This window comes from Micromonospora sp. CNZ303, assembly GCF_004345505.1.
In genome coordinates this window covers 56,529-137,700 of record NZ_SLVT01000022.1, presented here as the reverse complement: position 1 = coordinate 137,700, position 81,172 = coordinate 56,529, and the positions used below count along the sequence as shown (strand labels likewise).

The 81,172-nt window shown below is 68.9% G+C and carries 70 protein-coding genes and 2 pseudogenes (1 of these 72 running past the window's edge); 41 read left to right on the top strand and 31 right to left on the bottom strand.

What is annotated here, in order from left to right; all coding sequences use genetic code 11:
• Window positions 1-211: 211 nt before the first annotated feature.
• The 3 genes from EV374_RS27765 to EV374_RS27755 are packed head-to-tail and all read right to left on the bottom strand — an operon-like array spanning window position 212 to window position 2,644.
• Complete coding sequence (locus EV374_RS27765) at window positions 212-757, bottom strand: DNA cytosine methyltransferase (protein ID WP_486486003.1); 546 nt, start codon at window positions 755-757, stop codon at window positions 212-214.
• Between the two features lie 32 nt (window positions 758-789).
• Window positions 790-1,779: a TRM11 family SAM-dependent methyltransferase gene (locus EV374_RS27760; protein WP_486486002.1), complete on the bottom strand. Its 990-nt coding sequence runs from the start codon at window positions 1,777-1,779 to the stop codon at window positions 790-792.
• Entirely contained in the window at window positions 1,763-2,644 is an 882-nt protein-coding gene (locus tag EV374_RS27755) for a hypothetical protein (RefSeq protein WP_132240102.1), read from the bottom strand. The genes EV374_RS27760 and EV374_RS27755 overlap by 17 nt, the downstream gene beginning before the upstream one ends.
• Before the next feature lie 793 nt (window positions 2,645-3,437).
• On the opposite strand from EV374_RS27755, the gene EV374_RS27750 reads away from it, so the two are divergent.
• Window positions 3,438-4,307, top strand: a complete 870-nt coding sequence (locus EV374_RS27750) for a hypothetical protein (RefSeq protein ID WP_132240101.1) — start codon at window positions 3,438-3,440, stop codon at window positions 4,305-4,307.
• 80 nt (window positions 4,308-4,387) lie between these two features.
• Here EV374_RS27750 and EV374_RS27745 read toward each other — a convergent pair whose 3' ends face one another.
• Window positions 4,388-7,801: an NACHT domain-containing protein gene (locus EV374_RS27745; protein WP_132240100.1), complete on the bottom strand. Its 3,414-nt coding sequence runs from the start codon at window positions 7,799-7,801 to the stop codon at window positions 4,388-4,390.
• A 781-nt stretch (window positions 7,802-8,582) separates the two neighbouring features.
• Between EV374_RS27745 and EV374_RS27740 the strand changes: the two genes are divergently transcribed.
• From EV374_RS27740 to EV374_RS27715, 6 genes are all read left to right on the top strand, one after another.
• Window positions 8,583-8,966, top strand: a complete 384-nt coding sequence (locus tag EV374_RS27740; RefSeq protein WP_132240112.1) for a pilin — start codon at window positions 8,583-8,585, stop codon at window positions 8,964-8,966.
• A gap of 2 nt (window positions 8,967-8,968) precedes the next feature.
• Window positions 8,969-9,886, top strand: coding sequence for a TrbL/VirB6 family protein (locus EV374_RS27735; protein WP_132240099.1), 918 nt, complete (start codon window positions 8,969-8,971; stop codon window positions 9,884-9,886).
• 29 nt (window positions 9,887-9,915) lie between these two features.
• A complete protein-coding gene (locus EV374_RS27730) occupies window positions 9,916-10,845 on the top strand; it encodes a PrgI family protein (RefSeq protein ID WP_132240111.1) in 930 nt (309 codons plus the stop codon).
• Complete coding sequence (locus EV374_RS27725) at window positions 10,842-12,632, top strand: TraG/VirB4 family ATPase (protein ID WP_132240098.1); 1,791 nt, start codon at window positions 10,842-10,844, stop codon at window positions 12,630-12,632. The genes EV374_RS27730 and EV374_RS27725 overlap by 4 nt, the downstream gene beginning before the upstream one ends.
• Window positions 12,629-15,157, top strand: a complete 2,529-nt coding sequence (locus EV374_RS27720; protein ID WP_486486001.1) for a helicase HerA domain-containing protein — start codon at window positions 12,629-12,631, stop codon at window positions 15,155-15,157. The genes EV374_RS27725 and EV374_RS27720 overlap by 4 nt, the downstream gene beginning before the upstream one ends.
• Before the next feature lie 271 nt (window positions 15,158-15,428).
• Entirely contained in the window at window positions 15,429-16,397 is a 969-nt protein-coding gene (locus EV374_RS27715; RefSeq protein ID WP_132240097.1) for a replication-relaxation family protein, read from the top strand.
• A 266-nt stretch (window positions 16,398-16,663) separates the two neighbouring features.
• Here EV374_RS27715 and EV374_RS27710 read toward each other — a convergent pair whose 3' ends face one another.
• Window positions 16,664-17,245, bottom strand: a complete 582-nt coding sequence (locus tag EV374_RS27710; RefSeq protein ID WP_132240096.1) for a GNAT family N-acetyltransferase — start codon at window positions 17,243-17,245, stop codon at window positions 16,664-16,666.
• A 906-nt stretch (window positions 17,246-18,151) separates the two neighbouring features.
• Here EV374_RS27710 and EV374_RS27705 point away from each other — a divergent pair.
• The 17 genes from EV374_RS27705 (at window position 18,152) to EV374_RS27620 (ending at window position 32,410) form a co-directional block, all read left to right on the top strand.
• Window positions 18,152-18,802 carry a hypothetical protein gene (locus tag EV374_RS27705; protein ID WP_486486000.1) on the top strand — a complete coding sequence of 217 codons (651 nt, stop codon included), beginning with the start codon at window positions 18,152-18,154 and terminating at the stop codon, window positions 18,800-18,802.
• A gap of 157 nt (window positions 18,803-18,959) precedes the next feature.
• A complete protein-coding gene (locus tag EV374_RS27700; protein ID WP_132240095.1) occupies window positions 18,960-19,541 on the top strand; it encodes a hypothetical protein in 582 nt (193 codons plus the stop codon).
• Window positions 19,542-19,958: 417 nt separating this feature from the next.
• Window positions 19,959-20,795 (top strand): MarR family transcriptional regulator, encoded by an 837-nt coding sequence (locus tag EV374_RS27695; protein ID WP_132240094.1) that lies wholly within the window; start codon window positions 19,959-19,961, stop codon window positions 20,793-20,795.
• Window positions 20,796-20,884: 89 nt separating this feature from the next.
• Complete coding sequence (locus EV374_RS27690) at window positions 20,885-21,523, top strand: GGDEF domain-containing protein (RefSeq protein WP_132240093.1); 639 nt, start codon at window positions 20,885-20,887, stop codon at window positions 21,521-21,523.
• A gap of 89 nt (window positions 21,524-21,612) precedes the next feature.
• Entirely contained in the window at window positions 21,613-22,191 is a 579-nt protein-coding gene (locus EV374_RS27685; RefSeq protein ID WP_132240092.1) for a hypothetical protein, read from the top strand.
• Window positions 22,188-22,451, top strand: a complete 264-nt coding sequence (locus EV374_RS27680; protein WP_486485999.1) for a hypothetical protein — start codon at window positions 22,188-22,190, stop codon at window positions 22,449-22,451. The genes EV374_RS27685 and EV374_RS27680 overlap by 4 nt, the downstream gene beginning before the upstream one ends.
• 199 nt (window positions 22,452-22,650) lie before the next feature.
• On the top strand, window positions 22,651-23,154 hold the full coding sequence (locus EV374_RS27675; protein WP_132240091.1) for a hypothetical protein: 504 nt from the start codon (window positions 22,651-22,653) through the stop codon (window positions 23,152-23,154).
• On the top strand, window positions 23,151-24,254 hold the full coding sequence (locus tag EV374_RS27670; RefSeq protein ID WP_132240090.1) for a C40 family peptidase: 1,104 nt from the start codon (window positions 23,151-23,153) through the stop codon (window positions 24,252-24,254). Before EV374_RS27675 ends, EV374_RS27670 begins: the two co-directional genes overlap by 4 nt.
• Before the next feature lie 25 nt (window positions 24,255-24,279).
• Window positions 24,280-24,462 (top strand): hypothetical protein, encoded by a 183-nt coding sequence (locus EV374_RS27665; RefSeq protein ID WP_132240089.1) that lies wholly within the window; start codon window positions 24,280-24,282, stop codon window positions 24,460-24,462.
• The gene (locus tag EV374_RS27660; protein ID WP_486485998.1) at window positions 24,423-25,544 is read left to right on the top strand and encodes a DUF4314 domain-containing protein; all 1,122 of its coding nucleotides are present in this window, start codon (window positions 24,423-24,425) and stop codon (window positions 25,542-25,544) included. Before EV374_RS27665 ends, EV374_RS27660 begins: the two co-directional genes overlap by 40 nt.
• A gap of 40 nt (window positions 25,545-25,584) precedes the next feature.
• Window positions 25,585-25,878 (top strand): hypothetical protein, encoded by a 294-nt coding sequence (locus EV374_RS27655; protein ID WP_132240087.1) that lies wholly within the window; start codon window positions 25,585-25,587, stop codon window positions 25,876-25,878.
• Window positions 25,879-26,141: 263 nt separating this feature from the next.
• On the top strand, window positions 26,142-27,257 hold the full coding sequence (locus tag EV374_RS27650; protein ID WP_132240086.1) for an AAA family ATPase: 1,116 nt from the start codon (window positions 26,142-26,144) through the stop codon (window positions 27,255-27,257).
• Between the two features lie 60 nt (window positions 27,258-27,317).
• Window positions 27,318-28,313: a DUF4192 domain-containing protein gene (locus EV374_RS27645; RefSeq protein ID WP_132240085.1), complete on the top strand. Its 996-nt coding sequence runs from the start codon at window positions 27,318-27,320 to the stop codon at window positions 28,311-28,313.
• Between the two features lie 17 nt (window positions 28,314-28,330).
• Entirely contained in the window at window positions 28,331-29,926 is a 1,596-nt protein-coding gene (locus EV374_RS27640) for a VWA domain-containing protein (RefSeq protein ID WP_132240084.1), read from the top strand.
• Window positions 29,927-30,170: 244 nt separating this feature from the next.
• Window positions 30,171-30,692 (top strand): hypothetical protein, encoded by a 522-nt coding sequence (locus tag EV374_RS27635; protein ID WP_132240083.1) that lies wholly within the window; start codon window positions 30,171-30,173, stop codon window positions 30,690-30,692.
• Window positions 30,693-31,559: 867 nt separating this feature from the next.
• Entirely contained in the window at window positions 31,560-31,952 is a 393-nt protein-coding gene (locus EV374_RS27625; RefSeq protein ID WP_132240081.1) for a hypothetical protein, read from the top strand.
• Window positions 31,949-32,410, top strand: a complete 462-nt coding sequence (locus EV374_RS27620) for a DUF4262 domain-containing protein (protein ID WP_132240080.1) — start codon at window positions 31,949-31,951, stop codon at window positions 32,408-32,410. The genes EV374_RS27625 and EV374_RS27620 overlap by 4 nt, the downstream gene beginning before the upstream one ends.
• Before the next feature lie 718 nt (window positions 32,411-33,128).
• Here the strand turns inward: EV374_RS27620 and EV374_RS32795 are convergent.
• Both EV374_RS32795 and EV374_RS27615 read right to left on the bottom strand, forming a co-directional pair.
• Window positions 33,129-33,287, bottom strand: a complete 159-nt coding sequence (locus EV374_RS32795) for a hypothetical protein (protein WP_165947932.1) — start codon at window positions 33,285-33,287, stop codon at window positions 33,129-33,131.
• 53 nt (window positions 33,288-33,340) lie between these two features.
• Entirely contained in the window at window positions 33,341-33,679 is a 339-nt protein-coding gene (locus EV374_RS27615; protein ID WP_132240079.1) for a hypothetical protein, read from the bottom strand.
• 370 nt (window positions 33,680-34,049) lie between these two features.
• On the opposite strand from EV374_RS27615, the gene EV374_RS27610 reads away from it, so the two are divergent.
• On the top strand, window positions 34,050-34,742 hold the full coding sequence (locus EV374_RS27610; protein ID WP_132240078.1) for a DUF6348 family protein: 693 nt from the start codon (window positions 34,050-34,052) through the stop codon (window positions 34,740-34,742).
• A gap of 11 nt (window positions 34,743-34,753) precedes the next feature.
• Here the strand turns inward: EV374_RS27610 and EV374_RS27605 are convergent, their stop codons facing one another.
• The 4 genes and pseudogenes from EV374_RS27605 to EV374_RS27590 all read right to left on the bottom strand — a co-directional run bounded on the left by EV374_RS27605 (window position 34,754) and on the right by EV374_RS27590 (window position 39,809).
• Window positions 34,754-35,299 (bottom strand): hypothetical protein, encoded by a 546-nt coding sequence (locus EV374_RS27605; RefSeq protein ID WP_132240077.1) that lies wholly within the window; start codon window positions 35,297-35,299, stop codon window positions 34,754-34,756.
• 154 nt (window positions 35,300-35,453) lie between these two features.
• Window positions 35,454-36,236, bottom strand: a complete 783-nt coding sequence (locus EV374_RS27600; protein WP_132240076.1) for a transposase family protein — start codon at window positions 36,234-36,236, stop codon at window positions 35,454-35,456.
• Between the two features lie 155 nt (window positions 36,237-36,391).
• Window positions 36,392-36,832 (bottom strand): annotated as a pseudogene (locus EV374_RS27595) (DUF2637 domain-containing protein); the annotation flags it as partial.
• Window positions 36,789-39,809, bottom strand: a complete 3,021-nt coding sequence (locus EV374_RS27590) for a BTAD domain-containing putative transcriptional regulator (RefSeq protein ID WP_132240074.1) — start codon at window positions 39,807-39,809, stop codon at window positions 36,789-36,791. The gene EV374_RS27590 and the pseudogene EV374_RS27595, both read right to left, overlap by 44 nt.
• A 968-nt stretch (window positions 39,810-40,777) precedes the next feature.
• Between EV374_RS27590 and EV374_RS27585 the strand changes: the two genes are divergently transcribed.
• The 8 genes from EV374_RS27585 (at window position 40,778) to EV374_RS27550 (ending at window position 47,624) form a co-directional block, all read left to right on the top strand.
• Window positions 40,778-41,686 (top strand): TauD/TfdA family dioxygenase, encoded by a 909-nt coding sequence (locus tag EV374_RS27585; protein WP_165947931.1) that lies wholly within the window; start codon window positions 40,778-40,780, stop codon window positions 41,684-41,686.
• Complete coding sequence (locus EV374_RS27580; RefSeq protein ID WP_132240072.1) at window positions 41,683-43,056, top strand: hypothetical protein; 1,374 nt, start codon at window positions 41,683-41,685, stop codon at window positions 43,054-43,056. Before EV374_RS27585 ends, EV374_RS27580 begins: the two co-directional genes overlap by 4 nt.
• On the top strand, window positions 43,053-44,357 hold the full coding sequence (locus EV374_RS27575; RefSeq protein ID WP_132240071.1) for a radical SAM protein: 1,305 nt from the start codon (window positions 43,053-43,055) through the stop codon (window positions 44,355-44,357). The genes EV374_RS27580 and EV374_RS27575 overlap by 4 nt, the downstream gene beginning before the upstream one ends.
• Complete coding sequence (locus EV374_RS27570; protein ID WP_165947930.1) at window positions 44,354-44,998, top strand: HAD family hydrolase; 645 nt, start codon at window positions 44,354-44,356, stop codon at window positions 44,996-44,998. The genes EV374_RS27575 and EV374_RS27570 overlap by 4 nt, the downstream gene beginning before the upstream one ends.
• 3 nt (window positions 44,999-45,001) lie before the next feature.
• Complete coding sequence (locus EV374_RS27565) at window positions 45,002-45,796, top strand: glycosyltransferase (RefSeq protein WP_132240069.1); 795 nt, start codon at window positions 45,002-45,004, stop codon at window positions 45,794-45,796.
• Window positions 45,797-45,818: 22 nt separating this feature from the next.
• A complete protein-coding gene (locus EV374_RS27560) occupies window positions 45,819-46,718 on the top strand; it encodes a DUF3500 domain-containing protein (protein WP_165947929.1) in 900 nt (299 codons plus the stop codon).
• A gap of 4 nt (window positions 46,719-46,722) precedes the next feature.
• Entirely contained in the window at window positions 46,723-47,214 is a 492-nt protein-coding gene (locus EV374_RS27555) for a Scr1 family TA system antitoxin-like transcriptional regulator (protein WP_132240067.1), read from the top strand.
• A gap of 113 nt (window positions 47,215-47,327) precedes the next feature.
• Entirely contained in the window at window positions 47,328-47,624 is a 297-nt protein-coding gene (locus EV374_RS27550; protein ID WP_132240066.1) for a hypothetical protein, read from the top strand.
• A gap of 162 nt (window positions 47,625-47,786) precedes the next feature.
• On the opposite strand, the gene EV374_RS27545 is transcribed toward EV374_RS27550, so the two are convergent.
• From EV374_RS27545 to EV374_RS33650, 3 genes are all read right to left on the bottom strand, one after another.
• Window positions 47,787-49,853, bottom strand: a complete 2,067-nt coding sequence (locus tag EV374_RS27545) for an AfsR/SARP family transcriptional regulator (protein WP_132240065.1) — start codon at window positions 49,851-49,853, stop codon at window positions 47,787-47,789.
• A gap of 48 nt (window positions 49,854-49,901) precedes the next feature.
• Window positions 49,902-51,686 carry an Hsp70 family protein gene (locus EV374_RS27540; protein ID WP_486485997.1) on the bottom strand — a complete coding sequence of 595 codons (1,785 nt, stop codon included), beginning with the start codon at window positions 51,684-51,686 and terminating at the stop codon, window positions 49,902-49,904.
• Between the two features lie 271 nt (window positions 51,687-51,957).
• Window positions 51,958-52,089 carry a hypothetical protein gene (locus EV374_RS33650; RefSeq protein WP_486485996.1) on the bottom strand — a complete coding sequence of 44 codons (132 nt, stop codon included), beginning with the start codon at window positions 52,087-52,089 and terminating at the stop codon, window positions 51,958-51,960.
• Between the two features lie 411 nt (window positions 52,090-52,500).
• Between EV374_RS33650 and EV374_RS27535 the strand changes: the two genes are divergently transcribed.
• Window positions 52,501-52,728 carry a hypothetical protein gene (locus EV374_RS27535; protein WP_132240063.1) on the top strand — a complete coding sequence of 76 codons (228 nt, stop codon included), beginning with the start codon at window positions 52,501-52,503 and terminating at the stop codon, window positions 52,726-52,728.
• Between the two features lie 162 nt (window positions 52,729-52,890).
• Here EV374_RS27535 and EV374_RS27530 read toward each other — a convergent pair whose 3' ends face one another.
• Complete coding sequence (locus EV374_RS27530) at window positions 52,891-53,502, bottom strand: HNH endonuclease family protein (protein WP_486486006.1); 612 nt, start codon at window positions 53,500-53,502, stop codon at window positions 52,891-52,893.
• A gap of 447 nt (window positions 53,503-53,949) precedes the next feature.
• Here EV374_RS27530 and EV374_RS27525 point away from each other — a divergent pair, with 447 nt between their 5' ends.
• The 3 genes from EV374_RS27525 to EV374_RS27510 all read left to right on the top strand — a co-directional run bounded on the left by EV374_RS27525 (window position 53,950) and on the right by EV374_RS27510 (window position 55,874).
• The gene (locus EV374_RS27525) at window positions 53,950-54,222 is read left to right on the top strand and encodes a hypothetical protein (RefSeq protein ID WP_132240062.1); all 273 of its coding nucleotides are present in this window, start codon (window positions 53,950-53,952) and stop codon (window positions 54,220-54,222) included.
• A gap of 225 nt (window positions 54,223-54,447) precedes the next feature.
• Entirely contained in the window at window positions 54,448-55,461 is a 1,014-nt protein-coding gene (locus tag EV374_RS33645; protein ID WP_486485995.1) for a DUF6244 family protein, read from the top strand.
• On the top strand, window positions 55,458-55,874 hold the full coding sequence (locus EV374_RS27510; RefSeq protein WP_132240061.1) for an Imm1 family immunity protein: 417 nt from the start codon (window positions 55,458-55,460) through the stop codon (window positions 55,872-55,874). The genes EV374_RS33645 and EV374_RS27510 overlap by 4 nt, the downstream gene beginning before the upstream one ends.
• A 155-nt stretch (window positions 55,875-56,029) precedes the next feature.
• On the opposite strand, the gene EV374_RS27505 is transcribed toward EV374_RS27510, so the two are convergent.
• The 10 genes from EV374_RS27505 to EV374_RS27460 form a co-directional block, all read right to left on the bottom strand.
• Window positions 56,030-56,686, bottom strand: a complete 657-nt coding sequence (locus EV374_RS27505) for a 3'-5' exonuclease (protein ID WP_165947928.1) — start codon at window positions 56,684-56,686, stop codon at window positions 56,030-56,032.
• Between the two features lie 15 nt (window positions 56,687-56,701).
• Window positions 56,702-57,946 carry a hypothetical protein gene (locus EV374_RS27500; RefSeq protein WP_132240059.1) on the bottom strand — a complete coding sequence of 415 codons (1,245 nt, stop codon included), beginning with the start codon at window positions 57,944-57,946 and terminating at the stop codon, window positions 56,702-56,704.
• A complete protein-coding gene (locus EV374_RS27495) occupies window positions 57,943-58,461 on the bottom strand; it encodes a nucleoside-diphosphate kinase (protein WP_132240058.1) in 519 nt (172 codons plus the stop codon). Before EV374_RS27495 ends, EV374_RS27500 begins: the two co-directional genes overlap by 4 nt.
• Window positions 58,461-59,486 carry a thymidylate synthase gene (locus EV374_RS27490; protein WP_132240057.1) on the bottom strand — a complete coding sequence of 342 codons (1,026 nt, stop codon included), beginning with the start codon at window positions 59,484-59,486 and terminating at the stop codon, window positions 58,461-58,463. The genes EV374_RS27495 and EV374_RS27490 overlap by 1 nt, the downstream gene beginning before the upstream one ends.
• A gap of 11 nt (window positions 59,487-59,497) precedes the next feature.
• Complete coding sequence (locus tag EV374_RS27485; protein ID WP_132240056.1) at window positions 59,498-60,532, bottom strand: glycosyltransferase family 47 protein; 1,035 nt, start codon at window positions 60,530-60,532, stop codon at window positions 59,498-59,500.
• A complete protein-coding gene (locus EV374_RS27480) occupies window positions 60,532-61,482 on the bottom strand; it encodes a hypothetical protein (protein ID WP_207914603.1) in 951 nt (316 codons plus the stop codon). The genes EV374_RS27485 and EV374_RS27480 overlap by 1 nt, the downstream gene beginning before the upstream one ends.
• An 82-nt stretch (window positions 61,483-61,564) precedes the next feature.
• Window positions 61,565-62,194 carry an N-acetyltransferase gene (locus tag EV374_RS27475; RefSeq protein ID WP_132240055.1) on the bottom strand — a complete coding sequence of 210 codons (630 nt, stop codon included), beginning with the start codon at window positions 62,192-62,194 and terminating at the stop codon, window positions 61,565-61,567.
• The gene (locus tag EV374_RS27470; protein WP_486485994.1) at window positions 62,191-62,847 is read right to left on the bottom strand and encodes a GNAT family N-acetyltransferase; all 657 of its coding nucleotides are present in this window, start codon (window positions 62,845-62,847) and stop codon (window positions 62,191-62,193) included. Before EV374_RS27470 ends, EV374_RS27475 begins: the two co-directional genes overlap by 4 nt.
• Window positions 62,848-62,860: 13 nt before the next feature.
• Entirely contained in the window at window positions 62,861-64,354 is a 1,494-nt protein-coding gene (locus EV374_RS27465; RefSeq protein ID WP_132240053.1) for an APC family permease, read from the bottom strand.
• A 39-nt stretch (window positions 64,355-64,393) separates the two neighbouring features.
• Window positions 64,394-65,086 (bottom strand): GOLPH3/VPS74 family protein, encoded by a 693-nt coding sequence (locus tag EV374_RS27460; protein WP_486486005.1) that lies wholly within the window; start codon window positions 65,084-65,086, stop codon window positions 64,394-64,396.
• A gap of 110 nt (window positions 65,087-65,196) precedes the next feature.
• On the opposite strand from EV374_RS27460, the gene EV374_RS32790 reads away from it, so the two are divergent.
• The 3 genes and pseudogenes from EV374_RS32790 to istB all read left to right on the top strand — a co-directional run bounded on the left by EV374_RS32790 (window position 65,197) and on the right by istB (window position 67,967).
• The gene (locus EV374_RS32790; protein ID WP_165947927.1) at window positions 65,197-65,370 is read left to right on the top strand and encodes a hypothetical protein; all 174 of its coding nucleotides are present in this window, start codon (window positions 65,197-65,199) and stop codon (window positions 65,368-65,370) included.
• Between the two features lie 580 nt (window positions 65,371-65,950).
• Window positions 65,951-67,179 (top strand): annotated as a pseudogene (gene istA, locus EV374_RS27450) (IS21 family transposase).
• Window positions 67,179-67,967, top strand: a complete 789-nt coding sequence (istB, locus tag EV374_RS27445; RefSeq protein WP_132240050.1) for an IS21-like element helper ATPase IstB — start codon at window positions 67,179-67,181, stop codon at window positions 67,965-67,967. The pseudogene istA and the gene istB overlap by 1 nt, the downstream one beginning before the upstream one ends.
• 78 nt (window positions 67,968-68,045) lie before the next feature.
• On the opposite strand, the gene EV374_RS27440 is transcribed toward istB, so the two are convergent.
• Entirely contained in the window at window positions 68,046-68,930 is an 885-nt protein-coding gene (locus tag EV374_RS27440) for a phosphotransferase (protein WP_132240049.1), read from the bottom strand.
• 7 nt (window positions 68,931-68,937) lie between these two features.
• Complete coding sequence (locus tag EV374_RS27435; RefSeq protein WP_486486004.1) at window positions 68,938-70,326, bottom strand: NsdA family TPR-like regulatory protein; 1,389 nt, start codon at window positions 70,324-70,326, stop codon at window positions 68,938-68,940.
• Between the two features lie 670 nt (window positions 70,327-70,996).
• Between EV374_RS27435 and EV374_RS27430 the strand changes: the two genes are divergently transcribed.
• Window positions 70,997-71,194, top strand: a complete 198-nt coding sequence (locus tag EV374_RS27430; protein ID WP_132240047.1) for a hypothetical protein — start codon at window positions 70,997-70,999, stop codon at window positions 71,192-71,194.
• A gap of 1,290 nt (window positions 71,195-72,484) precedes the next feature.
• Here the strand turns inward: EV374_RS27430 and EV374_RS27420 are convergent.
• The 4 genes from EV374_RS27420 to EV374_RS27405 all read right to left on the bottom strand — a co-directional run.
• Complete coding sequence (locus tag EV374_RS27420; protein WP_132240045.1) at window positions 72,485-74,398, bottom strand: TOPRIM nucleotidyl transferase/hydrolase domain-containing protein; 1,914 nt, start codon at window positions 74,396-74,398, stop codon at window positions 72,485-72,487.
• A gap of 190 nt (window positions 74,399-74,588) precedes the next feature.
• Window positions 74,589-76,997, bottom strand: a complete 2,409-nt coding sequence (locus EV374_RS27415) for an RNaseH domain-containing protein (RefSeq protein WP_132240044.1) — start codon at window positions 76,995-76,997, stop codon at window positions 74,589-74,591.
• Window positions 76,997-80,317, bottom strand: coding sequence for a hypothetical protein (locus tag EV374_RS27410; protein ID WP_132240043.1), 3,321 nt, complete (start codon window positions 80,315-80,317; stop codon window positions 76,997-76,999). The genes EV374_RS27415 and EV374_RS27410 overlap by 1 nt, the downstream gene beginning before the upstream one ends.
• Window positions 80,314-81,172, bottom strand: the 3' portion of a protein-coding gene (locus tag EV374_RS27405; protein ID WP_132240042.1) for a restriction endonuclease-related protein. It continues 317 nt past the right edge of the window; 859 of the gene's 1,176 nt are visible here — the last part of the coding sequence; its start codon lies off the right edge, out of view; the stop codon is at window positions 80,314-80,316. Before EV374_RS27405 ends, EV374_RS27410 begins: the two co-directional genes overlap by 4 nt.

Here is an 81,172-nt window from a genome sequence, read left to right as displayed (position 1 = left end):
CACCCCCCGGATCATCCAAACGACAGGGGCAGGAAGTCATACCGGGCCGGGCGACCGAGGAGTCCCCGGCTGGGGACGATCAAAAAGGTAACGGGTGGTGTAGGTGCGGGTGCGGCTGTCGGTCATCGTTGGTGTGGGTAGCAGGTTGTGGCGGGTGCCGCCGGGTTCGACGAGGTCGGGCAGTCCGTGCTGGTGGCCGGGGCCTTTGCCGTCACGGGCGCACGGCGTTGGCAACGTTCGCACCTCGCTGCCGATGATTGGTGGGTGTGGCGAGCAGGAACAGGCGGTCGCGGCGGTGGGCGGCGCCGATGTCGGATGCGCGTAGGCATATCCAGCTCGTGTCGTACCCGATCGCGGCCAGGTCGGCGTGGACGACGTCGAGTCCTCGTCTGAGGAGGGCGGCCACGTTCTCCACGAAGACGAGCGGTGGTCGAAGTGCGCGAATGGCGTCGGCGACGCTGGTCCACAGGCTGGAGTGTTGTCCACTGATGCCGGTGCGTTTGCCGGCGTTGGAGATGTCTTGGCAGGGGAAGCCTGCGGTGAGGATGTCGACGGGCTGGATCTGGGTCCAGTTGATGGTGCGAATGTCGCCGAGGTTGGGCACGTGGGGCCAGTGGTGGGCGAGGACGGTGCGGGCGTGGCGGTCGGTTTCGGCGTGCCAGGCGAGTCGGCCGCCGAGCACCAGCTCGACGGCCATGTCGAGGCCGCCGTACCCGCTGCACAGCGATCCGATGCGTGGCCCGGGAGACTCACTCACGTCACCTCCCCCACCCTGGGCGGAACTGGGGGTCACTCATTGGCCGTCGCCATGGGTTGGGACTTTGGGGGACGGCGGAAGATCAGCACGTCCTCGTGCGTGATCAGGTGCAGGGGTGTGCCTCCGGCGCGGGCCTTGCGCACGGCTTGAAGTTGGAAGAAGGACGGTCGGGCGACGAGGTGTCCGTCGCGGACTGCCGCGAGTAGCGCCACGCATCGCTCGGTCGGGATCAGGCCGGCGCGCTCGCCGGCGGCGATGACCGCCGATGGCAGGTCGACGAGTTGGCCGTTCTTGCGCCATGGCCGGGCGGTGACCACCACGGTGCCGCCGGGGCGCAGCAGGGCCGCGCAGCCGGTGAGGATCTGCGCGAAGCCGTCGGCGAGGCCGGTGAGGTCGCGGTAGGCGAGGTTGCCGCGGTCGGTGCCGTCGTTGTAGGCGTTGTCGAACTTCGCCACCCCGTCGGCTCCGGGCCGGACCAGGCCGTGCACGGTCGGCCCGTACGGCGGCGAGGTAACCACAAGGGCCACCTGCCCGATGAGAGCGGCGGGCAGCAGGGACCGCAGGCGGGTGGCGTCGCCGCGAACCACGGAGGCCCGCCCGGTGGCGCCTAGGTGATGGGCGTGGGTGATGTTGGCGTCGGCGATGTTCGACCAGCGGGACTCGTACTCCACGCCGACGGCGTCACGGCCGGCGTGGATGGCCTCGACCAGGGTGGTGCCGATCCCGCACATCGGATCCAGCACGAGGTCGCCGGGGCGGGTGTAGGCGTGCACGGCGTGCACGGCGATCGCGGGGAGCATCCGGGCGGGGTGTCTGACCGACTCGGGCACGTAGCGGCCGCGGCGTTGCACCGGCCCGGTCTGCTGGGCGGTCGCCCATACCGACAGGCCCTGCGGCTCGTCGGGCGTGCGGTGGTGTGTGTCGGTATCGCGGTGACGGGCCCCGTCGCCGCGGATGTCGGCCGCGCTGACCGGCTGGGTCGGCTCGGTGGGCGATGGGGTGTGCTCAACCACGGCGCTCACCGCCGTTGCGCTGCTGCGGCGCCGGCATCGTGGCCGGGCTGAACACGAGAAGGTCCGCGTGAACCTTGAGGTGCGCGGCCGACCGCTGCTGGTCGCTCTGATGGGTGAGGGTGAGTAGCTCCTCGTCGGTGACGTGGTAGACGAACGTGTCGCCGTCGGTGTCGGCGCTAACGGCGACGATGTGCTGCAGGTAGCCCAGGCCGACGGCTGCGGCGGCGGTGGCTAGCGGGGTGAAGTCCTCCGGCCCGACCGTGGCGGCGGGGGCGGTGACGACGAGGACGAGGCAGCCGCCGGGGCGTAGCAGCCGCGCGCAGGCGGTCAGTAGCCATGCCAGCCGGGTCCGGTTGGTCGCGTCGGTGGCGTCGAGGGGCCAGCAGGCCACGACCAAGCTGGTCGCCTCCGCCAAGGACGTTCCCTGCGGTGTGGAGTCGGGGGACGGGCGCAGGTTGGGGTCGGTGAGGTCGTCGCCGAACCAGGCGCTCATCTCCGGCAGGCCGCTGTCGTCGGACAGAGCAGTCGGGGCGGGACGGATCGGCGGGGTGGCCGCTCCGATGATCAGGCTGGAGGCGTCGGTGAACCAAGCGGGGTGGTGGCGGCGCCCGCCTGCGGCGCAGAAGGTGGCCAGGGTGTGGCCGGCGGTGAGGTCGACGACCGCCTCTCCGGGGCGGCTGTAGGCGGCGACGAGGCGGTATGCCAGTCGGGCACCGATGCTGCGGCCGGTATCGGCCTCGGTGCGGGAGGTACGCCACACGGTGACCGGCACCGGCGGATCGCCGGCGACCATGTCGATCAGGGTCGGGTCGACGCCGTGCGGGTCGACGAGGTGGGCAGGGGCGGGGTGGTGCTGCGGCATGTGCTCGCTCATCTGGATGTGGGCTCCACGCCGCGCCGTGATGCGCTGACACCCTCAAACCGGCGTTTGTCAGCTCTGGCGGACACCCCCGTTCCTGACAGGCATCTGACGGCACCGCCCGCTGGTCCCGCCGTCCGGCTCGCGACGCGGCTGGGACGAAGTGTCAGGAGCAACGCCAACCGCCCCCTGCCGTCACGATCAGTGACGAACCAGCTAAGCCATGTCAATGATGGCAATCGATGACATGGGTGGTGTGGCCAGCGCTGTCAGCCCACGGCACACTGTGACACGGTGCGCGTGTCAGAACCGCGGGTGCCACCGGTGACAGTGCTGGCGCCCCGTCGCGCCGGCCGACCGGAGCCGCTGTAGATCCGTTTTCGCCGCCGAGGGCGTCGCCCTGAAGGCGGTGTCGCCGTGGCGTTGTCAGGCCGGCCGTGTGTCTGACAGAGCCCGCGCTGTCAGCCGTCCCCGTGCGGCACGGCGAATGGCACCAGCCTGTTGTCAGAGCCTTGTCGGACGACTTTCGTGGGCTCCGGCACCGCGGTAGGCGGGTAGCAGAGGCGTGTCATCCGCGACGTCCCGGGCGTCAACGCGCAGGCCAAGGCCGGTTTGTCAGACCGCTGTCAGAGTCGACCCGAGGCCGCCATGACGCGGAGGCGATGGACGGGCCCACAGTCATCGCCGGTGCTGGCCTGGGCTGTCGGAGGCATGCAAGGCGGCCGTGGCGCAATCGAGGCTCCCCACGCCGGGATGGCACCGCCTTGGCGTGTCATCGATGATCGCCTCTGACAAGGAGTGTGCGGACATGACCGTGTCCGACCCGGACTGGCCCGACTCACCGCTGGACGCCGTCGACGCCGCCTTCACGGCGCTGACCACCGGTCCCGCCCCGATGACACTCGACCTGGACACCCTCGAACCTGACACCGGCCTGCCGCCAGGTGTCATGACACTGCCCGCGCTACGGAACTGGCTCCTGTCCCACCCCCGCGCCTACACGGCCCGTGACGCGGTGTGGCGTGACCTCATCTGCCGCGCCCGCCTTGACGGCTCCTCCTGGGTCATCGCGGCGGTGGCGATGGCCATGCCGGCGCTGCGCCGCCACGCCGGACAGCTGCACGCCGGTTGGTCCGGCGACGCCATCGACCTCGACGCGGAAATCCTCACCGGCTTCCTCACCGCCTTACGCGACCGCGTCGACCTGGCCAAGCCTGCCCCGTACGCGTCGTTGTGCATGGCCGCCTGGCGTGCCGGACACGAACTGCTGCGCCGCACCGGCACCGCGGTGCCGGTGGAGGACGTCGAGCATGTCACCGGCCCCCGCACACCGCACGTCCCTTACGGCCACCCCGACCTGCTCGTTCGCCGCGCCGCCCGCCTGGGCCTGCTCGAGGAGACCGACCTCGACCCCTACATCGACCTGCGGCTGGGGCACCGGGCGATCGAACCCATCGCCGCGCGAATGGGCATCACCGTCGACGCCCTACGGAAGCGAATGAACGGCATCGATGAACGCCTCGCTGACGCCCTCGCCAAGGGATTACTCACCGGCGTGGTGTCTCCGCAGGCCCGCGAGTACTTGCAGAACCAGTCCGTGCTCCGCACGCGGACCCGCCTCGGCCGCGCCACCACCCTGCCCAGACGGATGACGCACCCGGCAGTTGCCGCTGCCTGACCTGCGTGACATTGCTGTAGCGGGGTTCGACCATGACGGTCGGACCCCGCACGGATGATCGGTCCTCATGGCAACCAGGGTCAGGGCCGATCAGACACCACGCGGTCCAGGGCGGGGCGGCTGAACACCACCGTTCCGGCGATCCTCCAGAGCCTGTGCAGCAGAGATGGGGCGTTCCGGATGACCTCGACGCGACGGGCAATCGTCTTAAATTCGCGCCAGCCGAGACGGTTCACGTCCAGATGCCAGCTGAGGAAGATTTTGAGCAGCAGGAACCATATAAGTGGATTGGGAAGGTCACGGTTGCGCACGACTGCGGAGAGGGAGCGGCGCCCCCTATCCGGGCTTGACCCTACGAGGGCATTGATCGCCTCGAAGCGGACCAGGAAACTCATCGCCGGATTGTCCGCAATACGGGCGAGCCGGTCGGCCGAGTCGCCGAATGGCAGAAGGAGCGTCAGCGCGGCGCGCAGCGAGCGGGGCGTGTCCGGGTCAGCAGCCAAGGCGGCGCAAAGGTCGAACGAACGCTCGGGCACGGTCGGAATGGAGGAGGTGTATTGGATCGGCGTCGCGGGGATCCCGCAGACGGTTTCGTAATGCAGCTCGCCAAGACGTTCGAGCTGCCGTAAGGGCTCATCCGTGGCGGGGCCGAACAGCATCGATAGGGAGGTCGCGGCCGCCACCCGGAAGCGGGCCGGCATCCCGGGATCGGCCACGACGCGTTCAAGCTCCTCTGGGTCGCTGAAGTGTCGGCCGAGCCAGGTCGCCGCGTGTAGCTGTGGCTTCGGCCTCCCCCGTATCGCGAGATCGTGCAGCGCGTCTCGGCCCTTCGCTGCTGCGGCCCGCACGTGCGCCCAGACTCCCGTCTCATAGCCCCAGCGCTTGGCCGAGCGCGGCTCACCGGCGAGACGCCGAGCAGCGGCCCGAGAGAGATTCGCCCCGACCGCGGGCGACTGGAGCCAGGGTAGTTGGGAGACCGGCTCCCGCCAGAAGTCCGTAGCATCCGCTGCCGCCAAACTCGCCAGCTCGGTGATGCTCCCCGCCTCGGCAAGACGGACGGCGCAGCCATATGTCCGAGGCAACGGCTCGTGCCGGTCAAAGATCGCCCGCAGGATCGGCACGCCACGGGCCGGGTCGCGGGCGCACACCTCGGCCGCCGCGAGGTATTGGAGCCAGTCACTCCCAGTGTCCGCGGTTCTTTCCTGCCTCGCGGTCATCGCCACCAGCGGTTCCAGGTCACCTAGGTCGGCCAGAATTTTCCCGCCTGCGAGCTGGACGAGCCGGCTCATACCGGCTTCCTCAACCAAGGCCCGTAACGGGGTGAGGTCACCGTCGTGGGCCAAGCGCTCAGCGGCCCCCAAGCGCTGCATGTCGCTGAAGTCGGGGTTACCGGCCTGCTGGGAGAGTGCCTGCCGACCCAGGCCGCCGAGCGCTCCGCGTTCCCGGCCGGAGGGGGTGCCAAAGAGGTTTTTCGTACGCGGGTCGACCTGCAAGCCCCGGGCTCGCAGAGCGTCCGCGGCCCAGGTGGCAGGGTCGGACGCGAAGTGTTCGGCAGCGTGCCGGAGCTGAGCGACGCCGACCGGGCGGTCGACGTCGATGACCACGTCGGCCAGCACCACCCGCGTCCACTCCGGCATGTCATTGTCCCCTGCCATCGTGGTCAACCGCCGTAGTACGTCCTGGTCGACGCTCAGCTCGCGCAGCACGCGCAGAGCTTCCGGCGCGGTAGGGGTGTCGTCGCCCAAGTGAGCGAAGAGACCGTCCAGCACTGTGGCCCGTGTCGGGTCGTCTACCGGTACGCCGTCGGCAATCATCTCGGCGGCCGTGATGATGCCCATGTCAGCCACGAGAGAGCGGACCATCGCGTCGGCGTCGGGGCGGCGGGCCGCAGCGAAGGCGGCGAGGCTGCGGGCCGCGGGGTTGGCGGCCATGACACGCCAGCGCGCGGCGTCGAAGCTGTCGGCCATAGCCCGCGCGCAGAGGAACTCAGCGAAACTCTGGTGCAGAAACGCGAGCTGCCCGTGCCGCATCCCGAAGAGCCCGGTGCTACGTAGTAGGTCCTCAATCTGCCTGCGGGCGTCGGGAACGGTGTCGGTCAGACGGTGGGGCGCGTTGGAGTCAAGACAGGCAAGGGCGGCGGCGCACAGGTCGGCGTTCGGCCGGGCGATGCGGGCCACGCCGACGGCGTCGAGCATGCGAGCGATCACGTCGTAGAACTCGTCTTTCAACCATGTGGCGATCGCCAGGCCGGCACGGCCCCGTCCCTGCAGCGCGTCCACCAGGGACGCTTTCGCCTCCGAAAGTTCGTGGCGGCCGTCGAGGAGGTGCTCGACGAACCTCGCGTAGAGATGAGCGCGACTGGCCGGCAGGGCACCCCCGTCGGCCTGCTCGTAGACCATCGCCGCAATCGTGGCAAGCAGCGGAACGCGGGCCACCGGGCCGAGCCGGGCGCCCGTCACCCGGGTGAGGAAGAGGGCGGCCTCGCGCGCGGCGGCCTCCGGGTCGTGCGGCAGGCGAGCGGTGAACCAGCGCCGCGCGAAGTAGGCGAGGTCAGCCCGGTCGAAGGGACGCAGCTCGTACTCGGTGACCCACCTACTCCTCAGCGTGGCGAGTTCGGCGTCGGGCAGGGGGCGGGACGTCACCAGGAAACGATGAGTGACGTCGCCCTCGCAGAGGAGGCTGCGCAGTTCCCAGAGCAGTCGTGAACGATCGTGTGCGTTCACCACCTCGTCGACGCCGTCGACGATCACGTGCCAGCGTCCGCCGGGCACCGGCGGCTCCGCGAACAGTTCGGCATCCGCGGTAAATCCGAGGTCGCGGGCGCAACTTAGCGAGAGCGCCTCGGGCAGCGACCGCCCCACCAGGTCGGCGGCGGTGACCGAGATCGCGAGCGCCCCGAAGTCCCCGGCGGTCAGGGCCCGGCTGGCGATCGCGGCCGTAACGGTCGCGGCGAGGGTGGATTTTCCCGATCCGGCTCCGCCGAGCAACAGCCCGTGACCGTCCCTGGTAAGCAAGTCGTCAACGCTCACGAGCGCCCGGTGCTGCCCCCCACTCACACCGCCGAGCGCGGGACGCTGTCGGACGTACACGTCGGACAATGCAGGCGCCGACCAGCCGACGAAGAAGCGGTATCGATGCCGGGCAGCGTCGTCCTTGAGTCGCCGCATCAGCCCCATGATCTGCGGATTGACTACCAGAGTGGGACCCGGACGGCCACGCCGCACGGCAACCATCAGCGCCGCCGCACCCACCGCCGAGGCCGCCCACGCCGACGGCTCGAACAACCAGGCCGGCATGGCCGGAACGAAACGAAGGGCGAACAGGGCGACGCAGAGCGTCAACAACGACCAGGGCATCCGGCGCCGACGACCGGTAGCGCCACGGGCACGGAGCTCAGCGCGTATTGCCACGAGCAGCGCGGTGACTCCTGCGGCAGCGCCCACCATGGATGCGATCTGGTCGCCGGTTTCCAGCCAAGCGGCCGCGCGATCCATGACACGGATGGTAGCCGTGCAACAACGCGTAGGCTTCCGCCGCTTGGCGAGCTCTCTGCCGAGGACAATGACAGGAAGTCAATGACAGCCAACTCCGCTCAAGATCGAGGGCGCGCTTCTCCCCCGAGGCGCATGGGTTGTCGTTGAAGTCGAGGGCTGGATCGGAGACAGGGCATCCCGGTCCTCCGTTCTTACCGATTAAGGTCGTTACGTACCTGTGCACGTTCGGCTCTACCCAGTTGGGCCCGTTGACCTGTACGCCGACACCTCTCGGAGCAGCACCGGGTTGGGCCCGCGCGTCGCGGTCCACTTGTAGGACACGGTGCGCCGGTTTGCCAGAACGCGATAACCGGCGATCCGCGCTGTCAGCACCACGCGCCCGGCCCGTGAGGTTCCTACTGCGCCACCGTCTCATCTGCGCTGTCAGATGCGCGGTTTCGCTGTCAGACCCGTGTCAGGTCGAAGGGTGTCCGTCAGAGCTGACAAACGCCGGTTTGAGGGTGCGGAATTTTCCCCGCAACGCTGATCGAGGCGTTGCGGGGGTTCCGTCCGCCGCCGGGCCCCAAGGTTGGGGTCGCATGCGAGCCGAGCGCCTCGGGTGCCGCGTCGTCTTGGTGCGCTGACACCTCACCGATACCCGCCACACCCGACAGGGAGGACGTGCTCCTCCCGAGGACCTGTCGCGGCTCGAAGACGCCCCTCGCCTCCCGCCCGGCGGCGGACCACATCCGTTGCGACGCTCCACCCCTGGCAAGGGGTGGAGCCGGAGGTGACACCGCCCATGTTCCGTATCCCGGCACGTCTTCGTGCCCTTACCCGATCCCGCACCGCCCGCCGCGCGGGCCGCGTCGCTGCCGTCGCCGGCAAAGTACTGATGTTGCTATTGGTACCCACCGCCGCGCACGCCGACTCCGGCGTTGCGGTGCTGGCGGCGCACTCGCTGCCGGTGGTCATCAACAACCTGCAGCTGTGGCTGATCGGCATCCTCGCCGCGTTGGCCACCCTGTATCTCGTCGTGGCCGGCGTCTACTGGGCCACAGCCGGCGGTGACCCGACGCAGGTCGAAAAGGCCAAGGGCGCGTTGAAGAGCGCCCTGGTCGGCTACGCCCTGGCCATCCTCGCACCTGTCCTGCTGCAGGTCGTCCGAGGCATTGTCGGGGGCTGAGCATGGGGTGGCTGTTCGACCAGATCCTGGACTGGTTGGCGGCGGCGATCCTTGCGACCCTGGACGCGCTGATCGGGGTGATCAGCAGCGCGCTGCTGATCACCCCGAACGTCACCGCCCTGCCGCAGGTGCAGGCCCTGACCGGCCGTTCGGTGCTCGTCGTGGACACCGTCTTCGTCCTCGCCTTCGTCGCCGCCGGCGTGCTCACCGTGACCGCCGGTGGCGACGAACGCTCCCGCTACACAATCAAGAACCTTCTCCCGCGCCTGATCGTGGGGTTTGTCGCCGCGCATTTCTCCCAGCTGTGGTGCGGCATGCTCATCGACCTCGCCAACGCCCTGACCGCCGCCCTGACCACCGGCGACGGTGACAGCGACGGCGCGTTGCGGGCGCTCAAGACGCACACTGCCGCTGGGCAGGACGAAACTGCGGTGCTGCTGTTCGTGGTCTGTGTGGCGATCATCGCCGTGTTGCTGGCTGGTACCGCGTTCAGCGTGATCGTCCGTTTCGCTGTGGTGCTCGTCCTGACCGCCTTCGCCCCGCTGGCCTTGGCGTGTCATGCGCTGCCGCAGACCGATGCGGTGGCCCGACTGTGGTGGCGCTCCTACGCCGGCATTTTGGCGGTGCCGGTGGTGCAGGGCTTCACCCTCTACGCCGGGCAGTGGATGCTCACCGACCCCGACAACCTGCTGCCCGCACTCGGCCTGCCGGCCGATCCGGGCGGGGTGATCAACCTGTTCGTGGTGATGGTCCTGCTGTGGACGACCCTGCGGGTGCCCGCCCTGATGAGCCGCATCGTCTCCGCTTCAGGCGGCGGTGGCTCGAACTTGATCGGCGCCGCGGTGCGGGTGATCCTGGTGCAGCAGGTCACCCGTACGGTTCCCGGCCTCGGCCGGGGCCTGCGGGCGGTGGGCCGATGAACGAGCGCACTGACACCGGCCGGGCGCGGATGCCCGCCGACGTCGACGCCCCCGACAAGATCGCATACGGGCTGACCTTCCGGCAGCTCGCGATCCTCGCCGTGGCTGCCCTCGCCTTCTACGGCGCCTGGCAGGCCCTGCACACCCTCGTGCCGATGCCGGCGCTCATCGCCGCCGCGGTTGTCGTCGGCGGGCTGGTCTTCGGTGTCGCGGTCGGCCGCCGCGACGGACTGTCCCTGGACGTGTGGCTCCTCGCCGCCGTGCGACACGCCCGGGCGCCGCGGGCGCTGTCGACCACCGACACGATGTCGAAGACCCCCGACTGGGTCCAGGCACCGAAGACGCCGGTGATGCTGCCGGCGCCACTGAAGTTGCCCGCCGACGCCATCGACGACGGCGGAGAGATCCGCCTCGGCGGTGCCCGGGCGGCGATGGTCGCCGCCACCAACGTCAACCTCGCCCTGCGCACTCCCGACGAACAGGCCGCCCTGGTCGACACCTTCGGCCGCTGGCTCAACAGCCTGTCCACGCCGACGCAGATCGTCGTGTCGGCCCAGCCGGTCGACTTGCACTCGGCCGCCCGCACCCTCGCCGCCGCCGCCGATGCCCTGGCGCACCCCGCCCTGGCTGACGCCGCCGCCGATCACGCCCGTTTCCTCGACGACCTCGCCACCCGCAGGGACCCGCTGCGCCGGCAGGTCCTCATCGTCACCCGCACCAGCACCGGCGAGCGGGGCGAACACGCCGCGCGCCGCCGCGCCGACGACACCGTCCGCGCCTTGTCTGGCCTCGGGGTGAGCACCCGCGCTCTCGACGGGGCGGCGGTCACGGCCGCCATCGCCGCCGCCGCCGACCCCTACCGCCCGCCCCGACCCGGCGGCCTCGCTGCCCCCGACACCGTCATCACCGGCCCGGACACCCCCGCCAGCAGCAGCAGCAGAAAGAGGCGCCTGCGATGAAAGCCCGCCTTCGTCCCCGCACGTTCACCGGTGGTGGCCGCCAGCCCTCTGCGCTGGCGGCTACCGTCGCTCCCGCCTCGGTCGAGGTCACCCCGCGGATGCTGCGCGTCGGCGACGGATACGCCGCGACGCTCGTCGTCACCGGCTACCCGGCCGAGGTCGGCCCCGCCTGGCTGGAACCGTTGTTGTCCTGGCCGGGGCGCCTCGACCTGGCGTTGCACATCGACCCGCTGCCCGCTGCGGTCGCCGCGTCCCGGTTACGGAGCCAGCGCGCCCGCTTCGAGTCCTCGCGGCGCGCCGACGCCACGTCCGGCAAGCTGTCCGACCCCAATGTGGAAGCCGCCGCGGACGATGCCGCCGACCTCGCCCAACGGCTCGCGCGTGGCGCGGCCAAGCTGTTCCGTGTCGGCCTGTACCTGACCGTGCACGCCCGCACCGAAGACGAACTGCTCGATGCGTGCGCGCAGGTGAAAGCCGCCGCCGCGTCGACGCTGATCGAGGTGCAGCCGGCCACCTGGCGGCACCTCGCCGGCTGGACCACCACTCTGCCCCTAGCCACCGATCTGCTGCAGATGCGCCGCACCATGGACACCCAAGCCCTCGCCGCCGCGTTCCCCCTCGCCAGCGCCGATCTGCCCGCCCCGCTGCCCGGCGACCCGCCCGCCGAAGGCGGCATCCTCTACGGCGTCAACCCCGACTCCGGCGGCATCGTCTGGTGGGACCGCTGGGCGCAGGAGAACCACAACTCCGTGGTCCTGGCCCGCTCCGGCGCAGGCAAGTCGTACTTTGTGAAGTTGGAGATCCTGCGCAACCTCTACCGGCGGGTGCAGGTCGCCGTCATCGACCCCGAAGACGAATACCTGCGCCTCGCCGACGCCGTCGGTGGAACGGTAGTCCAGCTGGGCATGGCCGGGGTGAAGGTCAACCCGTTCGACCTGCCCACCGGCGACACCCGCCCCGACGTGCTCACCCGCCGCGGCCTGTTCCTGCACACCCTCATCGCGGTGCTGCTCGGCCAGCAGCCCCCGCCAGCGGAACGGGCGGCCCTGGACCGGGCGATCCTCGCCGTCTACCGGGACGCGGGCATCACCGCCGACCCTGCCACCCACCACCGGCCCGCCCCGCTGCTGCGCGACCTCGCCGACCGGCTGCGCGCCGACCCCGACCCCGCCGCCGGTCAGCTCGCCGCCCGCCTCGCCCCGTGGGTGCAAGGCTCGTTCTCCGACCTGTTCGACGGGCCGAGCACCACCCGCCCCGACGGGCACCTGGTGGTGTGGTCGCTGCGGCACCTGCCCGACGAGCTGCGCACCGTCGGCACCCTCCTCGCCCTCGACGCGATCTGGCGGCAGGTCGACGCCCCCAACCGGCTGTCCGCACGCCGGCTCGTCGTGGTGGACGAGGCGTGGCTGCTGATGCGCGACGGCGAGGGCGCGAGGTTCCTGTTCCGCATGTCCAAGGCCGCCCGCAAACGCCACGCCGGCCTGACCGTCATCACCCAGGACGTCGCCGACGTCCTCGGTACCGACCTCGGCCACGCCGTCGTCGCGAACGCCGCCACGCAGGTGCTGCTCAAGCAGGCCCCGCAGGCCATCGACGCCATCGGCGACGCGTTCGGCCTCACCGCCGGCGAACGACGTCTCCTGCTCGCCGCCCGCGTCGGCACCGGCCTGCTGATCTGCGGCACCAACAGGAGCAGCTTCGAGGCCATCGCCTCCCACACCGAGCACCAGCTGTGCACCACACGCCCGGCCGAACTCGCCGACCTCGACGAGGAGGCAGACCTGTGACCCTGTCCACCACCGTCATCGCGGCTGTCCTCGCGCCCACGCCCACGCCCACGTCGACGCCTGGCCCCTCAGAACCCGGCGCCGACTTCGTCGTACCCCCGACCGGGCCGACCCGCTGGATCCTCGACGCCGCAGCCTGGACCGCGCAGCGGCCGTGGCTGCTCGCCGTCGCCGCCACGGTACTGGTCTCCGTCGTCGCCGGACGCAACCTGCTCGGCCTGTGGCGGCACCGCCGGCACGCCGACGGCGCCCGCCTCGTCACGATCGCCCCACCACCGCAGGTCGACCCCCACAGTGCGGCAGCGTTGTGGGCAAACCTCACCGGCACCCTCACCCCGTCCCGCCGCAGACGCCTGCTCTACGGCAGCCCCCACGTGGTGTGGCAGTACACGTGGACCGGGCGGCGGCTGCTCATCTGCGTGTGGGTGCCCGGCACCGTCCCACCCGGCGCCGTCGAAGCCGCCGTCCGCGCCGCCTGGCCGGGTGCCGCCTGCACCACCGACGACACACCCCCACCGCCGATTCCCGAAGACGCGGCGGCCGTGGGCGGGCACCTGCTGCTCACCGCCGCCGAATGGCTGCCCTTGCGTACCGACCACGACAACGATCCGCTGCGGGCGCTGATGTCCGCCGGCTCTCAACTACGGGCCGACGAGTACGCCTGCGTGCAGGTCCTCGCCCGTCCCGCCGCACCACGCCGCGCTCTGCGTGCCCGGCGTGCCGCCGCCAGGTTGCGCGATGGCAAGACCGCCCTCCCCACCCTCAACCCAGCCACGCCTGTGCTCTGGCTTGTCGAGCTGTTCCTGCCCCGCCGTACCTCCAGCACTGCCCGACCCGCGGCAGGCCGGCGGGACCCAGGGGTGGAACGTGACGTGCGGGCGATCCTCGACAAGACCGCTTATCCGCTGTGGGAGACCGCCGTGCGCTACGCCATCGGCAAGAACAGCCAGCGCGCCAACAGCGACCAGCGGCCCCGGCTACGGGGCATCGCCGACACGCTCGCCTCGTCCTTCGCCGTCTACTCCGGCCGCAACCGCCTCACTCACCGCACCCGCATGCCCCACCCCACCATCGTGCTCGCCCAGCGGCGCCTCGGCGGCGGGTTCCTCACCTGCACCCCCGAACTGGCCGCCCTCGCCGCTCTGCCCCGCGATTTGGCCGTGCCGGGCCTGGACCGGGCCCGCGCCAAGTCCATGCCCACCCCCGTCGCCGTGCCCACCGGCGGACGCGGCACGAAGATGATCGGCGACGCGCAGGTCGGCGGCCACGGCGTCGCCCTAGCAGTGCCCGACGCCCGCTACCACCTGCATGTCGTCGGCTCCACCGGCAGCGGAAAGACCACACTGTTGGTGAACATGGCCGTCGACGACATCAAAGCCGGCCGCGGCACCGTCGTCATCGACCCCCACGGCGACATGGTCCTGGACATCCTCGACCGGCTTCCCGCCTCCGTCGCGCACCGGGTGGTGCTGTTCGACCCCGACCAACCCAACCCGCCGACGATCAACCCGCTCTCCGGCGACGACCCCGACCTCGTCGTCGACAACCTCGTGTCGATCTTCGGGAACATCTTCGCCAAAGCGTGGGGACCCCGAATGGACGACGTCATGCGCGTCGCCTGCCTCACGCTGCTACGCCACGCCAACGTCACCCTGCAGCACATCCCACCCCTGCTCAACAGCGCCCAGTTCCGCTCGGCGATGACCGTCGACCTCGACGACCCGGCCGGCTTGAGTGGCTTCTGGCAGTGGTACGACGACCTCAATCCCGCCCTACGCTCCCAGGTCATCGGCCCCGTCCTCGCCCGCCTACGAGCCTTCCTGCTGCGCGACTTCGTCAAACGCACCATGCGCTACCCCAAGTCGAGCTTCGACATGGGCAAAGTCCTCGACGGCGGCGCCCTGCTCGTCCGGATCCCCAAGGGACAACTCGGCGAGGACACCAGCAAACTGCTCGGTTCCCTGATCCTCGCCCAGGTGTGGCAGGCCGCCACCGCCCGCGCCAAGATCGCCCCCGACAAGCGCCGTGACGCCACGCTGATCATCGACGAGGCGCAAAACTTCCTCACCCTCGCCAACAGCCTCGACACGATGCTCGCTGAGGCCCGCAAGTACCGCCTGTCGCTGGTCCTGTCACACCAGGACCTCGCCCAGTTCCCCAAGGACCTCCTCGCCGCGGCGTCAGCGAACGCCCGCAACAAGATCTACTTCTCGTGCGCGCCCGAGGACGCCCGCGTCCTCGCCCGCCACACCCTGCCCGAACTCGACGAGCACGACCTGACGCACCTCGACGCCTACACCGCTGCGACCCGCCTCGTCGTCGACGGCCGGCAGACTCCAGCGTTCACGTTGCGCACCCGCCCACCCCAGCCGGTCGTGGGAGAGGCCACCGCAATCCGGGAAACCGTCGCGCGCACCGTCGACGCACAGAACACCAGCGCCATCGACGCACTCGTCGACCGGTGGTCGTCTCACACCCGCGACGGCAGAAGCACAAGGACCCGAAGCGACAACAGCCGCTCCTGACAGCCCAACCCCAACGGCGAACACGGTGGCGATGCCAGCGCCTCAGCGTCTGTCAAGCGTCTGTCAGCGCCAGCAGAGCAAGCCCTGATGGCCCTTCCGCCGGCCCTTCACCACGTCTTCACCAGCGGTCAGCTCCGCCCGCCGACACCACGCCGCGCACGGTCTGTCACCGCCGCACACCGCCCCTGACCACCCACGGCCACGGCCCTCGCGCATCCCAGACACCCCTCCCTCAGAGGGGGATCCTCTTTTCCCCCGAAGGAACCCCACCATGACTGCCGACCACCGCGACCCACAGTCACTCGCCCTCTCCACACCGAACCCATCCGCTCGCCCCTCACCGCTTCGATCCCCGTCGGCTCGCCGCCCATCCCGCCAGGAACGCCTCCACCTACTACGACGGCTGACCCTGCGCGACCGTCAGCTGCTCGACTGGCTCGCCGAGCACTACCTGCTGTCCACCGACCAGATCACCCAAGCGCTGTTCCCATCCCGGCGAGCAGCCCTGCTGCGCCTGGCGACGCTGCACTCCATCGAGGCCGTCACCCGCTTCGTCGACGTCACCACCGGCACCGGCCAGTACCTCTACGCCCTCGGCCCCCTCGGCGCCGTCCTGCACCCCAGCGCCTACACAGACCCCGACCGGCCCTCCGCCCGCCCACCACGCAGCAACATCGAACGCACCGAACGCATCGTCGGCAGCACCAAGCTGCGCCACCTGCTCGGCATCAACCAGCTCTTCGTCGACCTGCACGCCTACACCCGCACCAACCCGAACGCCCAGCTGGCACGGTGGTGGTCCGAGCAGCACGCCACCGCCGCCTACGCCGCCGCCAACATCCGCCCCGACGCCCACGGCATCTGGACCGTCGGCGACCACAGCGTCGGGTTCTTCCTCGAACACGACAACAACACCGAGAACCTCAACCGGGTACTACGCAAGCTGCGCGCCTACGAACGTCTCGCCGAGTTCGGCCCCCGCTACCCCGTCCTGCTGCGCGTACGCAGCCGCCGCCGCCAGGCGAACCTCCTACGCGCCCTCGCCGGACTGCCCACCGTCATGCCCGTGGCCACCGGCGTCCACGACGAACATCCCGCCGGCCGGGCCTGGACCCTCACCACCGACCCCACGCCGCGCCGCTGGCTGCACGAACTACCCAGCGACCACGGCCCCGACAACCCCGCCACCAACCCGCACCGCTTCACCCACCCCGACTCCGACGACCACCCCGACTCCTGACCAACCCGCCCATCCGCCTGACCGGCTCAGGCCACTGTCGGCGTACCGATCCCAATGCAGAGTCAGGTACGCCAGACGTAGACAGGCCGGGTTGCCTGCCGCTTGGGCTACAGCCGTAGTGACCCGCCTCCGGCTGCTAACGCTGGGTTACCAGTCAAGGCGGGCCGGCGCCCGGATCGCGGCCATGAGAGTGCCCGGTGCCGGCCCTCGAGGCGGCGAAGCGAAGCACCTGGATGCCGGGCGACGTCGCGCGAGGAAGCGAGGGCTCAGCGGGCGGGGGCCGGCTCGGACGACGGCCGCCACTCCCGCCTGATCAGCCCGTAGACCCACGAGTCAGAGACCTCGCCGTTCACGACGCAGTCTTCCCGCAACGTCCCCTCACGCACGAACCCGAGCTTCTCCAGCACGCGGGCAGATGCCACGTTGCGGGTGTCGGTCTCAGCCTGGACGCGATTCAGGTTCAGCGTGTCGAATGCCCACTGCAGCAAAGCGCGTGCGGCCTCCGTCGCGTAGCCATGGCCCCACGCTGCATCGTCGAAGCAGTAGCCCAGCGACGCACTGCGGTAGTCCGGGTTCCACGGGTTCAGGCTGCACCAGCCGATGAACGCCCCGTCGGAGACACGATCCACGGCCAGCCCCGCCCCGGTGCCCCCCTCTGCCATCTGCCGGCAAGCCGTGATGAACCGCTCGGCGCGCACGCGGTCGCTCCACGGCGGCGCGTCCCAGTAGCGCAGCACGTAGGCATTGCTGTGCAGCGCGAAGAGGTCGTTCGCATCCGCGTCGTCGAAGGGACGCAGTCGAAGGCGAGGGGTGTGCAGCGTGGGGGTGGGCAACGACACGGGCGTCATGGTCCCTCCTGTGATCGGTGGCCGATCAATCCGACATCCGGTGCCGGCCACTCGCAATGGGTTTTCTCGGCAGGGCGGGAGGAACGACGTGCTCGCTCATCGGCAATTCCGTCCGCCGAGGGAACGGCTGGGCTCAGCAACACCCGTCACGCAACGTCACCGACTCGGGCTCGCCGCCAGGCCAGACGGCGAGCAACCGGAGGTAGACCGAACTCGGCGCCGACCTGCACTCGCCGCCGTACCTACCTCTGCACTCGGACCTGTACGCCGACAGGCCACCGCCCCCCATCACCGGCACCCGCACCGATGCCCGCCTTTGCCCGTTTGTCAGGACAGTGAGTCCCCGGTCAGAGCCACCGGGGATCTGACAGGCGGTGATCCTCAAGCGCCCCGCAGGCCAGCGCGAACGTCTGACAGTGCTGGTCAACGGCAACTTTCGGCCATCGCGCGGACGTAAGGCGCTGACAGACCGCGCCGCTACCGTTTCCGGCAACACCACACCCCACATTCGCTCCACCCGGTTCGGTCCCACCTCAGGGATCCCCGCCGCATCCAGCGGTCTGCGACGCCCACCCGCTTCGGCCGGTCGGCACGCACTCCGCGCATCGGGCCCTCGAGGTCGCACCGACCACCCGCACTACCCGCGCCACCACCGCTTCCCCTTCCGCCCTGACCCGACCCACACCCGGTGGGCCGGGCACCCCCGCGTGCCCGCACACACCCAACGCAAGGAGGACCCACATGTCCGCCCTCAATGGCACCCCACTGACCCGACACGGCAGCCGAGTGCCCGCTGTTACCTCCCGGCCGGCCCCCACCCGGGCTGCCACCGTCACGACCACACCGGCTCCCACACGGGCCACCACCACGCGGCCGGCCGTCACGCCGGCGCCGACCATCGCCACCATGGTCATCTGCCTGCCCGACGACCTGCCCGCCGACGCGCTCACCGCACACCACCTCGACAAGCACTTCGGTGTCACCGGCGCTCTCACGCCCCTGTTCTGGGCGATCCCGCAGCTACGGCTGTGGCAGCGCCACCACCTGATCGGCCTGCGCAAGGGCCGCCCCACCCCATGCGCGGGCGGACCGGTGACGTTGCTCGACCTGGTCGGCATGCGCCACGCCGCCGCCGTCGGAGCCGGCATCCGCCACCAGATCTGGCAGCAGGTCGTGCACGGCACCCGACCGGCCATCCCCTGGCCGGTGTTCGAGACCCGCCACCTCTCCGATCCCGACCGGTACCCCTACGACACCGCGACCGCGGACTTCCACGCCCAGCCCCGCGTCCACGCGATGCGCCTGCACGCCGCCGCCACCCCCGGCACCGGACAACCCGGCGTCGGAGAGGTGGAGATGTACCAGGCAGGTCAGATGGCCTACCAGCACTACCGCGCCGCCAGCGCCGTCGCCGGCGACGCCATGCTCACCGCCGACGGGCGCAAACTCGCCCCGGCCAGCGACGCCCTCGCCCACCGCATCACCTACCTCGAGCGGGCCCTGGCCCACCTCGACACCCTCGATACGAACCAGCGGCTCCTCGCGGTCGCTCTCTAACCACTACCAACTACCAGCCGGACGGCGCGCCCCCTGCACCCGTGGTCCCCGCACCCGGGCAGATCAGGCGCGCCGTCCGGCATGCACGCATGCCCGCAGAGCAGGGCCGGCTCCTCGGCCCTCACCACTTCACCCCTAATGCGAGGAGGCACCACTGATGAGATCCCGCCACCGCGCCGCCGCCATCGCCGCGGCGCTCACCGCCGTCGAATACGACGCCAACGCTCAAGGCTGGGACGCCCTGCCCGTCCTGCTCGGCCTGTTCGACACCACCATCCATCGCCACCAGCCCCGCATCAACGCCGACGAGCTCGGAATCGACCCGGCATTTTGGTGGCTGCACTCCCAGACCGTTCCCGGTATGCGGCTGCCCTACTGGATGGGCCTGAAAACCCTCACCGCCCACCTCACCGCCCCCGACACCCCGCCGTGGCTGACCCGACGGGCGCCCTTCGGGCATCGGCGCCTTGCCGGACTGGCGTTCCTCGCCGAGGGCCTCGACACCAGCGAGACCGGCCGCCGAGACGCCGCCGCCCACGGCCTGCCCGCCCACCCCGACGGGACACCAGTACGGGCTCTGACTGCCTGCGACATCGAGGGCCGGCACTACCAGATCCTCCGCATCCGCGGCAGCGCCACCACCACCACGACCGTCGTCCTCGACGACCCGCCCGCCCCGGTGCGAGCCACCGTCATCCCCACCTGCCTACGCCGCCTGCTCACCGCCGCACGCGACTGATCCCGCGCCGAACACCTCGCCACCCTGAGGCAGGCGAACAGCGGCCAACCGCACCCCCAGCGGCGGCCCCCGACGCTGCCCGCACCACCCCGGCTATCCACCGCCATACGGCATTTGTGCAGCGCACCAGCCTCCGACCGCCGGGGATGCCAAATTCCCGGCGGCAGCTCTGCGTCGGGTGACGCGCCCACCGTCGCCGGGTTCCTCGGGCCGAGGCGCTCCGCCAGGCCCGGCCAGCAACAGGCCGCCCTTTACCTCTTCCTCCACCCAAGCCCCTGGGGGAAATCCGACGCAGCAGGGAGCAGGAACCTGCCGTCCCGAGATGCGGTCCGTGCACTTGATCGCTGCCGCCGTCGAAGCGTGGATCAGTGCGTGGACCTCGCTCCGCACCAACCCCTACGACGAAAGGACACCAGAATGACCGACCCGAACGAACAGAACGCGCCTGTGCACAGCGCGTTCAAAGTCCTCGCGGCACTCGCCGAACTCGGCGAGACCACCGCCGCCGCGATCGCCGAGCACGCCGGCCTCGGCTACTCCACCACCACACCGAAGCTGCGCGCGTGGGAGGGATCCGGGCAGGCCGAACGGTTCCGCACCAGCGACGGCCGCACCCTGTGGCGGCTCACCGACTCCGGCCGCGCCGCCACCGCCACCCCACACGCACCGACGGCACCCGAGAAGCCCCACGCACCCGCCGACCCTGGCATCAACGAGCAGAACCCCGCCGACGACGGACCCCCGCCGACCGCCGCACCCGACGCTGCGCAACAGGCCAACGGCAGCGCTTCGCCGCTGCCGCACCCTGACCAGCAACCGCAGGCCGCACCGGAGCCCACCGAACTCAGTAAGCGAAGTGAGGCCGAGGCCGAGGCGCCAGCGGTTGCCGCCTCGACTTCCATCGCCCCCGCCGGCCAGGACGCGCCGGGCGAGCCGACGTCCGCACCCGGGCAACCCGACGCCGAAACGGCGGACGTACCAGCGCAAGGCAGCCGCCCAGGCACAGGGCGCCGGACCGGAGGTTCGCTGCGTGGAGCGGTCCTGGACATCCTCGAAGCCCACCCCGACCGGGCCTACAAGACCAGTGAGCTGTGCAGGCTCATCGACGCCGCGAACGCCGGCACCGGCGCGGCCAAGGCCAGCCCCGGCGCGGTCGCCAACGCCGCGACCAAACTCGCCGCCGCCGGCACGGCCGTGCAGACCGTGGAGCGCCCCGCCACCTTCCAACTCGCTCCCGCCACCGTCGGCCAGTAGTCCACTGCCAGGCAGCCCGAGGGCGGGCGTCGAAGTTAGCGCCTCACGCCCGCCCCCGGTGCTCCTTCACACTCAAGGAGCGTGTCCGATTGTCTTCCACCCTGCACACGATCGCTATCACCGTCGGCGGGATCCTCGCCGGCCTCGCCCTCGCCGGCACCCTGCTCTGGCGGCAGCAGCAAGCCCTGCGCGTGGCCCGCTACCAGGCCACCCACGACGAGGTCACCGGCCTGCCCAACCGGCGGCTGTTCCTCGCCCGTCTGCGCGCCGCCCTCGCCGACAACGCGCCGGTCGGGGTGGTGCTGCTCGACCTCGACCGGTTCAAAACCGTCAACGACACCCTCGGCCACGACTGCGGCAACGTCCTGCTCGACCAGGTCGGCCGGCTCCTGACCCGCCTACCCACCCCGGTACGGATCGCGGCCCGGCTCTCCGGCGACGAGTTCGCCCTGCTCGTCGTCGGCGACTCAGACGACACCGCCGCCGTAGCCCACGCCGCATGGCATCTGATCGCCGCCGACCCGATGCGCGTAATCAACGGCGACATCCGCGTGACCGCCTCGGTCGGCTACACCCACACCCACAACCCGCACGCCAGCCCCCGGCAACTCCTTGCCGAAGCCGACACCGCCATGTACCAGGCCAAACGCTCCGCCATCGGCGTGTGCGACTACCGCCCCCACAACACGCCGTCCCCGCGCCGCAGCCGCGACCGCCACCACCGCTGACCACAACCCCTCGCATGAGCAGAAGGACCCCGCAGCCGGCGGCTGCGGGGTCCTTCCCTCTTTCCCCGCCGCCTGAAAGGGAGACCTCTGTGTTGTCCTTCCGCACCGTCCACACCCTCGCCCGTTGCCTCCTGGCCGCCGACGCCGACGGCGAGACGTTGGGCCGGGGGCAGCCCGTAACGCTGCTACTCATCCACGACCAGCCCCAAACCCCCGCAGCGCCGCATCGGATGCGCGAGACACGCAGCCTGGAGTTCCCGCCGCACCGCGACGACCTGCTCACCGACGCGGCCGGTCTGCCCGCCCTGCTGCACCGCCTCGCCGCCGCCCTCGACAACCCGAATGCGTCGACGTCCTACCAGGCCACCCTCGACACCATCATCGGCCGGATCAGGCAAACCGAGCCCGACGCGCGGCTGCTGGCCTGGGCCGCCTGCTACGACACCATCCTCACCACAGAAGGGCAGCCGCGGCAAGCCCGCCGCGTCGACGCCGTCGACACCGACGGCCGCTGGTACGAGGTCACCCACCTGCGCGGCGAGGAGCATGCGCTGATGCTCGTCGACGACACCCCAGTCCCGGGCGACATCCCCGCCACTTACCCGGGACTGGCCGCGCTGCTGGCCGCCACCGCCCGCTACCGCCACACGAGCGCGGGCACGGCATGAGCGGCCCTCAGGTACGGCCCCACACCGACCCCCACGAGCCGATCTTCGCCGTGTGCGGGCCCGACGGCGGATCCCTGCGCTGCCGGGTCTGCGACGCGGTCGACGAGATCGTCCAGGACGAGATGCCGTCGATGGCCGGGCACGGCGAGGACACCTACATGCGGTGTACCCGCTGCGGATCGGCGGAGATTACCGACCCGATCTTCGGCTGGCGTGCCAAGCCCGCCACCTGGCCCCGCCCAGAGCACGAGCGGCCGTAACAACGCCAGCGGCTTCCGGTGCCATCAGCTTCGCCCGTCACGCGAACGCGCCATTGCGAACGCTCGCCATCGGCGGCCCACGGCCACGCGCCACTCGCGCGATCAGCCCCACGGGCGTCACGTCCCGCGCGGACCTATGCGCCCGCCCGCCTGGAAGCGGGCGGGCGCACAAACCCTCCACCTGAAGGAGCACTGTCTCGTGAGCACCCACTGCTACGTCGGCGCGACCAACCCACACCAGCCCCACCTGGTGCACGCCCGGTTCGTCCTCTCCGACGGCCACCCGAACACCGCGCTACCCACTCTCGCGGCGATCTGGGCTGGCCACGCCCACTACGACACGCAGACGCTGGTCACCACGCTCCTCGCCAACGACTGGGAGTACCTCAACCCGAACATCACCGCCACCACCTCCGGTTTCGCCGGTCACCACCTGATGCCCGGGGTCGGCATGACCCTGACGGCCACCACCGACGGCACGGCCGGCCCGGAGCCGGTCACCATGTTCCCGCTGTGCCAGGCTCGGCACCTCGACGTCGACTGGATCTACCTCATCGACTCGGCCACCGCCACGATCGCTGTGTACACCGACGACGGCAGCCGCGCGGCCCGCTACCCGCTCACCGCGTTCCTGCCCCCACCCGTCGCCGGCAACCGCCTGCTGCAACCCCGCAGGCCACGTGCGGCGGGAGCGCCGCGATGACGGCCCGTGCTCTCGCCGCCCTCAGCACCGCGGTGATCGCCGTGCTGGTGCTGTGCGCGGGCGCAACCAGCGTCCTGTTCACCGGCGGTGGCACCGCCTCCGCTGCCTGCTACCCGACGGGCGGCTCCAACGGGAAACCGCTGCTGCCCACCACCGTGTCTCCGCCCCCGGGCGGTGCCAGCGGCTGGAACAGCGAGCAGACGGCCAACGCCGCCGCGATCGTCGCCGTCGGCGCCGAGCTCAAGGTCGCGCCGCGAGGGTGGGTCATCGCCCTGGCCACCGCGATGCAGGAGTCCACCCTGCGTAACCTCGCCGGCGGCGACCGCGACTCGGTCGGGTTGTTCCAGCAGCGTCCCTCCCAGGGCTGGGGCACACCCGCACAACTGCGGGATCCGCGCTACGCGGCCGAGAAGTTCTACACGGCGCTGCTGGCCGTCGACGGCTGGCAGGCCATGGCGTTGACCGACGCCGCCCAGACGGTGCAGCGCTCCGCCTACCCCGGCGCCTACGCCAAGTGGGAGGACGACGCGATCGCCCTGGTCCGCGTCCTGGCCGGCGGCACCCCCGCCGGACCCGTCACCGGCGACCTGGAACAGGCCATGAGCAACCCGCTGTGCCTGTTCGACGGCGGCGACGGCCAACCCGGCAGTCAACAGGTCCCCCTACCGGCCGGGTTCACCCTCCCACCGGGAACCCCGCTGCCGGTCGTCACCGCGATCGGCTGGGCCCTGGCGCAACGCGGCTCCCCCTACACCTTCGGCGGAGACTGCACCGCACCCCACTCCGGCATCCCCGCACGCCAGTGCGACTGCTCGTCGCTCATGCAGCAGGCATACCGGGCCGCCGGCATCACCATCGCGCGCACCACCAGCGAACAGATTCACGCCGGCAGCACGGTCGGCGACCATGCCGACCTGCGGCCGGGGGACCTGTTGTTCATCCCCGGCAGCCGCGGCAGCGCCAGCCGCCCCGGCCACGTCGGCATGTACCTCGGCCAAGGACTGATCGTGCAGGCCCCGCACAGCGGCGACGTCGTAAAGACCAGCCGCCTGTCCGCGTGGGCCCACCAGCTCGCCGCCGTACGCCGCATCGTCAACTGACCACCCCAATGAAGGAGAACAAGTCGTGGCCCCACGATCGCGAGACGACATCACCTCCTGCAGACGGGCAGCCCGCGCCAACGGCGGGAACCTGTTCGGCTTCCGCGAGCAGATGCTGCCGCAGGCGCTCGACCTCGAACTTGGCGTCAACATTCCCGACTGGCAACGGTGGCTGCTGCCCGCCCCGAGCGAAGGAGCCGACCAGTGACCTACCAGCCCGGTGATCGCGTCGCTCTGGAACACACCACCGACTCACACACTCGACTGCGCCCAGGCGACGAGGGCACCGTGCGCCGATACGACCCGCAGCTACAGGTCCTCGACGTGAACTGGGACAGCGGGTCGCGGCTGTCGCTGCTGCTCGACGAGGGTGACCGCGTCCGCCGCGTCCCCGCTCCGCTGAGCGACGCGGGCTGGGAGCGGGTGCTCGACGCGCTGCGCGCGGCTGGAGCGGCGGCCGGGCGCGACGCCGCCAGATGGTGGGCGCAGCACGCCGTGGGCGGTCGGGCACGCGGCGACGTCACCTCGGCGGCCCGGCAGGTCCTGGCCGGCGTCGACGACGTCGATCCGCCGGTGCTCGACGGACTTCCCACCGCCGACCGGTACGTCCTGGCCGACGACTGCGACCGGTACGCCGAGCACGCCCCACCCGACGCCCCTCGGTGGGGGGAGTTGACCGCGCGGCAGTGCGACCAGTCTCGGTGGGCGTGGTGCGACGGCTACGACGACGCTGTCGAGGCCGAGGCGGTCCGCCAGTGCCGCATCATCCTGCACCCCGAGGGCGACGACGGGGACCTCAGCCACGTGCACCCCGACCAGGTGCGCCTCGGCGGGCCGGGGGTGTTCGCCGGCGACTGGGCGTGGACACCCAACCCACAGGGTGAGCTGCGCGTCTCGGTCGGGTTCGTCGGCATCCTGGTCGACACCTGGAACGGGTGGGCGGTGTTCACCTGCAGCCGTGATGTGGCGGAGGCGATCGTCGCCGACCAGGCCGACGCCCGCGACCGCTACCGGCAGCGTCTCGCCGCTGACCACATCGCCAGCGAGCGGCTTGAGCAGGTGGTCGACGAGTCCATGGCACGCCTGTGGTTCGACGGTGACGTCCTCGTCGCCGACTCCACCCGGGTGCACGACGACCCGGATGCCATCGACCGGATCGCCCCCGACCCGCAGGGCCGGTACACCGTGATGGGCCAAGCCTGGACCTGGACCGCCGTGCACCCCTACGACTGTGACCGCATCGCCGGCCACATCCCCGACCCCCCAGCTCTCACCGCACCCGAGGCCTAACCCGCCGCACCATCCCGTGCTCTGAAAAGGAGCCACCACCATGCTCGACAACGGCCTCGACGAGTACGCCCACGAGGAAATCCTGCAGGCCCTCGTGACGTACCTGCTGACCACCGCTGATCTGGACCAGCTCTGCGACGACGCCGAGCTTCCGCATCTCGTTCACCACGACGGCACCCCAGTCACCATCAGCTCCGCGCGCGTCTACCGCGACGCCGGCGTGATGACCCTCGACCGCGGCGTGTGGGTGGAACTGTCCGACGGCAGCGTGTTCGGCCTGACCGTGCACATCTCCCGCCGCCCCCGCCACGACATCACCCTGCACCGCCGGTAATCCCGAACCCCGGCATCGACTTGATCAATGCGTCGGTCGGTGCGTTCCTTGTCGTCGCCCACCGGCGGTGACGGCGACCCCGACCGGCAGCCTTCTTGCCGGCCTTTGTATGCCGCACAAACCTCACGGAGGTCGTCGGCCGCCCCTGTCACAGGGCCGCGCCTGCCACCGCCGTCTCCGCCGCGCGGACACGCCCCACGTCTGTCCCGCGCACCCGGAGACGGGCGCGCGGGCCCCATCCCCTTGGTGACAGGAGATCCCGCATGCACGCAACCCCGCCAACCAGCACTGCACCCGCTGATCCGGGCGAAGGGCGACGACCCGGCTACCTGTACCGGCTGGTCGCCGCCCACCTCGCCGCTCACCCTGACCGGGTGTTCAAGGTCGGCGAGATCACCACCGCCATCGGCGCCCCCTCCACCGGAGCGGTGTTCGAGGTGTTGAAGAAGATGACCGCCGCCGGCTACGCCACCCACCACACCGGCCCGCACCGCTTCCAGATCACCCAGGCCGGCATCGACGCCGCCGGCGCCATGCCACCACCGGCTCCCCGCGCGCCCGGCAACCGCGGTCGGTCCACCCGGCGGCAGCCGGTGATGCGACCCAACGGCGAGCTGTACTTCCCGCGCAAGCTTGCCGGCGCCACCGACGTGGACGTGCTGCGCCGGCTACGCGACAAGCGCATCCCGGTGCTGCTCTACGGCCCACCCGGCACCGGCAAAACCGCCCTCGTCGAGGCCGCCTACCCGGACTTGCTCACCGTCGCCGGCACCGGCGACACCGTCGTGGAGGACTTCCTCGGCAACTTCATCCCGCTGCCTGACGGCGGCTTCGAGTTCGTGTACGGCCCTCTCGTCACCGCGATGCGCGAGGGTCGGGCGCTGCTGATCGACGACGCCACCCTCATCGCCCCGAAGGTCCTCGCCGTGCTCTACCCGGCAATGGACGGCCGACGAGTCATCACGATTCCCGGCTACCGCAACGAACGCGTCGAAGCATGTGACGGGTTCTACGTCATCGCCGGGCACAACCCCGGCGTGCACGGCGCCATCCTCACCGAAGCGTTGGCGTCCCGCTTCGATGTGCACATCGAGGTCACCACCGACTGGGACCTCGCCCGCCACCTCGGCGTTCCCGCCCCCGCAGTGCAGGCGGCGATCATCCTGAACGACGACCTGGCGGCCGGACGCGTCAGTTGGGCGCCGCAGCTACGCGAACTGCTCGGCTTCGCCCGCGTCCGCAAAACACTCGGCCTGCCCGCCGCCGTGGCGAACCTCGCCGGCCGCACTCCAGAGCAGGACCGCGAGGCGGTCACCGCCGTCCTGCGACAGCAGTTCGGCGCCGATGTTGTCGCGCTGACCCTCGGCAAGCAGCGCTGAACCCAGGCGCGCCCGATCAGCCGTGCCTGAGGACTCACACCAGCCCTGACGGGAGACACCATGGCTAACCCGAACCACCCTCTATCGATCAGCTCACCTGCCGACCTGCTCACCGCCGTGCCATACCTGCTCGGCTTTCACCCCGCCGACAGCCTCGTGATCGTCGGTCTCACCCATACCCTGGTAGCCGTCGCGGGCCGCGCTGATCTGCCCGCGCCCGCCGACGCCCCCGGCTGGGCCATCGACATTGCCGCCTCGCAGATCCGGATGCTGCGCAACGCCGCGGCCACCCGCGCCATTGCCGTCGGCTACGGACCGGCCGCCACGGTCACCCCGGTCATGGACATCATGATCCCGCAGTTGGCTGCCGCCGGATTTGCAGTGTTCGACGCTCTTCGGGTCACCGACGGCCGCTACTTCTCCTACCTGTGCGACGAACCTGCCTGCTGCCCCGTCGACGGAATGCCCTTCGATCCGCACCACAGTGATCTGACGATGCACGCCATCGTCGCCGGCTGGCATGCCCTACCTGACCGGGCCGCGCTCGTAGCCAGCGTCGCCCCCACCGGCGGGGCTACCCGCGCGGCCGTCGCCCGCGCCACCGCCCGGGCCCGCGCACATCGGCGCGCCCTGATCAGGGAGGCCGGGCAGGCAGGGCTCATCCGCGCCGGCGACGACATGGTGCGCACCACGTTCGCCCGCTACGCCGACGGTCACGTGCTCGCCGACGACGAGTTGGCGTGGCTCACCGTCCTGCTGAGCACCCCTGCGATCAGGGACGCCGCCTGGCGGGCCACCGACAACCTGCCCTGGCACGTCGATCTGTGGGCCGACGTCACCCGCCGCGCCCACCCGCCGCTCGTCGCCCCACCCGCCAGCCTGCTCGCCTTCGCCGCCTGGCGCTGCGGCGACGGCGCACTCGCCTGCGTCGCTGTCGACCGCGCCCTCGCCGCCGACCCGGGCTACACCCTCGCGCAGCTCATCGACGAGGCCCTACGCGCAGGGCTGCCCCCATCCGTGCTCGACGACTGGCCCAATCCCGACAAGCAGCGATAACCCTTCAAGGAGAACCCATGCCCCATCCTCACCACCTCCAACACGGCCCCGCCGCCCCAGCCGCCTACGCTCCCGCCTGGCAGGAATGGAGCGACGCCTGGACCCGGCACATCCCCGTCCTGACCGGCCGCACCGACCTGACCGTCGCCGTCGCCCCCGGCGCCGGCGGCGGTGCACCGGCCTGCTTCTACCCCGCGGCCCGCCGTATCGAGGTCGACGCCACCCACATCGGCGCCCCCAACATCACCGACCCCCGCCGCGCCAGCCACAAGAAACTGGTCCCCACCGCCTACGGGCTGCTCGTGCACGAAGCCGCACACGCCGCCCACAGCCAGTGGACACCCCCGCCCGACACCCCACCGGTCGTCGCCACCGTCGCTGACCTACTCGAGGAGTCTCGCGCCGAGAACCGGCAGCGCGGCAGACGACGCGGCGACCGCCGGTGGCTACGCCACACCGTCACCACCCTGCTCAACCCTGCCGACGCACCCGTCGACGACGCGTGGCACGCCGCGTACCTCGCCGGGCTCCTCCTGGCCCGCGTCGACGCCCGCATCATCACCGCCAAGGACATCAAGGGCGTACGCGCCGCCATCACCGCTGTCCTCGGCCGCAAACGGCTCCTGCAGCTACGCGACGTGTGGCGACAAGCGCACATTACCGACGACACCGACGCCGAACAGATGATCAACCTGGCATGGCGGTGGTGCCGCATCCTCGGCATCGACCCTCACCAGCAACCGCAGGCACCGGCCGCTGACCCTGGTGTGTTCCCCGGCCTGCTTGCCCAAGCCCTCACCGACTACCTCGCTCACACCACCGGCCTGACCCCCGCCCAATACCGCGACCAGCAGATCACCACCCGGCACTCGGCACCCGCGACGTGGACGCGCCGTAACCCGACCGACGCCGAACGCGCCGCCGCCCGCACCCTCGCCGCACGGCTACGCCGCGCCCGCACCCACACACCCGAACCCGACACCCGCCCCAGCACTGTCCCGCCAGGTCGGCTACGCACCCGCCACGCCATTACCGCGAAGGCGCAGGTCGCCGCTGGCGCCCTGCCCACCGCCACACCCTGGCAACGCCGCCAACACCTGCCCCCACACAAGCCGACCCTGTACCTCGGCGTCATCGTTGACGCCTCCTTCTCCATGCACCCCTGGGCGGCACCGATGTCCTCTGCCGGGTGGATCCTCGCCCACGCCGCAGCCACCAACCAGGCCGTCACCGCCACCATCGCCTTCGGCAACAACGCCACCCTGCTCATCGGACCCCGACAGCACCCCACCCACGTGCGGGAACTGCGCACCAGCGGCGGCAGCACCGCGTTCACCGACGCGGTGAAACTCGCCGACGAACTGCTGCAGCTACGCCAACCGGGTCGGCTGCGGATGCTCGCCGTCGTCTCCGACGGCGACCTACCCGACATCGACCCCGCACAGCGGCTCATCACCACCCTGCACCGCGCCGGCTGCCCGGTGCTGTGGTTACGCCCCGCCGACCTCGACGGGCACACCTTCACCGACACCACCACCCTGCTGGTAGCCGACCCGGTGCACGCCATCGGCCACATCGCCGACGCCGCCACCATCGCCCTCGAACAGGCCTAACCAACACCCGGAACCTCGGCGACGACGACTTCGCCGAGCACCGGACCTGCGCGGCCAGCCCGCCCGCCAGCGACCCATCCCACGCGGGCTGCGGCTGCCGGCCAACCGTGGCCCACGCCTGTGTAACGCGGCCCTCCACGCTTCCGCGTCAGCCGCACCTGGCACCACCAGCCCTGACTCCGCCCTCACGGCCCCGCCGCATGCCAAGGCGACGGGGCCGCTCTGACTCGAGGAGCAATCCGTGATGACCACACATGAGGCGACCAGCCCGCACCCGCCAACCCTGGAATCCGTCCTGCGCGAGGCCTGGGACACGTTCCACCCGACCCAGCCCGCACCGCTGGGATGGCTCACCCACACCACCGCCCGGATCCACGCTCACCTGCACGACCAGCACACCCCGCCATCCCCGCCACCCGTCGACGGCACCGACTCGCTGGCCCGCCTGCGCCGCGAGGTGTGGCGAGCGCTGCGCGAAGCCGCCAGCACCCACGATATCGACGCCGACGCCGCCGATGAGATCCTGCGCGCGCTGGACCTGCCGACCCTGCCCCGCCGCTGGCGGGTCCGCCTCACCCTGGCCCTCCTCATCGAAGTCACCGCCACCAGCCGCGAGGACGCCTTCGACACCGCCGAAACAGCCACCGAGACCGCCCTCACCGCCGCAAACGTCCAAGCGGAGGTGGAGTGGGACGGCAGCGAACGCGACGACGCCGACCCCGGCGACCTCGACTCTGCCGCCGGCGAACCGGCAGACCTGAGCTGACCCGCACTGCGGGCACCGCACACCTCGCAACGGGCGCAGACGGCCGCGCAGTCACCCACGGCGCAGCGCCCAGCCGCGCGGCTGCGACTTGATCTATCCGGAAAGTCGAGCGTCACTGCACCCGGTCGCCGCCCCGGGCGAACCCGACAGCGGCATCCCCACACCGCTGGTTCGGGGCGGCGATCACCCCGTGCCGACACCAACCCCGAAAGGACGCCCCCGACATGCCGCACCGCCACGCCGTACCGCGCACCGTCAACGACGTCCCGCTGTGGCTGCTCGCCGCCGACGTCGCCGCCGCCCACCCACCACACCCCACCACACACGCACGCTGCGCGAACCTACGCTGCACCGGCGAGACGTACCCGTGCCCGCCGGCACGTGACGCCCAGCGGGCCCGCCACGCTGCCAACCGGCCCACCCTGCTGGCCCGCGGCCGCGCACGGGTTACCGCACCGGCCGCCACCGTAGCCACCCGATTCGCCGGCTGGTTCCACTCCACGACACACCAATCGGCACGACCACCGCGGCAGCGGTCGACGCCGTCACCGTGTGCCGCGTGACAGGAGCCCGCGCGGCCGACCGCCGGGCCCACACCGGCGACCGGCCACGATGACCCCGGCGCGTCGTCGGGGCTACTCGCGCCACCGGGCGCACCCCCGCGGGCCCTCATTACGCGAGCCGCCGCGACGCCCGCGGCTAGGCGCGTGTTGCCGGCTCGTACCGCGCCATCACCCGATCGAGGTCCGTCCACGCGCAACCGAAACCAGCTCTCCCTCGCGCTGCGGGCAGTGTCCGTGGCGACGTCCGCACCAGGGGTGCCGCTGTCTCGGCGGCACTCCTGGTGACCAGTAGCAGGAGCAACTCATGGAACATGTGCCTAACTACAACCAGGGCAGCGCAGACGGAGGCGGCGAAACTGACCTCAGCGTCGGCGACCAGGCCCTCGGCAAATCCCGGCTGCTGTCGCGACAGTGCAGCACCTGCATCTTCGCTCCCGGCAACAGGATGCACCTCTCAGCCGGCCGGCTGCGTGACCTCGTCACCGAAACCCGCCGCAGGGAGTCCTTCATCGTCTGTCACGACACGCTCCCGCACTACCTGTATCCCGAGGCCAGTCCGGCAATCTGCCGCGGCTTCGCCGACCGCTACCGCACCCAGGCGCTGCAACTCATCGAGCGGCTCTTCGGCTTCGTCGAGGTCGACCCACCGCAGCCACCTCACCGCGACACCACACCTTCGAAAGGGGCTCACCGGTGACCAGCCTGCAGGACTTCATGCGCCGCCAGAGTGAAATGATCGACCGCGTCGGCTGGTCCGTCACCCTCGTCCACCCTGCCGACGACGGCCCCGGCCACGACGTCCCGTTCGCCTACACCGTCGGCTTCACCGCCCACGATCACCCGGAGTTGCTGATCGCCGGGCTCGACCCCGCGACGGCGCAGGCGCTGCTCAACGAACTCGCCGGCCGCGTCTACGACAAGGCCGAACGGTTCAGCCACGGCCAGCGTGTCAACGACCTCATCGCCGACTACGACGCTGTCATCGTCGACGGTCCCGCCTGCGATGCGCTCTACCCGGGTGCCGCCTTCGCCCGCTACGGCGACACGCGAGTACGCCTGCAGCAGATCGTGTGGCCCGACCCTCGCGGACGCTTTCCCTGGGACGCGGACTACGCCTACGACGCGGACGTCCAACCGGTGATCGGCCACCCGTAGCAGAGCATCACCGCCGCTACTGCCCTGCCCTGAATCGTGTCAGGCCGGACGCCGGTGGTGTCGGGCCCTGGTCAGGGCGGCCGGCCCCTTGACGTCGCGTGACCCCCGTTCGGGGGTCAGCCGCCCGTCGAGACTGTCACGGCTAAACACCCGGTGTCGATCACGCCTCGCAACCAGCAACACTCACGCGAGTGACCACCTATCCAGCGAAAAAGCGCGTCGGCAAAGTCGGCGCCGCTGGCATCAGCCTCGCCGTCGTCCTGCTGCTGTGCTGCGGCGTCGGCGCGGTCGGCGCCCTCGTAGACGGCGGCGACACCAAGCCGCGTCCTGTTGTGAGCGCGTCCCAACAGAATCTCGCCGACAGACTCAACGGCACTGCGGATGCGACTCCAACTGCAGCCGATGCCACAGCCGCGCCGTCGACTACGACCACAGGCACGCCGCCAGCTGGGGCAAACTCGCCCGCACCAGCACCTAGTCGGTCGGTGAAGCCGTCACCGACTCGCACCGTCAAACCCTCGCCGCGTCCAGAGGCGAAACCCACCACCGCGAAGCCAAGGCCGGCGCCGACCACCACGAAACCGAAGCCGCCCGCCCTACCGGTGGTGCACCCCGGGTCGTTCTGCTCGAAGCAGGGTGCACGGGGTGTGAGCAAGACGGGCAAGCCGATGGTGTGCACCACCACGGCCACAGACGACAGGAAGCGGTGGCGGGCAGCCTAGCCGAGAAGTTCCGCCCGCCCGCCCGCCTGGCGGGCGGGCCTGTCGACGCCATAAAGGTAGGCCATCACCTCGTCGCCCTCGTCCGGGCCGAACACCACCAACTGCCTCAGTCCGATGGCCTCCGCCAGCAAGGGATACCGCGGCGCAATCTTCATGCTGGGGCAACGAGGAAGTGGTGCGAGGGCCGATCGGCCCTCGCACCGTCCGGTCAGCGGGCTTCCACGAAGATCTTGGTGACGTGGCTCCACGACGGGCAAGACGAGTACTGGGTGTGTGTGCCGCTGGGCCAGCTGTACCAACCCGAATTGGTTGATCCCGTGGCGTAGCACCAGGTCACGACCCGCCACTCGCCCGGTCCGGTGCATGTGCCCCAGGCCGTGTTCGCATTGTTGTAGCCCCGGGGACAACTTGCCGGGTCGACGGCGAAGGCGGGCCCGGCGAGCGCCACGGCACCCATCGTCGTGCCGAGGGCCGCGGTGGCGATCAGCGATCCCATCTGTAGCAGACGCCGGCTGGCGCGGGCGGCGGGTCTGGCAGTTGTGTTCACGGCTGCTCCTCGGTGGTCCCTTGGTGGCCGCCCTCTGGACCGACCGAGGGCGTGCGAAAAGAATCGGCCCTGGCGCCTCATGGCGGCGGGTGTATTGCACTCGGTTACGGGGCGTGCAATTAATAGCCGCGTGGGCTCCGGGATGAGCACCTCCGGTCGGCCGTACCGGGCAGGTGCCGGAACGACAGACCGTTCGCACCTGCCCTCCTAACGGCGTCGGGGCGCAATCCGTACTGGCCATTCGCAGGTACGAAAAGTTGCTGGATCTGCTATCGCATGCCCTCGTAGCGCTCGTCGCTAGTGCCGCGACCACAAACGTGCACGGTCTGCTCGGCCCACGGTATCGAGCGTTGCCGGTACGTTGAACACCATGATCGACCCGAGGCCGACACCACAGCCCCTCCCTGCCGAGCGTGTGCTGGAGCTTGCCGCACCGATGCTTGCCGAGGTGGGTGGCGAGTGGCGGCTGGCCGACGGACCGATGCTGCGGTCGGGATCGTTGGGCGTCCGGGTTCTTCCGGCGGACAGCGACGATTACCGCCACCTGGACCTGGAGATCCTGCTGAATGCGGACCGGCCGGACGTGCCAACAATCGTCGACTGCACACTTGGCCTCGCGGCCGATCCGGTCGAGGCGGCCCGTCAGGCAATCCAGGCGTGGATTGAGACCTGCCTGGTGACGGTCCTGGAGATGATCGAGCAACGAGGGCGGCTGGCGAACCACTTCAGGTCCGGCGACCAGGGCGGGTTCGCCGGCTGGCATGCGATCGTTGGCAGTGTGACCGGGTGGTCCGCCGACGGATCGCAGGGCAAGCAGGAGTGGTTCGCCGAAGCGATGCCGTGGTCGACCCTGGCGCCCGTGATCGCGGCCGGGCTCGACCGCCCACATCTCAATGGCGTTCGCATGCTGGTCGGCCAGGGTGGTGACTTCACCGACTGCGAGGTCCGGATCAACGGCCGGCGGCACGAACCGTCCGCTGCGGCGCTCGCCGCTCTGGAGTGGCCGCGCACCGACCGTTTCGGCCTGGCACGCACCTTCGTCCTCCTGGTCGGCCCCGACTAGTGCCCCGATAATCACTGCTGAGGTTCGCGAGCGGCCCTATGGTGGGCAACGTCGGCCAGGTTGCCGTTGGCGCGACGGGCGTCGTCCTTGGGTGGCGGCCAGTGGCGGCGGACGGTGCGTTCGGATCTGCCGATCCGCGCGGCGATCTGCGCCGGATGCAGGCCAGGGTCACGGCGGTGCCAGTACGCCACTGCGGCGGCGGTGCCTAAGGGCACTGCGTCACCGTCGCTGCTGGCACCACTATGTGGGTGTTTCCTATCCGCGAGGTCGCCGTGGAGTCGGGGCGATGGTGTATGGCCGACAGCACCGGTGGCGGGCGCTGCGGCGAGGCGCGGGTCCTGAGCGTTCGGCTTGGCGTGGATGCGGCGGTGCGCGCTGGCCTGGTCGCCCTCGGGCTGGTCGCCTGCGTCGGCGGTGATGCCCTGGTCAGCGGCCGCCGGTTCCGGCTGATGGTCGCCAGCCACCCGTTCGTTACCGCCGGCCGCTGGCGGGTCTTGCACGAGCGTGGACGCCGACGGCGCGTCGGGAATGCGTGGCGGCGAGGCCGCAGTCGACACTGCGGATTCAACTTGCGCGGCCGGCTCGCCGGTGGGGGCGGCGGATGGGCGCCTGGTAGCAGGAGGCGAGACCGGTGGCGCCGCTGCGGCGGTGGGGACGGCGAGGCTCGGATTATCGGGCCGCGGATGCTCGAATGCCTTTAATGAGCCCTTTTCATCCTGTGTAGCGGTTGGATTCGGTTTGGTGCAGGACGAGGATCGCCTGGACGATCGCGGTGGCTCGGCGTGGGCAGCAGCGCAGCTTGACCAGGATCTTCCAGGTCTTGAGCGTGGCAATCGCTCGCTCACCGCGGGCGCGGATCTTCGCGTGGGCGCGGTTCACGGCTCTCTGCCTGCGTGACAGCCTCGGCCGGAAGCGGCGCCGCTTGAACGGAGTGCGCACGCTGCCGCGGGCGCCCTGATAGCCCTTGTCGGCGAAGGTCATCAAGTTTTCGCTGGTCAACGCGTCGAGGATGCCATGGATGCGGGCAGCGGTCAGGTCGTGAGCCGATCCCGGTAGCGCGGGCGAAGCCCAGACGAGGCGGCCCGCTGCGTCGGCGATGACCTGCACGTTCACGCCGTGGCGTTTGTGTTTTCCCGAGTAGTAGGGCTTCTGGTCGGCGACCCGGTCGATCGGGATCAGCGTGCCGTCCAGGATCGCGTACGCCAGCATGCGGATCCGCTTCATCGCGGTGACCAGGTCGTTGGCGGATGCCGCGAGCAGGGCGATCGCTTCCTGCACGTAGCGCCAGGCGGTGGCGACGCCGATCGCAAACCCGCAGGCCAGCCGTGTGTATGTATCGCCGTTACGCAGATGGGCAAGGGCGAGTAGCGCCTGGCGTCCCGCATCGAGGCGCCGCCACCTGGATCGTTGCTGGTTACGGTGCTGGCGGATGCAATCGGCGAGGTGGTTGAGGGTCCGGCTGGACAACGAGATCGTGGACGGGTAAGACAGCACAGGCGAGGCTCCCGGTCGGGGCATCGGGTTTTGGTCGATTTGCTGTCTTACCTGGAGCCTCGCCCTCATCGATTCCCGGGCTACACACCCCGCCTCTGACCTGCAAGGTCAGGATGAAAAAGGCTCAATGTTGGTTGACTCGTCATGCGAGGTGCGGTGGCGGCGCGAAGGCGGCCGGTGATCTCGACGAGACTGACGCTGGCGACCACCACCAGCCCGTCGACGGACAGGGGCAGCAGGTATGCGGCGGCGGCTTCGGTTTCCCCGTAGCGGGCGGCTACACCGACAAGGTGCCAGTACGAGACCCATGTGGCGATGCCGGCGATGACCGCGGTCGCGGCGATCCGGATGATGCCGAGGATGCGGCGGTGGTGGGGGACGCGGAAGATCAGTTCGACGGTGAGCAGCAGGGCCAGGGGTGGCCACGCGGCGATGATCTGGCTAATCGGGTTCGGTCGGGCGTGTAGGACGTTCGCGGCCACCGACGCGGCGACGCCGAGGGTGAGGGTGGCTCGCACGGCCCACCGCAGCCGCCGCAGCTGGGTCGCAGCGTCACCGGACAGCGTGGCTGCCGTGGTGCTGGCTGGGGTGGTCATTCGAGGCTCCGTCGGTGTCGTGCGGGAGGCGTGCACCGAAGGCGCGGACGGTAAGACGCAGGTCGGTAACGAGGCGGTCGGCGAGCGCGAGGGTGTCGTCGCTGGGCTCGGCGTCGATCTCGGCGAGACGCCGGGCCACGGTTCGCCGTAACGCGCGGATGCCGTTAATGTCGCCGAGCTGCGCGCGGGCGCGCATGGCCGCCTGGTAGAGCGGCTCGTGGTGTGGGTTGTGGGCGATGGCGGTGTCGAGAACGCGCAGCTGCTGCGCGGGCTGTCCGGTGAGGGTGTCGGTGAGGGCGAGGTGGGCGTCGAGGGCTTCTTGGCGTACCGCTTCGCGGTAGGGCTCGACCCATTCGTAGTCGCAGCCGTCGGCGAGGGGCCCGGTGTAGGCGTCGACCGCTCGGTTTAGCGCGGCGGTGCGGGCCTGCGGGTCGGTGGTCTGCGCGGCGTCGCGGATTGCCGTGCGCATGCGCCACAGGTCCACGTCGAGCAGGTCCTGGTTGAGTTGGTAGCGGTGGTCGGGGTGGGTGACGTAGTTGCCGGGTCCGCCGTTGTGGCGTAGTAGCGCCCGTAGTCCGGAGACGTAGGTGTAGAGCCGTCCGGGGGCTTTGCTTCTCGGGGCGTCGGGCAGTAGGTCGTCGAGGATGGCTTCGGCTGGGGCTGTCGCGTTGTGCACTGCCAGGTAGACCAGTAGTTCCAGGGACTTGGCGCGCGGGGTGCGCTGCGGGTCGCCGTCGACGACGCCGGGTCGGCCGAGCACCCGCACCGGCAGTGGGTTGGCGCTTTTCGTGTCGGGTGCTGTGTGTGTCGTGGCCGCGGCTTGTTCACCGCGGCTGGCTGCGGCGACGCGGGATGAGGGGTGTTCCTTGGTGCCCGAGCATGAAGCGGTGGCGGTGCCGGCTGCCCGGTCCGCTGGTGTTGAGGGGACGTGCCCGTCATCGGCACCGCCGGCGGTCGTGTGGGTGGCGGGCAGGTCGGCGGCGGTGGCAGGGGGCGACGGGACGCTGTCTGTGGTGTCACCGGCCATGGGTGAGCCGGGGTTCGTGGCGGTTGCTCGGGGCGCGGGCTCGGCCGCTGTTCGCTGACCGGTATGGGATTCGGCGAGCGTGGCGAGCAGGTCTGTGGTCTCGGTGGGGTTGAGCACGGTGAGGCGGCCGACGTCTGCGGGGTGGGAGCCTTCCCGGTTGTCGCCGTCGGCGGGGGTGGTGGTGCCGTCGGCGGAGACGTCGACGGTATGGCCGTCGGACCATGGGCCGAGGAGCACGCCGTGGATGTCTAGGCGTTGGCCTTGGGTAAGCAGGGCGGCGATGCGGGCGTGGTCGCGGTAGCTGGTGGCGTCAGCCAGCAGCATGACCGGCGCGAGGGGTTCCTCTTGGGGATCGGCCGCGCGTAGTTCGCTGATGGTGTCTACCTCGTGGCGGTCGAGCAGCCGGGTGCGATGAAGCGTCTGTTCTTCGAGGATCCGCAGGGCGTCGTCGAGGCCGGCGGTGACGATCAGCCTCGGGGTGTGGGGCAGGTCGGCGGCGGCGCCGAGCAGGGTCGTCGCGGTCGCTGATGGCGTGACCACCTGGGTGCGCGCGTCAGGGTGGTCCTCGCCGCCGGCGGCGAGGGCGGTGGTGAGGAACCCGCGGGCGGCGGCGTGCGCGCCGTGCCCGGTCAATCCCAGCCCTGCGAGTGGCCATACCGCGGATAGCGGATGTGTCAGGGCTGGTGCCACCGGTAACGCGACAGCGCTGTCCGGGATGTTCTCGTCGCAGGCGGCCGTCTGGGCAGCGTCGTCACCGCCGCAGGCTTCGGTCTGTCCGCCGAGGTTGTCGCCGCTCGGGTTGCGGCTGCCGTGGGCTGCCGTGTCGCCCTGGAGGGCGGCGCGGCGCAGGGCGCGGCGGATCTGCCCCACCACGCGCGGCATGGGAGCCAGGTCCGGGTCGGCCAGGCGTGGTGTGGTGAACGGCTTGCGGGGCAGGTACCGGCGTTGCCGGTGTGCCCAGACGAGCGCCACCGCGACGGCGATGGCCAGTGCGAGGCCGACGTCGACCCAGCTACCGCTGGGCAAGGACACACCCCGCGCAGGCCGGCTCGTGGTGTCGCCGTCGGGGACCGCACCGGTGGCATCGGCGGCAGCCGGCGAGCCTGTCGTGCTTGAGGGCGAGTGACCGCCGGTGGGCGCTCCCGACGAGGGGGAATGCGGCGCGGTGGTGGCTGACGGACCCGCGCTCGGCGGGGCGTCGGTGGTAGATGCGGCCGGCGGGGTGGGCTTGGTCTGGGTGGTGGCGGAGGGCCCGGTTGGTGCGGGGCGGGCTTGCCGGCGTGCGGGTGCGGTGGCGTCTGCGGGCAGGTCGAGGGTCCACCCGGGATGGATCACGTCGGGGTCGCGCAGTGTTCCGCCGACGTCGGCGTAGTGGGTGCCGCGGTTGAGGGCGAAGATTTCCGGCCAACGGTCGTCGTCGCCGAGGCAACGCTTTGCGATCGCGGACAGGGTGTCGCCGCGGGCGACGGTGTAGGTGCTGGGTACGTCGCTGGTGTGGGGAGCAGCCTGCGTCGCGGTGGGCGTGCTCTGATCGGCGGGTCGCGTGGAGGGGTGGGGTGTGTCGCTGGTCGTGGCGGTGGCAGGTGCGGCGTGCGCGGGTAGACCACCAGCGGCGGTGACGGCGGTGGCGCCCAGCAGCACCGCGGCCAGGTGTTGCAGCGGTCCGGGTAGGCGTAGCGCAGGTAGCCACCGCAGTGCGCGGGTGAGGCGGTGGTAGCCGCGTATGGCGGTGGTGCCGGCGAGTAGCGCCCAGATCAGCCACGCGCCGCCGTGGGCGAGAGCCAGGATGAAGCCGCGGGTCAGGGGTTGCCGGATGAAGGCCTGTAGCGCGTCGGCGGATGGCGGACCCAGGTCCGGCGGGCCGGCCTGATGGATCAGCGCGGTCGGCACGGCGGCGAGGAAAACCCCGTAGGCCAGCGTGGCCGCGATCGGCGCAACGCGAGAGGTCATCGCCTGCCTCCTTCTCCTCGCCCGCCACGCCTGCTCTGGTCTGGCGGTGGCGAGTCGACGGTATGGGCAGGCGGCGCCGGCAACGGGGCGGCGAGGGCTGACAGGACCTCACACCACCTCACAAGACCTCACCACCGCAGGTCATCCCGCCACACGGCACAACGTACGTCTGCCACGAGGCGGGTCGGTGGGTGATACGGGCGCCGGAAACGGTGATGGCACTACCGGCCGCGCCGCCGTTGCAGCGCGAGGTATCGGCGCACGAATCAACTGGGCGAGCCGGAGGCACAACCAAGAGCGCCAACCATGATCGGGCGTTTCAACGCTACGGGCGGACTGAGATGGTGGCGGGTCGGCTGCCTGCACCTCGCTTGGCGGCCGCCGCGTCCCGCCTGGGACGCGTCCGCCTATGGCTGGGGCTTCGGCAGTAGCCGGCGGCTGTTCTGATCGCGGGCCGGGCGTTGCTGGCGACGACCCGAGGGTCCTGCCGTACGGTACGATCACCGGCCGGTGGCCGATGATCGCCTACCACTCATATCCCGGCCTTCGGACGGGGCAATGCAGTGGATCACGGCGCCCACGCCACGAACCGAGGCGTACGCCTTAGTACTTCGGTAAGCCGAGCACATCAAGATTTACGGCGAGCCGCCCCGCAGCGACGGGACCGTCGCCGACATGCCAGGCAGCGCGCACACTTCGTCGACGTATTAGTGCGGAAATTCGACGATCTTGGACCGCTCCCCCATCCAGACGATCCGGCACAACGAAGGTCCGAGAAGATTGTCGTCTCAGACGATTCCGTTACGCCTACCACCGTTTCCGCGCACTTGGCGCGAAGTATCGACGACTTGCGACTACCGTCAGTAGTCGGTCTTGTCGTATCCGGTGGACTGTCGTACGCTTCTCAAGATGAGTATCGACAACCGTCACAAGTGATGCCTTATAGGCGCGATTGTAGGATGGTGGTCATGGCAGGCGGCATGAACGCTTCCGTTGAGCCTTGGACCGGAAGACTGCCGACGGAAACATGGATAGATGTGAGCCCGGAGCAAGGACGGGCCCTCGGTCAGGAAATTCGCGAAGGAACGCTCACCGGCAGCCCTCTGGTGGCTGCCATCACCACAAGGGTCCGGCAGTCGCTGGCCAGCGGCGGCGTAGCAATCGTCCGCGGCCTGCCGACGCCGCGTTGGACGGAAGAGGAGTCAGCCAAGGTCTATCTGGCATTCGGCTGCGCTCTGGGCACTCTGCGGGAACAGAACGCTTCCGGGGACCTCCTGCACGCCGTCACTGACAAAACGGCGCTCGGCGTTTCCACCGAGAAGGCGGGCGGATCGAACAGCAAGAAGAAGATAGACCTGCATACCGAGAACGCGCGGCCGCCACACCCACCCCACATCCTCAGCCTCCTTTGCCTGCGCCCAGCCAAATCAGGCGGCGCATCGCAATTGATGGACGGCTATCAGGTATTGAGAGAGGTGAGCGCAGACGATTCCATGCTCGCCTCGGCACAGGAAGATAAAGCATTCGGCCGACATGCCGAGGATTGCCGCCACCCCGGCCAAGTCGACCATTCCCCCATCTTCTGGAACGAGCACGGGCGCGTCAATTTTCGTTACAGCCGATATTGGCTCGAGGTCGCGGCGACTTCCACCGGCGGCAAGCTCTCCGAATCCGATGAAGCGTTGTACGGCCGAATCGACGACATCATCGGGCACCGCGACAACCAGGCGGAGGTCCTACTGCGTTCCGGCGAAGCGCTCTTCGTCGATAATCGCCGGGTGATGCATGGCCGGGAGTCATTCGAGGACCATCCGGCGCGGCGGCGGCGCCTGCTGCGCATGTGGATCGACACGGCCGGATCGGATTCGCCGCGATGACCAACGATACGCTGACGACCCCGCAGCTACGGTTGAAGATCCGCGGTCGCCCCGAACGGTTCGGCGGACGCCACGCGATCAGCGGTTTCAAACACAGCCTCGCGCTGGTCGCGGCCGCCTGCACCGTTGCCGAGGGCACCCTGCGCATCGCGAACGTGCCGCGCATCGCGGAGACGCGGCTGTTGGCGACGCTCCTGCGCGCTCACGGCGCCCGCGTCGAGCCGGGTGACGGCACGCTGGAGGTGAACGCCTCCTCGCTGCGGCCGGCCGTCGGCGTTGAGGACGTCGAGCGCCGGATACACGGCTCGGTATACCTCCTTCCCGGCATCCTGCGCAAAGTCGGCGCGGCCACCCTCGCCGCAGGCGGCGGCTGCGCGCTCGGCAGCGGGCCGGGCGGCATCCGGCCGTTCGAGCACTATGCCGGCGTTCTGCGGGACTTCGGCGTCGTCGTCCACACCCGCCCGGATGGCACGATCGACGCTCACGGGTGTCAGTGGCCGGGCGCGGACCTCGACATGTCGCGTTATCTCAGCTCCGGCCTGTCGGCCGCGGAGAACCACTACTCGGGCGCCACCAAGATGGCAGTGCTGATGGCGGCCGGCGCCGGGTCTCCGTCCACCATCAGGAACCCTTACGCGAAGCTCGAGATGAGCACGCTTCTGGAAACCCTGCGGTCTGCAGGCGTCGACACGGTGTCGCGGTGGGACAGCCGCCAGCACGTGCTGATCGTCGACCCGGGCGGCGGCGCGAAGTTTGTCGCCGGCGCGGCCGTGCGACTGCCCGCTGACCTCATCGAGGTCGTCACCTTCGTCGTCGCCGCTGCCGTGTTCGGCACCGACGACCTGTACCTCACCAACCTTCTCGCCGCCGACCTGAGCGATGGGCTCGACCATGAGCTGGCGGCGTTCCGGCGTTTCGGCGTCGACCTCGAGCTGGGCGACGACCATCTGCGGATCAGGCCCGCGCAGGCAAGGCTCACCGGCGCCGAGTTGACCTCGTGCCACGCGCCGAGCCCCTACAGTGACTCACAACCGTTCTTCGCGCTGCTCGGCGCATTCGCGCGGGGATTGTCTCGCATCACCGACGAAGTTTGGCCGGCGCGTTTCGGCTACGTCGACGAGATGCGCAAGCTCGGCATGGCGATGACGCGAACGAACGCGGGCGTCACAGTGCACGGCGGCGTCCGAGGACCGAAGGCTGCGGTGGTGCAGGCGTCGGACCTGCGGTCAGCCGCGGTGCTGACGCTGGCCTGCACCGCCCTCGACGGGGAGACCGTCGTCGCCGGCGTCCAGCATCTGCGTCGCGGCTATCCCGACCTAGCAGGAGCGCTGCGCGCTCTCGGTGCGGACATCGAAAGCGAGACGCCGTGAAAGTGCTCGTTCTACGGCCACCACAGATCCTTTCCTACTTCAACGCCGGCCACCACGTTGCCCTCTACCAGACGGCGCAGGCCCTGACCCGATTGCCGCTCTGCCAGGTCGATTGCCTGGACGCCGCGGTGGAGACGGTGACCTGGAAGGACATGGCCGATCGCCTCTTCCTCTCCGCCTACGACGTGATCTTCCTGATGAACGATCTGGACGGTACGGACGCTTTTCCGCGGACGATAAAATATGCGCGGGAGCTCTCGCCGCAGTCCCGAATCGCGACATTCGGCCGATTCAGCGCCATCCGACCCAGCTATTTCCGCCAGTTCGACATTGACGTGGTCATCCGGTCAGGCGACTTCGAGGCGGTGTCCTGCGACGTGGTGCAGGCGCTTCGGGACGGGAGCGGATCTCCCGTTCCCGGAACGGACATGAAGCTCAGCGACGCGTGGCTGTCCAACCCCGATCCCGGCCGCCTCGTTGACCCGGCCGACTGGATTCTTCCCGATCCGTCGCTCATCCCCTACCGGACGTATGACAAGCTTTACGGCCGAGACTCTGCGCGCTTCTCCGGGCTGCCCGGGCGCACCGAGCTCGTGGTCCCCGTCGCGCGTGGATGCCCGGTCGGCTGTTCGTTCTGCGAGGTGCCAACCGCTTTCGGGCGCCGTGACCGCAGGATCCCGGTCGGCAAGGTGATTGACTACATCGAGCGCAGCTTCGCCGAGCACACGTTCGGCTACGTCTCCTTCTACGCTCCGACGTTCACCATCGACCGGGGCTGGGTGAAGGAGTTCTGCGCCGCCAAGCAGGCGGCGGCACTCGCGTGGGAGTGGAAGTGTTGTACGACCCTGCACCACCTAGACCGCGAGATGGTCATGAGCATGGGCGCGGCCGGGTGCGTCCGCATCAGCGTAGGAGTCGAGTCGCTCGAGACCGCAGCGGCGCCGCTGCTGCCGAGGCTCAAGCAGAAGACGGTCTCCGACGTCCGTGATCTTGCCTCGTGGTGCGACGCCGCCGGCGTCGAGCTGAACTGTTTCGTCATCGTCGGTCTGCCGGGGACCACCGTGGCCGGCGCCCAGCGGACCATCAGGGCCCTGCAGGATCTCTCGCTGCGTGTGCGGCCAACGGTATACACCCCGTACGAGGAGATCTCCGCGCAGGATTCCCCCCTGCGAGTCATGGACTTCAATCGGCAGCTGCTGAATTTCTCGGCATTCGAGTCCCCCCGCGAGAAGCGTGCGGCGTACGCCCTGCTCTGCACGACGAACGGTCGGGACCTCAGGGATCTCAGCGTGCCAAGGTGATCACCGCCATCGTCTTCGACATCGGCGAGACGGTGTTGGACGACACGCGCAACTTCGGTCTTTGGGCCGACTGGCTGCGCGTTCCCAGGCACACATTCTCCGCTGTGCTGGGCGCTCTGCGCGCTCGGGGGCGGCCCACGAACGAAGTCTTCGAGGTGTTCCGGCCGGGTATCTCGTACTCCGAGCTGTTGCTCGCCCGCGGGGCGCACTGGGCGGTGACCCGCGACGACCTGTACCCGGACGTCGTTCCCGTGCTGACCGCTCTCCAGGACGCGGGCATGACTATCGGGCTCGCCGGAAACCAGAGCGCCAGCGCTACGGCGGCCATCGCCGGGCTGAGCCTGCCGGTCGCCTTCGTCGACTCGTCGAGCACCCTTGGCGCCGAGAAGCCCGCGCGCCGCTTCTTCGACCGCCTGCTGGACAAGCACGGCCTCGACGCCTCGGCCACGCTCTACGTGGGCGACAACTACGACAACGATGTGGAACCTGCTCGTCAGTGCGGATTACGGACCGCCTTTCTCGTCCGCGGCCCGTGGGCGCACCTCAACGTTCACGGCGGTCTCGACCCGTACGAGGCGGACCACGTCATCCACAACCTGGCCGAATTGCTTCCCCTTGTCGAGCTCCCCGAAAGGACGTGAAGCTTGGCATCGCTCGGCCTTATCACGCCATGCCTTCCCGAGATCGGTGACTTCCTCCAGGAGACCGGGGCTGAAGTCGTGCGCTTGCTTCGCCATCCACGTCATCGAATCAGCTGGACCATTGTGGTGGACGGCCCCGGCGAACTAGCCGATGTGCCCGACGACCCGGCGGTTCACGTCCTTAAGTGCGAACGCCACTGCGGCACCGCGACGGCCCGCAACATCGGATTGTGGGCGACGGATGCGGAGTGGGTCATGCCGCTCGACGCCGATGACCTCGTCAACCCGGCGGCGATCGCCCGGGTTCTCGACCGGTTGTCGCCGGACGGCGAAAGCATGTGGGTCGGCGGCAACATCGAACTGTTGGACGGACGTCGGGCACCACACCACTTCTCGGCCGCCGCGTCGATTGGCGTTAGAGAGCTCGAACAGGCGTGGACCGCGCCTTTCCGCTTCTACCCCAACGCGATCATCGCGCTCCGCCGTGCGGTCCTCGCGGTCGGCGGGTGGCCGGCGGTGCCGGCCGCCGAAGATCTGGGGCTGGCGCTTCGACTGAACGGCGAATTCCGCGGCGAGCTGATCCCCGAAATCTTCTTTCGTTACCGATACTCGCGCCGACAGACGACCCGCAACCGCTACCTCGCGCCCAAGGTGCTTTCCTTCGATCTGCTGGCGCAGTCCATCAACGTGCAACGCCGCGCGCTGGGCCTTCCCGAGATCAGGCCGCCCGACCTGCTGGCCTCGGCTCGCCCAGACGGAACGCCGAGCTACTGGCCCGAGATGCTGCCGGACACCTGAACCCCGAAATCAAGGAGAGACCTTGCCCAACGCCGCAGCCGACATATCGGCATCGATCGAGGAGCTCACGGCGCTGCTTACACCCGAGCAGCTGAAGCGGTTCGCCGCTCCGGCGGGGACCTTGGATCCAAAGGTGATCAGCTTCCGGCCCGGCCGCCGCCCAGGGCTCTCCTTGGCCGACCTGGACCGAGCGCAGCGTTCGGCCGTCCGGCGGCTGCTGAGCCGCCTGCTTTCCGATGCGGGCTTCCAGCGGATCTGCGCGGTCATGAGCATGGAGGATGTGATCTCGCGACGCAGCGGTTGGACAAAGGACCAGCAGCGCGAGGATTACTGGGTGGCGCTCGTCGACGCCGCGAGCCGCAGGCATCTGCGCATCGAGGGGCACCACGTGTCGCTTTCCGTGACGCTCGGCGACGGCGACGAAATCTCCGTCCTCCCCTATTGCCTCGGCGCCTATCCGGCCAAGACTCTATCCCGAGGAGTGACCGTGTGGCATCCGCTCGCCGCCCGCGAAGCTGTCGCACTTGAGCTTGCACGCGGCGAACCGATGTCGCTCTCCGGCCGGCCGCCCGCCGACATCCTGCGCCACGAGTCAGGATGCGCTGATCCGGAGTTCGGCATTGCAGTGTCCGCCATGAGCGAGCCGTCACGCCGCAAGGTAGACGAGCTGATCGACGTGTACCTGCAGGACTTCGCGGACGACCTGCGCGAGGCGATCCGTGGCCGGATGGACCTGGCCGAGCTGCGATTCGGATGGGCCGGACCGGTCGACCTCGCCGCTGACCACTATTACGCCCTCGCAGGTCCGGAACTGTCGATCGAATACATCAACCAGCGCCATCGCGAGGACGCGCCGAATCACCAGCACACGATCATTCGCTCCCCGAGGCTCGATTTCGGGAACGCGTTCGCGGAGAACTGACGCCATGCCTAGTCTCATACGTGAGTATCAGCCCGCCTATATTCTAAGCGTTCTGCGCATCCGCTGTTACATCGAGGCGGAGCGACCCAGGCCCGGCGCGGACGTCGTCGATCAGCGGTTGGCCCAGCAGGAGCTCCTCCGCTCCGGCACGACGAGGTTCGAACTCGTGATGACGGAGGCGGCGCTGCGCTGGAACGTTGGCGGCCGCGAAATCATGGACGCGCAGCTGGCCCACATTAGGGACGTCGCCGGGCGCGACGGGATCGACCTCGGCATCATTCCCACGGGCACGCCGGTGAACTTCTTCGCGGGGCATGCGTTCCATATCTACGATGACTCTGCAGTAATGGTCGGGACGCTCACGGACCGGCGCACCTACAGCGACCCAGAGTCGGTGACCGCCTACCTTTCGGCGTTCGCGCGCCTCAAGCAGGTGGCGGTCTTTGGCGGGCGATGCCTCGATCTCATCGCCGACATCCGTTCGACTCTTCAATAAGAGCGCCGGGACCCTCGATCAGATAGCCTGGCGGCCGCCTTTACCTTTACCAGGCTTACTAGCTCGCGATCGATGTACGCGTACGAACGCCACCCGCGGCCAACTGTGTATCGATGGGTGCCGCGGTCGTCGTGCTGACCGTCGACGGCACCGCTCACGATAACGCTCTTCTACAGCAGCACGGCAGTTGCCATCGCCAAGGCGGCGAGGAAACCAACGACCACGTTGACAGGTCGCACGAGACCCGTTTCCTCCTGACCAATAAAGGCAGAATCATCGCGATCAGGACCGCCCACAGTTTGATGGACTTCTGCCTACTGCGCCTCCCGCCAGCCAAGCACTTCGTACCCAGAGCCGCGCTGATGCACATGAGCGGATGCGTCGCACTGTCGATGCCGGTTCGCTGGTAATGGAACGCCATGACGTCCGCCAACCGGTCTCGCTGCCGCCCGAGCACAACAACGCGGGACAAGCGGGGGTCTCGCTGGTCCGCTGATAAACTCGCGGGCGGTCGAAGCGTCGGCCATGTCTCCGCTCGTCTCATCGTTCATTTGCACAAACGCTGTGGACGGTCAGCTGTATTGGCTTTGCACATTAGGCCGTACGGCCGACAGGGGGTGATGGGCGTCGGTGGGTGGGAGTCCTGCGGCGGTGAGGCGACGGTTGTAGATGCCGGCCAGCTCGGTGGCGGTGTGGTGTTCGCCGAGTGCGGTGAGGATCTCGGTCGCTTGCTGGTGTAGGGCCTGGTTGTAGGGGTCTACGCGGATGCCGGCCTGGAGGAATTCGAGGGCGCGTCGCGGGTCCGGCTCGACAGCTGCGATAGCGGCGTAGGCGTCCAGGACGTGGCGGCGGGTGGTCTCCCGCGCCGGGTCTAGCCATGGCCACTGGTGGCCGGCGGCGAGGTCACCGGTGTAGGTGTCAACGACTGCCTGCCAGGCGGTGGCCGGGCTGGTGACGGCGGTGACGGCGTGCGCGGCCAGGGTACGCAGCCGCCATAGATCGACATCGCAGAAGCCGACGTTGAGGCGGTAGCGGTTGTCGATGTGGTCGATGACGGTCAGTCCACAGACCGTCCGTACCGTTGTTCGCAGGTCGCTGAGGGTGGTGTAGAGGCGGCCGGTGAGCCGGTGGGCGGGCAGGCCCGGCCAGATGGCCTCGACGAGCTGCTGGCTGCTGGCTCCGTTGGGGTGCACGGCGAGGAAGACGAGAACCTGCAGGGCGGCGCTGCGCCGGATCGGCACGGGTGTGCCGTCGGCGATCAGGGTTGACTCACCGAGAACCCGCAGATCAATCTGTCTGGCGGCGGCACGCTCGAGCAGGTGGGCGTGACGCTCGCCGGTCGCCTGGCGAGGGACGCGCGGTCGCTCGGGTGTGGTCACGGTCGCGGACCTTGATCCGGCAGCGGGGTCTGCGTCATCCGGGTGTGCTTGAGTGATCACGGCGATCAGGTCGGCGCCTGCCAGCGGGTCGAGCACGCACAGCCGTGGCCCTATCCAGCCGGATCGGTGCGGGTCGTGGGTGTGGCCGGCTGCGTTGACGTGCACGGTCACCTCGGCGGTACCGGCACTGAGGAACACAGCGGTTACGGCGCACGCCCCCAACGCCACTGCCAGCGGTCCGCTGTCCGGTGCGGACTCGCAGATCAGCACTGGTGGGCTGGTGTCTTCCCGTCCAGACCTCTGCCGGGCTGCGGCCGCCGACGCGAGGAGTACCCCGGCGTCGTCGACGCTGCCTGCCACCTGCACGCCGGGCAGCGGCTGCGCCTCGATGTCAGCGTCGAGCAGCATTCGCGAAGCGGCGCGGGTGATCACGAGGGGTGCCGATGCCGCAGGGTGGCGCAGATTGGCGAGAGCGGCGGTGACCAGCATGCCTCTGGCTGCGGCGAGGGCACCCGGGCCAGTCAATGCGATGCGGCCCGGCGGAAGCGACGCGATCGATCCTGCGGGCCCGGCTGGCGCGGTTCCGGTGGCTCGGGCCGGTGGTGTGGGGGCGACGAGGGCGGCCTGGACAGTGGTGACGGTCTCCGGCAGCGGCGCTAGGTCCGTATCGTCGCGTGCATCTCGTGGTTTGTGGGGTTGGTAGGTGCGTCGGCGGCGCAGCCACACCAAACCGGCGGCGGCAGCGACCTGCTCGGCGACCTCCCAGGGTAGCCAGCCTCCCCGCAGCACCACCCCACCGGCGTCGCCGATCTCCGACACGCCGTCGAGGCGCTCGACGCCGTTTGCGTCGGGATCGGTTGGCTGGTCGAGAGTCCCGACGGCCACAGGCGGCGCAACCTGCGGCCCGACAGCGGTAGCTCCGGTGTGGGCGCCGGTCCCGAACGCGGCGGCGCCAGCCAAGCCGGTGGCGGTGGCCTGCAACGGGGTGGGCAACGGAACCCTGCCCAGCCACCGTGCACCCACCCGTGCCCGCGCAGCCACTCGGACGGCGACCGTGGCGGCGAGCATCAACCACACCGCCCACGCCGCTACGGTCAACGCCACGGCCAGGGTCTGCGCGGTCAGCGGCTGCGCCACCCACTGCCGCAGGTCCGGCCAACCGTTCGCGGGCCAGCCGACAACCCTGACCAACACCACCGGCGGACCGACAAGCAGCACCGCAAGAACCAGCAGGTACGCCACCTGCCGCGGCCAGCGCATCTCACTCACCCTCACGGCACGCCGCCACCCTCAGGAGCATGGTGGTGGTCACGGTGTGCGCACCGGCGGCCGGGCGGGGCGGATGACGCGCGCCCACACCTGGCGGGCCCACCACACGGCGACCGCGGTCGCGTAGATGATCCCGAGGATCCCGGATGCGGCCTGGCTGACGATCGCCGCGCTGATCACCCCCACCGGAGCGGCAAGGATCAGCCGCAGCAACGGCGTGGACACGACCGCCATCACCACCCCGACACCGAGCAACAGCCCACCAACGCGGCCGGCGGCATCGATCCACAACACCAGATCCGGCCACCGCTCCGCCGTCAGCGAGTACTGGATCAGCGCCATCCCCGCCGCCGCGCACACCACCGAGCCGGTCGGAAACGCCAGCACCTGCGACCAGCCGCCCACGGGTTGGCGCCACTGTCGGGCGGCGACCACGGCCATCACCGTAGCGACCACGACCACCGGTGCGATCGGCAGCAAAGCCCACCGCAGGAACGAACCCACCTCCTGGCCGATGTAGACGCTGCCCACCACCGCGTACAGCCCGGCCACCGCCACACCCAACGACATCGACGCCAGAATGCCCGTGCCGACCTGCCCACCCGCGGACGCCGGTGCCTCGCCGGGGCGGGCGGCGAGCACGGACGCGATCACTGTGCCCGCCCCAAGGGCGGCGACCAGCGCGAACACCGCCGCCATCGCCAGCTCACCCCAGTTGAGCAGTGCCCACCGGTGCAAGTACCAGCCATTCCACTGCGCCGTGAGCAGGAACTGCGCCACTAGAGCCAGCGACGCGAAGCCCGGCACCGTGATCGCCACCGCCCGCCGCACCGGCGGCACCGGCGACTCCACCACCTCCGCCCCGACCCTGACGCTCGCCGCGCCCGCGTCCGCCGCTCCGCAGACGGCGGCCATCGCTGGATCGGCGAGCACGACCGGCGCCACACCCACACGCTCGGCGAGAGCCTCGGCCACCGCTGGCACATCAGCCATGCCACCCACGACGTACAGGCCGGCGACCTCGGCCGGATCCACCTCCGCCGCAGCGACCGCCTCGACGGCCAACTGGGCGACGCGCTGCGCGACCGGCCGCGCGGCCTGCTCCAGCACACTGCCGTTCACCACCACCGCAGGCCCACCCGGCACCGTCACCGTCACCGCCGGATGCTCCCCGAGAGCATGCTTCGCCGCGCGGGCACTGGCCAGCAGCACCCACCGCGCACCGTCCGACGCTGGCCCGTCCGGAACCGGCGCGTTCGGCTCACCGCCGGAGAGCGCGCCGATCAACGCGTCATCGACGGCGGACCCGCCAGCGGACGCATCGGACAGGGTGGCGAGGACCTCGAACCCGGCCGGCCCGCGCCGCAGGACGCTCACCTCCGCGCCGCCACCTACATCACACACCACGACATAAGACCCGACCGGCAATTGCACACCTGATGCCAGCAACCGGGTCGCCACGGCCACCGGTGCCTCCACCAGACGAGGCTGCGGCAAGCCCGCCCGATGCGCCGCGTGCCGCAACCAGGTACGCCGCCGCGGCCCCCAGCCAGCCGGCACCACCAGGCGCACATCCTCGATCTCGCCACCGGCGACGGCGCCAGCTCGCTCAGCCACCTGCCGCAACGTTGCCGCGACCAGGTCCACCGCGTCGACCTCGCCACCGGGCAGCGCCACCTGCTGCTCGATCGAGTGGCGCGGAGACGGAATGAAACGCTCCGGGCGCCCGGCCGCGGCCTGCCAGGCCAGCTGCCCCGTGATGACGCCGCCGTCCTCGGACAGGAACACCGCGCTGGACAGCGCCGATTCGACCCCGAACGTCAACGGCGACCATGTCCCGTCAGGCCACGCCAACACCGCCGTAGTGCTGGCACTGCCCCAGTCAATCGCCAGCCGCGCTTCCCCCGACCGCATAGACCCCAGTCAAGCACGATGATCACGGGGCTGTCACCCACGCATCACTGCCCGCGACTGCCATGAGGTGAGGGTGGCCCCCGATCAGCGGATCAGCGAAACCCCAACCGAACCACCACGGCATCTCCCCCAACGAACGCCTCTTCCTAGGCCGGGCCGCCTCACACTTCCGCATGCTCAGTTACCGGTCACCGCAGTACCGCCGCTGCGGATGCTCGACGAACCAGGCCCGCTCGACGTCGTCCACCACCCGGTCAGAGCCTCCGGTCTGCAGCAGGCAACTACCGTCGAACTCGACCTTCATGTGCTTCACCGTGGTCCGCCTCCGCGACCCGCGCCGCGAGGTGCGCGAGTAGATGTACCGCAGCCGAACTCGTCGTGATGTCGGTGGATCCAGTCAAACCCTGGTCGACCTGCGCCGGAGGTTCCCGGCTCCATGAATTCCTCCACAGGATGCTCAGTTATCCACAAACTGCCCCTTCGGGGCAGCGTGCCCGCGCCGGTTGCTGGTGAGGTACTGCAGGGCCATCACCACGGCGTCGGCCCGCAGAAGTCGAGAGGACACGAGCATGACCAGCGTTGACGGACTGCGGGCACCTCGAGCCGGAAGATGGACAGCGCCGGACCACCCTGCCCGGGTGGCCGGTGTGACCGCAGCCAGAGGCCCCATCACGGCGGTCGTGGGACTCATGACCGTGATCGTCAACATGGCGGGCAGTCGCTGATGTCCGCAGTCGAGGCCTGGTTTCTGGGTGGTCCGGCCGACGGACGCCTCGCACCGGTCGAGGTGAGTAAGGCGGGAACACTGCCACAGGTGGTGCTGCTCCTCCAGGTCGGCTTCTACTTCGGCGCTGCCGATCACCCGAGTCAGCCGGTCGAGCACCGATACGTCCGCGACGACGCGCAGGACAGCCCACCGGTGTACCGCTATGCCGGGCCCGCTGAGGACTGACGAGGGCAATGCGCATGACGTGGCGCGCAGGTGCGGGCACGACGATCGTGCGTGACGCCATCGGTGCGGGAGCCGGCACCAATCCGGTCCCCGCACCGTTCCCGCGCACAGACGACAGTCACCTCAACGCCTGTCGACCTTTTACCGCAGGAGGGGTTCGTGTCACGACGCGCAGGTGTTGAGCATGCTCTGCAGCGCGGACTTCTCCGACGACTGCAAAGCCAAACCCCAGCTGTACTTCGCGGTGATCCACATCTTGCTGTAGGTGCACCGGTAGGCCGACTGCGGCGGCTGCCAGGTCGACGGATCCTGATCACCCTTGGCCTGGTTGACGTTGTCGGTGACCGCGATCAACTGCGGACCGGTCAGGTCGTTGGCGAAGCTCTGCCGCCGGCTGGTCGTCCACCCGCTCGCCCCGGAGCGCCACGCCTCGGCCAACGGCACAACGTGGTCGATGTCGACGTCGGAGGCGGCGGACCAGGTAGCTCCGTCGTACGGGCTGTACCAGCGCCCGGACACCGCCGCGCAGGAACTGTCCACGACAACGGAGGTGCCGTCGCGCTTAAGAACCTGCTCCCGGGTGTTGCAGGTGCCACTGATGGTGGTCCAGTGCGGGAACTTGTCCCGCGAGTACCCGGTCGTCGAGCCCTCGGCCCTGACAGTGAGAGCGTTGAGCCGCGACTGCGCGGTTGACTTCGACGGGATACCCGGCGGGGTCGCCGACGCCGGCGCAGCACTCACGACGACCACGCTTGCGCCGACGCCCACCGCCATCACGATCGCCGCAGCACAACGCGCGGCGCGGCCAGGCTGGGGAAGGAATCGAGAGATTCGCACGGTAGGCCTCCTCGGCGTCAAGGGATGAGACATTGACCGTCTCCTACAAGCATGTCCATCGAACGCCATCCACGTAAAGAGGCGACGGCGCACCTCAGACGATCCAGCCACGAAGGCCCGGTTTCCCGCGCCACGCCGCCCGTCCCAGATGCCGGTCGAGAGCTTGCAGACCGTGCGGCACGCCTGCCGAGCAAGGTTTACGACATCGGGGCCTGCCTGAAACGGTGCGTAAACTTTGACCACCAGGAGGGATCCCGCCATGACTGAAGTCTTCGAGGCCCACGTCCCGCAGCACGCTTCGATCGATCTCGCCTTCCTGCACGGGCTCGACGGTGACGCCCGTCAATCCTGGTCGGCCGGGGCGCCCTGAGCACGCTGGCCGAGGTGCAGTCACAATCAGACAACCCCGAGGTCGCATTCACGCTCGCCCTCCGCGCACTCAACCACGCCGTGCAGTGCGCCCGCATCGGCGGTACCTCGAACGTGCAGCATCTATGGACGATGTGGCAGATCTTCGAGCGGCACGCCAAGAAGACCGACCGAAAGCGGATCTTGCCCACGGTGATCGCCGAGGTGCGCGCGGCGCTGCCCGTCGAGCGCCGCAGGAAGTTTGATGGAATAGCAGGACGCATCAGCCCATCCGAGGATTCGCAGTGAGGTGGATCTGCATCTGGCAAGATTTGCTGATAGCTGGGCGTGCGCCGACCGGCAGCGCCTGACCACCGCTCCATAGTGGCGCGAGGAAGTCGACCTGACGCCTGCCGGCCCGCAAGAGGAATGAGATTCCCGGCCGGGAACCGACCAATCATTGGTTGTGTTCCACCGATACTCGTTCCTACACTGCCACGGTTCGGTATGGACTCGGAGCCGGAAAGTGGTGCGATGTCGCTGATCGACACCATTGGCGCAGATTTGCAGGCGATGACGGCAGGTGCAGACCGAGCGCAGTACGAGGCCGCAGCTGTCGACCAAGCGATTGAGCAGATCACCGCCCGGGCAGTGGCCTCCGGCTTCGCCGGCATCGCTGTGGGGTTGGCTCGCGCCCGAGAAGCGCTCCGGCAGGCTACGTCTCGCCTAGCGGAGGCCGATAAGGTTCTGGATGAGGCGTCGCGGTCGCTGAGCGCCGTAGCGCAGCAGCCATCGCCGCAGGAAACAATCGCCGCGCTCACGCCGGTGGTGGCCGCGCTCACCGCCGCCGACGGTCACATCACGGCGGCGGCGTCCGCGCTCAACGACACGCGACGACTGGTCACAGCGGCGTTGCAGGGAGGACAGCCCGGTCCGACGCTGTCGCGCCTACAGCAGATGCTGCAGGTCCTCGCGGCTGTCCGGACACGTGGGACCGAGGCTCGGCAGCACGTAGAAGCGGCGCTGGCGCAGGCTAGGCAGGTCGGTGACCTGGGACTATTGATCACGGACGGTGGTAGCGACATCGGCCGGCCACCCGCCGCACGCGACTCTTCTGCGAATGCAACGAAGGCGCCTGCTCCAGCCGATCCGTTGCCCGAAGGGTTGACGGATGCCGCTCTGGACCTGCCCCGACGGCAGGCCAAGGATCCTACCTCCGGTGTGGCGTTGATCGGTGGTAAGTGGATACCCATGAGGTCTGGCCGTGACCCGGCCGCCGCCGCAGACCTGAAGCCGGCCTACAAGCTCATCGCCACCACGACCGACCATCTGGAGGCCAAGCTTGCCGCCCGGATGCGCCGCGACCACGTCACCGAGGCGGCTGTCGTGACGAACAATCCGCCGTGTGACTACACCCCCTATGGCTGCGAGAAGATCCTCTCCCGGCTGCTGCCGGCCGGCGCACAGTTGGCTGTCTACGTACGCGACGATGACGGGCAGGTACGCCATTGGCGTACCTACACCGGCAACGGAAAGGCGATCGCATGAAGGTGACCTGGACCTACGACCGGGGCGACCAGCGCGACAACCACGAGGTCGAGCTGACCGACCCCCACGCCCTGGAAACGCTCCTTCGCGAGATCCAGCAGGCCGGCGAGCCCGTCGTGCTGACCATCTTCAGCGAAACCAACGACGACCCCGACGACCTGCCACCCGGCATCCAGATCGGGCTCGGTCACCCCACCCACGCCTTCGCGGTACACATCGCCGACGACGGCGGCTACCTCAACGACCCCACAGCGGAATCCCCAACCGAGGGACTCCAATACGATTTCGGCGGAGTGCCCACCGAGTACCCGGCCGAGTACCTACAACTTCGGCCTGAAACGGCTATCCAGCTGGCAGTTGCCTTTCTCATGACTGGCGGCGAACCGCCGCGCCTGTCGGCCGTCAGCGAGTGATCGCGTGGCGAGGGGCAGGTCCCGGGCCCTGGCGCCACCGCCCGTGACGCCGAAGGTCCTCTTGCTCGTTTGCGGATCGCACTCAGCCCGGGACTGCAGTGTTACGCCGCGCGCTTGCACTGTCAGGGAGAGCACAGGCGAGGCTCCCGGCAGGATCAAAACAGTCCGGGTTGTTGCTGTGGCGGGGCGGCACCGGCTGCTCGCATGTCCATCGGTACGCCGACGGTGGTAACGAGTTCAACCAGCGTAGGTGCGTGATTCCATCGCTGCTTGATCAGTACAGGTAGCAGCACTGCGGTGGCGATGGTGTCCCATAGTGCCCGGTGCGGCTGGCTGTCTGGGGCGGCGGCGTTGACAGCCGCGGTGAGTTTCAGTCCGTCGACAAGGGCGCTGAGGCTGTGTCGGTGGCCGTGGGTGAGTGCGCGGGATAGCCGCAGTGTGTCGATGAGGCCGGCTGGGCGTAGCTCTGGAAGGCGTCGGTGCAGCAGCCGCCAGTCGACGGTGACGTTGTGGCCGACGAGGTAGTTGCCGTTGATCCGGGTGGCAAGGGCCGGTGCGAAGTCGGCGAGGGCCGGTGCGGTGCGCAGTGCGGCGTCGGTGATGCCGGGTGACAGCCAGGGCCGGCGGCCGATGGGTCGGCCGGGACTGATGAGGGTGTTCAGGGCGGTGGGCAGATGCGGCAGCCCGGCGACGATGGGAACGACCGCGATCTCCACGATCGCCTCGTTGTCGCCGTCCTGGGGGCCGGTGCCTTCCAGGTCGATTGCGACAAGGTGCGCGAGGGTCCACGGATCGCTCGGGCTGCCACTCATGCTCATCCTCCGTGGTCAGTCGTCTTCATACTGCGCGCTGTGCGCGAACGCTGCCCGCACCGTCTCGAACTTCTGTGCTTGCTGCGGATCTATCTCGTGGCCGAGGAGTTGGCGGCCGTGGGCGTGCAGGAAGTGAGGCTGGTCCAGCTCCCAGATCTGGTGGCGCATGGCGTGCTGGACGGCATACCGGCGCTGCTCCCCCAGGCCGTGGGTCCAGACGTGGCCTGGCTCGACGAGGACGCTGCTGTCGTAGCCGAGCTGGGCGAGGACCTGGAGCACCTCCTGCTCGGTGGGTTCCTTGTAGTCGGCGATACACAAGTCCTTCTGCTTCTGGGGGCAGATGTCGCAGATTTCGCGGACGCCCCAGTGGCCGTTGTAGTCGGCGACATCGTGGGCGTAGGCGACGCCGCAGGAAGTCTTGCGGAACAGCGGGGTGCTGATCCCGGATGCCTGCCACGCGTTGACGATCAGCTTGTCGATGTCGGCGGGCATGGTCTTGCGGCGGGCGTAGTCGTCACCGTACGGCACCGTCACGCCGAGAGAGCGCAGGTACTCGGCGTTCTCCGGCTTGTGGTAGTAGCCGGTGAACACGATCGCGTCGACGTCGCCGCCGACTTCCAGGACGTGGTCGATGGTCTCCGGGGCGGTGTTCCAGCCCGGGACGATGGGCCGCCAGTACAAGACCACGCCGGTGCGCTGCTTGTTCGTAATCGCGGTGTAGATCGAGTTGATCGTGATGGCGCTCTTGGTGATGGGCTCCACCCGGTCGTCCTGGATGCCGGAGTACGTGAACAGCAGGGTGACCTTCAGGTACTTGAGGTTCTCCAGCGCTGCCATGTCGGAGGCGGTGACCTTGAAGCGGGTGATGATCAGGACGTGGTTGGTGTACTCGCGTTCGTCGAGGGCCTGGAGTACCTGGAAGAGGTGGGGTTTGACGCCGGGCAGGAACGGATCGGTGGCCTTGTTGAACAGCTGGATTGGGGTGATGTGCGGCCGGAACGCCTCGTGGGTGATCAGCCCGAGGATCGCCTCATCGGTGGGCATCAGCAGGTGCGGCTTCTTCACCTCGAAGTTGCCCCAGAAATGCCTGACGCAGTACCCGCAGTCCAGTGGGCAGCCGATGATGTGGTTCAGCGACAGGCCGGACTTGCGGTAGCCCACCCACTGGGCCATGTACGGGTCGAGCGTGGCCTGTTTCTCCGCAGCCAGCAGCGGTAGGTGGCGGGGGCCGCCGGTGAGGTCGGTGGGTACGAGGGTCATCGGGTGCCTCCTTGGATGGGCGCGCGCAGCAGGTGCGCGTGTTCGGGGCCGTACCAAATGTGGAAGTCACGCTCGACGACGTCGGTGGTGTCGGACGTGTGGATCAGGTTGTCGACGAGGCGGCCATCGGCGATCGCCTTGTCGAGGGTGTCCTTGGCGTAACGGCCCCGGACCGTGGTGGCAGCGGCGCTGGCAGGGTCGGTGGGGCCGACGATGCGCCGCAGTCTCGGCGCCGCGTCCTGGCCGTAGCCGAGAGCGATACCGACGCGGTTGCCGATGAAGATGCGGCGTAGCTCGGCGGCCACGTCGCGGCCGAGCTGATCGGACAGCGGCAACATGTCGTCGTAGTGGGCGAAGACCTGATCTTCGGTGGGGATGACGATGCGCCGGTCGACGATGGCGACGAGTTGGCTGCACCAGTTGAGGAGCTCGTTGGTGAGGCCCCGCCGGATACAGTCGGGCTTGAGCAGGATGACGCTCCACCGAGACCAGTCGACGTTCTCGAGGTTGCCCATCACGGCCGCCGGGTGGACACGAACGGTGGCACGCGGCCGGGCCAGCGTTCGGCGGCCAGCCACCAATGCCCGGGGTGCAGCTCGGCGATGGCCTCCGCGGTCACCGCCGTGCCGGGCCGGTGCACGATCTGCCGGTACACCTCGAACAGCGCGAGGATGTGCCGCCAGTACGGTGCGATGGGCAGGCTGGCGAGCTTGTCGGGGGTGAGCTGATCGTGGTCGGTGCGCAGGAGCTCTTCCCAGCGAGCGACCTCGCGGATGTCGTCCCAGCTGGTAGGGGGCATCGGGTCGACGTGGAAGTGGCGGCGGGGCGCGGGCCGGGCGGCTTCGTCGAGGATCGCGTGAACCTTGTCGACGTCGAGCTTGTTGACGTGCATCGACCCCACGTGGTGGGCGTAGGTGCCGACGGGCACGCCGAGACGACCGGCGGTGAACTCCTGGATGAAGGTGAAGGCAAAGGTGTCGCCGAGCAGGCCGATGACGGCGTCGTTGCCCCGCATGTAGGCCGACATGTGCAGCTCGCCGCCGCGCAGGAGGAACTGCAGGCCGAGGGTGCAGGCGACGTCGGGGTTGGCCGGGTCGACCAGTTCGTCCGGGCGCATGATGGGCATCGCGGCCCGTTTGGTGTCCGGGTCGTTGCGCAGCAGTTCCTCGATGCGGTCGAACTGGCTGCGGGCGTCGGGGCGTGTGGGGCGGAACAGGCTCGGCCCGTACGCGGTGCCGGCGAGGTGGATGCCGTCGGCGGACAGGGCGTGCAGCTTCGGTGCGTAGTAGCCGATCATCTCGACGTCGTCGCGGCCAGTCAGGTACCACAAGGCTTCGGCGTGGTTGAACACGATGTTCGCCTTGCGGGCAGCGAGGTACAGGATTCGGTCGGTCGGGTTGGTGATGGTGAAGCTGCTGTTGATCACCTCCAAGGCGTCTTTGCCGCGGCCGGCGGTATCGAACTGGTGCCGGTTGACCACCTCGTTCAGCACGGCCAGGTACGCCTGCTCGAAGTTGGTGTACGTGGGCCCGAAGACCATGGGCGTCTCCCCTACTCGGCGGTGAGGTCGGACATGACCTGTTGGAGTACGGCTGCCTGGCGGGACAGCCGCATCGGATGGAGGTACTGCAGAGCGCGCCACAGCTGACCGGCGTGCTCCAACGTGCCGGCGATGCGCTGCAGGTGCTCGACGCGTTGCACGACGTCGTGGCTGTCGGCGACGATCAGATCGCGGGGCACGAAGTTCTCGCCGTCGACGACGTCGGCGGGCATCAGCGGCAGGCACCCTGCCAGGAGAGCCTCGAACAGGCGTTGCGTGATGTGCCCGGCTCGGGCGTACCGGTGTGGCAGCAGCATGACCGTGGCGAGGGCCCGGCGGTGGATGGCATCGACCTCGCTGAAGGCGCACCGGCCGGTGAAGTTGACGTGTGGCCACGCGTCGACGCGGGTCCACTTTCCCGCGACCTGGTGCCTGAGGTGTGTGGCGGCCTTGGCGAAGTAGCGGTCGAACGCGTCGTCGCGGTCGTACTGGTTGCCGATGTACACCAGTGGCAGCGGGCGGTGGATTCTGGCCAGTTCGTATGCGTCGGCCTTGTCGAGTAGCTGGTCGGGTACCGGGCACAGCATGGTGGTGGCGCCGGGTGTGGGCCGGACAGCGAACTCGCACACGCGAACGTTCGGTAGTCTGCGCAGTGGGTCATCGGCGCGGAGTTGCCGGTCCAGGTCCCAGATGACGGTTGGTACGCCGGCGAGCGTGTACCGCTCGATCAGCTCGGTCTGCCGGTGCAGATCGCAGGTGTGCCCAGGCGACCCGCACGCGGTGGTGTTGCGCCCGGGCAGGGGCCACCGCCATTCGAACATCAGCACGTCGAGGTCGGGCGCCGCGTCGCTGAAATCGTAGTAGTTACGAAGGTCCAGGCCAGCCTCGGTGAGGTCGCGGTTGGCCTGCAGCAAGGTGACCCGGTGGCCGGCGGCTTGCAGCTCGTCGAGCAGCGGCCGGCGATATGACCGCGAGCCGTCGGGCGTATCCACCACGCCGTCGCCCAGAAATCCGCAGCAGCTGTAGCCGATACGTAGCCGCTTCATCAGACCAGCCCTGCGGTCCTGGCAGCGTTCTGGGCAGTGCTTGGCAGGACGTCGCCCACGTGGTTTCCGGGCAGGTCAGCGTCGGTGGTGGTGTGGCCGCGTTCGAGGATGAGCACGTACGAGAACAGGCCCGGTCGTTTGCCGGTCACACGTTCGTGGGCGGTCAGGAGTTCGCCCGTGCGACCATCGAAGATCAGTTGCCAGGTTGACCCGTCGGCGGTCACTGCGAAGCCCAGGCCTGTGCGGCCGGCGATGTCGGTGGTCTTGCCCTGGTAGGTGATGGTGTGGATGCCAGCCAGGAGTCGCAGGGTCGCGGTCCGCTGTTCCTGGTTGAGGTATTGGCTGGTGGCGAGTCCGACGATGCCGGAGGCGAGCAGGAGGGGGTACGCGGGTTCGTTGGCCAGTATCGGTGGCGCGAGCGCGTGGGCCAGTGCGGTGGTGTCGGTGGGCGGCGGCTCGGGCAGGTAGTGGCGCAGCGTGCCCCGCCCGTACTGGGTGGTCTTCTGTGGGGCGTGTGCGAACAGTTCTCGCTCGTCGGGGTCGGGGTGGTGGTCGACGCCGAGCAGGTCCGGTAGGCGGCGGGTGGTCTCGCGTCCGGAGCTGTCCGCGCCGCGCCGCCAGCGTCGCAGGTTGGTGCGGGTGATCGCGTTGGTGGCGCGGTTCCACATCTGCAGGTGTAGGTAGGTGTAGGGCCGGTCAGTGGTGTCGTCGGCGGGGGTGGCGGCGATGCTGGCGGCCAAGGCTGTCAGGCGTTGCTGCGCGGTGAGACTCGGTCCGGCGTCGACCGAGGGCGGCAAGAGGGTGGGCGGTTGCGGTTGCGGTTGCGACGGCGATGCTGGTGTTGACGTCGACCGGCCGGTTGGCGGGCCCGACTGGCAGGCGGTGAGCAGAACGCTGCCGAGAAGACCCGCCACAAGGCGGGTGGGAGCGTTTTGTCGGGGCATGAGCATTCTGTGTGGTTCCTCCCTGGGTGGTGGCGATACGGCGCCGGAGCATGGCGGCGGCCTGGCGCCGATCGGCGGGACGCGTTGATCAGCAGTGGCGGCAAGCGGCTGTCGAGCGGACCGGGCGGGCCCTTCTGCTCAGGGGCCAGAGCTTCGGTCCGCTGGGCAGGCTCAGCGGCATGGCGGCGTGGTATCCCTGCTGGCTGAGCATGTCCCGAGCCGCTTCGGTGGTTACCACGGTGTAGACCGGCCATCCGGTGCCGTCTACGACGGGGTGGTGTCGGCGCAGCAGTTCGCCGGCGAGGCTCTGTCGCTGGTAGGCGGGGTGCACGGCGAGCCACGTCAGCCAGTGGTGCGGCACCCATGATCGGTAACTGTCGATGGCGGAGTTGAGCTCCACCAGGCGGTGGGCTGCGGTGCCGGCGAAGGTTTTCAAATGGTGGTCCCCGAGCGGCCATCGCGGGGCGTCCGGGTCGTGTATGCGCCACACGGCGACCGCCGAGAGGTTCAGCGTCACGTCGACGGTCCCGGTTTCGATCGCGTGGTCAATATCGACGGCGAGCAGGCGGTGCAGGACGGTGATGCGCTCGGTGGGGTCGGGCAGCAGCCACTGGATGACGGGGTCGCCGTCGAGTGCGCCGGCCAGCAGAACCGTGATCGCGGCGACGTCGTGGGGTGTCGCCGGGCGGATGGCCGTGCCCAGGGCGGGGCCGCTCACAGTGGCCGCCTGCGTGGTAGGAGGTCCGTCGGGAACGGTGCGGGGGTGCCGTCGGTCGGTTGGCCGCGCCACATCCGCCAGATCAGCGGTCCTTGGGTTGGCAGGTGGATCGGGGCGCCTTGGCGGTAGCCGAGGCGCAGGTACAGGTCTCTGTTGCGGGTGTTGCTGGCCTCCAGGTAGGCCGCCCGGTGGGTCGCGTCCAGTGTTTGGTGGGCGCTGGTGAGCAGGGCCGAGCCGATGCCTTGGCCGTGGTGGCGTGGGTCGACGGCGACGTAGGCGAGGTAGTCGTGTGGGTGGTGTGGGTGGTGTGTTTCGAAGATGGCGTCGAGCAGCAGGAACTTCGGTGCGTACTTGCCGGTGGCCTTCTCCACCTCGTAGTAGTGGTCGGTTGATACCAGCAGTGGGACCTCGTCGCGGGTGTACCAGATCGCGACGGCCGACAGGTCGCTGGTGGTGTCCACGCGTCCGTGCTGGAGCCCGTGGTTGAAGACGAGCGTGAAGTAGCGGAAGTAGACCGCGCGGCGTTCGTCGAGGTCGGGGACGAGCCAGTCGGCGACGGGTCCGTTGAGGAACGCCTCCACCAGCACGGTGATGAGCGGGCCGGCGTCGTCGGGTGTGGCCTGGCGGACGGTGAGGGTGCTGTTCAATTGCAAGGTCACTCCCTGGTCAGACCGGCTGGCGGGTGGCGTCGGGGGTGCGTACTGGCGCGGTGGCGCTGTCCGCGCCGAGGCCGATCGCGGTGAACACGTCGGGGCGGGTGGCGCGCAGGGTCACCGCCCAGACGGTGCCGAGGACGGCGGCGATGCCGTAGGCGGCGGGGAACCACCAGCGCAGCGGCGACGTCGCGGCGACCCCGAGCAGGACGTCGAACTCCTGGATGGTGACGACGAGGATGGCGGCCAGCGCGCCAGCAGCGGCCAGCGGCGCGATCGCGGTGCGCCACAGGCCGTCGCGGTGTGGGGTACGGGCGAAGAACGCGACCACCGCGGCGGAGGTGACGGTCATCAGGATCAGCACGCCGAGTCCGCCGGTGACGGTGATCCAGAAAAACAGATGCACGATTGGATCGGCGCCGGCCACCGCGTAGCCTGCGAGGACGACTACCGCGATGACGCTCTGGACGATCGAGCCGGCCTTCGGTGCGCCGGTGCGGCGGCTCGTGCGGCCCAGCCACGCGGGTAGGACCCGCTCGCGGCCGAGGGCGAACAGGTACCGGGCGACGGTGTGGTGAAACGCCAGCAACGCGGCGAAGAGGCTGGAGATGAACAGGACCCGGCCGACGGTGACGACACTGCTGCCGAGGTGCGGTGACACCAGGTTGAACATGAGGTCGGTGCCGTCGGCGCGGGCGGCGTCGACGATGTTGTCGGGGCCGGTGGCGACGGACATCGCCCACGCGGACAGCCCGTAGAGCAGGCCGATGACCGCCACCGCGATGTAGGTGGCTCGCGGTACGGTGCGTTGCGGGTCCTTCGTCTCCTCGCTGAACACGACGGTGCCTTCGAAGCCCACGAAACCCGTGATCGCGGTGACCAGCGCCGCGCCGATGCCGGCGGCGAAGATGTGCGACGGGGCAAGGGTGCCGAAGCTGACACCGCCGGCGGCCGGGTTGCTGACCATGACGACGTCGAAGACGACCGCGACGGCGCACTCGGCGACGAGCACGACGGCCAGCACCTTGCCGTTGAGGTCGATACGCAACAGCCCGAGAACGGTCACGGCAGCCCACGCGGCCAGCGCGCACAGCCACCAGGTGATGTTCCACCCGTAGCGGTCCTGGAGGAACTGGGCCAGTACCGCGCCGAACCCGCCGTAGAGGCCGATCTGCATCGCGTTGTACGCCAGAAGCGCGACAAAGGCGGTGGCGACGCCGGCCGGCTTGCCGAGACCGTGCGTCACGTAGGTGTAGAACGCGCCGGCGTTGACGATGCGGCGGGACATGGCCACGTAGCCGACTGCGAACAGCGCCAGGATCGCGGCGACAACAAGGTAGGACACGGGGATGCCGACGACGCCGGTGACGGCGTACCCGGTGGTCGCGCCACCAGCGACAACAGTCAGCGGCGCCGCCGCAGCGATGACGAAGAACACCACGGACGGGATCCCGAGACGGCCGCGTGCCAGCACAGCCGAGACGGTGTCGGGTTTCGATGTACGCATGAAGCCTCTTTCGAGAGGGATGGGGGGATCGACCGCACGTCAGGTGCGGTGACTCAGGACGCTTCCGCCGACCGCGCTGCCGAGGTCAGCAAGCAGGTCGCGCACCGGTTGTGGGGCCTGCGCGACCACCTGACGCAAGTGGGTACGGACGGCCAGCGACGCACCGTCGAGCAGGGCCCTGTCCAGCTGCGTGTGCAAGGCCAAGCCCGCGAGCACCACGTCGAAGGAGTTGAGGCGGCGGGTGAAACGCAGGTCGACCGACAGCCGCGCCCACGACGACGCAGCGACGTTCATGTCGGTCGGCACGTGGATGGTGCGTTGACGCCACAGCCGGCCGACCTGCTGCTGTCGCAGCAGCCCGACCTGCCACATGCGGTCGGTGACCTGCTCGCTGGCGGTGGCGGCCAGGAACGCCAACCACGTCCGGGTGTCGCTGTGCTGCGGCTGTGCGATCAGCCGGTCAAGGACGACGTGTTGCAGCCAGTCCCTCGGCGGCCAGGGCTGGAGCACTTCGATTCGCCCTTGCTTGAAGGTGATCCGGCCTTCGTTGTACAGCTCGGCGAGTAGCGCGGCGGCTAGGCCGTGGTTCAGCGCGGACTCGAACAGGCGTGGCCGGCCGGTCTGGTCGTCGTGGGCCATGAACCAGAACTCGTTAGCGAGCAGCGTCGGCCGAGCGGGCGCGGTGCCTACAGCTCGGGCGTGACGCTGCGGCTCGATGGGCTGAACGCGCACATGCCGAGGGGCGTCGTCGGCTACGCCGGGATGTGCGTGCACGCGGCTGGCCTTTCTGAGTCACTCGTCAAGATGGCTGCAGCGGCCGCAGTCTCTGGGCGGCGGGCGAGATGGCGGGCGAGTTCCTGTTGCGCCCAGGCGTTCTGTTCGCAGATGCCGTCGGGCTTGCAGTGAAAACAGGTGCGGCCGTCTGCGTGCTGCTTATCGGTCATCCGCGCAGACGCAAACCGGTCGGCCGGGCCGCAGGGTTCGTCACCGCGGCTCATTTCGCGCTCGCGCACTGACATAGCGCGGCGAGGCGGACCCGCAGCTCCATGCAGGGCAGGTACTCGTCGGCCATGGAGGCCGAAGGGACTGTAGGTTGGCCGTCGCCGGCGGGAGCGAACCACTTGCGCCGCATCGGCGCTACCTCCTTGAACGGGGTGCGCTGCCGGGCGTTCCCCTGGCACTGGCGCACCCGCGACCGGTTGGGTGCAGGGCCCGTCCTGCCCCTGTGCAGACGGGTCCCAAAGGGGCGGGAACGGTGATGCGAGACTGGGAGAGCCATCCGTACCGCGCCTTACCTGCCTCGGGCCATTACGTCGACCGGTGATGGCTTCCGATCGGGGACACAGGTGGCGACTTGGTCTCGGAGTTTCTCGGGACCGAGCCGACTACGTATTCCCGAGGTCCACGATCGCTCCGTGGCGGGATGGGTGATAGTCCCAGCGTGGCGGGTCACGGTGGACCTCACCGTGCCTAAGTTGCACCGATCTCCATGAACCGGTCAATGGCGGCTACCCGGAGGTCCGGGTTGTCGGCGACGCGTGAAATCGGACCCCCGATCGGCGGGTGAATCTGGACCCCTCTTCGCGGATCGGAGGGGTGTTGAGCATGGAGGACTGGGCGGAGATCCGTCGTCTTCATCGGGCTGAGGGGATGCCGATCAAGGCGATCGTCCGCAAGCTTGGGGTGGGTCGTAACACGGTTCGGCGAGCGTTGGCCGCCGAGGGGCCGCCGAGGTATCAGCGGCCGGTGAAGGGTTCGATCGTGGACGCGGTGGAGCCGCAGATCCGGCAGTTGCTGGCGCAGTGGCCGTCGATGCCGGCCACGGTGATCGCTGAGCGGATCGGTTGGACTCGGTCGTTGACCGTGCTCAAGGAGCGGGTTCGCCTGTTGCGGCCGTTGTTCGTTGTGCCGGACCCGGCGCAGCGGACGGAGTATCTGCCGGGTGAGCTGGTGCAGTGTGATCTGTGGTTCCCGCCGGCGGATGTGCCGTTGGGGTTCGGGCAGGTCGGTCGGCCTCCGGTGTTGGTGATGGTGTCGGGGTATTCGCGGTGGCTGTCGGCGGTGATGATCCCGTCGCGGCAGTCGGCGGATCTGCTGGTCGGGCACTGGATGCTGATCGCTGGGTGGGATCGGGTGCCGAAGGCGTTGGTGTGGGACAACGAGTCCGCTGTCGGGCAGTGGCGGGCCGGACGGCCGCAGTTGACTGAGGCGATGAATGCCTTCCGCGGCACTCTCGGCATCAAGGTGATCCAGTGTCGGCCGGCGGACCCTGAGGCGAAGGGCCTGGTCGAGCGGGCCAACGGCTATCTGGAGACGTCGTTCCTGCCCGGGCGCCGGTTCGGCTCACCGGCCGACTTCAACGCCCAGTTGGCGGACTGGTTGGTGCGGGCGAACAACCGCCGGCATCGGATGTTGGGTTGCCGGCCGGTGGATCGGTGGGACGCTGACCGGGCCGCGATGCTGTCGCTGCCGCCGGTGGCGCCGGTGGTCGGTTGGCGGCTGACCACTCGTCTGCCCCGCGATCATTACGTTCGCTTGGACGGCAACGACTATTCGGTGCATCCGGCGGCGGTGGGCCGACGAGTCGCTGTCGTCGCCGACGCCGATCGAGTGCAGGTGTTCTGCGAGGACCGCCTCGTCGCCCGCATGACCGGTGCTGGGCGAAGCATCAGAGCATCACCGACCCGGTTCACCGCCAGGCCGCCGCTGACCTGCGGACCGCTGCCCGGCAGGCACCGGTGCCGGCGGTCACGACCGAGGTGGAACACCGCCGGCTGGCCGATTACGACCGGATGTTCGGCCTCGACGTCGAGGTGGCTGCGTGATGGCCACCAAGACCAGCCGCAACATCGCCTCGGAGATCGCGTTCCTCACCCGCGCCCTGAAAGCACCCTCCCTGGCAGCGTCGGTGCAACGCCTGGCGGAGCGGGCCCGGGCGGAGTCGTGGACGCATGAGGAGTTCCTCGCCGCCTGCCTGCAACGTGAGGTCGCCGCCCGCGAAGCCCACGGCGGTGAGGGACGCATCCGGGCCGCGAGGTTCCCGGCCCGCAAGAGCCTGGAGGAGTTCGACTTCGAGCACCAACGCTCTCTGAAGCGGGAGACGATCGCCCATCTCGGCACCCTCGACTTCGTGGCGTCGAAGGAGAACGTCGTCTTCCTGGGCCCGCCCGGAACCGGCAAGACCCACCTGTCCATCGGCCTCGGGATCCGGGCCTGCCAGGCCGGACACCGGGTCGCGTTCGCCACCGCCGCCCAATGGGTGTCCCGTCTCGCTGACGCCCACCACGCCGGCCGGCTGCAGGACGAGTTGGTGAAGCTCGGTCGGATCCCGTTGCTGATCGTCGACGAGGTCGGCTACATCCCCTTCGAAGCCGAAGCCGCGAACCTGTTCTTCCAGCTGGTCTCCAACCGATACGAACGAGCCTCACTGATCGTCACCAGCAACAAGCCCTTCGGCCGGTGGGGTGAAGTCTTCGGCGACGACGTCGTCGCCGCAGCCATGATCGACCGCCTCGTCCACCACGCCGAGGTCATCTCCATGAAGGGCGACAGCTACCGACTGAAAGACCGCGACCTCGGCCGCGTCCCCCCATCCACCAAGACCAACGACTGAGTAAGGTCACATACAGGCAAAGGGGTCCAAATTCAGACGCCCCAGCAGGGTCCGATTTCACGCGGCGACGACACGGGTTCACAGAATCCGCCACCGAAGGAGTCCCGCCCCGTCGTCGGGGAGGCCCCTGATTCGGCGGTGCACCTCGTCGGCAGCCGCGGTTCCGGGACGGGACTTGCGGGCGTTGGTCGCGATCATCTGCAGTTCGCGGAGTTGGCACAGCTCTTCGAACCCCGGCCATGAGGTGGCATCCCAGCCGTATGCGGCGGTGAAGTCAGCGAGGGCTGCGGGGCCGGGAGGGTCGAACCGCCGGCAATGAACAGCAATCGTGGCGATGTCCCACTCTCGGGGTCCGATGGCGGCACCGTCCCAGTCGGCTAGCACGGGCGTGCCGTCGAAGCGCCGCAGCGCGTTGCGGATCTGCGGGTCGGACTGGATCAGGCTCATACCATGGGGGAAGCGCATCGCCTCCCAGCCGACAGCCAGCACCTCGAGCCGGCCCATCAGCAGATCCTGCTCCTCCCCGTTCAGGATCTTCGAGCGGGCGACGGACCGTTCGATGTTGTGGATCGGTCGCAGAACGGGCAACGGCAACGGCGGCACGGGCAGGGCGTGCAGGCCACGCAGGAGTGTTCCGAGTTCGGAGACCGTAACCGGGTGGCGGTGCGCCGGGTCCAGACGCTGCCAGACCGTGACGGCGTGACCGTCCACCCAAAACGGCTGCGATAGGCGAGGATGGAGTTCCGCCGTGGGGAAGCGTCGATTCGACAGCCAGCGAACCACGGCTACCACCGCGCGCACCCGTTCCAGACTAAGGTCACCCGGGGCGATCTTGATTACCACGTCACGGACGGCATAGACGGCGTTGGTGTGGTGCCGGAGCAGGATCGCCTCCGAGTCGGAGTAGCCCAGACGATGACACACCTCGGCGAGCACCGGTCGGGTGCGCGCCTCGACGAACATCGAGCTCCTAAGGACTGAGTGTGGCCGCTGCAGTCCCAAGCCTACGAGCGCGCTCGCGGCACGTCCGCACGTAGTCCGTCAACGCAGCCACCTCACCGCACCGATTCCGCTCGGGGATCGCCAACGCCACATCGGTGGCCCTAGTCAGAACGATCTCCGTCCGCTGCGTCTCGGGCAGGTCCGCTACGGCTTCGCGCGCGGTCACCGCCGCTTCGACCGCCCTCCGGTCATGTGCGAGGCACATCGACCTGTCCAGTGCGATGAGCGCGACGTCGATCGGTACCGCCGGAGCCGCCCCGTACAGCCGTAACGCCTCGTCCTGGACCCGGTACGCCTCACTCGTGTCACCAAGCCACGTGTACGTCCCTGAGAGATAGAACAGCAGACGCTTCGCCGGAAATCTGAACGCCACATCGGTGTCCTCGTCGCCGGCCTGGTCGAACAACCGCTGCGCCTGCCCTATGGCCGCCCGTGCCTGCTCGGTGGCCCCGACCCGGGCCAGGGCACGTGCCCGGCCCGCCGCAGCTAGGGCACCCGACGACGATGCGGTCGGAGTGACCCCCAGAGCCGCCTCAGCGATAGCGACCGTCTGGTGCGTATCCCCGAAGTAGTACGGCAGCATCGCCGCTTGGGCCCGCACCAGTGTCCTCAACCGGCCCTGCCCACTGTCGTCCGCCGCATGGATTGCCGTGCGGTACCACCGCCGAGCCTCCCTTACATCCCCCAGCCGCATCAACGCATCAGCACACATCGTTGCCAACAGCGCCGCCACTCCCGACAACCGGGCCTGGAGCGCCGCCGGCTGCCGCCGACGCGACAGAACCTGAACCTCCCGGCAGTCACCGGCCAGCAGTGACAGCATCACCCGTGGCGAAGCAGACGGATAGACCCTCATGTGCTCGTCAGCTGACTCCTCAATCAGTTCAAGATGCCGCAGGGCGACACTCGCCGACGCCAGAGCCTCGTCCAGTTCCAGACGGAGCCGAGCGAGACTGCTCGTCTCGGCGCCGGTCCCCTCACCGGCTAACGGCTGGTCCGCCCCGCCGCCCGCACCGGACGAACGGCTGGCATCCCGCACCACACTCGCGTCCTCGTTCCGGCCGAGACCCATGGCCGGACGCGGAATGCACAGGCCGATCGCGATCCGTTCCAGCACCTCGTAAGCCGTGACCTGCCGAACGCCCTTGGCGATCTCTGCGGCACGGTTAGGCGATACGCCGACGAGAGCCGCGATCTTGCCGTAGGACACACCGCGAGCATGGAGAAAACGGAAAATAGCAGCCACATCCCGCTGGCAGAGGAACTCACCAATCGGCCGCCCGTTCCAGACTCCCGAACTCCACCACTCGGGTTCCACCTGCACGCCCACAGAGCACCCCCCGCCCCGGACAACCAATTCACCGATCAACAGCTCAGTGCATTCAACCCGTGACATCAAGTCAACAGGCAGGCCAAAGCCATGAACCTCCGCCCCAGGATCGAGGTAGGCCGCAGTGCCCGGAACTCTCACGGTGGGCCCTCACGGTGACAGACCACAGCGAGATCAGGCCTCAGGACGGCGCCACATGTCGGCCGCAGGACCGCCACCACGGACGACGTGCGCTGGCCTGTTACCCGCCCTCAACAGCAGTCCCTTTGGGAGGTCAGACACAACTACGCCCGATCACCGCCAACCCCCACGTCGACCGGTGCTGCGAGCATCGGCGCGCGACCGGCCGACGCAGCACCGGCACCGCTCCGGCGCTCACCCTGCAGGTGAGCGGGAGTCACTTCCAGTCCCGACCAGCCGGCCGCAGGTCTCGCTCATCCTCCGTCCCGCCGCATCGCGGCAGAGACACGGACTGCCTCGGGTCCAAGGTCCGCCACAAGAAGCAGATGAACAGTCGCAGCGCGTTGACGCTCGGTCGGGCGCCGCCTACAGGTGGAGAGCGTTCGCCGAACCTACCCGGCGGCGGTCCACCGGGCGACGTTCGATCGGGAGGCCGGCCGCGTCCCCAGCACCGGCCGCCCGGGGCAAAGGTCCACACGCCGCGCCCCGCGCCCCGTGATGGACGTACCGTCAGAGGATAGACGTGCTGCTGCGCGGCGGGCCGGGTGACGGACAGACGGTGTCCTGCAGCGGGGAAACCCTCGTGTGGCAGGCCTGCCTCTACGAGGCCACGATCAAGTACAGCCACCGCAGCGGCCGATGCCTGCGGGTCTACCGGCACCGCCCGGACTGCTGTGAGCCGCACGGCCGGGGCGCCGAAGACCGCTGCGAGTGACCCACCAGCGCTGATTCGCCACCCCACCTTGCCCTGCTTTAGAACATGGGCACGATCGGCGCGTGGATGAGGAGGTCCGGCGGTGGTGAGACGGGATTGGGGGGCGCCTGACGCGCCGGGCTGTGTGGCTCATCCGCCGAACGCGCTGGACGATGGTCGCCCGTGCCAGGGACACCGAGAGGGCAAGGTGCTGCGGTGGGAGTTCGAGACGGAGCCGGAGGCGTTGCGCATGCTTGATTGCATGCTGCATGCCGAGGGTGCCGGGCAGTGGCGGGAGCACGGGAGCAGAGGGCCCAGGAGACTGTCGCGGGAGCGACGCCCGTTCCGGACGCGCCCGGAATGACAATTATGTGCAAAGAAGCACTGCGACAAGAACCGTCGACGCCACCGCCCAACTGGTCATAAACGCCGCCCACCACACCCCGCAAGAAAATCAAAGCTAGCGCCCGGAACGACCGGCCCGACCGCAGACCCACCACGAGCGCCTCCGCCCCGGCCAGACCGAAAACAGGTGCTCCGGCCCTACGAAGCGCAACAACTCAAGCTGCAGGCCACGGCCCGACAAACCCGCGAGAACGCCGTTTCGGGGGCGGCAGGCACAATCACACCCACGTGACACCCACCATCCACAAAGGCCGAATACCAAGAATGACCCGACCGCCAATAGGTAGTTCAGGCACCTCATGATCTTGTGCGCCCGAAGGGACTCGAAACCCCAACCTTTTGATCCGTAGCGCTGGCTTGTTCCCAGCGTGCTGGTCATGCGCCGAACATCCGAGCGCCAACGGAGCACCATCACGGCTGGTACCACCGACGGCGGGCCGTCGGCCGCGCCAAAGCGTGCGGTAGGTGATCCGGCGTCTACTGCTCCTGGCATCGCCAACCTCCACAACATCGCCCTGACGTGGCGACCACAGACCCAGCAGCGCTCAACGCCTCCCCTAGTTGCGAGACAGCCCCTAGCCCCGACACGGACCTCCGCATGAGCACTCTGTACACGCCTGCCCACGCAGGAGTGACACGCCTGGTTCGATGTCGATCTTTTGAACAGGTAGAAAGTGTCATACCCCCGTGTCATCCTTGACTACACCAGGGTCTTGGAGGTAGGTCATGCCGTCAGCACCGCGCTACGACGTACGACACGCCACCGCACCTACGCCCAGCGGATGCCGCTGGTGCGGGACCGAGCAGCGCTCCCATGGCCAACGCTGGATCAAGAGCGCCGGCATGCACATGTGGACGGCTCCCACCAACGAGCAGCGCTTGGCTCGCATGAAGGCTCGGCGGGCATCACGAGTCGGTGGGATTAGCTAGCTCCACCAGTTTAGCGAAATGCTGGTGCAGCTCTTCGGGGACCTCTTCTGGCGTCTGCAGCGTCGCAACCAGCTCATACACCATCTCTGGTTTACTCTGCGGCCCGTCGAAGCTGGAGGCCTTGAAGTCTCCCAGCAAGGCTTCGCTGAACTTTTTGTCGGATCGCTTACTCGCAATTAACTCGGCGGTCCATGGATCCCCGTCCGTTCGTGGCCACTTAGAATTCGCGACAGCCGCCCACTGCTCATCGGTGAAGAGGTACTCAAGCTCTCGGTCCTCGCCGCCGATCATCAGACGGTCCCGGTCGGGATCGAGGCCGTACTTCTTAAGCTTGTCGTCGCCGAAGATCTTCTGATTCTTGCGGCTGTCCGCATCGATAAGTACAGCGACTCGCCGATTGTGGTTTGCGAGAAACCTTGCGAACATGAGTGCACCCTCGTTGTTGTTGCACGCCCAGAGCGCAATGCCGGCTGACTGCAGGGGGATCCCCATGGCCAGCCGAAACAACAAGGGAATGGCCTGCTGCTCCGTGGGGCCCTCAACACCGACGAAGAGCCTTTCGTGCAGAAGGACGCTGTTCCGTAGGCCAAGGGCCGCCGCGATGTGTGCCAGGTGGCGATCAGTCTCTTCGTGCCCCGACTCGTCAGCGAGGCGCTCCATAACCGTGCGATCGTTGCGGAGAGTCAAGTGAACGATGGAGGAAATATCGACTCCATCGATTAGGTTCATCGAGTGCGTGGCAATCACCATTCGAACCCGGGGCAAGACGCACTGCTCGCGGATCAATTGCATCACGCGACGTTGATGTGAGTAATCAAGGTGAGTGTCGGGTTCATCGTAGAGGATCACGACATCGGGCTGAGCGTCCCCCTCTGGACCAAGGGCTATAGGCGCAGTTCCTGCCGCGCTTTCGGTTTGTAGCACCTCGCTGGCCCACTCCCAAACCGCCAAGCTGATCCGTCGCGCCCTTCCCGCGCCGGCGGCGTCTACGGCTACGGCTTCCCCATCGGTGCGGGCGAGCTGGAGACGCGCGGATTTGAACGCGCCAGAGAAGGAGACCTCTGGAAGGACTTCGACTTCAGTGAGGTCCGGACAACGGGCCATGATGTGCTTACATAGATCTGCCGCGTCGTCTTTTAGGCGGCTAGTCAACTCGGACTCCAGGCTCCGGATACGGACGTGGAGTTGGGGTTCCTCGAAGTGCACCTTATAGCGGGAGTTCAGGATCGTTTTTACTGCTGCATCGACGGGCGCTTGTTCGCCCCCGAACCTCAGCAGACGCGGCAGTCGCTGTTGAAGCTTGGCCGGCGCGGCGGTCCAGTCATCCCTTTGTGGGGCTTGCTCTGCGGCAGCGCGCAGAAGTTCTACCCAGCCGACTCGGGTCGAGGGCGCTTTTTCGCCTTTCAGACCGAGCTTCGTTACCAGAGCCTTGAGGTCCGGAACCTTCAAGCTATCGAAGTCGCGCAGTTCTGGATCCACGGGAACGCTCCGAAACAACTGGAGCGCTGCGGTTTGCCCCAGCGGGGCAAACCGCCGGATCCGCACGCTCTCCGGCAGGCCAAGGTCTGCTTGTTCATCCACGCTGAGTGTGAAGGTTCCCTCGACCGAGGTATGGGCAACTCGGCGCCCCGCTCCTTCGGCTACCGACGCCCTATCCGCTGATCCTCCGGTGGCTGGGCCATCGCTGGTCGCGCCACCGGGAACCGACCTGGCGAACGTGCGATCCTCATCCCGCAGCGTGTATGCGCCAAGCAAGAAGGCGATCGCGTCCAGAGTGGCGGTCTTTCCGCCGTCGTTGTGACCGGTGAGGATCATGGGTCTGCCGAGGGGGATACCGCCAACCTCGTCCAAACTCCTGAACCCCGTCACCGCGACCGACTCAAGACGCATGCAAGACCCCTCATCTACCGCAGCGACGACTGCTCGCCCCAAAACCCCACAATGGTCTACCACAGACTCCTCGATCATCTCTTCCGGGCCTGCGAGCCTTGTACCGCCGGAACTGTCCAGATAACGACTGATCGCTCAGTCAGGGCCAGAGATCGCCAGGTTGCGTCCAGCCCCCTAAGGCCTTCATAGCTCAGCGTGCGGCCGTGTTGCGCCCTGGATGATCCTCTAAGATCTGTCGGGCCATGTGCACGGGCGAGGGGCGGACCGTTCGCCCGTCCCAGGCCAGGGGATGTCCACACAGCCGTGCGCTGAGCGCCGCTAGGTGTTGGCGTTCGAAGGCACCGTGGCTGAGGAGGAGAAACTCGGTGCAGGTCATCGCGTGCCAGGGTGTCCGGAGTTCTCTTGCTTCCGTGAGGTCGAATCGCGTCTGACGATGGCCGGCTCTGACGCTGAACTGAAACGCTTTGTCGCTGCGCGATCGGTTGATGAGGTAGTAGGTGTCCTGGTGTGCGCCGGGAAGGTGGTAGAGCCGTTCGGTCGCTGGGACTGCACCCTCGTCAGCACTTGCCCGCTTTCCGGTTGCCCTGACAGGCTGTGGCAGCTTGCCGTCTGACGCCGTGTTGACCCTGACTAGCGAGATGCCGGCTGGGTTGATCATCGCAAGGTGGGGCAGCGCATCGAGCTGTCCGCTACCCAAGTTCTTGTTGGTGGTGCCCGACCACAGCGGGTACCGGTTAGAGCCGTCGATGTAGATGATCATCGGGATGTCGTCGTAGCGGGCGCGGAGCTGGTGCAGGGCCCGTTCTGTGTAGGCCCGCGCCAGTGCTGTACGGGTGGCGGGGTTTGGGTCGTTGAATTGGCTCAGGTCGGTGGCGTGATGTGCGGCGATGGCCGTGGGGAGGTTGCTCCAGCCGTGGGCGTCGGGGTGGTAGCCGAGCATGTGCCAGGGTGTGTCGGTTCCGTCGCTGATGAGGGCGGAGAGGCTGATCATGCGGGTGGCGGGTTGGTTCTGTTCGCGGGTGTAGAGACCGACGATGACGCATGGCTGAGGCTGCAGGGGGCGTGAGAAGACCCGAGTTGGTGTGGCGGCGGTGAGCCCCGCTGCCCGGAGGAGGTCTCGTACGGCGGCATTGGCGGGATGGTCGACGGCGTCGGGCTTGGGCGTTGACGCTGGGTCGATGAACTGGCTGACGGTGCCGTGGGCGGCCAGGGCGCGGCGAAGCTGTGGCTTGGGGTCGTCGGCGGGTTTGGCTGCGGCGAGTTCTTTGTTGCTCTCAGCGAGTACGAGGTGCAGGGCGTCCGGGGCCCTGGTGGAGATGATCTGGTCGGCGAGGGTGTTCCGGAGGTGCGTGGGGCCGGGAGCGATCAGCATGTCGGTTTTGGCGCTGTTGAAGGTGATGATGAGCGCGCCGTCGAGGAAGGTGCCCTCCGCGGTTGTGAGGCTGTTCTCGGGGAGGTTGAGTACCTCGGTGAGCGCCTGGGCGGACCGGTGGCGCTGTAGGTCGTCCTGGTAGACGACGCTGATGTGGATCGGCCGTGCTGCCGCATTGACGGCCGAGGCGAGTTTCGCGTGCCGGTCGGGGTCGCCGGAGGCATCGATGTTGCGTATGGGTGTGGTTTCCAGGACGAGCGACTCCGTGTTGAGCCTGGCGGTGGCGTGCTCGAGCACGCAGTCGAGGAATCGGCGGCCCGGTCCGGAGCCGATGGGGTGCCTGTCGGGTTTGGTGGCGTGCCGGGCGCGGATGTGTGGGTGGGTCGCGAGGAGGTCATCTGCGGTGAAGTTGGCGGGCACGCCGCGGATGCTGAAGGAGTCGACGAGTTGGGGAAGGAGCCCGGTGATCACGTTTCGGTTGGTGGGGCGGTCGTAGCGGTGTCTGGCGGTGAGCAGCATGCCGGTGTCGTCGGTGGCGATCCAGAGGCTCTTGGCGTTGCCGGGAAAACCGGTGGTAGGGCTGATGTGGGCGTCGAGGTTGAGCAGGATGCCGGGGTAGCCGGGGACGGTGATGGGTTCGAGACTGATGTAGTGGATGCCCTGTTCGGCCCTGGGATGCGTCTCGGGAAGCGGGCGGTCGAAGGCGACGAGGTTGCCGTCGGTGTCGGGACGAAGAAGCAGGTCCGTACCGTCCGGGAGCTTGAGCGCGCCTCGGAGGAGTTCGATGGTGCGCCAGGTGGCGACGTCGAAGACCCAGTTCGGGATGTCGGCGTGCGTCGCCGTGCCCGCCTGGAGGTACTTGGCGATGTGAATCGTGCGTGGCTTGGTACGGCGTAGCAGTGGGGCGAGGAGGTCTTCGAATGGCGCGCCGTGGCGGGCTGCGAGGTCTCGTTCGAAGGCGGCGAACAGCCGGCTGATGATGGCGGTGTCGATCTTCTTGCGCATCAGGAGCAGCGTGCCGGGGCCGTCGGGGTCCTTACAGATGGTGGCGTAGTCGCTGGACACGTAGCGCAGGCCGAGGCTCAGGTCCCTGTACGGCAGGTTCTTCGGGTGGCGGGTGTATCGGCGGTTCAGGTCCTGCCAGGTGTCGTTGACCTCGCTGCTGAGGGTGTAGCCGTAGATCTTCTCCGCCATCGCTTCGGTGTAGGGAAAGGCCAGGGTGCGCATCAGGGGTTCCTGTCGTTGATGCCGGCGAACGTGAAGAACGCGTCGATGGTGGTGCCGTAGATGGAGCGGACCTGGTCTAGCTCGTTGTCGTGGAGCCATCGCTGGTGGAGGTTGCGGATGAGGGAGGCGAAGTCGCTGCCCGGTGCGGCGCCTCCTCTATGGAAGGCGTTGTCAACCAAGTGAAGAGTCGTGTTGGTACCGCCACGGCGGGCGCGCCCAGCAAGTTGGATCAGGTCAGCCAGGACGTCGGCGAAGATCGCGGTTCGCACGTCGGCGGGCAGGCGCCCGAAGGCGGGGTTGGACCTGTTGATGAGCTCCAGGTGTCTGGCGGCGATACTGTGGCGTTCGTCGAGTTCCTTGCGCGGGTCCTCGCCCGGGTGCCGGTTACGGCGGGCGTGGGCACCGGTGTGGGCGACAAGGGCAGACGGTTCGTCGATGAGTTTGATGGGCCGGACGCATACCCAGATGGAGTCGAGCGCGGACCGGTGGCCGACGACGATGTTGAGCCCGCGAGCGACCCGCGCGAAAGGTGAGATCAGCACGTCTCTGCCCGTGGCTGGGAAGGTTCGCAGCCGGCTGGCGGGGATGGCCAGCACGTCGTCGGGGATCTGCAGGCCGCGGCGGTCACCGGCGGGGACGGCGACTGCGATGCGAGTGCGGTGGGCACCACCAGTGATCAAGCCGCGGCACAGGGCGAGCATCTGGTCGTAGGAGTTGGTGACGAGCAGCACCCGGGCACGGGCGCGGCGGTCGGCATCTCGGTGCTCGTGCAGGTCCCGCAGTCTTTGTTCGAGGATCTGGTCCCAGAGGCCGGATCCGATCCCTTCGAGTAGTTGGGCCTTGCGGCTGCGTGCGGCTCCTGAGATGACGAACCCGCGGTTGGTCGTGTGGTCGTTGACGGACGCGTTGCTGACGGTCAGCCTGCCGGTGCCGGCGTCGGCGTTGTCGGGGTAGTAGCAGGCGACGTCGGCATGGACGTGGTTGGTGGGGGAACCGGGTAGGTAGGCGGTCGCGGAGAGTCCGACGATGACTCTGGGCGCGCCTGTGAGCGCGGGAGCCGTGGTGATTCCGAGGTCTGCGGTGTAGGCGTGCGGGTCGCTGGAGAGGATCTCTGCGGTGAACTGCCGGTCGGAGCGGCTCTCCGGGTCGCCGGTGACGGCGAATCCGAAAACCGCTCGGCCGATCGGTCCTTCGGGTGTTGCCTGCCAGGAGGGAGCTCGGTCCAGCGCGGCTTCGACGTCGTCGGCGAGCCGCATGCCGCTGTCGCGCATCAGCGGCAGTAGGGCTTCCAACTCGGCGAGCCCCTGCTGGAGTTCGCCGAGGAACGCCCTGCGTAGGAGAAGGTGGGCGGTCTGGAGCTGCCACGCCGTAACGGAGGAGGCTGCCGGAGCGTCGTCCTTCCCGGTTTGCCAGCCGCAGTCTGTTTCGTCCAGTTCGACGTCCGCGTCCGGTTCGCCCTCGGCGGTGGGCGCGGTGATCGTTTGGATCGCGCTGACGATGCCTTGGCTTCTTTTGTGGATCAGATCGGATTCCGGTTCGTCGGCGATGACGAGGCGCAGTTCCTTGCGTAGGTCTGTCCAGCCGGCGGGTAGCGCGTCAGGGTCGGGTTCGTTCTGGGTGAACAGGGATTTGAATCTGTCGAGTTGGTCGTCGCTGGGGCGGTCTTCGAGTTCGTTGAGGCCGAAGAGGCGGCAGGCGAGGAGGTTGTCCCATCGGCGTGGCAGGTGCAGCCTGGCCTGTTTGGGGCCGAGTGGGTCCTGTGGGTCGATGAACCCGTTGACGACGGCGGCCAGGTAGCGCTCGGAGAGGAACTCGACCCGGTGGATGGCCCGTTGGAAGGCGAGTTCGAGTTCGCCCGGGACGTTGTCGGATTCGACCTGTTCTTTGCGCTGGTCGTCAAGCTTCTCTAGGAGCAGCTTCTGCGTGTCACGACGGGCCAGGACGAGGGTGCGGCCGGATTGAGCGACCGCATGTCCTTGGAAGGCGTCGACCTCGTCGACAAGGACGATGTCGGCGCGCCGCAGCAGCAGCTCCTGCGCGCTCATCCGTCCGTGGAGCGTGCCGTTTGTGATGACGGGGAACGGCACCGAGCCCTGCTGGAAGTAGGCGTGGTTGGTCACGATAATCTTGGCTGGGCCGGCGGCCTGCCGCCATGGCGCCCACTTCTCGCAGGCTCCGATCAGAGGGCATCGGTGGCGGCCTTCAACGCCGGGCTCGTGCAGATCCGTGCAGGGTTCCTGGCCGGGCTGCCATGCGGCGCCTTCTTCGTCGCTCAGCATGCAGGAGTAGCCAAGCTCCTGCCAGGTCCACCTGGCACCGGCCGGATCCTCCGGTGCGTCGTTGGTGCGCTGGACGGCCACCTCGATGAGCCGTCGGTGGGACATGAGTGCGACAACAGGGATGTCGAGGCTCAGCGCCGCGAGGTCACTGCGGATGGCCGCGACAAGCTCCAGCGTGCTCTCGACATCAGGGGTGAGCAGAACAACGGTGTGCCGGCCTCCTCTATGGCTGGCGAGATGGGTGGCGGCGACGCGCGTCCAGACGCTCTTGCCGGAACCAGTGGGAGCGATCATGAGATGGAGGGGCCCTGCCGCGAGCCTCAGCCGTTCGACGGGTTGGCCCTCTGGCGTGCGCAGCTTCCGCGAGAATCCGTCCAGGACCTCCGCCAGGCGGAAGGTGTCGTCAGCTCGCTTCTTGTCGATCAGTTCGGCGGTGGCGTGCATGTCCGCGAGGTCGGCCACCACCTCGGCTGGCGCGGTGGCGTCCAGAACCGGGACAGGAGGGTAGGGCATCGGTGCCCGCGGGATGAGGTAGGTGTTGCGCCGGAACTCGTCGCGGCTGGGGCCGGCCAGGAAGACCGACGAGCTGTAGCGCCTGTCGGCCAGCGCCTCTGGGGGGACGCGCAGCGGGGATGAGGCATCCTCCAGCTCCTGCAGCGCGGCTGTGATCAGATCACCGACCGGTACACCGTCGATCACCTGCAGGAAGTCTCCGGCCTCAAGGTAGCGGGGCGATCGGTTGTTGCGTAGGTGCTCGTTGAGGCTGACGCGCAGGCCTCCTTCTGTGGCCAGGCGGCGAGGGCGCAGTTGAATGAGGCGGTCGATCGCATGTCGTTGCGTGGCGGTGAGGCCGTCGCGCCAGAGGCTCCACATCCCGAGTTGGCCGGAGAGGAGGAACCGCGCGTCGCGGGGGTCCACCGCGGGCGCGCCTTCCCAGGTCTCGGCGGGGAAGAGCTGTTCGGCCAGGCCGAGCGCCAGCCGCAGCGACGGTCCGATCAGGAAGCGGTTGGCGGTTCTGTTGAAACGCGATCGGTTGCTCATCCGGCTGCGGCCCTCTTCACCTCGGTGAGGAATCGGTGAGATGTCGTGGCGAACCGGCGCCGGGATCCGGTGCCAAGGCGCAGCCGTTCGTTGAGGAGCGCCACCTGGCCAGCCCGGTAGTCGGGGATGACGATCAACAGGTCAGATTCGCCGATGCTGCCCCGACGCAGCAGTTCGTTGGCCAGCCGCGCGGGGTCGGTGTAGTCCTTGACATCGACCCGCCAGGGCCGCCGTCGTCCTGGTGCCGTCACTTCGAGGTCGTACCGGTCGATGTGCGGCCACAGTCTCGCGGTGACGCCCGGCATCATCTCGAGTTCGCGGTGCAGGCGGACCTCCTCACAACCGGGGATTGTCGAGTACCGCCAGGCCGGCAGGGCGAGGCACACCTGTCCCGTGACTCGAACCGCAGTGGTGACCTGTGGTCCGCCCAACTGCGCGGCACGCTCGACGTTCCACGCGCCGGCCACCGGTGCACGGCCCTTGGTCGCCTTCACGGTGATCGAACCGCCGAGGGCCTTCGTGTGCGGTGGGTAGGCGCAGGCAAGCCGGCCGAGTTGGTACCGCATCGGGTACCGGCATACAGGGCACCCGAACCAGTAGTGCTCCCCTTCGTGCGCCACCCACGCCCACGCGGGGATCTCCTCGACCAGGCCCTCGCGGGGTAGCCCTGCGGCCTTGATCGCGTCGATCACCTCTGACATCTCCCCCGCCGCGTGTTCGATGACGGTCCGTCGTGCCCGCCGGTACCCCTCCTCCGTGCCGGTCGCCAGCATCTGTCCGTAGAGCCAGCTCTGCACCTTTTCCGCGCTCAGGCGCGGCATCGACCAGCCGACGACATCGGAGGCCGTCATCGAC

What these genes read in the sequence shown, in the direction of transcription:
- EV374_RS27755 (WP_132240102.1), bottom strand. Translation starts at nt 2,644, where the DNA reads ATGAGCGAGCACATGCCGCAGCACCACCCCGCCCCTGCCCACCTCGTC.
- EV374_RS27750 (WP_132240101.1), top strand. Translation starts at nt 3,438, where the DNA reads ATGACCGTGTCCGACCCGGACTGGCCCGACTCACCGCTGGACGCCGTC.
- EV374_RS27745 (WP_132240100.1), bottom strand. Translation starts at nt 7,801, where the DNA reads ATGGATCGCGCGGCCGCTTGGCTGGAAACCGGCGACCAGATCGCATCC.
- EV374_RS27740 (WP_132240112.1), top strand. Translation starts at nt 8,583, where the DNA reads ATGTTCCGTATCCCGGCACGTCTTCGTGCCCTTACCCGATCCCGCACC.
- EV374_RS27735 (WP_132240099.1), top strand. Translation starts at nt 8,969, where the DNA reads ATGGGGTGGCTGTTCGACCAGATCCTGGACTGGTTGGCGGCGGCGATC.
- EV374_RS27730 (WP_132240111.1), top strand. Translation starts at nt 9,916, where the DNA reads ATGCCCGCCGACGTCGACGCCCCCGACAAGATCGCATACGGGCTGACC.
- EV374_RS27725 (WP_132240098.1), top strand. Translation starts at nt 10,842, where the DNA reads ATGAAAGCCCGCCTTCGTCCCCGCACGTTCACCGGTGGTGGCCGCCAG.
- EV374_RS27715 (WP_132240097.1), top strand. Translation starts at nt 15,429, where the DNA reads ATGACTGCCGACCACCGCGACCCACAGTCACTCGCCCTCTCCACACCG.
- EV374_RS27710 (WP_132240096.1), bottom strand. Translation starts at nt 17,245, where the DNA reads ATGACGCCCGTGTCGTTGCCCACCCCCACGCTGCACACCCCTCGCCTT.
- EV374_RS27705 (WP_486486000.1), top strand. Translation starts at nt 18,152, where the DNA reads ATGGTCATCTGCCTGCCCGACGACCTGCCCGCCGACGCGCTCACCGCA.
- EV374_RS27700 (WP_132240095.1), top strand. Translation starts at nt 18,960, where the DNA reads ATGAGATCCCGCCACCGCGCCGCCGCCATCGCCGCGGCGCTCACCGCC.
- EV374_RS27695 (WP_132240094.1), top strand. Translation starts at nt 19,959, where the DNA reads ATGACCGACCCGAACGAACAGAACGCGCCTGTGCACAGCGCGTTCAAA.
- EV374_RS27680 (WP_486485999.1), top strand. Translation starts at nt 22,188, where the DNA reads ATGAGCGGCCCTCAGGTACGGCCCCACACCGACCCCCACGAGCCGATC.
- EV374_RS27670 (WP_132240090.1), top strand. Translation starts at nt 23,151, where the DNA reads ATGACGGCCCGTGCTCTCGCCGCCCTCAGCACCGCGGTGATCGCCGTG.
- EV374_RS27655 (WP_132240087.1), top strand. Translation starts at nt 25,585, where the DNA reads ATGCTCGACAACGGCCTCGACGAGTACGCCCACGAGGAAATCCTGCAG.
- EV374_RS27650 (WP_132240086.1), top strand. Translation starts at nt 26,142, where the DNA reads ATGCACGCAACCCCGCCAACCAGCACTGCACCCGCTGATCCGGGCGAA.
- EV374_RS27645 (WP_132240085.1), top strand. Translation starts at nt 27,318, where the DNA reads ATGGCTAACCCGAACCACCCTCTATCGATCAGCTCACCTGCCGACCTG.
- EV374_RS27640 (WP_132240084.1), top strand. Translation starts at nt 28,331, where the DNA reads ATGCCCCATCCTCACCACCTCCAACACGGCCCCGCCGCCCCAGCCGCC.
- EV374_RS27635 (WP_132240083.1), top strand. Translation starts at nt 30,171, where the DNA reads ATGACCACACATGAGGCGACCAGCCCGCACCCGCCAACCCTGGAATCC.
- EV374_RS27625 (WP_132240081.1), top strand. Translation starts at nt 31,560, where the DNA reads ATGGAACATGTGCCTAACTACAACCAGGGCAGCGCAGACGGAGGCGGC.
- EV374_RS32795 (WP_165947932.1), bottom strand. Translation starts at nt 33,287, where the DNA reads ATGAAGATTGCGCCGCGGTATCCCTTGCTGGCGGAGGCCATCGGACTG.
- EV374_RS27610 (WP_132240078.1), top strand. Translation starts at nt 34,050, where the DNA reads ATGATCGACCCGAGGCCGACACCACAGCCCCTCCCTGCCGAGCGTGTG.
- EV374_RS27590 (WP_132240074.1), bottom strand. Translation starts at nt 39,809, where the DNA reads ATGACCTCTCGCGTTGCGCCGATCGCGGCCACGCTGGCCTACGGGGTT.
- EV374_RS27585 (WP_165947931.1), top strand. Translation starts at nt 40,778, where the DNA reads ATGGCAGGCGGCATGAACGCTTCCGTTGAGCCTTGGACCGGAAGACTG.
- EV374_RS27580 (WP_132240072.1), top strand. Translation starts at nt 41,683, where the DNA reads ATGACCAACGATACGCTGACGACCCCGCAGCTACGGTTGAAGATCCGC.
- EV374_RS27555 (WP_132240067.1), top strand. Translation starts at nt 46,723, where the DNA reads ATGCCTAGTCTCATACGTGAGTATCAGCCCGCCTATATTCTAAGCGTT.
- EV374_RS27550 (WP_132240066.1), top strand. Translation starts at nt 47,328, where the DNA reads ATGGGTGCCGCGGTCGTCGTGCTGACCGTCGACGGCACCGCTCACGAT.
- EV374_RS27545 (WP_132240065.1), bottom strand. Translation starts at nt 49,853, where the DNA reads ATGCGCTGGCCGCGGCAGGTGGCGTACCTGCTGGTTCTTGCGGTGCTG.
- EV374_RS27535 (WP_132240063.1), top strand. Translation starts at nt 52,501, where the DNA reads ATGTCCGCAGTCGAGGCCTGGTTTCTGGGTGGTCCGGCCGACGGACGC.
- EV374_RS27530 (WP_486486006.1), bottom strand. Translation starts at nt 53,502, where the DNA reads ATGGCGGTGGGCGTCGGCGCAAGCGTGGTCGTCGTGAGTGCTGCGCCG.
- EV374_RS33645 (WP_486485995.1), top strand. Translation starts at nt 54,448, where the DNA reads ATGTCGCTGATCGACACCATTGGCGCAGATTTGCAGGCGATGACGGCA.
- EV374_RS27510 (WP_132240061.1), top strand. Translation starts at nt 55,458, where the DNA reads ATGAAGGTGACCTGGACCTACGACCGGGGCGACCAGCGCGACAACCAC.
- EV374_RS27505 (WP_165947928.1), bottom strand. Translation starts at nt 56,686, where the DNA reads ATGAGTGGCAGCCCGAGCGATCCGTGGACCCTCGCGCACCTTGTCGCA.
- EV374_RS27500 (WP_132240059.1), bottom strand. Translation starts at nt 57,946, where the DNA reads ATGACCCTCGTACCCACCGACCTCACCGGCGGCCCCCGCCACCTACCG.
- EV374_RS27495 (WP_132240058.1), bottom strand. Translation starts at nt 58,461, where the DNA reads ATGGGCAACCTCGAGAACGTCGACTGGTCTCGGTGGAGCGTCATCCTG.
- EV374_RS27490 (WP_132240057.1), bottom strand. Translation starts at nt 59,486, where the DNA reads ATGGTCTTCGGGCCCACGTACACCAACTTCGAGCAGGCGTACCTGGCC.
- EV374_RS27485 (WP_132240056.1), bottom strand. Translation starts at nt 60,532, where the DNA reads ATGAAGCGGCTACGTATCGGCTACAGCTGCTGCGGATTTCTGGGCGAC.
- EV374_RS27480 (WP_207914603.1), bottom strand. Translation starts at nt 61,482, where the DNA reads ATGCTCATGCCCCGACAAAACGCTCCCACCCGCCTTGTGGCGGGTCTT.
- EV374_RS27465 (WP_132240053.1), bottom strand. Translation starts at nt 64,354, where the DNA reads ATGCGTACATCGAAACCCGACACCGTCTCGGCTGTGCTGGCACGCGGC.
- EV374_RS32790 (WP_165947927.1), top strand. Translation starts at nt 65,197, where the DNA reads ATGGCGGGCGAGTTCCTGTTGCGCCCAGGCGTTCTGTTCGCAGATGCC.
- istB (WP_132240050.1), top strand. Translation starts at nt 67,179, where the DNA reads ATGGCCACCAAGACCAGCCGCAACATCGCCTCGGAGATCGCGTTCCTC.
- EV374_RS27440 (WP_132240049.1), bottom strand. Translation starts at nt 68,930, where the DNA reads ATGTTCGTCGAGGCGCGCACCCGACCGGTGCTCGCCGAGGTGTGTCAT.
- EV374_RS27420 (WP_132240045.1), bottom strand. Translation starts at nt 74,398, where the DNA reads ATGCGTCTTGAGTCGGTCGCGGTGACGGGGTTCAGGAGTTTGGACGAG.
- EV374_RS27415 (WP_132240044.1), bottom strand. Translation starts at nt 76,997, where the DNA reads ATGCGCACCCTGGCCTTTCCCTACACCGAAGCGATGGCGGAGAAGATC.
- EV374_RS27410 (WP_132240043.1), bottom strand. Translation starts at nt 80,317, where the DNA reads ATGAGCAACCGATCGCGTTTCAACAGAACCGCCAACCGCTTCCTGATC.